The sequence below is a fragment of the Achromobacter sp. 1014246743 genome, assembly GCF_059760725.1.
On record NZ_JCBANA010000008.1, the window covers coordinates 1 to 112,185 of the forward strand.

102 protein-coding genes and 1 tRNA gene (1 of these 103 only partly in view) are annotated in these 112,185 nt (G+C 67.6%); 64 read left to right on the forward strand and 39 right to left on the reverse strand.

Features of this window, described 5'->3' with window-relative positions; all coding sequences use genetic code 11:
- Nucleotides 1-63: 63 nt before the first annotated feature.
- From AC6LJ2_RS05260 to AC6LJ2_RS05285, 6 genes are all read right to left on the reverse strand, one after another.
- On the reverse strand, nt 64-2,001 hold the full coding sequence (locus AC6LJ2_RS05260; protein ID WP_498150965.1) for a bifunctional metallophosphatase/5'-nucleotidase: 1,938 nt from the start codon (nt 1,999-2,001) through the stop codon (nt 64-66).
- Nucleotides 2,002-2,166: 165 nt separating this feature from the next.
- Nucleotides 2,167-3,276 carry an S-(hydroxymethyl)glutathione dehydrogenase/class III alcohol dehydrogenase gene (locus AC6LJ2_RS05265; RefSeq protein ID WP_008164710.1) on the reverse strand — a complete coding sequence of 370 codons (1,110 nt, stop codon included), beginning with the start codon at nt 3,274-3,276 and terminating at the stop codon, nt 2,167-2,169.
- Between the two features lie 28 nt (nt 3,277-3,304).
- Nucleotides 3,305-3,595: a metal/formaldehyde-sensitive transcriptional repressor gene (locus AC6LJ2_RS05270; RefSeq protein WP_025139862.1), complete on the reverse strand. Its 291-nt coding sequence runs from the start codon at nt 3,593-3,595 to the stop codon at nt 3,305-3,307.
- 65 nt (nt 3,596-3,660) lie between these two features.
- Nucleotides 3,661-4,848, reverse strand: a complete 1,188-nt coding sequence (gene rhmD, locus AC6LJ2_RS05275) for an L-rhamnonate dehydratase (RefSeq protein ID WP_498150966.1) — start codon at nt 4,846-4,848, stop codon at nt 3,661-3,663.
- Between the two features lie 30 nt (nt 4,849-4,878).
- The gene (locus AC6LJ2_RS05280) at nt 4,879-6,195 is read right to left on the reverse strand and encodes an MFS transporter (RefSeq protein WP_263912871.1); all 1,317 of its coding nucleotides are present in this window, start codon (nt 6,193-6,195) and stop codon (nt 4,879-4,881) included.
- A 71-nt stretch (nt 6,196-6,266) separates the two neighbouring features.
- On the reverse strand, nt 6,267-7,019 hold the full coding sequence (locus AC6LJ2_RS05285; protein ID WP_498150967.1) for an SDR family NAD(P)-dependent oxidoreductase: 753 nt from the start codon (nt 7,017-7,019) through the stop codon (nt 6,267-6,269).
- A gap of 172 nt (nt 7,020-7,191) precedes the next feature.
- Here AC6LJ2_RS05285 and AC6LJ2_RS05290 point away from each other — a divergent pair, with 172 nt between their 5' ends.
- From AC6LJ2_RS05290 to hutI, 7 genes are all read left to right on the forward strand, one after another.
- Nucleotides 7,192-8,121, forward strand: coding sequence for a LysR substrate-binding domain-containing protein (locus AC6LJ2_RS05290; RefSeq protein ID WP_263912873.1), 930 nt, complete (start codon nt 7,192-7,194; stop codon nt 8,119-8,121).
- 93 nt (nt 8,122-8,214) lie between these two features.
- On the forward strand, nt 8,215-8,958 hold the full coding sequence (gene hutC, locus AC6LJ2_RS05295) for a histidine utilization transcriptional repressor HutC (RefSeq protein WP_263912874.1): 744 nt from the start codon (nt 8,215-8,217) through the stop codon (nt 8,956-8,958).
- Nucleotides 8,955-9,554, forward strand: coding sequence for a HutD/Ves family protein (locus tag AC6LJ2_RS05300; RefSeq protein ID WP_263912875.1), 600 nt, complete (start codon nt 8,955-8,957; stop codon nt 9,552-9,554). The genes hutC and AC6LJ2_RS05300 overlap by 4 nt, the downstream gene beginning before the upstream one ends.
- Nucleotides 9,555-9,737: 183 nt before the next feature.
- Complete coding sequence (hutU, locus tag AC6LJ2_RS05305) at nt 9,738-11,429, forward strand: urocanate hydratase (protein WP_498150968.1); 1,692 nt, start codon at nt 9,738-9,740, stop codon at nt 11,427-11,429.
- Nucleotides 11,430-11,485: 56 nt separating this feature from the next.
- A complete protein-coding gene (locus tag AC6LJ2_RS05310) occupies nt 11,486-12,910 on the forward strand; it encodes a purine-cytosine permease family protein (protein ID WP_498150969.1) in 1,425 nt (474 codons plus the stop codon).
- Nucleotides 12,911-12,938: 28 nt separating this feature from the next.
- On the forward strand, nt 12,939-14,468 hold the full coding sequence (hutH, locus tag AC6LJ2_RS05315; RefSeq protein ID WP_263912878.1) for a histidine ammonia-lyase: 1,530 nt from the start codon (nt 12,939-12,941) through the stop codon (nt 14,466-14,468).
- A gap of 12 nt (nt 14,469-14,480) precedes the next feature.
- Nucleotides 14,481-15,698, forward strand: coding sequence for an imidazolonepropionase (hutI, locus tag AC6LJ2_RS05320; RefSeq protein WP_445657992.1), 1,218 nt, complete (start codon nt 14,481-14,483; stop codon nt 15,696-15,698).
- A 53-nt stretch (nt 15,699-15,751) separates the two neighbouring features.
- On the opposite strand, the gene AC6LJ2_RS05325 is transcribed toward hutI, so the two are convergent.
- Entirely contained in the window at nt 15,752-17,374 is a 1,623-nt protein-coding gene (locus AC6LJ2_RS05325; protein WP_498150970.1) for a methyl-accepting chemotaxis protein, read from the reverse strand.
- A 141-nt stretch (nt 17,375-17,515) separates the two neighbouring features.
- Nucleotides 17,516-18,925: an MFS transporter gene (locus AC6LJ2_RS05330; RefSeq protein WP_445657994.1), complete on the reverse strand. Its 1,410-nt coding sequence runs from the start codon at nt 18,923-18,925 to the stop codon at nt 17,516-17,518.
- Between the two features lie 483 nt (nt 18,926-19,408).
- On the opposite strand from AC6LJ2_RS05330, the gene AC6LJ2_RS05335 reads away from it, so the two are divergent.
- The 4 genes from AC6LJ2_RS05335 to AC6LJ2_RS05350 are packed head-to-tail and all read left to right on the forward strand — an operon-like array spanning nt 19,409 to nt 24,061.
- Nucleotides 19,409-19,918 (forward strand): Csu type fimbrial protein, encoded by a 510-nt coding sequence (locus AC6LJ2_RS05335; protein ID WP_263912882.1) that lies wholly within the window; start codon nt 19,409-19,411, stop codon nt 19,916-19,918.
- Between the two features lie 41 nt (nt 19,919-19,959).
- Complete coding sequence (locus AC6LJ2_RS05340) at nt 19,960-20,673, forward strand: fimbrial biogenesis chaperone (RefSeq protein ID WP_498150971.1); 714 nt, start codon at nt 19,960-19,962, stop codon at nt 20,671-20,673.
- A 56-nt stretch (nt 20,674-20,729) separates the two neighbouring features.
- On the forward strand, nt 20,730-23,075 hold the full coding sequence (locus AC6LJ2_RS05345; protein ID WP_498150972.1) for a fimbria/pilus outer membrane usher protein: 2,346 nt from the start codon (nt 20,730-20,732) through the stop codon (nt 23,073-23,075).
- On the forward strand, nt 23,072-24,061 hold the full coding sequence (locus AC6LJ2_RS05350) for a Csu type fimbrial protein (RefSeq protein ID WP_263912885.1): 990 nt from the start codon (nt 23,072-23,074) through the stop codon (nt 24,059-24,061). Before AC6LJ2_RS05345 ends, AC6LJ2_RS05350 begins: the two co-directional genes overlap by 4 nt.
- 15 nt (nt 24,062-24,076) lie before the next feature.
- On the opposite strand, the gene AC6LJ2_RS05355 is transcribed toward AC6LJ2_RS05350, so the two are convergent.
- The 4 genes from AC6LJ2_RS05355 to sorA all read right to left on the reverse strand — a co-directional run bounded on the left by AC6LJ2_RS05355 (nt 24,077) and on the right by sorA (nt 29,607).
- Complete coding sequence (locus AC6LJ2_RS05355; RefSeq protein ID WP_263912886.1) at nt 24,077-26,134, reverse strand: site-specific recombinase; 2,058 nt, start codon at nt 26,132-26,134, stop codon at nt 24,077-24,079.
- A 16-nt stretch (nt 26,135-26,150) separates the two neighbouring features.
- Nucleotides 26,151-27,854, reverse strand: coding sequence for an MFS transporter (locus AC6LJ2_RS05360; protein ID WP_445657997.1), 1,704 nt, complete (start codon nt 27,852-27,854; stop codon nt 26,151-26,153).
- 150 nt (nt 27,855-28,004) lie between these two features.
- A complete protein-coding gene (gene sorB / locus AC6LJ2_RS05365) occupies nt 28,005-28,361 on the reverse strand; it encodes a SorB family sulfite dehydrogenase c-type cytochrome subunit (RefSeq protein WP_263912888.1) in 357 nt (118 codons plus the stop codon).
- A 10-nt stretch (nt 28,362-28,371) separates the two neighbouring features.
- Nucleotides 28,372-29,607 carry a SorA family sulfite dehydrogenase catalytic subunit gene (gene sorA, locus AC6LJ2_RS05370; RefSeq protein ID WP_498150973.1) on the reverse strand — a complete coding sequence of 412 codons (1,236 nt, stop codon included), beginning with the start codon at nt 29,605-29,607 and terminating at the stop codon, nt 28,372-28,374.
- A gap of 195 nt (nt 29,608-29,802) precedes the next feature.
- Here sorA and AC6LJ2_RS05375 point away from each other — a divergent pair, with 195 nt between their 5' ends.
- The gene (locus AC6LJ2_RS05375; RefSeq protein ID WP_498150974.1) at nt 29,803-30,192 is read left to right on the forward strand and encodes a DUF2809 domain-containing protein; all 390 of its coding nucleotides are present in this window, start codon (nt 29,803-29,805) and stop codon (nt 30,190-30,192) included.
- 37 nt (nt 30,193-30,229) lie between these two features.
- Here the strand turns inward: AC6LJ2_RS05375 and AC6LJ2_RS05380 are convergent, their stop codons facing one another.
- Nucleotides 30,230-30,448, reverse strand: coding sequence for a hypothetical protein (locus AC6LJ2_RS05380; RefSeq protein ID WP_263912891.1), 219 nt, complete (start codon nt 30,446-30,448; stop codon nt 30,230-30,232).
- 233 nt (nt 30,449-30,681) lie between these two features.
- Between AC6LJ2_RS05380 and AC6LJ2_RS05385 the strand changes: the two genes are divergently transcribed.
- The 4 genes from AC6LJ2_RS05385 to AC6LJ2_RS05400 all read left to right on the forward strand — a co-directional run bounded on the left by AC6LJ2_RS05385 (nt 30,682) and on the right by AC6LJ2_RS05400 (nt 32,539).
- Nucleotides 30,682-31,413, forward strand: coding sequence for an iron-containing redox enzyme family protein (locus AC6LJ2_RS05385; RefSeq protein ID WP_263912892.1), 732 nt, complete (start codon nt 30,682-30,684; stop codon nt 31,411-31,413).
- Between the two features lie 76 nt (nt 31,414-31,489).
- Nucleotides 31,490-31,789, forward strand: a complete 300-nt coding sequence (locus AC6LJ2_RS05390; RefSeq protein WP_263912893.1) for a 2Fe-2S iron-sulfur cluster-binding protein — start codon at nt 31,490-31,492, stop codon at nt 31,787-31,789.
- Nucleotides 31,790-31,838: 49 nt separating this feature from the next.
- Entirely contained in the window at nt 31,839-32,174 is a 336-nt protein-coding gene (locus AC6LJ2_RS05395) for a ferredoxin (protein ID WP_263912894.1), read from the forward strand.
- Nucleotides 32,171-32,539: a 2Fe-2S iron-sulfur cluster-binding protein gene (locus AC6LJ2_RS05400; protein WP_498150975.1), complete on the forward strand. Its 369-nt coding sequence runs from the start codon at nt 32,171-32,173 to the stop codon at nt 32,537-32,539. The genes AC6LJ2_RS05395 and AC6LJ2_RS05400 overlap by 4 nt, the downstream gene beginning before the upstream one ends.
- A gap of 24 nt (nt 32,540-32,563) precedes the next feature.
- Here the strand turns inward: AC6LJ2_RS05400 and AC6LJ2_RS05405 are convergent, their stop codons facing one another.
- Complete coding sequence (locus AC6LJ2_RS05405; protein WP_263912896.1) at nt 32,564-33,280, reverse strand: GntR family transcriptional regulator; 717 nt, start codon at nt 33,278-33,280, stop codon at nt 32,564-32,566.
- A gap of 78 nt (nt 33,281-33,358) precedes the next feature.
- The gene (locus tag AC6LJ2_RS05410) at nt 33,359-34,096 is read right to left on the reverse strand and encodes a sulfite exporter TauE/SafE family protein (RefSeq protein WP_263912897.1); all 738 of its coding nucleotides are present in this window, start codon (nt 34,094-34,096) and stop codon (nt 33,359-33,361) included.
- 224 nt (nt 34,097-34,320) lie between these two features.
- Here AC6LJ2_RS05410 and AC6LJ2_RS05415 point away from each other — a divergent pair, with 224 nt between their 5' ends.
- The 4 genes from AC6LJ2_RS05415 to AC6LJ2_RS05430 all read left to right on the forward strand — a co-directional run bounded on the left by AC6LJ2_RS05415 (nt 34,321) and on the right by AC6LJ2_RS05430 (nt 39,032).
- Nucleotides 34,321-35,853 (forward strand): hypothetical protein, encoded by a 1,533-nt coding sequence (locus tag AC6LJ2_RS05415; RefSeq protein ID WP_263912898.1) that lies wholly within the window; start codon nt 34,321-34,323, stop codon nt 35,851-35,853.
- A 176-nt stretch (nt 35,854-36,029) separates the two neighbouring features.
- Nucleotides 36,030-37,490: an aldehyde dehydrogenase family protein gene (locus AC6LJ2_RS05420; RefSeq protein WP_445658000.1), complete on the forward strand. Its 1,461-nt coding sequence runs from the start codon at nt 36,030-36,032 to the stop codon at nt 37,488-37,490.
- A 23-nt stretch (nt 37,491-37,513) separates the two neighbouring features.
- A complete protein-coding gene (locus tag AC6LJ2_RS05425) occupies nt 37,514-37,993 on the forward strand; it encodes a GlcG/HbpS family heme-binding protein (RefSeq protein WP_025139828.1) in 480 nt (159 codons plus the stop codon).
- Nucleotides 37,994-38,015: 22 nt separating this feature from the next.
- Entirely contained in the window at nt 38,016-39,032 is a 1,017-nt protein-coding gene (locus tag AC6LJ2_RS05430; protein ID WP_263912900.1) for a 2Fe-2S iron-sulfur cluster-binding protein, read from the forward strand.
- Nucleotides 39,033-39,053: 21 nt separating this feature from the next.
- Here the strand turns inward: AC6LJ2_RS05430 and AC6LJ2_RS05435 are convergent, their stop codons facing one another.
- The 6 genes from AC6LJ2_RS05435 to AC6LJ2_RS05460 all read right to left on the reverse strand — a co-directional run bounded on the left by AC6LJ2_RS05435 (nt 39,054) and on the right by AC6LJ2_RS05460 (nt 45,784).
- Nucleotides 39,054-39,512: a universal stress protein gene (locus AC6LJ2_RS05435; RefSeq protein ID WP_263912901.1), complete on the reverse strand. Its 459-nt coding sequence runs from the start codon at nt 39,510-39,512 to the stop codon at nt 39,054-39,056.
- 150 nt (nt 39,513-39,662) lie between these two features.
- Entirely contained in the window at nt 39,663-41,366 is a 1,704-nt protein-coding gene (locus AC6LJ2_RS05440; protein WP_263912902.1) for an ABC transporter ATP-binding protein, read from the reverse strand.
- Nucleotides 41,363-42,238 carry an ABC transporter permease gene (locus AC6LJ2_RS05445; protein ID WP_498150976.1) on the reverse strand — a complete coding sequence of 292 codons (876 nt, stop codon included), beginning with the start codon at nt 42,236-42,238 and terminating at the stop codon, nt 41,363-41,365. The genes AC6LJ2_RS05440 and AC6LJ2_RS05445 overlap by 4 nt, the downstream gene beginning before the upstream one ends.
- The gene (locus AC6LJ2_RS05450) at nt 42,235-43,212 is read right to left on the reverse strand and encodes an ABC transporter permease (protein ID WP_445658003.1); all 978 of its coding nucleotides are present in this window, start codon (nt 43,210-43,212) and stop codon (nt 42,235-42,237) included. The genes AC6LJ2_RS05445 and AC6LJ2_RS05450 overlap by 4 nt, the downstream gene beginning before the upstream one ends.
- A 21-nt stretch (nt 43,213-43,233) precedes the next feature.
- A complete protein-coding gene (locus tag AC6LJ2_RS05455; RefSeq protein WP_263912905.1) occupies nt 43,234-44,922 on the reverse strand; it encodes an ABC transporter substrate-binding protein in 1,689 nt (562 codons plus the stop codon).
- A 34-nt stretch (nt 44,923-44,956) separates the two neighbouring features.
- Nucleotides 44,957-45,784, reverse strand: a complete 828-nt coding sequence (locus AC6LJ2_RS05460) for a hypothetical protein (protein WP_263912906.1) — start codon at nt 45,782-45,784, stop codon at nt 44,957-44,959.
- Between the two features lie 232 nt (nt 45,785-46,016).
- On the opposite strand from AC6LJ2_RS05460, the gene AC6LJ2_RS05465 reads away from it, so the two are divergent.
- The 19 genes from AC6LJ2_RS05465 to AC6LJ2_RS05555 all read left to right on the forward strand — a co-directional run bounded on the left by AC6LJ2_RS05465 (nt 46,017) and on the right by AC6LJ2_RS05555 (nt 65,642).
- Complete coding sequence (locus tag AC6LJ2_RS05465) at nt 46,017-47,258, forward strand: SfnB family sulfur acquisition oxidoreductase (RefSeq protein WP_263912907.1); 1,242 nt, start codon at nt 46,017-46,019, stop codon at nt 47,256-47,258.
- Between the two features lie 3 nt (nt 47,259-47,261).
- Entirely contained in the window at nt 47,262-48,479 is a 1,218-nt protein-coding gene (locus AC6LJ2_RS05470; RefSeq protein WP_263912908.1) for an SfnB family sulfur acquisition oxidoreductase, read from the forward strand.
- Nucleotides 48,480-48,500: 21 nt separating this feature from the next.
- A complete protein-coding gene (locus AC6LJ2_RS05475) occupies nt 48,501-49,871 on the forward strand; it encodes an LLM class flavin-dependent oxidoreductase (RefSeq protein ID WP_498150977.1) in 1,371 nt (456 codons plus the stop codon).
- A gap of 1,109 nt (nt 49,872-50,980) precedes the next feature.
- Entirely contained in the window at nt 50,981-51,787 is an 807-nt protein-coding gene (locus AC6LJ2_RS05480; protein ID WP_263915401.1) for a MetQ/NlpA family ABC transporter substrate-binding protein, read from the forward strand.
- A gap of 50 nt (nt 51,788-51,837) precedes the next feature.
- Nucleotides 51,838-52,431, forward strand: a complete 594-nt coding sequence (gene ssuE, locus AC6LJ2_RS05485; protein WP_263915402.1) for an NADPH-dependent FMN reductase — start codon at nt 51,838-51,840, stop codon at nt 52,429-52,431.
- Nucleotides 52,432-52,445: 14 nt separating this feature from the next.
- Nucleotides 52,446-53,411, forward strand: a complete 966-nt coding sequence (locus tag AC6LJ2_RS05490; RefSeq protein ID WP_263915403.1) for a sulfonate ABC transporter substrate-binding protein — start codon at nt 52,446-52,448, stop codon at nt 53,409-53,411.
- A 17-nt stretch (nt 53,412-53,428) separates the two neighbouring features.
- Nucleotides 53,429-54,601, forward strand: coding sequence for an FMNH2-dependent alkanesulfonate monooxygenase (ssuD, locus tag AC6LJ2_RS05495; protein ID WP_498150978.1), 1,173 nt, complete (start codon nt 53,429-53,431; stop codon nt 54,599-54,601).
- Complete coding sequence (gene ssuC / locus AC6LJ2_RS05500) at nt 54,601-55,386, forward strand: aliphatic sulfonate ABC transporter permease SsuC (protein ID WP_263915405.1); 786 nt, start codon at nt 54,601-54,603, stop codon at nt 55,384-55,386. Before ssuD ends, ssuC begins: the two co-directional genes overlap by 1 nt.
- A gap of 25 nt (nt 55,387-55,411) precedes the next feature.
- A complete protein-coding gene (locus AC6LJ2_RS05505) occupies nt 55,412-56,638 on the forward strand; it encodes an acyl-CoA dehydrogenase family protein (RefSeq protein ID WP_498150979.1) in 1,227 nt (408 codons plus the stop codon).
- A 28-nt stretch (nt 56,639-56,666) separates the two neighbouring features.
- Nucleotides 56,667-57,476: a methionine ABC transporter ATP-binding protein gene (locus AC6LJ2_RS05510; RefSeq protein ID WP_263915407.1), complete on the forward strand. Its 810-nt coding sequence runs from the start codon at nt 56,667-56,669 to the stop codon at nt 57,474-57,476.
- Entirely contained in the window at nt 57,476-58,138 is a 663-nt protein-coding gene (locus AC6LJ2_RS05515; protein WP_175193218.1) for a methionine ABC transporter permease, read from the forward strand. Before AC6LJ2_RS05510 ends, AC6LJ2_RS05515 begins: the two co-directional genes overlap by 1 nt.
- A gap of 16 nt (nt 58,139-58,154) precedes the next feature.
- Nucleotides 58,155-58,988 carry a MetQ/NlpA family ABC transporter substrate-binding protein gene (locus AC6LJ2_RS05520; protein WP_263915408.1) on the forward strand — a complete coding sequence of 278 codons (834 nt, stop codon included), beginning with the start codon at nt 58,155-58,157 and terminating at the stop codon, nt 58,986-58,988.
- Nucleotides 58,989-59,019: 31 nt separating this feature from the next.
- The gene (locus AC6LJ2_RS05525; protein WP_498150980.1) at nt 59,020-59,937 is read left to right on the forward strand and encodes an ATP-binding cassette domain-containing protein; all 918 of its coding nucleotides are present in this window, start codon (nt 59,020-59,022) and stop codon (nt 59,935-59,937) included.
- A 100-nt stretch (nt 59,938-60,037) separates the two neighbouring features.
- Nucleotides 60,038-60,253 carry a TOBE domain-containing protein gene (locus AC6LJ2_RS05530; RefSeq protein WP_006227327.1) on the forward strand — a complete coding sequence of 72 codons (216 nt, stop codon included), beginning with the start codon at nt 60,038-60,040 and terminating at the stop codon, nt 60,251-60,253.
- A 143-nt stretch (nt 60,254-60,396) separates the two neighbouring features.
- A complete protein-coding gene (locus tag AC6LJ2_RS05535) occupies nt 60,397-61,788 on the forward strand; it encodes a DUF3300 domain-containing protein (protein ID WP_498150981.1) in 1,392 nt (463 codons plus the stop codon).
- Nucleotides 61,789-61,793: 5 nt separating this feature from the next.
- On the forward strand, nt 61,794-62,687 hold the full coding sequence (locus AC6LJ2_RS05540; protein WP_498150982.1) for a DUF2950 family protein: 894 nt from the start codon (nt 61,794-61,796) through the stop codon (nt 62,685-62,687).
- Nucleotides 62,688-62,864: 177 nt separating this feature from the next.
- Nucleotides 62,865-63,854 (forward strand): YVTN family beta-propeller repeat protein, encoded by a 990-nt coding sequence (locus AC6LJ2_RS05545; RefSeq protein WP_498150983.1) that lies wholly within the window; start codon nt 62,865-62,867, stop codon nt 63,852-63,854.
- Nucleotides 63,838-64,629: a polysaccharide deacetylase family protein gene (locus AC6LJ2_RS05550; protein ID WP_263915412.1), complete on the forward strand. Its 792-nt coding sequence runs from the start codon at nt 63,838-63,840 to the stop codon at nt 64,627-64,629. The genes AC6LJ2_RS05545 and AC6LJ2_RS05550 overlap by 17 nt, the downstream gene beginning before the upstream one ends.
- Before the next feature lie 2 nt (nt 64,630-64,631).
- Nucleotides 64,632-65,642: a sterol desaturase family protein gene (locus AC6LJ2_RS05555; RefSeq protein ID WP_263915413.1), complete on the forward strand. Its 1,011-nt coding sequence runs from the start codon at nt 64,632-64,634 to the stop codon at nt 65,640-65,642.
- 195 nt (nt 65,643-65,837) lie between these two features.
- Here AC6LJ2_RS05555 and AC6LJ2_RS05560 read toward each other — a convergent pair whose 3' ends face one another.
- Together AC6LJ2_RS05560 and AC6LJ2_RS05565 are read right to left on the reverse strand one after the other, a co-directional pair.
- Nucleotides 65,838-66,329, reverse strand: coding sequence for an acyl-CoA thioesterase (locus AC6LJ2_RS05560; RefSeq protein WP_025139802.1), 492 nt, complete (start codon nt 66,327-66,329; stop codon nt 65,838-65,840).
- A gap of 77 nt (nt 66,330-66,406) precedes the next feature.
- Entirely contained in the window at nt 66,407-68,032 is a 1,626-nt protein-coding gene (locus AC6LJ2_RS05565; RefSeq protein ID WP_498150984.1) for a DUF1254 domain-containing protein, read from the reverse strand.
- A 261-nt stretch (nt 68,033-68,293) separates the two neighbouring features.
- Here AC6LJ2_RS05565 and fdnG point away from each other — a divergent pair, with 261 nt between their 5' ends.
- From fdnG to AC6LJ2_RS05600, 7 genes are all read left to right on the forward strand, one after another.
- Nucleotides 68,294-71,362 (forward strand): formate dehydrogenase-N subunit alpha, encoded by a 3,069-nt coding sequence (fdnG, locus tag AC6LJ2_RS05570; RefSeq protein ID WP_498150985.1) that lies wholly within the window; start codon nt 68,294-68,296, stop codon nt 71,360-71,362.
- Between the two features lie 9 nt (nt 71,363-71,371).
- Nucleotides 71,372-72,271, forward strand: coding sequence for a formate dehydrogenase subunit beta (gene fdxH / locus AC6LJ2_RS05575; RefSeq protein ID WP_025139798.1), 900 nt, complete (start codon nt 71,372-71,374; stop codon nt 72,269-72,271).
- Nucleotides 72,264-72,902 carry a formate dehydrogenase subunit gamma gene (locus tag AC6LJ2_RS05580; protein WP_263915418.1) on the forward strand — a complete coding sequence of 213 codons (639 nt, stop codon included), beginning with the start codon at nt 72,264-72,266 and terminating at the stop codon, nt 72,900-72,902. The genes fdxH and AC6LJ2_RS05580 overlap by 8 nt, the downstream gene beginning before the upstream one ends.
- 88 nt (nt 72,903-72,990) lie before the next feature.
- Complete coding sequence (fdhE, locus tag AC6LJ2_RS05585; RefSeq protein ID WP_263915419.1) at nt 72,991-73,926, forward strand: formate dehydrogenase accessory protein FdhE; 936 nt, start codon at nt 72,991-72,993, stop codon at nt 73,924-73,926.
- Nucleotides 73,927-73,928: 2 nt separating this feature from the next.
- Nucleotides 73,929-75,341, forward strand: a complete 1,413-nt coding sequence (gene selA / locus AC6LJ2_RS05590) for an L-seryl-tRNA(Sec) selenium transferase (RefSeq protein WP_498150986.1) — start codon at nt 73,929-73,931, stop codon at nt 75,339-75,341.
- Nucleotides 75,338-77,242 (forward strand): selenocysteine-specific translation elongation factor, encoded by a 1,905-nt coding sequence (selB, locus tag AC6LJ2_RS05595; protein WP_498150987.1) that lies wholly within the window; start codon nt 75,338-75,340, stop codon nt 77,240-77,242. Before selA ends, selB begins: the two co-directional genes overlap by 4 nt.
- Nucleotides 77,243-77,254: 12 nt before the next feature.
- Nucleotides 77,255-77,350: transfer RNA gene (locus AC6LJ2_RS05600), tRNA-Sec, on the forward strand.
- A gap of 368 nt (nt 77,351-77,718) precedes the next feature.
- Here AC6LJ2_RS05600 and AC6LJ2_RS05605 read toward each other — a convergent pair.
- On the reverse strand, nt 77,719-78,258 hold the full coding sequence (locus AC6LJ2_RS05605) for a TlpA disulfide reductase family protein (RefSeq protein ID WP_498150988.1): 540 nt from the start codon (nt 78,256-78,258) through the stop codon (nt 77,719-77,721).
- A gap of 12 nt (nt 78,259-78,270) precedes the next feature.
- The gene (locus AC6LJ2_RS05610; protein ID WP_445658017.1) at nt 78,271-79,371 is read right to left on the reverse strand and encodes a transglutaminase-like domain-containing protein; all 1,101 of its coding nucleotides are present in this window, start codon (nt 79,369-79,371) and stop codon (nt 78,271-78,273) included.
- Between the two features lie 145 nt (nt 79,372-79,516).
- On the opposite strand from AC6LJ2_RS05610, the gene selD reads away from it, so the two are divergent.
- Nucleotides 79,517-80,578: a selenide, water dikinase SelD gene (gene selD / locus AC6LJ2_RS05615; RefSeq protein ID WP_263915425.1), complete on the forward strand. Its 1,062-nt coding sequence runs from the start codon at nt 79,517-79,519 to the stop codon at nt 80,576-80,578.
- 24 nt (nt 80,579-80,602) lie between these two features.
- Here selD and AC6LJ2_RS05620 read toward each other — a convergent pair whose 3' ends face one another.
- Together AC6LJ2_RS05620 and AC6LJ2_RS05625 are read right to left on the reverse strand one after the other, a co-directional pair.
- Nucleotides 80,603-82,666, reverse strand: a complete 2,064-nt coding sequence (locus AC6LJ2_RS05620) for an LTA synthase family protein (RefSeq protein WP_445658018.1) — start codon at nt 82,664-82,666, stop codon at nt 80,603-80,605.
- Nucleotides 82,667-82,880: 214 nt separating this feature from the next.
- On the reverse strand, nt 82,881-83,801 hold the full coding sequence (locus AC6LJ2_RS05625) for a LysR substrate-binding domain-containing protein (RefSeq protein WP_263915427.1): 921 nt from the start codon (nt 83,799-83,801) through the stop codon (nt 82,881-82,883).
- A gap of 216 nt (nt 83,802-84,017) precedes the next feature.
- On the opposite strand from AC6LJ2_RS05625, the gene AC6LJ2_RS05630 reads away from it, so the two are divergent.
- Together AC6LJ2_RS05630 and AC6LJ2_RS05635 are read left to right on the forward strand one after the other, a co-directional pair.
- Nucleotides 84,018-84,662, forward strand: a complete 645-nt coding sequence (locus tag AC6LJ2_RS05630; RefSeq protein ID WP_498150989.1) for a 2-hydroxychromene-2-carboxylate isomerase — start codon at nt 84,018-84,020, stop codon at nt 84,660-84,662.
- A 48-nt stretch (nt 84,663-84,710) separates the two neighbouring features.
- A complete protein-coding gene (locus tag AC6LJ2_RS05635) occupies nt 84,711-84,869 on the forward strand; it encodes a hypothetical protein (protein WP_498150990.1) in 159 nt (52 codons plus the stop codon).
- A 29-nt stretch (nt 84,870-84,898) separates the two neighbouring features.
- Here the strand turns inward: AC6LJ2_RS05635 and AC6LJ2_RS05640 are convergent, their stop codons facing one another.
- Nucleotides 84,899-85,276: a DUF779 domain-containing protein gene (locus AC6LJ2_RS05640; RefSeq protein ID WP_263915430.1), complete on the reverse strand. Its 378-nt coding sequence runs from the start codon at nt 85,274-85,276 to the stop codon at nt 84,899-84,901.
- 73 nt (nt 85,277-85,349) lie between these two features.
- Nucleotides 85,350-86,879, reverse strand: coding sequence for an aldehyde dehydrogenase (adh, locus tag AC6LJ2_RS05645; protein ID WP_445658019.1), 1,530 nt, complete (start codon nt 86,877-86,879; stop codon nt 85,350-85,352).
- Between the two features lie 229 nt (nt 86,880-87,108).
- On the opposite strand from adh, the gene AC6LJ2_RS05650 reads away from it, so the two are divergent.
- Nucleotides 87,109-88,989: a sigma-54-dependent Fis family transcriptional regulator gene (locus AC6LJ2_RS05650; RefSeq protein WP_498150991.1), complete on the forward strand. Its 1,881-nt coding sequence runs from the start codon at nt 87,109-87,111 to the stop codon at nt 88,987-88,989.
- Here the strand turns inward: AC6LJ2_RS05650 and trpC are convergent.
- The 6 genes from trpC to rpe all read right to left on the reverse strand — a co-directional run bounded on the left by trpC (nt 88,986) and on the right by rpe (nt 94,644).
- A complete protein-coding gene (trpC, locus tag AC6LJ2_RS05655; RefSeq protein WP_263915433.1) occupies nt 88,986-89,774 on the reverse strand; it encodes an indole-3-glycerol phosphate synthase TrpC in 789 nt (262 codons plus the stop codon). The genes AC6LJ2_RS05650 and trpC overlap by 4 nt on opposite strands.
- The gene (gene trpD, locus AC6LJ2_RS05660; protein WP_025139783.1) at nt 89,771-90,802 is read right to left on the reverse strand and encodes an anthranilate phosphoribosyltransferase; all 1,032 of its coding nucleotides are present in this window, start codon (nt 90,800-90,802) and stop codon (nt 89,771-89,773) included. The genes trpC and trpD overlap by 4 nt, the downstream gene beginning before the upstream one ends.
- A gap of 12 nt (nt 90,803-90,814) precedes the next feature.
- Nucleotides 90,815-91,381, reverse strand: coding sequence for an aminodeoxychorismate/anthranilate synthase component II (locus AC6LJ2_RS05665; RefSeq protein WP_263915434.1), 567 nt, complete (start codon nt 91,379-91,381; stop codon nt 90,815-90,817).
- A 53-nt stretch (nt 91,382-91,434) separates the two neighbouring features.
- Complete coding sequence (trpE, locus tag AC6LJ2_RS05670) at nt 91,435-92,955, reverse strand: anthranilate synthase component I (RefSeq protein WP_263915435.1); 1,521 nt, start codon at nt 92,953-92,955, stop codon at nt 91,435-91,437.
- Nucleotides 92,956-93,205: 250 nt separating this feature from the next.
- Entirely contained in the window at nt 93,206-93,913 is a 708-nt protein-coding gene (locus tag AC6LJ2_RS05675) for a phosphoglycolate phosphatase (protein ID WP_492265891.1), read from the reverse strand.
- Between the two features lie 8 nt (nt 93,914-93,921).
- On the reverse strand, nt 93,922-94,644 hold the full coding sequence (rpe, locus tag AC6LJ2_RS05680; RefSeq protein ID WP_263915438.1) for a ribulose-phosphate 3-epimerase: 723 nt from the start codon (nt 94,642-94,644) through the stop codon (nt 93,922-93,924).
- Nucleotides 94,645-94,689: 45 nt separating this feature from the next.
- Between rpe and apaG the strand changes: the two genes are divergently transcribed.
- The 5 genes from apaG to AC6LJ2_RS05705 all read left to right on the forward strand — a co-directional run bounded on the left by apaG (nt 94,690) and on the right by AC6LJ2_RS05705 (nt 99,610).
- Nucleotides 94,690-95,064 carry a Co2+/Mg2+ efflux facilitator ApaG/CorD gene (apaG, locus tag AC6LJ2_RS05685; protein ID WP_006392509.1) on the forward strand — a complete coding sequence of 125 codons (375 nt, stop codon included), beginning with the start codon at nt 94,690-94,692 and terminating at the stop codon, nt 95,062-95,064.
- Nucleotides 95,065-95,104: 40 nt separating this feature from the next.
- Entirely contained in the window at nt 95,105-96,406 is a 1,302-nt protein-coding gene (mltA, locus tag AC6LJ2_RS05690; RefSeq protein WP_263915439.1) for a murein transglycosylase A, read from the forward strand.
- Complete coding sequence (locus AC6LJ2_RS05695) at nt 96,403-97,572, forward strand: UbiH/UbiF family hydroxylase (protein ID WP_498150992.1); 1,170 nt, start codon at nt 96,403-96,405, stop codon at nt 97,570-97,572. Before mltA ends, AC6LJ2_RS05695 begins: the two co-directional genes overlap by 4 nt.
- Before the next feature lie 201 nt (nt 97,573-97,773).
- Nucleotides 97,774-98,589: a DsbC family protein gene (locus AC6LJ2_RS05700; protein WP_498150993.1), complete on the forward strand. Its 816-nt coding sequence runs from the start codon at nt 97,774-97,776 to the stop codon at nt 98,587-98,589.
- Between the two features lie 64 nt (nt 98,590-98,653).
- Nucleotides 98,654-99,610 carry an NAD(P)-dependent oxidoreductase gene (locus tag AC6LJ2_RS05705; RefSeq protein WP_263915442.1) on the forward strand — a complete coding sequence of 319 codons (957 nt, stop codon included), beginning with the start codon at nt 98,654-98,656 and terminating at the stop codon, nt 99,608-99,610.
- A 123-nt stretch (nt 99,611-99,733) separates the two neighbouring features.
- On the opposite strand, the gene ttcA is transcribed toward AC6LJ2_RS05705, so the two are convergent.
- Together ttcA and folB are read right to left on the reverse strand one after the other, a co-directional pair.
- The gene (gene ttcA / locus AC6LJ2_RS05710) at nt 99,734-100,759 is read right to left on the reverse strand and encodes a tRNA 2-thiocytidine(32) synthetase TtcA (protein WP_498150999.1); all 1,026 of its coding nucleotides are present in this window, start codon (nt 100,757-100,759) and stop codon (nt 99,734-99,736) included.
- A gap of 116 nt (nt 100,760-100,875) precedes the next feature.
- On the reverse strand, nt 100,876-101,235 hold the full coding sequence (gene folB, locus AC6LJ2_RS05715) for a dihydroneopterin aldolase (protein ID WP_263915445.1): 360 nt from the start codon (nt 101,233-101,235) through the stop codon (nt 100,876-100,878).
- 124 nt (nt 101,236-101,359) lie between these two features.
- On the opposite strand from folB, the gene AC6LJ2_RS05720 reads away from it, so the two are divergent.
- Both AC6LJ2_RS05720 and AC6LJ2_RS05725 read left to right on the forward strand, forming a co-directional pair.
- Nucleotides 101,360-102,262, forward strand: a complete 903-nt coding sequence (locus tag AC6LJ2_RS05720) for an NAD(P)/FAD-dependent oxidoreductase (RefSeq protein WP_498150994.1) — start codon at nt 101,360-101,362, stop codon at nt 102,260-102,262.
- Nucleotides 102,263-102,369: 107 nt separating this feature from the next.
- Complete coding sequence (locus tag AC6LJ2_RS05725; protein ID WP_498150995.1) at nt 102,370-103,284, forward strand: helix-turn-helix domain-containing protein; 915 nt, start codon at nt 102,370-102,372, stop codon at nt 103,282-103,284.
- A gap of 46 nt (nt 103,285-103,330) precedes the next feature.
- On the opposite strand, the gene pcaD is transcribed toward AC6LJ2_RS05725, so the two are convergent.
- Nucleotides 103,331-104,137: a 3-oxoadipate enol-lactonase gene (gene pcaD / locus AC6LJ2_RS05730; RefSeq protein ID WP_263915448.1), complete on the reverse strand. Its 807-nt coding sequence runs from the start codon at nt 104,135-104,137 to the stop codon at nt 103,331-103,333.
- A gap of 99 nt (nt 104,138-104,236) precedes the next feature.
- On the opposite strand from pcaD, the gene AC6LJ2_RS05735 reads away from it, so the two are divergent.
- The 3 genes from AC6LJ2_RS05735 to AC6LJ2_RS05745 all read left to right on the forward strand — a co-directional run bounded on the left by AC6LJ2_RS05735 (nt 104,237) and on the right by AC6LJ2_RS05745 (nt 108,123).
- Entirely contained in the window at nt 104,237-105,166 is a 930-nt protein-coding gene (locus tag AC6LJ2_RS05735; RefSeq protein ID WP_445658027.1) for a LysR family transcriptional regulator, read from the forward strand.
- 202 nt (nt 105,167-105,368) lie between these two features.
- Complete coding sequence (locus AC6LJ2_RS05740) at nt 105,369-107,516, forward strand: TonB-dependent siderophore receptor (protein ID WP_498150996.1); 2,148 nt, start codon at nt 105,369-105,371, stop codon at nt 107,514-107,516.
- A 52-nt stretch (nt 107,517-107,568) separates the two neighbouring features.
- Nucleotides 107,569-108,123, forward strand: coding sequence for a hypothetical protein (locus AC6LJ2_RS05745; protein ID WP_263915451.1), 555 nt, complete (start codon nt 107,569-107,571; stop codon nt 108,121-108,123).
- 15 nt (nt 108,124-108,138) lie between these two features.
- Here the strand turns inward: AC6LJ2_RS05745 and AC6LJ2_RS05750 are convergent, their stop codons facing one another.
- Nucleotides 108,139-108,900: a maleate cis-trans isomerase family protein gene (locus AC6LJ2_RS05750; RefSeq protein ID WP_025139756.1), complete on the reverse strand. Its 762-nt coding sequence runs from the start codon at nt 108,898-108,900 to the stop codon at nt 108,139-108,141.
- 123 nt (nt 108,901-109,023) lie between these two features.
- Between AC6LJ2_RS05750 and AC6LJ2_RS05755 the strand changes: the two genes are divergently transcribed.
- The 4 genes from AC6LJ2_RS05755 to AC6LJ2_RS05770 form a co-directional block, all read left to right on the forward strand.
- Complete coding sequence (locus tag AC6LJ2_RS05755) at nt 109,024-109,956, forward strand: LysR substrate-binding domain-containing protein (protein ID WP_445658029.1); 933 nt, start codon at nt 109,024-109,026, stop codon at nt 109,954-109,956.
- Between the two features lie 72 nt (nt 109,957-110,028).
- Nucleotides 110,029-110,997: a Bug family tripartite tricarboxylate transporter substrate binding protein gene (locus AC6LJ2_RS05760; protein ID WP_498150997.1), complete on the forward strand. Its 969-nt coding sequence runs from the start codon at nt 110,029-110,031 to the stop codon at nt 110,995-110,997.
- Complete coding sequence (locus tag AC6LJ2_RS05765; protein WP_445658031.1) at nt 110,998-111,663, forward strand: 3-oxoacid CoA-transferase subunit A; 666 nt, start codon at nt 110,998-111,000, stop codon at nt 111,661-111,663.
- Between the two features lies 1 nt (nt 111,664).
- Nucleotides 111,665-112,185: the 5' portion of a 3-oxoacid CoA-transferase subunit B gene (locus tag AC6LJ2_RS05770; RefSeq protein WP_263915456.1), read on the forward strand. Its footprint extends 172 nt past the window's final position; 521 of the gene's 693 nt are visible here — the first part of the coding sequence; it begins with the start codon at nt 111,665-111,667; its stop codon lies off the right edge, out of view.

Sequence of the window (112,185 nt, forward strand, 5' to 3'; positions counted from 1 at the left end):
GGCCTGGCAGGCAGGCCCGCGCACGCGGCACAGGTATATCACGGCCTGGGCGGGGCTGTCCGCCTATTCGCTGTACGTCTTCGTGCTGTACAGGCTGATCGGCAACAGGTTCAGCACCGGCAGGCCGGACACGGGGTCCTTGGCCTGCTTGTCGATGTAGGCCTGCAGCACGTCGGCATCCAGCACGCCGATGTCCTGGCGCCGCGCTGCGGGCACGTTGGCCAGCGTCTTGTAGCCGTCGCCGCCGGTGGCATTGAAGCTCAGCACGAACAGCTTGTAGGTGCGGGTCAGGTCCAGTGGCAGCCAGTTGCCGCTGGCGTTGTCGTGCACTTCGATATTGGACACCCGGCTGCCTTGGGCCAGCGCCGCGTTCACGTCCCAGCGCAGGCCCCCCGCGTAGGGATACGGACCGGTGGAACCGCCCGGACCGTAGACGGCCTGCATGCCGTCTTCCAGCATGCTCTTGACCTCGGCGCCGGTGACGTCCAGGCGCCACAGCATGTTGCCGAACGGCACCACCTCGATCACGTTGGCGGCCGTCACGTTGCCCAGCAGCGGCACGCGCACGCCACCGCCGCTTTGCAGCGAGATGTCGGCGCCGCCATAGCTGGCGTTGGCCACCTCCAGGTAGGCTTGCGCCACCAGCTGCTGGATGTCGCCGCCGTGCAGGTTGACGTTGCCCAGTGTGTTGCAGGCCACGCTGGAGCGGTTGTAGTCGCGCGAACCCGGGCCGCCCGGTACGCGGCGCGAGCACAGCTCCTGCGGTACCGAAGCGACCAGGCTGGCGCTGAAGGCATCGACCTTGGCCTTGAAGGGTTGCAGCACCGAGGTCGCCTGGGCGTCGGGCGCCTGCACGCGCAGGAAGCCGCTGGCAGCCACGTCGGCCAGGATGGCGGTCTTGTCTGCCGCCGCAGGCGTCGCGCCGCCGATGGTGAACGCATCGCCCACCAGCACGTGCGGGGTGCCGGCGCAGGCCGTCACGTCGCCGTTTTCATCGAAGCTGACCTTCAGCTCGCCCACCACCTGCGAGTATTCCCAGGCCTGCACCAGGCAGACGGGCTTGCCGTCCTTGTTGCGCAGTTCGGTCGGGTAGGCACCCGCGGGCGAGCCGACGCCGTAGGTCGACAGTGCAGCCGGGCCCAGCAGCGTGTGCGAATCGCCGCCCACCACCACGTCCACGCCGCTCAGCTTGGGAATGATCTGCTTGTCGTAGTCATAGCCGATGTGGCTCATCACCACGATCTTGTTCACGCCCTGGGCGCGCAGCGCATCGATCTGCTGTTGCGCTGCGGCGGTTTCGTCCGAGAACAGCGTGCCGGGGTCGGGGCTGGAGGACTGCTGCGTCTTGTTGGCGATGGTCAGGCCCACCAGGCCGATCGGCTGGCCATCGCGAGTCAGCGTGACGGACGGCTTGACCATGCCCGGCGCGCGCGACGGATTCAACGCAGAGTTGGCGCCGAACGTGACGTTGGCGCTCAGCACGGGGGTCTGGCAGGTGCCGGCATGCAGCAGCTCGATGAAGCGCTTCAGGCCGCTATCGCCCTTGTCGAATTCGTGGTTGCCCAGCGTCATGGCGTCAAAGCAGACCGTGTTCATCAGCGCGGCATCGGCCTCGCCGGGATCGCCCGCACGGTTGAAGTACAGCGTGCCGGTGGTGGCGTCGCCCGCGTGCAGTTTCAGCACGTTGGGCGATTTCGCGGCCAGTTCCTTGAAGGCCGCCGTCACCCGCGGAAAACCGCCCACGTCCGTGTTCACGGTCACGCGGGAACCCGCCGCATTCTTGAGCTTCAGGTCTTTCTTCTTGCTGTCCAGGTTGGAGTGATGATCGTTGATGTGCAGGATCGTCAGTTCCATCGGCCGGCTGGCCGCCGGGCCCGGCGTGGGCGCGGGGGCCGGCGTGGCCGGCGCATCGTCATCGTCGTCGCTGCCGCCGCAACCGGCCAACAACGCCATCATCAGGCTCAATGCTGCCGCGCCGGCAGTCCTCTTCCACGTCGTCATGCGTGCATCCCTCTTGTTCTACGAGGGCGCATGGTCGCGGGCCAAGATTACGTGAAGATGAATGACAGCACTGTCATGGGCCGTGGCGGCGATGTCTTGCGTTGGTCACACAAACAGAAAGGCCCGGCGCAATCGCACCGGGCCTGTCGTGGTGCGGCAGGCGGATCAGTAGTGGATCACGGTGCGGATCGACTTGCCTTCATGCATCAGGTCGAATGCTTCGTTGATGCGGTCCAGCGGCAGCGTGTGCGTCACGAACGGGTCCAGGTCGATCTTGCCGCTCATCGCGTCTTCGACCATGCCCGGCAGCTGCGTGCGGCCCTTGACGCCGCCGAAGGCCGAGCCGCGCCACACACGGCCGGTGACCAGCTGGAACGGGCGGGTGCTGATTTCCTGGCCGGCGCCGGCCACGCCGATGATGATGCTTTCGCCCCAGCCCTTGTGGCAGCATTCCAGCGCGGCGCGCATCACGTGCACGTTGCCGATGCACTCGAACGAGAAGTCCACGCCGCCATCGGTCAGTTCGACGATGACTTCCTGGATGGGCTTGTCGTAGTCCTTGGGGTTGATGCAGTCGGTGGCGCCCATGGCGCTGGCCAGCACGAACTTGTTCGGGTTGGTGTCCACCGCGATGATGCGGCCGGCCTTGGCCTGCACCGCGCCCTGGATCACCGCCAGGCCGATGCCGCCCAGGCCGAACACGGCAACGGTATCGCCTTCCTTGACCTTGGCGGTGTTGTGCACCGCGCCCAGGCCGGTCGTGACGCCGCAGCCCAGCAGGCAGACCTTTTCGTGCGGGGCCGCCGGGTTGATCTTGGCCAGCGAGATCTCGTTGACCACGGTGTATTCGCTGAACGTCGAGCAGCCCATGTAGTGGTACAGCGGCTTGCCCTCGTAGCTGAAGCGCGAGGTGCCGTCCGGCATGACGCCCTTGCCCTGCGTGGCGCGCACCTTCTGGCACAGGTTGGTCTTGCCCGACAGGCAGAACTTGCACTCGCGGCACTCGGCCGTGTAGAGCGGAATGACGTGGTCGCCCGGCTTGAGCGACGTGACGCCCTCGCCCACTTCGACCACCACGCCGGCGCCTTCGTGGCCCAGCACGGCCGGGAACAGGCCTTCGGGGTCGTCACCGCTGAGGGTGAACGCATCCGTGTGACAGACGCCGGTGTGGGTGATCTGCACCAGCACCTCGCCGCGCTGCGGCGGCGCGACGTCGATTTCAACGATTTCCAGCGGCTTGCCGGGTCCGAATGCGACTGCTGCGCGTGATTTCATAAGCTTTGCTCCACGAGGTCGGGTGGCGTTATTTCAAATAGGAACGGACGATGCGCATGACCTGATCGATCTCCGCTTCGGGTTCGAGCGTCGCGCCGGGTCGTCCGCCCTGGGCGGATTGCAGGAAGGTTTCCCGAAGATGGCTTTCAAGCACTTCGGCCATCAAGCCCGTGGCCGCGCCGCGCAGGGCGGCCAGCTGCTGCAGCAGTGCGCCGCATTCCGTGCCTTCGTTGACGGCGCGCTCAAGCGCCAGCGCCTGGCCCTGGATACGGCGCAGGCGCGTGGTGACGCGCTTCTTTTCAGCGGGGGAATGGGGCACGGCGGGCTCCGGTCGATACAGGGGGGGAGTATACGAAACCGGAGCGTCCGCGTCCAGCGCGGACCTTAGTGGGTGTAGGGCCGCAGCAATTCGCAGGCGGGGTTGAGCCTGACCCCGAATCCAGGCGCATCCAGCGCCGAGGCTTTCATGCGGCCATTGACCGGCACGGGTTCATCCAGCAGTTGCGGGTGGAACATGGGCACGACGCGGTCGGCTTCTGGCGCCATCATCAGGAACTCGGTGAACGGGCTGTTGTGCCGGGTGATGACGAAGTGATAGCTGTAGACCGACGAGCCGTGGGGCACCACCAGCTTGCCGTGGGCATCGGCCAGCGCCGCGATCTTGATGAGCTCGGTGATGCCGCCGCACCAGCCCACGTCCGGCTGCACCAGGTCGCAGCACTCCATTTCCAGCAGCATGCGAAAGCCCCAGCGGGTGGCTTCATGTTCACCGGTGCTGACCATCAGCCCGCGCGGCACGTTGCGCCGCAGCTCGGCGTAGCCCCAATAGTCGTCCGGCGGCAAGGCTTCTTCAATCCATTTCAGGCCGAAGTCGCGATAGGCGGCGGTGGCCAGGCGCGTGGCGTATTCCACGTCCAGGCTCATCCAGCAGTCGTACATCAGCCAGAAGTCGTCGCCGACCCGCCCGCGCATGTCGGCCAGCAGGTCCAGGTTCTTGCGCAGGCCCTCGTCGCGCTCGGCCGGGCCGTGGTGCAGCGGCAGCTTGCCGCCGATGAAGCCCATGTCCTTGGCCAGGTCGGGCCGCGCGCCGGTGGCGTAGAACACCAGTTCGTCGCGCACCGGGCCGCCCAGCAATGCATGCACGGGTTCCTGGCGCACCTTGGCCAGCAGGTCCCATAGCGCCAGGTCGACGCCGGAAATGGTGTTCAGCACCAGCCCCTTGCGGCCATAGAAGAGCGTGGCGTTGTACATCTGGTCCCAGATCTTCTCGATATCCGTGACGCGAGCGCCTTCGATGAAGCGGGCCAGGTGCTTTTCGACGATCCAGCAGGCCGGTTCGCCGCCGGTGGTGACGGCAAAACCGATGGTGCCGTCGCTGGCTTCGATTTCCACTACCAGGGTGCCCAATACGTTCAGGCCGAAGCGCTTGCGGCTTTGCCGGTATTCCGGGTATTTCGCCATGGGGGTGCTGATGTGGTCGTCGATCCAGTGGCCTTCGCCCTGGTCGTGGTAATCGGCACCGCCGCCGCGTACGGTGTAGGCGCGGACGTGTTTGATGGTCGGCATCGGCATGGGAAGGGTTTGCTCCAGTCAGGTCAGGGATCAGGGTGCGCTGACGGACGGCTTGGTCCGTGGCGTGGGGCCGCGCTTGCGCAGCGCATGGAACAGCAGGGCGCCGATGACCGTGGTGCCGGCCAGCAGGTTCAGCCCGGCGCTGGGCGAGGCGAATGCGCGCTCGGCCCAGGTCTTCAGGTTGGGCGCCACGAAGCCGCCCAGGGAACCCAGCGAATTGATCAACGCAATGCCGCTGGCGGCGGCCGCGCCGCTCAGGTAGCCGGTCGGAAATGACCAGAACAGGGGTTGCACGGCAATGAAACCGGCCGCGGCCAGGCACAACGCCACCATCGCCAGCAGCGGCGACGCAGTATTGACCGATACCGCGATGCCCAGCGCGCAGACCAGCATCGTGGTGAGCGCAAGGCCCGCATGGTTACCGTGGCGTTCGGCGTGGCGTGGCAGATAGTAGGTGGCCGCCAGTGCGCACAGCCACGGAATGGCGGTGACCAGTCCGACCTGCAAGCCCACGCTCTTGCCAAGCAACGCCGCTACCTGGGTGGGCAGATAGAACACGACGCCGTAGACGCTGACCTGGATCAGGAAGTAGATCAGCGACAGGAACAGCACCCGGCCGTTGGCCAGCGCACGCAGCGCCGTGCCGGGGCCATGCGCGGCCTTGTGCGCATCTTCCCGTTCGATGGCCTCGGTCAGCAATCGGCGTTCTTCGACCGTCAACCATTTGGCGTCGCGCGGCGCGTTGTCCAGGTACCACCAGGCCCAGATGCCCACGGCCGAGGCCATCAGACCTTCGACCAGGAACAGCCATTCCCAGCCACGCAGCCCGAAGGCGCCGTGCATGTCCAGCAGCAGGCCGGACAAGGGGCTGCCGAAGATGAACGCCAGCGGCGCCCCGAAATAGAACATGCCCAGCACCCGGGTGCGGGCGCCGGACGGAAACCACTTGGTCAGGTAGTAGATGACGCCGGGGAAGAAACCCGCTTCGGCCACGCCCAGCAGGAAGCGCAGCGTGTAGAAGGCGGTCTCGGTGGTGGCGAACATCATGCCCGCCGACACCAGGCCCCAAGTCACCATGATGCGGCACATCCAGGCGCGGGCGCCCACCCGGTGCATGATCATGTTGCTGGGCACTTCGAACAGCGCATAGCCGATGAAGAACACGCCAGCGCCGAACGCGAACATGGCGTCCGACAGCCCGGTGTCCAGCTGGAAGGCCTTCTTGGCAAAGCCGATGTTGGCGCGGTCCAGGAAGGCCAGCACATACATCAGCAACAGGAATGGGACCAGCCGGCGGATGGCGCGGGCCGTAGCGCGCGCCAGCGCGGCGTCCTGGGTGGGGGTCATGGTGTCGTCTCCTCGTTATGTTTTATGCCGAGGCCCTGTCAGGCAGGGCCTCGGAGACTGCTCGGACGCGCTCAATACGTGGCGCGCCCGCCCGATAGGTCGAACACCGCGCCGGTGCTGAACGTGCAGTCCTCGGAGCTGAGCCAGCCGATCATCGCGGCGGCTTCGTCCACCTGCAGGAATCGGCCCATCGGAATCTTGGACAGCATGAAATCGATGTGCTCGGGTTTCATCGAGTCGAAGATAGGCGTCTTGGCTGCGGCCGGCGTCACCGCGTTGACCAGCACACCGGTCTGCGCCAGTTCCTTGCCCAGCGATTTGGTCAGCCCGATCAGCCCGGCCTTGGATGCGCTGTAGTGCGAAGCGTTGGGGTTGCCGTCCTTGCCCGCGATGGATGCGATGTTGACGATACGGCCATAGCCGCGCGCAATCATGTGGGGCACGACCGCGCGGCAGGTCAGGTACGAGCCCACCAGGTTCACCTCGATGACGCGGCGCCACATATCCATGGGCAATTCCCACAGCGTGCCGTTGCCGCCGGTGATGCCGGCGCTGTTGACCAGAATGTCGATCTGGCCGTGCGTTCGAAGCGTGGCCGCGGTCGCAGCGTCGACGTAGGCGCCGGCCGTCAGTTCGACGTCGGCGATGCTGACGTTGCCCAGCGGGGCCAGCGCCTCGCGGGCAGTACCCAGGGCCGCTGCATTGACATCCCACAGCGCCACCTGGGCGCCGGATCGCAGCATGCGTTCGGCAACGGCGTAGCCGATACCTTGTGCGCCGCCGGTGATTACCGCGACGCGTCCGTTGAGGTCCAGCTGGTTCATGCGGCGGCTCCGAGGCAGGCGGTGGCGGGCGCTTGGCCGGGGATGAATGGCGTCATGTTGTCTCCATGTTCCAAGGGTTTCGTGTCCGTTGAACTGTAGGAGGGCCGGCTATATCATTCCAATCAATTATTCAGACCAAGACATTCCGTTTTGGAATCGCTCGGAGCGACCTATGGCCCTGGCCCCGCGGCTGGTGAATCGACTCAGGCTCAAGCATTGGGCACTGCTCAGCGCGCTGGACGAAGCGGGTACCCTGAACCAGGCGGCGGCGCAGATCAGCGTCACGCAGCCGTCCGCCACCAAGATGCTGGCGGATATCGAACAAGCGTTCGGCTTTGCCTTGTTTGAACGGCATGCGCGCGGCATGGCGGTCACCCCATTGGGTCAGGAGGTGGTGACCTATGCGCGCCAGACACAGGCTGGCCTGGAACGCTTCCTGGAAGATCTGGACGCCAAGCGCCGTGGCGGCCACGGTCACCTGGTATTCGGCGCCATCATGGGGGCCGCGCCCGACCTGGTGGCGCGCGCCGTGGCCGACATCAAGCGCGAACGGCCACGGCTGAACATCCGCATCCTGGGCGAAACCAGCGACCAGATCGGCCTGCTGCTCGACCGTCACGAAATCGAGCTGGCGGTTGGACGCTATACGGGCCCGCTCGACCACAACCGCTTCGATTTCCAGCCGCTGGCGGACGAGCCTTTGCGGGTATTTGTGCGCAATGGCCATCCGCTGGCGCGTAAGCGCCGACTCACCTGGGACGAACTGGTGCGCTGGCCCTGGGTGCTGCAAATGCTGTCCAGTCCCGCGCGGGTGCTGCTCGAAGGCGAGTTCGCGAGGGCGGGCGTGGCAGGTCCTGACGATGCCATCGAATGCTCGTCCATCTTCGCCACATTGCAGCTGGTGCAGTCCAGCGACGCCATCGCGATGCTGCCCGAATCGGTGCTGCGCGACCATGTGGGCGCCGGCCTGTTGACTGCATTGAACCTGGAAGTGGGCAAGGATCTGAAGGCCTTCGGCGTGCTGACGCGCAAAGGCGAGACCTTGTCAGACACCGCGGCGGCATTTGTCAGTCATTTGCGGCGCAACGCAGGGGCCGCTTGAACGCGGATGCGCGGCGCAGGCCGCCTTGTCTGTACATGTCTATCACCCCCCTATAATCCGCTTTCGACCAACGGCACGACACAGGACCTTTCCGTGGCTTCTTCCCCGCCCCGCCTGCCGGCCCAGGCCACCGCCCCGCCGGCTCCGCTTTACGCCCATCTCAAGCAGATGATCGCCCAGCAGATTCGCAGCGGCGCCTGGCCCGCGCATTACCGCGTGCCGTCGGAAAGCGAACTGGTGCAGGAATTGGGCTATTCGCGCATGACCGTCAACCGCGCGCTGCGCGAACTGACGGCCGAAGGCCTGCTGGTGCGCATGCAAGGCGTGGGCACGTTCGTGGCGCAGCCCAAGACGCGTTCGGCGCTGTTCGCCGTCAACAATATTGCGGATGAAATTGCGGCCCGCGGCCACCGGCACCATAGCCGCGTGGTGCGGCTGGTCGAAGAGCCCGCGGGCGGCGAGCAGGCCTCGGCGCTGGATATCCGCGAAGGCCAGCCGGTTTTCCATTCCATCATCGTGCACTTCGAAGACGATGTGCCGATCCAGCTGGAAGACCGCTACGTCAACGTGCGGCTGGCGCCAGACTATCTGCATCAAGATTTCACGCAGCACACGCCCTATGAGTACCTGACCCGCGTCGCCCCGCTGACCGAAGGCGAGCACGTGGTCGAGGCCATCGTCGCCAAACCGCGCGAATGCCAGCTGCTGCAGATCGACCGCACCGAGCCTTGCCTGCTGATCCGCCGGCGCACCTGGTCGGGTGAACGCGTGGTGACGCTGGCCCGTTTGATCCACCCTGGCTCGCGTCACCGTCTTGAAGGAAAGTTTTCCACATGAAGCCTCTCGATGCGCGCCTGTACCGGGCGCAGGACTATCCCCGCATGCCGTGGCGCAATGGCGGTGGCATCACGCAGGAAGTGGCGTGCAACCCGGGCGGCAGCAGCGCGGCATTCGACTGGCGGCTGTCCATCGCCGAAGTGGCGCAGGACGGCGGATTCTCGGTGTTCAGCGGCTTGCAGCGCATCATCACCGTGCTCGAAGGCGCGGGTATCGCCCTGACGGTGGACGGCCAGGCGCAGGCGCCGCTGGGGCCGCGGCAGGCCTACGCGTTTTCGGGCGATGCGGCGGTGGACTGCCGGCTGGTCAACGGCCCCATCCGCGATTTCAACCTGATCTATTCGCCGGCCCGCTATCACGCGCGCTTGCAGTGGATCGGCGGGGCACGGCATTGGACGTTCCATAGCGCGGCCAGTACGGTGCTGTTGTTGAATGCCGGCTCGGACCTGAGCCTGTGGTGCGACGGCCAGCCCTTGCAGGCGCCCTCGCGGTACGACTGCCTGCATATCGAGGGACCGGACGGCTTGGCCGAATATCGGCTGGAATCCGAAGGCATGCTCGATGCTTGCCTGATCGAATTGGTGCCGCGCGCGTAAGCCGGGTGCTGCGAGGCGGCGCGGGGCGGATGCCCCGGCGCCCGTGGCGGGGCATCGGTCTCATCGACATCGCCTTACGGGAAATCCCTGACCTGCAAACCCGTTCGTCTCACTTGTATATACAAGCATAGGCGTCCTATGATTTCTGCAACGGCTGCGCGGCAAGGCGTGGCGCCTGCGATCATGGAGACGACCTTGGAAAAATCGAACCGATACCGCGATGTTGAGATCCGCGCGCCGCGCGGCACTGCGTTGACCGCCAAGAGCTGGTTGACCGAAGCGCCGCTGCGCATGCTGATGAACAACCTCGATCCGGACGTGGCCGAGAACCCGAAGGAACTGGTCGTCTATGGCGGCATCGGCCGCGCCGTGCGCGACTGGGACTGCTACGACAGGATGGTCGAGGTCCTGACCCGGCTGAACGACGACGAGACGCTGCTGGTGCAGTCGGGCAAGCCGGTGGGCGTGTTCAAGACGCACGCCAATGCGCCGCGCGTGCTGATCGCCAATTCCAACCTGGTGCCGCACTGGGCCACCTGGGAACACTTCAACGAACTGGATGCCAAGGGCCTGGCGATGTACGGCCAGATGACGGCCGGCAGCTGGATCTACATCGGCAGCCAGGGCATCGTGCAAGGCACCTACGAGACCTTCGTGGAAGCCGGCCGCCAGCACTACGGCGGTGACCTGACGGGCCGCTGGGTGCTGACCGCCGGCCTGGGCGGCATGGGCGGCGCCCAGCCGCTGGCCGCGACCCTGGCCGGCGCTTGCTCGCTGACCGTGGAATGCCAGCAAAGCCGCATCGATTTCCGCTTGCGCACCCGCTACGTCGACGAGCAGGCCGCCGACCTGGATGACGCATTGGCCCGCATCGCCCGGTACACGCAGGCCGGCCGCGCGATCTCGATCGCGCTGTGCGGCAATGCGGCCGAGGTGCTGCCCGAACTGGTGCGCCGCGGCGTGCGCCCGGACATGGTGACCGACCAGACCAGCGCGCACGACCCGTTGAACGGCTATCTGCCCGCCGGCTGGACCTGGGACGCGTATCGTGCGCGCGCCCAGCGCGAGCCTGCGGCGGTGGTGAAGGCGGCCAGGCAATCCATGGCCGCGCACGTCAAGGCCATGCTGGCCTTCCAGCAGCAGGGCGTGCCGACCTTCGACTACGGCAACAACATCCGCCAGATGGCCAAGGAAGAAGGCGTGGCCAATGCGTTTGATTTTCCCGGCTTCGTGCCGGCGTATATCCGACCGCTGTTCTGCCGCGGCGTGGGGCCGTTCCGCTGGGCGGCGCTGTCCGGCGATCCGCAGGACATCTACAAGACCGATGCCAAGGTCAAGGAACTGATCCCCGACGACGCACATCTGCACAACTGGTTGAACATGGCACGCGAACGCATCAACTTCCAGGGGCTGCCCGCACGTATCTGCTGGGTGGGCCTGGGGCAGCGCGCCAAGCTGGGCCTGGCCTTCAATGAAATGGTGCGCAGCGGCGAATTGTCGGCGCCCGTGGTGATCGGCCGCGACCACCTGGATTCCGGCTCGGTCGCCAGCCCCAACCGCGAAACCGAAGCCATGCGCGACGGCTCCGATGCGGTGTCCGACTGGCCGTTGTTGAACGCCCTGCTGAACACGGCCGGCGGCGCCACCTGGGTGTCGCTGCACCATGGCGGCGGCGTGGGCATGGGCTACTCACAGCATGCCGGCATGGTGATCGTGTGCGACGGCACCGCCGCCGCCGCCGAGCGCATCGCGCGGGTGCTGACCAACGACCCGGCCACCGGCGTGATGCGCCATGCCGACGCCGGCTACGAAGACGCCATCGACTGCGCCCGCGAGCAAGGTTTGAATCTGCCGATGATCAACACCAGCCGTTGATCCACGGCCAGGCCAAATGAAAAAAGGCGCCGGCCGGCGCCCGCAAGGAGAATCGCATGGAGCAGGCAAGCGCCGCATCGAAAGGCGCGCTGATCGAGCAACGTTCGATCGACTTCATTCCGGAAACCGAGCGCCATGGCAGGCTGTACAGCCAGTTCACGCTCTGGATGGGTGCCAACCTGCAGATCACCGCCATCGTCACCGGCGCCCTGGCGGTGGTGCTGGGCGGTGATGTGTTCTGGTCCCTGATCGGCCTGTTCATCGGCCAGGTGTTCGGCGGCGCGGTCATGGCGCTGCACGCGGCGCAAGGGCCCAAGCTGGGCCTGCCGCAGATGATCTCCAGCCGGGTGCAGTTCGGCGTCTATGGCGCGGCGATTCCGATCGTGCTGGTATGCCTGATGTACCTGGGCTTCACGGCCACCGGCACGGTGTTGTCCGGTCAGGCCATCGGCCAGCTGCTGGGCGTGAGCGACAGCGCCGGCATCCTGGTGTTTGCCAGCGTGATCGTACTGGTGACGGTGTTTGGGTACCGCATGATCCACCTGATCGGGCGGGTCGCCAGCGTGCTGGGACTGATCGCCTTCGTGTATCTGTTCAGCCGGGTGATCGCGCTGGGCGATGTCGGGCAGTTGCTGCAGATTCGCCATTTCAGCTGGACGTCGTTCTTGCTGGCCGTATCGCTGGCGGCATCCTGGCAGATCGCCTACGGCCCGTATGTGGCGGACTATTCGCGTTACCTGCCCAGCCGCACGTCGTCGTTCAAGACTTTCCTGGCGGTGGGCCTGGGCTCGGTGCTGGGCGCGCAGATCGCCATGGTGCTGGGGGTGCTGGCCGCCGCGATGGCGGCCGGTCAGTTCGCTGGCCGCGAGGTGGCGTACATCGTCGGCCTGGGCGGCACGGGCACGATGGCGGCGCTGCTGTATTTCAGCATCGCCTTTGGCAAGGTGACGATCTCGACGCTCAATTCCTACGGCAGCTTCATGTGCATCGCCACCATCATCAGCGGCTTTCGCGGCCATGTCGATATCACCCGGCGCCAACGGCTCTGCTTCGTGCTGGTGATCGTGGGCGCGGCGACCTGCGTGGCGCTGGTCGGCCAGCATTCGTTCCTGAACGCGTTCAAGTCGTTCATCCTGTTCCTGCTGGCGTTCTTCACGCCCTGGAGCGCCGTCAACCTGGTGGACTATTACTTCGTCAACCACGGTCGCTACGACGTTGCCGCGTTGGCGGACCCCGACGGCCGCTATGGCCGCTGGAACTGGCCCGGTATCCTGGTATATGTGTTCGGCGTGCTGGTGCAGATGCCCTTCATCTCGACCAAGCTCTACACCGGCCCGCTGGTTGCGCACCTGGGTGGCGTCGATATTTCCTGGATCATCGGGCTGATCGTGCCCGGCATCCTGTATTACCTGTTTGCCCGCCGAGACCCGCTGCCCGCGACCATGGCGTTTGCGGCCGGCGGCCGGCACGATATTGCATGACACGGACCCACCGTCCTGGAGAAAAACAATGGATCTGCACCTGAACCCCGGCCACCTGACCCTGGCGCAATTGCGCCAAGTGTACCAGCAGCCGGGCCGTGTGACGCTGGACCCGGCGGCCTACGGGCCGGTTGACGCCAGCGTCGCCTGCGTCGAACGCATCATCGCCGACGGCCGCACGGCCTACGGCATCAATACCGGCTTCGGCCTGCTCGCGTCCACCAAGATCGCGCGCGAAGACCTGCAGGCGTTGCAAAGCTCGCTGGTGCTGTCGCACGCGGCCGGCGTGGGCGAGCCGCTGGACGATGCGATGGTGCGACTCATCATGGTGCTCAAGATCAACAGCCTGGCTCGGGGCCGTTCGGGTATTCGACGCCAGGTCATCGACAGCCTGATTGCGCTGGTCAATGCCGGCGTCTATCCGCACATTCCGCTCAAGGGGTCCGTGGGGGCCTCGGGCGACCTGGCGCCGCTGGCGCATATGTCGCTGCTGCTGTTGGGCGAAAGCCGGGCGCGCCATCGCGGCGAATGGCTGCCGGCCAAAGAAGCCCTGGCGCGCGCCGGGCTCGAACCCCTGACGCTGGCCGCCAAGGAAGGGCTGGCGCTCTTGAACGGCACCCAGGTGTCCACGGCCTATGCGTTGCGCGGCCTGTTCGAGGCCGAAGACCTGCTGGCCGCCGGCCTGGTGTGTGGCAGCCTCAGCGTCGAAGCCATGCTGGGCTCGCGCGTGCCGTTCGATGCCCGCATCCACGAGGCGCGCGGCCAGATCGGCCAGATCGACGTGGCCGCCGTGTTCCGCGACCTGCTGACCGATGACAGCGAAGTGGGCCATTCGCACGTGGATTGCGACAAGGTGCAGGACCCCTATTCGCTGCGCTGCCAGCCGCAAGTGATGGGCGCCTGCCTGACCCAGATCCGCCATGTGGCGCAGGTGCTGCAGATCGAGGCCAACGCGGTGTCCGACAACCCGCTGGTGTTTGCCGAACAGGGCGACGTGCTGTCGGGCGGCAATTTCCACGCCGAACCGGTGGCGCTGGTGGCCGACAACCTGGCCTTGGCGCTGGCCGAGATCGGCGCCCTGTCGGAACGCCGCATTTCGCTGATGATGGACAAACACATGTCGCAGCTGCCGCCCTTCCTGGTCAGCAACGGCGGCGTGAATTCGGGCTTCATGATCGCCCAGGTGACTGCGGCCGCGCTGGCCAGCGACAACAAGGCGCTGGCGCACCCCGCCAGCGTCGACAGCCTGCCCACGTCGGCCAACCAGGAAGACCACGTATCGATGGCGCCGAACGCCGGCAAGCGGCTGTGGCCCATGGCCGAGAACGTGCGCGACATCCTGGCGATCGAGTGGTTGGGCGCCTGCCAGGGGCTGGATTTCCGCGCAGGGTTGAAGACCTCGCCCAAGCTGGAACGGGCCCGCGGGTTGCTGCGCGAGAAGGTGGCGCATTACGAGAAAGACCGCTTTTTCGCGCCCGACATCGAAGCGGCCAGCCAGTTGATCGGAGCCCGCCACTTGAACGCCCTGATGCCCCCGGGCCTGTTGCCCAGCCTTTGACGGAGCGCATCCATGAAACAGGTATGGCGCAACTGCCACGCCGCCACCATGGCCGATGGCCGCTATTCGACGATCGAGCGGGCCGCGCTGGTGACCGACGGTGCGCGCATCGCCTGGATCGGTCCCGACAACGCGTTGCCGCCTATCGATGCCGAGCACGAGCACGACCTGGGCGGCGCCTGGGTCACGCCCGGCCTGATCGACTGCCACACCCATCTGGTGTTCGGCGGCAACCGCAGCCAGGAGTTCGAGCAGCGGCTGCAAGGCGTGGACTACGCGGTGATTGCGGCGCAGGGCGGCGGCATCGCCAGCACGGTGCGCGCGACGCGCGAGGCCACCGAAGCGCAGCTGTATGCCAGCGCCCGCAAGCGCGCCCTGCACCTGCTGCGAGACGGCGTGACCACGCTGGAGGTCAAGTCAGGCTACGGGCTGGATCTGCCCAGCGAACGCAAGATGCTGCGGGTGGCGCGGCGCCTGGGCCAGACGTTGCCGCTGACGGTGCGGGCGACCTGCCTGGCTGCGCACGCGCTGCCTCCGGAATTCGCGGGCCGCGCCGACGACTACATCGATGAAGTCGCGCGCCGCATGCTGCCGGTGCTGGCGGCCGAAGGGCTGGTCGATGCGGTGGATGCCTTCTGCGAGCACCTGGCGTTTTCACCGGCGCAGGTCGAGCGTGTGTTCCAGGCTGCGGCCCACCTGGGCCTGCCAGTCAAGCTGCACGCCGAACAGCTATCGTCGTTGCACGGGGCCAGCCTGGCCGCGCGCTACGGCGCGCTGTCGGCGGACCACCTGGAATACCTGACCGAAGCCGACGTGCGGGCCATGGCTGCGGCCGGCACGGTGGCGGTGCTGCTGCCGGGCGCGTTCTACGCCTTGCGCGAAACCCAGCTGCCGCCCATTGAACTGCTGCGTCGCCATGGGGTGCCCATTGCGATTTCCAGCGACCTGAACCCGGGCACGTCGCCGGCCCTGTCGTTGCGGCTGATGTTGAGCATGGCGTGCACCCTGTTCCGCCTGACACCGGAAGAAGCGCTGGCCGGGGCCACCGTGCACGCGGCCCGCGCGCTGGGCCTGCAGGCCACGCATGGCGTATTGGCGGCGGACATGACGGCCGACTTCGTCGCCTGGGACATCTCGCACCCGGCCGAACTGGCCTACTGGATCGGCGGTGAGCTGCCCAAGCGGGTGGTGCGCCATGGCCAGCCAGTGTGTGTCACCACGCTGGAATAAGGCGCGGCGTCTTTTGCCCACAGGCGGGCCGTTCTGACGGCCCGCCTGGGCGTTCACGCCGATAACGCCAGGCGTTCCCGTGCCGGCGCGGCCAGGGTCTCGTGGGCGGCATCCGGGCCCGGCAGCCGGAAGGCGCTGACCGAACTCTGCAGGCGCTGGGCCTGTGATTCCAGCGACGCGGCGGCGGCGGCCGCCTGTTCGACCAGCGCGGCGTTCTGCTGGGTCACCTGGTCCATCTGCGTGACGGCGGTGTTGACCTGGTCGATACCGGTGACCTGTTCGCGCGACGCGGCCGCGATTTCGCCGACCAGCAGCGTCAGGCGCTCGATCGCGGCCTGGATTTCCTGCATCGTGCGCCCGGCGGTCTCGACCTGGACGGAGCCGGCCTGCACCGTCGCGCCCGACGCGCCGAGCAGCTGCTTGATTTCCTTGGCAGCGCTGGCGCTGCGCTGGGCCAGTGAACGCACTTCGCCCGCCACCACCGCGAAGCCCTTGCCTTGCTCACCGGCGCGGGCGGCTTCCACGGCCGCGTTCAGCGCCAGGATATTGGTCTGGAACGCGATGCCGTCGATCACGCCGACGATATCCTCGATGCGGCCGGAGTCCTGCGCGATCTCGCGCATGGTGGCCACGGCGCTTTGCACCGCCTCGCTGCCGCGAAGCGCCACCTGCGAGGCCTCGGCCGCCATGGCGTTGGCCTGGCGGGCGTTGTCGGCGTTGCTGGTCACGGTGGACAGCAGCTCTTCCATGCTGGCGGCGGTTTCTTCCAGCGATGCGGCTTGCTGCTCGGTGCGGCTGGACAGGTCCTGGTTGCCCGCGGCAATCTCGCTGGACCCGGTGTTGATCTCGGCCACGCCGTCGCGAACGGCGTGCACGGTGCGAACCAGGCTGGCCTGCATGTCTTGCAGATAGGGGATCAGTTGCCCCGCGCAGTTGCGGCCGAACGGCACGATGGGCACGGTCAGGTCGCCGCGGCTGATGTGCTGGAAATGCTGCTTGAGGTCGTCAAGCGGGCGCCGGACGAATGCCACGACGTAGCGGTCACCCAGAAACAGCAGCAACAGGCTCACGGCCAGTACCACCCCGATCCCGGTATAGGCCTGCTGGCGCTCGTGGGCGGCCGATTCGATCAGTGCGTCCTGGCGGTTCTTGGCATAGGTCTCGTAGTTCTCGATACTCTTGCCGAAGGCCCGGCTGGCGGCAACCACCGGTCCGCTGGCGTGGGCACGTGCCTTTTCGATGTCGTCCTGGGCCAGGAAATTGCGCTGCACTGCAATACCGCCATTGACCAGCGCATCGAAGCCGCCTTGCAGTGGTTCCAGGATGGACGCAGGCGTGTCCGCCTTGGCCGATTCCAGGAACAGGGCCTGGTGTTTGCGGGCCTCGTCCAGCGCGGCGTCGATGCCGCGTCCTTCTTCGGCTGCGGGGCCGGCCAGGCCGTCCCGCGCATATTCCAGCTGGCGGGCCAGCCGCAAGCGGGCCCGCATGATCTGGTCGTTGACTCGCGAAAGGGATGCGACTTCGTTCAGGAGATTGTTGCTGGCGGTGAGCGCCTCGCCGGCGCCACGCAATCCATGGACGCTGATGGCCGACTGGCCTGCCAGCAGAACACTGATCGTGAGCAAGGTGCACAGGATCATGCGGCGGATGGTGATGTCTTTCAGGAACTGTGTCATACGCGTCTTTCTAGGGTGTAGAGAGGGACTACACCCGGACAACGGCCCCGCCTGAACGATATTTAGCGCGTGTTGCACATCTTACGTATATGTCTGGCCCGATCTGGAATATATCGAAATCAACCGCAATAAATAGGGGTTTCAGCGCGTCGCCGCGGCTTGCGGGGGTTCCACCGCGCCGAAGCGCAACCGTGCAAAACTGGCCAGGCTGGCCAGCGCCGCGCACAGACCGCCCAGCCACAGCGACATGACGGCGCCGTGCGTGGTCGACACGTTGAAGCACGCGGCCACCAGCGCCGCGCCCGTGGCCTGGCCCAGCAAGCGCACCGTGCCGATCATGCCGCTGGCCCCGCCCGCCCGCGACGGCGGGGCCGACGTCATGATGGCGCGCAGGTTGGGCGACTGGAAAAAGCCGAAGCCTGCCCCGCACAGCGCCATGCGCCAGGAAATGTCCCAGGCCGAGGGCGCGGCCGGCAGCAAGGCCATCGACGCCATGCCCAAGGCCAGCAGCGCCAGGCCCACGCCGCCCAGCATGCCCGCCGGGTAGTGGTCGGACAGGCGCCCGGCGATGGGTGCCATGATGGCCACCACGACTGGCCACGGCGTGATCAGGAAGCCGGTGTGCACCTGCGTGTAGCCCAGCACGGTCTGGAACAGGAACGGCAGCGACACGAACGCCAGCGCTTGCGCCGCGAAGGCGCACACGGCGGTCGCGGCTGACAGCGCGAACAGCGGTCGGCGCAGCAGGTCCACCGCCAGGATGGGCGCCGGGTGGCCGGCCTGGCGACGCATCAGCAGCCACAGGCTGGCGGCGGCCAGGCCCCATTCCAGCGTGACGCGCGGCCAGGGCGCGCTGTGCGCCAGTTCGTTGGAGCCCAGCACGAACAAGCCCAGCGTCGTCGCGCACAGCGCAGCGGCCACGCCGTCAAAGCCGTGCGTGGACCGCGTGGTTTCGGGCAGGCCGCGCAGGCCCAGCACCATGGCGAGCAGGCCGATCGGCACGTTGATCAGGAACAGCCAGTGCCATGACCCCAGCAGCAGGATGGTGGACGCCGCGGTGGGGCCGGCGGCAAACGACAGGCCCACCACCATGGCGTTCAGGCCCATGCCGCGTCCCAGCACCGGCGCGGGATAGATGAAGCGCAGCAGGGCGGCGTTGACGCTCATGACGCCGGCCGCGCCCAGCCCTTGCAGGATGCGCGCCGCCACCAGCACCGGCAGCGACGGCGCCAGCCCGCACGCCAATGACGACAGCGTGAACACCACGATACCCACCATGTAGACGCGCCGATGCCCCAGGATCTCGCCCAGCGCCGCCGCCGGCAGCAGGCCCGCCACCATGGCCAACTGGTAGCCGCTGATGACCCAGATCGAGCCCGCATCGCTGGCTTGCAGGTCATGCGCGATGGTGGGCAGTGCCGTGTTGGCGATGGCAGTGTCCAGGCTGGCCATGCAGACGGCCAGCATGACGGCCAGCAGCGCGCCCAGGCGCTCGGACGCCGGCAGGCCCTGGCCCGCCGGATAGATGGTATTGCGTGAGAACGAGAACATGAGGAGCCGCGCGGCAAGGCGTCGGGGCCAGGCGGCGCCGACCGGAAGTGAGGGGGTGGTTGTGCGTTGATTCTAGTGCGACATGGCGATTCAACGCTTCGTCAGCCAGGGGGGACGGCCCTGACGACTGGAGGGGGATGCGGGCGCTGCGCCCGATAATGCGACCGGATGGTCACCCTTGGTGTGGGTCGAATAATCGGCCCGCATAATCGTGCGTGGCGGCAATCGGCGTCGAGTCGGCGGATTTTGTTACTAGCTGAAATTATCTAATTTGCTGATTTACAACAATTTATCCGATACTGCCCGAAGCCTGTTTTCATAGAGAAAACGCGTCGATTTGCCGAGATTTGTTAATCGGATCGGTTAGAAAGGGTAAATAGCGTCATTCAAAAATTAACTGAATCACGCCGCGCCGGTGTATCCGACGTACCATGTTTCCTATGCAAGTCTGATAGTGCAACAGTATTTCGTGGGGGTGATTTCATGAAACGCTTGTCTTTGTGCGCGACGACTCTGGCCTTGGCAACCGCAGGCGCTTTGCCGCTTTCGGCCCAGGCGCAAACCACCGCCAACATGGTGGTGACGCTGACCATCACGGCAAACTGCACCATCGCCGCGAATAATCTCAATTTCGGCAGCCACGGGGTGTTGAACACCGCGTTCAGCAATACCACCACGGTCAACGTGACCTGCACGAATACCACTCCCTATACCGTAGGGCTCAGCGCCGGCACGGGCACGGGGTCCACCCTGGCCAACCGGCTCATGAACGGCACGGCCACGGGCAACACGGCCTCCACCGTGGCTTATCAGCTGTATCAACCCGCACCCAACCAGACGGTGGTGTGGGGAGACACCGGCGCGGCGGACCGTGTCGGTGGCACCGGCAGCGGGGCATCCCAGGCGTTGACGGTCACCGGTACGGTGCCCGCGCAGGCGACTCCGGCGCCCGATACCTATTCGTCCACCGTCACCGCGACGGTGTATTTCTAGTGCGGCGCCCGATCGGAAATCACTCGGGCGCAAGCGGCGCGATGCATGGGCTGGCAGGCATTGTGCTGGCCGCCGGTTGCAGCCTTGGCGCCCTGCCCGCGCACGCCGCGACCTTGCAGATATCCCCCGTGCTGGTGGACCTGGCGCCGCAGCAGGCCGCCACCGGCATCATGCTGCGCAATCCGGGGACCGCGCCCATCTATGGCCAGGTGCGCGTGTATGCCTGGGACCAGGCGCAGGGCGATGATGTGCTCACGCCCACGACCGAGATCCAGGCCAGCCCACCCATCATCCAGGTGCCGTCCAAGGGCGAACAACTGGTGCGGCTGGTGCGCAGCGGCAACGATCTGGCGCCGCTGCAGAAAAGCTATCGCCTGGTGATCGACGAGATTCCGGACCCTTCCACGCCGCTGGTCAACGGCGTCGTGCTGCGCATGCGCTATTCGGTGCCGGTGTTCGTGGCGGGCGCCACGCCCGAGCCGACGCCCGAGCTGGCCTGGCGGGTGACGCGTGCGGGCAAGGAATGGATTCTGCGGCTGGACAACACCGGCACGCGCTACGCCCAGGTGGCGTCGCTGCAGATCGTGGGCGGCGCGGATGCACAGGTGGCGAAAGTGGATGGCCTGCTGGGCTACGCGTTGGCCCAGCGCCAGCGCGAATGGCGGATACCCGCCAGACACGGCGCGGCAGGGCCGCTGAAAATCAAGGCCCTGGTGAACGGCAGCGCCGTCACCGTGACGCCGCGAGTCGACTGACTGATTGCGCTGCGCGCCTGCCTTGCCGGCGGCCGCGGGGTAAGAGAAGGCAGCCCATGGCAGTACGCGCTATCCGTGCTTGCGGGCGCTGCGCATGCCGTCTCGCGCTCTTCTTGATCGGGGCGTCGGCGGCGGCGGCGGACGTGCCCATCCAACTGGTGTCGTTCGGCGATATCGCCGAGCGCGACGTCTATTTGGAGGTGAGTATCAACGGTGTGAACACCACCCAGTTGCTGCGCTTTCGCGACGCGCAGGGCCGGCTGTCGGCCAGCCCCGGGGCGCTGGGGTCGGTGGGGGTGGACGTGCGCAAGCTGGGCGCGGGGGACGACAGCGAGATCCGGCTCGATGACGTGGCCGGCCTGCGCTACACCTACAACGCGGCAATGCAGTCCGTGAACCTGGTGGTGCCGGACGCGCTGCGCCAGCCCTACCAGGTGGATACGCGCGGCTTGCCCAGGACACCGCCGGCCACGTCGGGCCGAGGGTTGATCCTGAACTATGAGGCCTATGCCCAGACCGACGCCTACAACAAGGTGTCGATGTACAGCGAACAACGCTATTTCGATCCGCGCGGCACCTTCAACAATACCGGCACCGCCTATATGGGCGGCCGTGCCGACCGCTATGTGCGCTACGACACGTACTGGACCCAATCTGACCAGGACACGCTGCGCACGCTGCGAGTGGGCGACACGATCACGTCGTCGTTGAACTGGTCGCGCTCGGTGCGGGTGGCGGGCATCCAGTGGGGGCGCAACTTCGCGCTGCGGCCTGACCTGGTGACCTTTCCGGTGTCTTCGTTGAGCGCCTCGTCGGTGGTGCCGTCGTCGGTGTCGCTGTATGTGAATGGGGTGCAGCAATACTCGGGCAACGTGCCGGCCGGGCCGTTCGTGGTCAACCAGATCCCGGGGATCACCGGATCGGGCCAGGCCACGCTGGTGACGCGCGACGCCCTGGGGCGCAGCGTCAGCACGTCGGTGCCGCTGTACATCGATACGCGCATGCTGGCGGCGGGGCTGTCGAGCTATTCGATCGAGGCGGGCTTTGCGCGGCGCCTGTTCAGCGTGCGGTCTTTCGATTACGACAAGCGGCCCGCCTTCACCGCGTCCGGCCGCTATGGGCTGGACGACGCGTTGACGCTGGAAGGCCATAGCGAGATGAGCGCGGGCGTCTACAACGTGGGCGCGGGCGCCCTGGTGCGGCTGGGGCAGGCGGGCGTGATCAACGGCGCGCTGTCGGGCAGCGCCGGCAATCATGCCGGCGGGCAGGTCAGCCTGGGCTACCAATACGTGCAGCCCGCCTTCAGCGTGGAACTGCAGACCGTGCGCGCGCTGGGCGATTACGGTGACCTGGGGTCGCGGGAAGACGTGCCGGTGCCGCGCCAGACCGATCGGGTGACGTTCTCGCTGCCGCTCACGACCTCGCAGAGCATGGCGTTCAGCTATATCGGCTTTCGCATGCCGCAGTCGCCGGCCGCCAGGATCGGGTCGGCGTCCTATACCGCCAACCTGCACAGCCGCGTGTCGATGAACGTGAGCGCGTACAACGATTTCGCCCAGACCGGATCACACGGCGTCTACCTGGCCCTGTCCATCCTGCTGGGCGACAACACCCAGATCAACGCGTCGGCCGGCAAGCAGGGCGAGCAGAACCTCTACAGCGTCGGCGCGCAGCGCACCGTGGATTACGACGGCGGCTGGGGCTGGGGCGTGGAAAACGGCCGCAGCGGCGGCGGCCAGTACAACCAGGGCAAGGTGCAGTTCCTGGGTCGCTACGGCCAGGTGACCGCGCTGGGGCAGGACTACGCCGGCAAGAGCCAGGCGGCGGTGCAGGCCTCGGGCGCGGTGGTGCTGATGGATGGCGCCCTGACCCCGTCGCGTCGCATCAACGACGGTTTCGCGCTGGTCAGCACCGACGGCACGCCGGACGTGGCAGTGCTGCACGAGAATCGCAAGCTGGGCCGCACCAACAGCGCCGGGCACCTGCTGGTGCCGGACTTGAATTCCTACCAGATCAACCGCCTGTCCATCGACCCCGATGAATTGCCGGTGGACATGAAGCTGGAGTCGACCAAGGTCGTGGTGGTGCCGCAGGCCGGCTCCGGCGTGCTGGCCAGATTCCAGCTGCAGCGCTACGCCGCCGCGTCGGTGGTGCTGCACCTGCCGGACGGCGGCGCGGTGCCGGTGGGGGTGCAGGTGGCCCATGTGGAAAGCGGCAAGCAGTCGGTAGTGGGATACGACGGCATTGCGTTTGTCGAAGACCTCAAAGCGGAGAACCACTTGCGTATCAAGGGCGGCGGGGTGTCCTGCGTGGTGGAGTTTCCGTATCGGCATGATCCCGCGCGGCCGTTGCCGACCTTGGGGCCGTTCGTGTGCCAACCGTTGAAGGAGCCTGCCCAATGAAGTCCGCGTTGTTCTGGGTGGGGGCCTTGCTGGGGCTGGGGTGGTCGGTGGACGCACAGGCGACCACATGTTCGCTCGGGGCCGGCACGGTCAGCACGGTCAATTTCGGCACGGTCAATCCCTTGTTGCCCGCCGATACGTTCGCCGACAGCAATACGGTCACGGTGACGTGCAACTTCACCGCCCTGGCGCTGGGCGCGCGCCTGTGCTTTTCCGCCGGCGTGGGCAATACCAGTCCGTCGGTGGCCGCGCGGGCGCTGGGGGCTGGCGCTTTCCGCATGAACTACAACCTGTATACGGACAGCGGCCACAGCCAGGTATGGGGCGCGGCGACGACCATCGCGCCGACCTCGGTGCTGCTGGCTGGCCCGGCGCTGGGCGGTAATGCGTCTGCGTCGTTCTCGTTCTATGGCAAGCTGCCGGGCGGGCAATCGGGCGTGTCGACCATCGGCAACGCCAACACGCTGTACAGCGAAACCTACGCCACGACGGCCCGCGTCGATATCGCCGTCGGCCTGCTCGCGACGCTGCTGATCAATTGCCCGATTGCGGCGCCGACCCAGACCCTGAGCATCCCGCTGACCGTGCAGGCGACCGTGCAGAAGAACTGCACCATCAATGCCACCAACCTGGCGTTTCCGCCGCAGGGACTGTTGAACCAGGTGGTGACGGCCAACGGCCAGATCACGGTGCGTTGCACCAACAACAATGCCTTCTCGGTGGCGCTCAGCGGCGGTTCGGTGGCCAACAATGTATCGGCGCGCAAGATGAAGCACGCCACGGCGGCGGATACGGTCAGCTACCAGCTGTACCAGGACAGCAACTACGCGACGGTCTGGGGCGACGGCGTCACGGGCGGCACGCCGCTGGCGCGCACGGGAACCGGTGCGAACCAGCAGTTCACGGTCTACGGGCGGGTGCCGGTGCAGGCGACGCCGCGGCCGGGCGACTACAGCGATACCGTCACGGCCACCATTACGTTCTGACGTTGCCGCAACCCGTCACGTCGCCGCCGGCCGCGGCTTGACCGGCCAGAACAGCGTCGCCGGGCGCTGCCAGATACGCCGGCGCACGCCCATCGCCAGGGCCTGGCGATCGCCGCGGCGCAGGTTGCGCGAGCGCAGCGCCACGTTGAAGGCCAGCGCGAAACTCACTCCCACGTTCAGGATGCCGGTCAGGGCCGTGCCGGCCACCGCCATCCAGAACGCATGCGTGTGCACGACTTCCCAGCCCAGCGCGCCGATGGCCGACCCGATCTGGCCCGCGCAAAGCGTGACGTGGCGCACTTCGACGTGTGGGCCGAAGAAGCTGACGATGGCCGGCCCCAGGCCCAGCATCAGGCCCAGCGAGACATTGCCGGCGATACCGGAGATGTTGCGCTGCCAGAAGCCCGCCCAGCGGGCCGCGCCGCGCGCGCCGAACAGGTGGCGCATGCGCCGGTCGTAGGCCATCACGTCGTGCACGCGGTGCAGCGCGAACCAGTTGTCGGCCCACCCGGCGATCAGGCTGGACAGCCACAGCAGCACGCCCGTGGCGGCGGCGTAGATGGGCGTGGGGCCCCAGGCCGAAAACGAGTCGAGCGTGGCCTGCGCTTTTTGCGCGTCGATGAGCGGCCGGTCCAGTGCGTTCTGCGCCACCCACTGCACCGCCCAGGCCAGCGGGAACACCACCGCCAGGTTGCCCAGGATGGCGGCCGCGTTCGAGCGGATCATGGCCAGGGTGTCGTCCAGGAAGGCCTCGCGGCCCTCGGGGGTGTTGGCCTCGTCCAGCCGGTGGGCCAGGGCCGGGCCGGTCATGGCGGGCTGTTTGGTGGCCAGCGTGAAGTGGGCGAAGTGGATCACGAGAAAGCCGCCGGCGTAGTTCAGCGAGGCCAGCAGGCCTTCGATGAACTTGTCCAGGTGCAGCGAGACGATGAAGAACTTCAGGTAGACCGTCAGTACCATTACCAAGCCGCCGCCGGCCGAGGCCTTGAGCATCGTCAGGTATTCGGCCGGGTCGCGCGCGATGTAGTGTTCGCCGGTTTCGGCGGTGCGTTCCATGACGCGGCGGGCCAGTTGCGCGAACGACGAGGCCGCCAGGTGCCGGATGCTGCTGCGGGCCTGGGTCGAGCGGATCAGTTCGGCGGCCAGGTGCACGTATTTGTGGCGCTGGGTGGGGTCGACCCATACGCTCAGCAGCAGCTCGATGCGTGCCAGGCGCAGCTTCATGCGTTCGATCTGGAACACGACTTCGACCGACACGCCGTTCTGTTCCAGTTCGGCATAGACCTGTTGCGAGGCCGCGCGGCAGCTGTCGAGCAGGGCGCGGAACACGTTCAGGCGCCGGCCGAAGACCTCGCGTGGCGTGTCCGGGGCGCTGTCGCACAGTTCGGCGGCGGCCGTGGCCAGCGGAAAGAACGGATTTTCCCGCACCCGGCCCGGCAGGCGCGAGCGGATGTCCTGGGAGAGGCCGGTGGCGCGCACCTGGCTGGCCAGCACCTGGATGCTGCTGGTGAGCGCTTCTTCGAGAATCCGCGGCGGCGGTTCGGGGGCGGCCGGGTCCGCGCGCGCCACCCCGTCGCCGTGGCGCAGCAGCAGGCGCATGCGCGTCAGGGTGTCGTCGTCCAGCGCTTCGATCCAGGAGGCATCGTGGGCCTTGCGGAAGATCAGCGAGAACAGGCCGAACATGTCGCTGCGGTTGGGCGGCGGCGGCAGCAGCCGTGCCTGGGCGCGTTCCCAGAATTCGCCCCAGAAGCCCGGGTGCGAGGCCACGCCGGTATCGCACAGCAGCGAGGTGGGATCGTTGTCGACGATCAGCGAGCGCAGCGTCGCGGCGACGGGCGTGGCCAGCGCCGGGTTGTGTTCCAGCACCTGCAGCACGTAGCGCAGGCGCGCGTGCTGCGGGTGGCGTCCGTCGTCGTTCGGGGCCTGTGCCGGCCGGTCGATCCAGCGGCACAGGTCCACCATCCAGAGATTGCGCTGCGCCAGGGGCGCTTCGGGATCGGCGCCGGCCAGGATCACGTCCAGCTGAGGTCCGCCATGGCTGGACGCGCGCCATTTACGCCAAAGAGAGGTCAGCATCGTCGGGCCTTGTGGGTCAGAGGGATTCGGGTTCGCGGCGCAGCGAGAAGCCCTGGGCTTCGTTCATGGCCAGGTAGCTGACATTGCGCGATACCACCGGCGGCTTGTCGCCCGTGTGCAGCGCCCGCAATTGGTCCAGCACGATCTTGTCGGCCAGCGTCAGGCGGTCGAGCATGCGCAGGTATTGCATCCAGCTTTCCACCAGGAAGACCTCGCGCCAGACGCCTTCGCGTTCCAGGTCGCGAAACAGCTGCCATTGCTGGGCGCCGTTGCGCAGCCGCAGCTGACGCAGGGGGCCGGCTGCGCGGATCAGGTCAGAGAGCTTTTCCTGGGCGATCAGGTATTCCACGGCGACCAGCACCGCGCCGTGCTGGGTGTTGAAGCCCGCGGCCGACAGGGCCGGCTCGGTGCTGTCGGCGCGCGCCAGCGATTGCGTGTCGACCTGCTCGGGCAGGCGCGAGCGGTACAGCAGGGCGACGGTGATGCCCAGCATGATGCCGGCTGCCGACAGGGCGCCGGACACGCCCATGGTGCCGGCGAAATGGCCCCACATGAACGAGCCGGCCGCCAGCCCGCCGAAGATGGCGGTCTGGTACAGCGCCAGCGAACGCGCCTTCACCCAGTCGGGCACCAGCATCTGCACCGTGGTGTTGTAGGTGGCCAGCACCCCGATCCAGCAGCCGCCGGACAGCAGCAGCGCGGGAAACGCCACCCACAGGGTGGTGGTCGTGCCCAGCGCCAGCAGGCAGGCCGCGAGCAGGCCGGCGGCGGCGCTGACCAGGCCGCCGGCGCCCCAGGCGGCCTGCAACCGGCGGACCACGGCGCTGCCCAGGATGGCCCCCACGCCCAGCGCGCCCAGCATGTAGCCGTACAGCAGCGCGTTGCCGTCTTCGTGGCCATAGGCCAGCAGCGGCAGCAGCGCCCACAGGGCGCTGGCCGACAGGCCGAAGGCAAAGGCCCGCAGCATCACCAGCCGCGTCACGGTGGAATGCTGGGTGTAGCGCAGCGCGGCGATCACGCCTTCGAACAGCCGTTCGGGCGGCAGGCGCCGTTCGGGAATGTCGCGGCGCCAGCGCCAGATGGCCCAGATCAGGCCGGCGTAGCAGACGCAGTTCAGCAGGAACACGGTGGGCGCGCCCGTGGCGCCCAGCAGCAGGCCGCCGATGGCGGGGCCGACGGCGCGCGCCACGTTGAAGTTCACGCTGTTCAGCAGCACCGCGCTGCCGACATGGGCGCGCGGCACCTGTTCGCCCACCGCGGCCTGCCAGGCGGGCGTGACGACGGCGCTGCCGATGGCGATGCAGAACACCGAGATGATCAGGGTGACCGGGTGCAAGAGGCCGGCGAACGCCAGGATGGTGATGAAGATGCCACCGGCCAGTTCCAGCAGCATGCCCGTCAGCATGACCTTGCGGCGGTCGTAGTTGTCGGCCAGCACGCCGGTCAGGATGGACAGCGCCACCAGCGGAAAGGCCGCCGCCACCTGGATCATCGCGACCATCAGCGGGCTGCTCTGTTCAGTGGTGATGACCCAGGCGGCGGCGACGGATTGCGCCCAGGTGCCCAGGTTGGCGAACAGATTGGCGATCCAGATGATGCGGAACGCGGGGAAAGCAAAGGGGGAAAGCGTGCTGACCCGCAGGACGGGCGGGGCGGCGGCGGCGGGCGCCTCGGGCGGCGCGGCGGCCAGATCGGTGTTGGCCGAGACGGGCTGGAGCATGTAGGCCTCTGGGAACCCCGGGGAACGGCGAGCGGGGGCCGTCCAATGGTACGCCTAATAGGGGTCCTGGTTAAGTCGAGGCGAAGGCCGCAATGTGAGGGATTGCGACGCCGCGCGCGGAGGGGCGGCGCGGCGTCGGGGGGGGCAGGCTCAGGGCTTGGCGGGCGTCGACGCGGGGGGCGGGTAGGCCTGGTTCAGGTATTGCACGATCAGCGGCACCTGGTCGGCCGGGATGGGGGCGCCGTAGGTGCCGACCATCTTCTTGACCTCGGCGTCCCAGAAGCCGATCGGCATGGGCGGTTGCGACGACAGATAGTCGACCGAGTGGCACATCAGGCACAGGGCGGCGCTTTGGGCGCCGGGGCCGGTGCCGGGGTGCAGGGTGGCGGTCTCTGCGGGCAGCTGGATGTCCAGGGCGACGGCGGGCGTGGCGGCACCGGCAGCGGCCAGGGCGAGGGCCAGGCCGGCCAGGCGGACGGGGGAAGCGGGGCGAGGGGATCGGGTCATGGCGGGCTCCTTACGCGGCGTCGACGCGCACGGTTTCAACCCCATTGCGCATGTAGCCGGATGGGTTCCAGAGCGGGTCCAGCGGCTGGGTGTCGCCGGCCATGTTGGTGGCGCGCACTTTCAAGGCGTAGGCGCCCGCTTTGTCGGGCGTGAACTCGGCGTGCCATTCACGAAAGGAATAGCGTCCCAGATCCTGGCCCAGTCTGGCGGCGCGCCAGGTCTTGCCATCGTCGGCCGAGAATTGCACCTCGCGGATGCCGTGGCCGCCGTCGAAGGCGATGCCGCGCACTGCTGCCGGCCGGCCGCGCGCGACGCGGGCGCCGTCGGCCAGGCTGGTGATGAAGCTGCGCACGTTGTAGCGGCCGATGGGCCGGGTCTTTTCCGGCGCCTTGCCCGCGGGGGTACAGGCGCAGTCGTTGTCGGGGATGCGATAGGCCTTCTGCATCCAGAAGCCGTCGAATTCGGTGTCCAGCACCTTGATGTCGGCCAGGTGCTTGACCCAGTAGGTGCCGTAGTAGCCCGGCACCACCAGCCGCACGGGATAGCCGTTGAGCATGGGCAGGTCGGCGCCGTTCATGGCGTAGGCCAGCATGACCTCACCGTCCAGCGCGTGGGGCGCGTCCAGGGCCTTGATGAATTCGGGCGTGCCAGGCAGGACGGGCCGGTCCAGCCCTTCGAAGGTGACCTGGCGGGCGCCGGCCTGGATGCCGGCTTTTTCCAGGATGCGCTTGAGCGGAATGCCCAGCCAGCGGGCGTTGCCCATGGCGCCGTTGCCCAGCTGGCCGCCGCCCACGCGAGGCTCGAAAAAGCCGCGGCTGTTGCCGGAACATTGGGTGACGGCCACCAGCTCGACCGGCGCGCCGAACTGCTGCTTCAGGTCGACCAGCGACAATTCCAGCGGTGTGCCGACCTTGCCGCTGACGCGCAGCCGGTAGGTGGCCGGGTCGATGGCGGTGGGAATGTTGCCCAGGTGATAGCGCACGAAGAACGCGTCGTTGGGCGTGATGAGGCCGTCGTTGAACACCGCGAACGGCGTTTCCAGTTGCGGCGGCCGCGAGGTCTGGCGGATCAGGGGGCGTTTCTGGGGGTAGGCGATCAGGTCGCGTTCGCCATTGGCGAACGGCAGCGTGACGGTGGCCGGGGCGGCCAGGCTGGTCAGGGCGTGGCCGGCCAGCGTGCCGGCCGCGCCCACGGTACAGGCTTGACGCAGGAAGCGTCGGCGCCCATCCGGGTCGAATGTGCTCATGCTTGTCTCCTCGTTGTTTTCTAGTACCCTGCCCCTCGCGGCGCGGTCGGATCAGGCTACGCCTGACGGGCTGACAACGGGGTGAACAGCGCCTGGATTGTCATGTTCGCCGTTCCAATAACCGAGTTTTTCGCACGACATGCCCCAACGGGCGCCGGCCTGCCGGCCGCCGTGACAACCGCCCTTGCCGACACGATGAGACTGACCTTCCACCGATCCGCTTTTGCCGCCCTCCTGGCCGTGACCCTGCTGGAGGCACTGATCGCCACCTTGGGCAGGCCCTACCCGCTGTTGCGCGGTTTCGTGGGCGACGTGGTGGCCGTGGGCTGGGCCTACCTGGTGTATCGCAGCTTCATCCGCGCAGGCGTGCTGCCGCTGGCGGTGGCCGCGCTGTTGACGGGTTACGCGGTGGAGTTCGGTCAGTACCTGGCCCGTCACTTCGGCTGGCGCATCGAGCAGCCGGTGCTGCGCGTCGTCCTGGGCAGCGTGCCCGACTGGTGGGACATGCTGGCCTACACGCTGGGATTTTTCCTGGTGCTGTTATTGGCTGGAATCCAGCGGCGCCGGGAGTTGCGCGCGGCCTAGCACGTCAGCGCGCGTGGTGCGCATCCCATCAGGCGGTTCAGCCCGCCTGCCCCACCGGCGCGTCATTGCGGCCATTGTTTGCCTGGCCGGTGGGCTTGGCCAGCGGCTGCAACCGTTCGCTGCGCAGCGGCGCGAAGCATTCCGACCAGGACTTGGGCAGCAGCGGCGTCGCGTGGCGCACGGCGTCGCGGCGAGCGTAGTGGGCCAACAGTTGCTGGCCGATCGGGGCGTCTCCCAGGGGATGGCGGTTCTTCATGGTATTTCCGTATTGCATTGAAAGTGTATTCATTGTACCGCACTGCGCACGCTTGGATCAAACCCGAGCAGGCGCTGCAAGTCCTTGATAACAGAGGGTCGGTCCCTTTATATGGCCGAAACGGACGGGAATACCCTAGGCGACTAAAACAGTAGACGGTATACAATGTTCATCATCGGCCAAGGGCAGCATCCGGCCGGCCCCCCTCTCCCCCTTAGGACCTGGAGCGCGTCATGGCAGAACTGATGAACCGAGATGAATTTCGTAGCGCGTTGGAAAACGCGATCAAGGGCAAAAGCGCCAACGCTTCGCCCTTTTCCATTGCCTGGGCTGAAGGCAAGCTCACCCGCCAGCATCTGCAGCGCTGGGCCGAAAACCACTACCACTACGTCGGTCCGTTCGCCGACTACCTGGGCTACCTGTATGCCCGCACGCCGGACACCTACACCGAAGCCAAGGATTTCCTCCTGGCGAACATGTACGAAGAGGAAATCGGCGGCGACCGCCACACCGACCTGCTGATTCGCTTTGCCGAAGCCTGCGGCACCACCCGCGAACGCGTGACCAACCCCGACAACATGTCGCCCACCACGCGGGCGCTGCAAAGCTGGTGCTACGCCGTGGCCATGCGCGAAGACCCCATCGTGGCCGTGGCCGGCCTGGTGGTGGGCCTGGAATCGCAGGTGCCGTCCATCTACCGCAAGCAGACGCCGACCCTGCGCGAAAAATACGGCTTTACCGACGAAGAAGTCGAATTCTTCGACCTGCACATCGTGTCCGACGAAATCCACGGCGAACGCGGCTACCAGATCGTGCTGGAACATGCCAACACGGTGGACCTGCAACAGCGCTGCCTGAAGATCTGCGAAATCGGCGCGCAGATGCGGCTGCTGTACACCACCGCGCTCTACACCGACTACGTGCAGCAGGAAATCGCGCTGCCCGAACTGGGCCTGGCCGCCTGATCCCCCCTTGGCCCTGGCGCCGCCTGCGCAGCCTGCGTGGGCGCCGCCACGGCCGCCGATACGGATACCCCGATCCATGCCCACCGTTGTATTCCACAAAGGCGGCCAGACCTACACCGGCGAGGTGCAGGACAACACCAATCTGGTCGTGCGCGCCGGCATCCGGCAGTTTCCCTTTCCGCACCTGCGCTACGAGTGCGGCATGGGCAAGTGCGCCAAATGCGCCTGCCGTGTGTTGGCGGGGGGCGAACACCTGCCGCCCGTGAACTGGAAAGAAAAAAAGCAGCTGGGCGAGCGCATCGACGATGGTTACCGGCTGGTGTGCCAGCTATGGATCGGCCACGACGTCGAGCTGGCCCAGGACGCGGAAGGCTAAAGACCTTGCGTCGCGTTTCGCACCCGACCGACTTCACCAGGAAGCCCGCATGAATTCAGGCGATGCGCCCTACGTGATCCTGACGACCAAGCCCGGCGTGTTCCGCACCGAGGTGGGCGAGGACGCCGAGATCATCGAAACCTACGACTACACCTGCGGCGGTCGAACGCGCGCGGTGTTCAGCATTGCACGGCTGGCCAGGCCGACGCGGCTGGTCGTCACCGAAGAGACGCCGCCGTATGTCGTGAACCGCGTGCCGTCCAAGTTCCTGGATCACTTCGCCTCGATCGAGGCGGCGCGCCGCGAACTCGATCACCTGACGCGATTCGGCAGCAGCGACACCACTTTGACGCGACGCGCCCATGCCGTCGCCGCGGAGCATTGAGCAGCATGGTCAAGATCACCTTTCTTTCGAACGGCGGCAAGGTCGCCAGCGCGCCCGAAAACAGCAATCTGCTGCGCGTGTCGCTCAAGGAGCGCGGCGGCATTCCGTTCAAGTGCGGCGGTGGGCTGTGCGGCACCTGCAAATGCCGCATCGAACAGGGGTTGGAAAACACCGACGCCATCAAGCCCAAGGAACGCAAGCATTTGCGGCCCGAGGATTTCGAGGCCGGCTACCGCATGGCGTGCCAGACTTTCGTGCTGGGCGACGTGGCGGTGTCGTGGGGGGGGCAGGACGGCAAGGACGTGGTGGTCGAGCCGACCAACGCGCCGGTGGCCGCGGAGCCCGCCGCACAGGCGGATTCGTGATTGCGGGATGCGCCGCCGGGCCGCTCAGGCGGCCGATGAATGCGCCTGGCGGGTGTCGGTGTAGGCCTTGGCGGCGTTGTGCACGTGCTGGCTGGCCAGCAGCGCGGCCAGGTCGCCGTTGCCGGCGATGACGGCGTTCAGGATCTGCGAGTGTTCGTCCCAGTTCTGCTTGGCCCGGTGCATGTTGCTGGGCGCGAACAGCAGCGCGGTGCGGTCGCGCAGTGAGCGCATCAGGTCGGTCAGCACCACGTTGCCGCCGATGGTGGCCAGCATTTCGTGGAACTGCGAATTCAGCGCCAGAAACTTGTCCAGCTGCTCGCTGCGCGCGGCCTCGGTGCCTTCGCGCAGGAAGGCCTGCAGGCGTTCCACCGTTTTGTCGTCGCGACGCTGCGCGGCCAGCTTGGCGTTCAGGCCTTCGAGCGTGGCGCGCACTTCGACCATGTCGTAGGCCACCGCGTCGGACAGCACCGACACCGACGCCCCGCGGCGCGGCTCGATGGTGACCAGGCCTTCGGCGGCCAGCGCCCGCAGCGCTTCGCGCACCGGGATGCGCGACACGCCCATTTCTTCGGACAGGCGGCCTTCGACCAGCCGGTCTCCCGGCGTGAATTCGCCGCTGAGGATGCGCTCGCGCAGCTTGTCGCGGATGACCGCGAACAACTGCGGGTGCTGCTCGCCGATCTTCAGCGAGGCAGAAGGCTGCGTGTCTACGGCTTGCGGGCTGACGGGCATGGTGGTCATGGCGAGCAGGTGGGGTGGAATGGATACAGTCTTCATTGTATTACCGGGTTGTATCACCCGGCCATGCGGGCGGGGGTGTCAACCCGTCCACAGGGCCTTGGCGATGACGCCCAGTGCCCCCACGGCGCAGGCGCCCAGCAGCACGCCGCGCACGGCGCGCGGCGGCAGAAGCCCGCGCAGGCGGCTGGACACGGCAAAGCCGGCCAGCAGGAAGGGCGCCAGGCTGAGGGCCAGGCCGGCATGGTAGCCGGTGTAGCGATCGGCCAGCGCCAGCATGGCCAGCGAGAAGATCGAACCCAGGAACAAGACCATGCCCAGCGTGGCGCGCAGCCGCGCGGGCTCGGCGTGCTGCAGCACGATGGCGATGGGCGGGGCGCCCACCGAGGTCATGGTGCCCATGATGCCCGAGGCCACGCCGGCGCCCGACACGCGGCCTGGCGTGGCGGTAAAGCGCAGGCCGGCCAGGCTGAGCGCGACCGCGGCCAGGATCATCGTGGCGAACAGCAGGCCCAGGGCCTGGGCCGAAAAGCGGGCCATGGCATAGACGGCGATCAGCGTGCCGGCGGCCCGGCCCGTCAGGGCATAGCCCACTGCGGGCCAGTCGATCGCGGCGCGCTCGCGCAGGGCGGTCAGCAGGGAAATGAAGCCGCCCAGCGTCAGGAGCGGACCGGGCGCCAGTTGGGGAAAGCACAGGGCGGCGACCGGTGCGGCGAACATGGCGAAACCGATGCCGCCTACGCCCTGGGCCAGCGCAGCGCCGAACACCACGACGGCCATGGCTGCGTAGTGCCATAAATCAGGGACGAATGTTGTCATGCCTGCACGCCTATTTTGTATACGGTAGTCTAAATGAAACATCAGCATGCACCAAAAATGGGCAGGATGCACCCGTTAGTGCGCTGATTTTCCTGGGATATTCAAGAAATTTTCAGAATTATCGGTTTCCCTAGGCATCCCATATTTCGATGGGTATGCGGCCAAACAAAATATAGTATACCGAAGTGGCGACTTAACAGCCACGTCGACAAGGGGAAACACGCATGCAATCGGACGTCGTGCTCAACGCCGCTCACTGGGTGTATCTGGCCAGTGTGGCCGCCATCATCCTGACGATGATCCTGCGGGCCAACGTGGTGGTGCCGTCGGTGATCGGCACTTTCCTGGTGGTGCTGGCCATCACGGGCAACCCGATCAGTGGTTTGATCGGCATTTTTTCGGCCAGCTTCGTGGCGGCCAAAGAGCTTTTCAACATCTTTCTGGTCATCACCTTCATGACCGCGTTGCTCAACGCGCTCAAGACGTTGCAGGCGGACGTGCGCATGGTGCAGCCGTTTCGGCGGGTGATGCGGGGCGGCCATTCGTCGTTCATCATCCTGGCGCTCTGTACTTATGTAATTTCGCTGTTCTTCTGGCCCACGCCGGCGGTGCCGCTGGTGTCCGCGATCCTGCTGCCCGCGGCCATCGCGGCGGGCCTGCCACCCCTGGCGGGCGCGATGGCGATCGCCATCGCCGGGCAGGGCATGGCGTTGTCGTCGGACTATGTCATCGGCGTGGCGCCGGGCATCAGCGCCAAGGCGGCGGGCGCGGCGGTCAGCGCGGCCGTGGTGGCGGACCGCGCGCTGGTGCTGTCCCTGATCACCGGCGCGGTGGCGCTGACCGCCGCCTACCTGCTGATCCGCAAGCACATCGTGGCGGCCGACCCGGCGCTGCTGTCGGCCTGGCAGGCGCGGGCGCAGGACGGCAGCCTGGCCGAGATCGAGCACTCGGGCTCGTTCGACAAGGCGGAACTGGCGCGCGGCACCATGGGAGCCAACCCCACGCTGCCGCGCGGCCCCGGGCTGGACGAGGCCGAACGGCGCCGCGTGCGCTGGTCGCGCGTGTTCGCGGTCGTGACGCCGCTGGCATTCCTGGGCGTGATCGCCGTGATGGTGGTGCCGCGGCTGGTTCCCGGCCTGCCGGCCCTGCGCGGCGGTGATGCCGCGGCGCTGGTGGGCGGCGTGGCCTTCGTGGTGATGATGCTCGTGACGCTGGCGGCCGAAGGCCCGCGCAAGATGCTGGACGTGTGCCCCGAGCACGTCACCGACGGCTTCGTGTTCGCTTTCAAGGCCATGGGCTCGGTGCTGCCGATTGCCGGCTTCTTCTTCGTGGGTGCCAATGAAACCGCGGCGCAGATCCTGGGCATGCCCCAGGCGCAGGCGCCGGGCCTGCTGTTCGAAGTGATTTCGGCCGCGCAGCACCTGATTCCTGAAAACCACTTCCTGGTCGCCTTCGGTGTGCTGCTGGTGGGCATGATCACCGGCATCGATGGCTCGGGTTTCGCCGGCCTGCCGCTGACGGGCACGCTGTCGGGCGCGCTGGGCCCGGTGGTGGGGGTGGACGCGGCCACGCTGGCGGCGGTGGGCCAGATGGGCGCGGTCTGGACGGGCGGCGGCACGCTGATCGCCTGGTCCTCGTTGATTGCGGTGGCCGGCTTTGCGCGGGTGCACGTGCTGTCGCTGGTGCGGGCGCTGCTGCTGCCGGTGCTGCTGGCGCTGTTCGTGTCCACCATCTGCGCCGTCCTGATCTGGCGGTGAGCGAGGGGTCCGGCCTCCCGGGGTCCGGCCTCCCCGTGGTCCGGCCCTCCCGGGCTCCGCCTGCCTCCGGGTTTACGCCGATCGAATAGATTGGATTAAAGTATACAATGTTCAGAAACTACCTTAGACGGCCCATTTCCGGGCACCCCGGCCAGCCCGGCAAAGGAAGGACACCCGTGGACGATCTTTCGCAGCAGGAATTCCGCAACCATATCGGCGGCGAGTGGCTGGCGTGCGCCTCGGGCGCCACCGCACCCAATCTCAATCCGGCCGACACGACGGACGTGGTGGGGCGGTTTCCGTTGTCGGACGCCACCGACGGCGCCCGGGCGGTGGACGCGGCGCAGGCGGCGTTCGCCGCCTGGCGCGACACGCCGATCTCCAAGCGCGCCGCCATCCTCTTTCGCGCCGCCCAATACCTGGAAGACCACGTCGACGGCGTGGCGCGGGAACTGACCCGCGAAGAAGGCAAGGGCCTGGCGCTGGCGCGCGACGAAGTGCTGCGATCGGCCCAGACGATCCGCTTCTATGCCGTGGAAGGGCAGTCGTTCACCGGCGAGACCTTCGTCAACGACGACCCGGACATGGTGGTCTACAGCCAGCGCGAGCCGCTCGGCGTGGTGACGGTGATTTCGCCGTGGAATTTCCCGATCTCGATCCCCGCGCGCAAGATCGCCCCGGCGCTGATCAGCGGCAATACGGTGGTCTTCAAGCCGTCGTCGGACGCGCCGCTGTCGGGCTACCGGCTGGCCGAAGCCTTTGTGCAGGCCGGGCTGCCCGCGGGCGTGCTGAACCTGGTCATCGGCCCGGCGTCCAAAGTGGGGCCGTCCATCACCACCGCGCCGGCGGTACGTGCGATTTCGTTCACTGGATCCACCGCCGCGGGCGAGCAGATCCACCGCGGCGCCGGCCTGACCACCCGCACGCAAATGGAGCTGGGCGGCAAGAACCCGCTGATCGTGCTGGCCGACGCCGACCTGGACCGTGCGGTGGACCTGGCGGTGAAGGGCGGCTTTTCGCTGTCGGGCCAGGCCTGCACCGGCACCAGCCGGCTGCTGGTCGACCGCAAGGTGCTGCCCGCCTTTACCGACAAGCTGCTGGCGCGGATGAAGGCGCTGACCATCGGCAACGGCCTGGACGGCAATTTCGACCTGGGCCCGCTGGCGACGCAGAAGCAGCTGGACACGGTGTTGAGCTACGTGGCGGTGGGCAAGCAGGAGGCCACCCATCTGCTGGGCGGCGATCGCCTGACTGGCGAAGGATTCGACCGCGGCTTTTACGTGACGCCGGCCCTGTTCACGGACGTGACGCAGCAGATGCGGATCGCCCGCGAGGAAATCTTCGGCCCGGTGCTGGCCCTGATTGCGGTGGATGGCTACGACGAAGCCATCGCCTGCGCCAACGACACCGAATACGGCCTGTCGGCCGCCATCGCCACGACCGATGCACGCTATGCGCATCGCTTCGCCCGCGACATCCAGGCCGGCACCGTGAAGATCAACCGCACCACCACCGGCAACCTCATCAACGCGCCGTTCGGTGGCCTGAAAAGTTCCAGCACGTCGACGTTCCGCGAGTCGGGCCGCGTCGGGCTGGAGTTCTACACGCAGATCAAGACCGTCTACCGCGCCGGCTGACGGCCAACCTGGGAATCGCAGACATGAAGCAGATCTATCGCCTGGAACTGGAAGAAGCGCGCGCCATGGTGCGCGCGGCCATCGCCCGATCGGAACAGATCGGCGTGCTGGAATCAGTGTGCATCGTCGACGACGGCGGCTACCCCATAGCGCTGGAACGCATGAACGGCGCCCGCATCACCGGCCCGCAGATCGCCTGGAACAAGGCCTTTACCGCCGCGGGCCACAAGCGCTCGACCCACCTGTTCACCACCCCGCCCAACGGCCCGGCGCTGCCGGGCAACGAGGCTTTTGGCATCCAATGGAGCTTCGAGGGCAAGTTTGCCGCGTTCGTGGGCGGCTTTCCCATCGTGGTCAACGACGAGGTGATCGGCGGAGTGGGCCTGAGCGGCGGCAACGGCGAGCAGGACACCCAGGCCGGCCTGGCGGCGTTGACGGCGCTGGCCGAACTGCTGGAGCCGCACGGCCTGAAAGTGCTGGTGCAGGCGGACATCAAGAAATAACCGACACCCGGCAGGTAACGTCATGGCATACCGCGTGCATATCCTGGAAACCGAACAGACCTTCCTGGTCGAGGAAGGCGAATCCGTGCTGGACGCGGCCACCCGCGCCGCGGTGAAGCTGCCGCACGAATGCACCTTCGGCGGCTGCGGCACCTGCCGCGTGAAGCTGGCGGCGGGGACGGTGACCTACGACGAGTTCCCCATGGCGCTGACGCCGCAAGAGGCGGCCCAGGGCTACGCGCTGGCCTGCCAGGCGCGGCCGCAAAGCGACCTGAGCCTGAGCGTGCCCGACCGGCGCGCCTTCCCCGAGCCACGGCGCCTGCCCGCCCAGGTGCATCGCATTGCGCGGCTGTGCGACGACGTCATTCACCTGACGCTGGCGCTGCCGCCGGACACGCCGCTGGATTACGCGCCGGGCCAGTACATGAATGTGCTGCTGCCGGATGGCGAAACCCGCAGCTTTTCGATGGCGTCGGCCCCGGCCGGCAACCTGGTCGATTTCCATGTGCGCCGCATTCCCGGCGGCCGCTATACCGACCACTGGCTGGGCCAGGCGCAGGCCGGCGCGCCGCTGCAGATCGAGGCGCCGCTGGGCGTCTTCAGCTACCACGAGGAAGACTGGCGGCCGATGATCATGTTGGCCACGGGCACCGGTATCGCCCCGATCAAAGCCATCCTGGAATCGCTGCTGGACAGCGACGATTGCCCGCCGGTGACGCTGTACTGGGGCATGCGCACCGAAGCCGACCTGTACTTGCGTGAAGAGATCGAAAGCTGGGCGGGGCGGCTGTACGAGTTCAATTTCGTGCCCGTGCTGTCGCGCGCGGGCGCGGATTGGCCAGGCCGGCGCGGCCATGTCCAGCAGGCGGTGCTGCAAGATCATGACGACCTGTCGGAACATGCCATCTACCTGTGCGGCGCCCCGGCCATGGTCAGCGAGGCCACCGCATTGCTCGCCGCGCGCGGCGCCAGCCTGGATCACGTGTATGCCGACAGCTTCACGTTCCAGCATGCGGCGGTGGCGGCCGGCCAGGATTGAGCCTGTCCCGCCTGCAACCCCTCAAGCCGCCTTCGGCCGGTCTTGCCGGAACACCAGCACCGGCAGCTTCGTGCGCGCCAGCACCCGCTGGGTTTCGCTGCCCAGGAGGAATCCCGTCATGCCGTGGCGCCCGTGCGAACCCATCACGATCAGGTCGCAATGATGCTGCAGCGACGCTTCGACGATGGCTTCGTGGGGATGGTCGTTGACGGCGACCGCCGTGCTGCAGGGCACCAGGGCGTGGCGCGCCTCCATTTCCAGGCCATCGAGATACGCCGTGGCGTTCTTGCGGGCCTGGTCGGTGGGCGGGGCCTGGTGGGCGCCCAGCATTTCGGCCTGGTAGACCAGCAGGTGGTCTTCCGGAATGGCCCGCAGGATGGTGATCGAAGCCCCCATTTCCTTGGCGAAAACGAGCGCTTGCTTGAAGGCCGATTCGGACGTGAGTGAGCCGTCCACGGCGACGAGCAGATGCCTGTACATGTTGCGTCTCCTTTGAAAAAAGGAAGGTCCAGCAACGGGTGAATTCAGTATAGGCCTGGGCCTGGCCGCAATCCAGTAGTGCGTTGGGAGGAGGGGGGGGCGAGCCGGGCACCTGGCCCGGGGCCTGGCCGGCTGCCCCGCCGGCGCCCGCTATGCGATGCGGCGCAGCGTCTCGCCGTCCCCGGCCAGCCCCCGCGGCAGGGCCTCGATCAGGCTGCGCGTATACGGGTGGCGGGCGTCGCGCCACAGGGTGGCATTGGGCCCTTCTTCGACGATCCGGCCCGCATTCATGACGAGCACCCGGTCGGCCAGGTAGTGCACCACCGACAGGTCGTGCGAGATGAACAGGTACGACAGGCCGAATTCGGCCTTCAGGTCCACCAGCAGGTTCAGGATCTGCGCCTGCACGGACACATCCAGCGCCGACACGGGTTCGTCGCAGATCACCAGCGCCGGCCGCAGCACCAGCGCGCGGGCGATGCCGATGCGCTGGCGCTGGCCGCCCGAGAATTCGCTGGGGTAGCGGGCCAGTGCGGCCTGCGGCAGGCCGACGGCATCGAGCATGTGGGTGATACGGCGGCGGCGTTCCTGGCGGTCGGTGACGCGGTGGATGCGCAGCGCGGCCTCCAGGATGTCGCCCACGGTATGGCGCGGATTGAGCGAGGCGTAGGGGTCCTGGAAGATCATCTGCACGCTCTGGCGGTAAGCCGCGAGCTCGCGCTTGTCCAGCTGGATGGTGTCCTGGCCGCGCAACAGGATGTGGCCGCCGGCGGGGGCCAGCAAGCGCACCAGGGTGCGCGACAGCGTCGACTTGCCGCAACCCGATTCGCCCACCAGGCCCAGTGTTTCGCCGCGCGCGATCTGGAACGACACGCCATCGACGGCCGTCTTGGTGCCCTGGTGGCTCGGGTAGTCCACCCGCAGGTCGCGCACCTGCAACAGCGGCACGGCGTCCGGCACGGCGGGGTCGTTGGCGGCGGCGACGCGGGGCGGGGTGACCAGCCCGAAGACGGGCCGCCCGGAGGCGGGGTCGAGCCGGGTACGGATTTCCGGCAGGCGGCGCTGGCGGTAGTGGGTGGCATCGTCCAGCCGCAGCGAGGCGCCCAGCAGGCCCCGGGTGTAGGGATGGCGAGGTTGCGACAGCAACGCCGACGCCAGGCCTTCCTCGACCTTTTCGCCCGCGACCATCACGGCGACACGATCGGCCCAGTCGCCCACCACGGCCAGGTCATGCGTGATCAGCAGCAAGCCCATGCCCAGGTCGGCGCGCAGGTCGTCCAGCAGCCGCAGGATCTGCGCCTGCACCGTGACGTCCAGCGCCGTGGTGGGTTCGTCGGCCACCAGCAGGGCGGGTTCGCAGGCGATGGCGGCGGCGATCATGGCGCGCTGGCGCTGGCCGCCGGACAGCCGATGCGGGTAATCGTCGACCCGGCGCTGCGGTTCCGGCACCCGCACCAGGTCCAGCAGTTCGATCGCGCGCTGGCGCGCGGCGCGGGCCGTGGCGCCGCGATGCAGGCGCAGGGCCTCGCCGATCTGCTCGCCCAGCGTCAGCACCGGGTTCAGGCTGGTCATGGGTTCCTGGAAGATCATCGCGATGCGGTCGCCGCGCAGCGCGCAGCGCTGGCGTTCCGGCAGCGCCAGCAGGTCGCGGCCTTCGAACAGGATGCGGCCGCTGGCACGGGCGTGGCGTGGCAACAGGCCCAGCAGCGCCAACGCGGTGGTGGACTTGCCGCAGCCGGACTCGCCCACCAGCGCCAGCGTTTCACCGGCGCGGATCTGCAGGTCCAGGCCGCTGACGGCCTGGTGGCCGGGAAAGGCCACGTTCAGCCCTTGGATGTCGATCAGTGTGCTCATGAGAGAGGGGCGGGGGCGGGCGTCGCGGCGGTGCGGCGCCGCAGCTTGGGGTTGAGTGCGTCGTTGATGGCGTCGCTGAGCAGGTTCAGCGCCAGCACGGCGGCCATGATGGTCAGGCCGGGCAGGGCGGTCATGTACCAGGCGGTGCGCAAGGCTTCGCGGCCGGCGCCCACCATGCTGCCCCAGCTGACCACGTTGGGGTCGCCCAGGCCCAGGAACGATAGCCCGGCCTCGGACAGGATGGCATTGGCCACCAGCACGGCGGTGGTGACGATGATGGGCGGCAAGGCGTTGGGCAGGATCTCGCGGAAGATGATGCGGGCGTGGCCGGCGCCCAGCGCCTGGGCGGCGCGCACGAATTCGCGCTCGCGCAGCGCAATGAATTCCCCGCGCGTCAGGCGCGCGATGCCGGTCCACGACGTGACGCCCAGCGCGAAGATGATGGTCGACAGCGATGGCCCCAGGATCGCCACCAGCACGATTGCCAGCAGGAACGACGGCACGGTCTGGAACAGTTCGGTCACGCGCATCAGCGCGGCGTCGGTGCGCGGGCCGGCGTAGCCGGCAAAGGCGCCCACCAGCAGGCCGATGCCCAGCGCGATGGCGGCCGACGCGCCGCCCACCAGCAGCGACACGCGGGCGCCATGGAACAGGCCCGCCAGGATGTCGCGGCCCATCAGGTCGGTGCCGGCGGGAAACTCGGCATCGCTGCCGGGCCAGGTGAAGGGCGCACCCACCATCTCCAGCGGATCGCCGGGATATAGCCAGCCGGCGGTGGCGGCGGCACCCAGCAGCACCAGCAGGATGGCTGCACCGATGGCGGCGGACGGTGCGCGCAACAGGCGCAGGACGGCGTGCAGGGCGGGCGTCATGTCTTTCTCACACGGGGATCGAGCAGGCCGTAGGTGGCATCCACGGCAATGTTCATCACCGCCACCAGCGCCGCGCTCATCAGCAGGATGCCCAGCAGCAGGTTGACGTCCCGGCTGGCGATGGCCTCGAACGACAGCTGGCCCAGGCCGGGCCAGGCGAATACGGTTTCCACCACGATGCTGCCGCCCAGCAGCGCGCTGCTTTGCAGGCCCAGCATGGTGACGACGGGCAGGATCGCGTTGCGCAGCGCATGGCGCCAGATCACCCGGGCCTCGCCGTTGCCGCGCGCGCGGGCGGTGCGGATGTAGTCTTCCTGCAGCGTTTCGATCATGGATGCGCGCGACAGCCGCGCGTAGATGGCCACGTAGTAGATCGCCACCGTGGCCACCGGCAACGCCAGGTGCCGGGCGTAGTCCAGCCACAGCGCCCAGCCCTGGTAAGCCGCGCCCACGTCGCGGATGCCGCCGACCGGCAGCCAGTCCAGGTGCACGCCGAAACCGACGATGAGCATCAGTGCCGTCCAGAACATGGGGGCGGAATAGCCGGCCGTGGCCAGGGCCGACAGCAGCGTGTCCAGGAGGCCGTGCGGTCGCCGGGCCGCCAGCACGCCCAGCAGCACCCCCAGCGCTACCGACAGCGCCAGTCCGGTGCCGATGAGCGCCAGCGTGGCCGGCAGCCGGCCGAAGATCAGCGTCGCCACCGGTTCGCCATAGCGAAAGGAGTAACCCAGGTCCAGCGAAGCCAGGCTTTTGAGGTAATAGCCCAGTTGCGCCAGCAGGCTCTGGTCCAGCCCGTAGGCCAGCCGCAGCTCGGCCACGTGCGCCGGGGTGATGCCGCTGTTCTCGGCGGCAATCACGTCCACCAGGTCGCCAGGCACGAGTTTGAGCAGGAAGAAATTCGCCACCGCGGTGGCACCCACCACGAACAGGATCTGCAGCAGGTAGCGGACGGGGCGGGGCAGGCGCGCGAACATGGCGGGTGTGTCCTGCGGCGCTCAGGCCTTGCCCAGCCAGACGTTGGCGAAGTTGTTGCGCGAGTGGGACGACGCGTCGGTCACATTGCGCAGCTGCTTGTCCCAGACGCCGAACCAGCGGAACTCGAACAGGCCGATCAGCGGCAGGTCGCGCTGCGCCAGCCGCTGCACTTCGTTGTACTGTTCGATGCGCTTTTTCGGATCGGTCTCGACCTGGGCGGCCTCGATGGCGCGGTCCATCTCGGGGTTGTTGTAGCCGGACACGTTGTACCAGGGCGTACCGCGGGCTTCAGCCTTGCTCCAGTAGCGGGTTTCGACCCCCAGTTGCGGGTCGATCAGCACCGTGCCCCACGAGCTGATCAGCTGGAAGTTGTAGTCGGTGAAGACGTTGCGGGTCCAGGTGGCCAGGTCCAGCCCGCGCAAGGTCACGTCGATGCCGATCTTGCGCAGTGCCTGGCGCACGAATTCGCCAGTGCGACGGTAGTCGTCGCCGAACGGAATGTAGTCGTGCGTCAGCGCAAAGCGCCAGCCGCCGGCGCCGCGCGGGTAGCCGGCTTCGTCCAGCAGCTTCTCGGCCAGGGCGGGGTCGTAGGCGTACTGCTGCACATTGGGGTTGTGGTAGGGCAAGACCCGCGAGGGCACCGGGCTGACGAAGGGCTCGGCGTAGCCGTTCCAGACGGTCTTGACCAGCGCCTGCTTGTTGACCGCGTGGGCGATCGCCTGGCGTACCTTCAGGTTCGACAGGATCGGGTCGCGCAGGTTGGCTTCCAGCCACAGCCACGCGGCAAAGCCGTTGTAGCCCGACGTGTCCACCGCCAGCTTGGGCAGCTTGGACAGGCGGGTGGCGTCGGTGAAGGCCACCGGATTGCGTTCGCCGTACGAGACCGCGCCAGTTTCCAGCGCGGTGGCGCGGCCGGACACGTCGGGCACGATCTTCCAGACAATGCGGTCCAGGAACGGGCGTTCGGGCTGCCAGTAATGCGCGTTGCGTTCAAGCACGATGTAGTTGCCGCGGTTCCATTCCTTGAAGACGAACGGCCCCGTGCCCACCGGCTTGTTGTTGTACGGATTGTTCTGGATGTCGGTGCCTTCGAACAGGTGGCGCGGCAAAATCGGCGCACCCAGCGAATCGATGGCGTTCAGCGCCACCGGCGTGGGCTGCGACAGGTGCAGCACCACGGTGTGGTCGTCGGGCGTCTCCACCTGCTTGAGGTACTGGAACACGCGGCGTGCGCTGGGCGCATGTTTCAGCCAGACCTCTTCGGCGGACCATTTCACGTCGGCCGCGGTGAAGGGCTTGCCATCGTGCCACAGCACACCCTGGCGCAGTTTGAAGGTGATGGTCTTGCCGTCTTCGGATACGGTCCAGCTTTCGGCCAGCACCGGCCGCGGCTTCAGGTCGGGGCCGTATTCCACCAGGCCGTCGAAGATCTTGCTGGCCACGGTGCCGGTAGGCGTGGACGAATTCAGGTAGAAGGCGAGCGTCGGCGGCTCGGGGTGCACCACGGCGTTCAGCACGCCGCCGCGGGTCGCGCCCTGCACCGTGTTGGGCAGGCTCTGCGTGTCGGCGTGGGCCGGCGCGAAGATCACGTTGGGAAACAGCGCGCCGGTGCCCATCAGCGCACCGGCGCTGAGCAGCCAGCGGCGCAGGGGGTTGACGGTGTCCTGCGGCGTGTCGATGGCGGACGCCGGGGGCAAGGGCTGGGTCATGCGGGTTCCTTCGGTCGTGAGGGGCGTCGCCGGGTCAGGCGGCCAGGCTGGTCAAGGGGGGCAGGTCGTCGGGGGCTACGCGCAGCAGCGTGGCCAGCAGCTCGCGCCGCCAGGCGTCGTACAGCGCGACGTGGCCGCGGGTATCCAGGCCGGTGGCGCGCCGGTTCAGTTGCCAGGAATCGCGCAGGTAAGGTGCAAGGATGCGTTGCACGTCTTCGTCGGCCTGGACCAGGCTTTCGGTCCAGTCATGGCGCTGGGCGTCGCTGGCGTTCGCCAGCTTGCGCAGCCACCACTGCGTGATGCGGATGCGGTGCGCTTCTTCGTCGGGCAGGATGCGGTTTTCGCCGAATTCGCGATGGCCGAAGTCCAGCACGCGGGCGGTGCGCCGGTTCACGAACAGGCGCGCCAGGATGTAGTGTTCGTAATGGAACTGCCAGGCCAGGAAGTTCTGCCAGTTGCGCAGCGCAAAGCCGCCGATCAGGTCCCAGGCATCGCGCACGCCTTGCTCGACCTCGGGCAAGGGGTCGCGGCCCAGCAGCACGGCGGCACGGCCACGCGAGAATTCCGCATGGGCCGCGTCGTCACCCAGCTGGCGCGCCAGGGCGAACTGGAACTCGGTGTCGTCGCGGAACAAGCCGGCAATGGCATGCGCGGCCACCTGCGTGATGAACAGGTCGTGCACGGTGTTCCAGATGGCGTATTCACCGGCCGCCTGGCGCTCGTCGGTATTGGCCAGGTCGCGCGGCGGCTCAAGGCGCGTGGCGGGAACATTGGGCGCCACCACGACGCGGATGTCGTCGAACAGCCGGGCTTCCAGCGCGCCGTCGTAGTCCAGGGCAATAGGCAGATCCAGTTCAGGCATGAAGGCGGGCGGCAAGGCGCAGGGCTGGGAAAAGCTCGACTCTAAGCAAGCGCGAAAGCCGCCCGCAAACACTCTTTGGTGATTTCGTTATGCCGCCGCGGCGTCTGCTAACAGGTGGCACGGGGCATTGCGCGGCATATACCGATTTCAAATAACCGCATGAGAAATCCGTCCTTCCGCGTGACGGGCCGCGCCGATAGGCTGCATGTTTTCACCCCTGGCGCCCTGTCTCATGCCGCAAGCCGCAGCTTCCCCCTTTCCGCAGGACAACGACGAGGCGCCCCGCGTGGTGCCGGCCGCCCGGCTGCACAGCGATGCCGAGGCCCTCGATGCCGCCCACGCGCTGGCCGCCGACTTCGCACAAGGCGCGGCGCAGCGCGATCGCGACCGCAGCCTGCCGTGGCGCGAGATCGAACGCTATTCGGCCAGCGGCCTGGGCGGCATCACCGTGCCGCGCGAATATGGCGGCGCCCAGGTGTCTCACGTGACGCTGGCCGAGGTGTTTCGCATCATCAGCGCGGCAGATCCGTCGCTGGGCCAGATTCCGCAGAATCATTTCGGCTCGCTCAACCTGCTGCGCCAGGTGGGCACGCCGCAGCAGAAACAGCGCTATTACGAAGGCGTGCTGGCCGGCCGCCGGCTGGGCAATGCCGGCCCCGAACGCCATACCCGCCATGCCCGCGACGTGCAGGCGCGGCTGGTGGCCGAGGGCGATGGCTATCGGTTGTCGGGCCGCAAATACTATTCCACCGGCGCGCTGTACGCGCACTGGATACCCACCAAGGCGCTGGATACCGAGGGCCGCCTGGTGACCGTGCTGCTGGATCGCGGCGCACCGGGCCTGACGGTGGTGGATGATTGGTCCAGCTTTGGCCAGCGCACCACGGCCAGCGGCACGGTATTGCTGGACAACGTGCGGGTCGAAGCCGATGCCGTGCTGCCCGCCTGGACCGTGCAGGAAAAGCCCGCGCTGCAAGGTCCGTTCGCCCAGTTGATGCAGGCCGCCATCGACGCCGGCATTGCCGAGGCCGCGCTGAACGACACCGTCACGTTCCTGCGCGAACGTGCCCGCCCCTGGGCCGAGGCCGGGGTGGAACGCGCCACGCAAGACCCTTACGTGATCGGCGACATGGGCCGCCTGTTCATCGACCTGCACGCGGCGCAGGCCGTGCTGCTGGAAGCGGCCGCGCACCTGGACGACGCCACCCCGCGCACGCTGGACGCCGACGACGTGGCCGCCGCCTCCATCGCGGTGGCGCGCGCCAAGGCGCTGACCACCGAGATCGCGCTGGCCGCCAGCGAAACGCTGTTCGAGCTGTCCGGCTCGCGTTCATCGCTGGCGGAATTCAACCTGGATCGCCATTGGCGCAATGCCCGCACTCACACGCTGCACGACCCGGTGCGCTGGAAGTACCACGCCGTGGGCAACTACCTGCTGAACGGCCGCCGCCCCAACCGCCATTCCTGGATCTGAGCCATGAGCGACACGCCTGTTTCGACCTTGGCGCCCCAGCGCGCCGCGATCATCGCCAACGATGCCCAGGCGCTGGACGTTGCGCGCGCGCTGGCGGCCGACTTCGCCCTGGAGGCCGCCCAGCGCGACCGCGAACGGCGCCTGCCGCTGCCGGAACTGGAGCGCTATTCCCAGTCCGGCCTGTGGGGCATCACGGTGCCGCGCGAATACGGCGGCGCGGGGGTGTCGCGGGTGACGCTGGCCGAAGTGACGGCCATCATTTCGGGGGCCGACGGCTCGCTGGGCCAGATTCCGCAAAACCACTATTACGCGCTGGAAGTGCTGCGCGTGAACGGCAGCGCCGACCAGAAGCGCCGCTTCTACGCCCGCGCCCTGGCCGGCGAACGCTTCGGCAACGCCCTGGCCGAGATCGGCACCCGTACCGCCGCTGAACGCCGCACCCGCCTGTCGCCCGATGGCGAGGGCGGCTGGCGCATCAACGGCAGCAAGTTCTATTGCACGGGCGCCCTCTATGCCCAGTGGATTCCCACCGCGACGGTGGGCGACGACGCGATCCAGCGCCTGGCCTTCGTGCGCCGCGACAGCCCCGGCGTGGAGGTGATCGACGACTGGTCGGGCTTTGGCCAGCGCGTGACGGGCAGCGGCACGGTGCTGTTCAAGGATGTGCCGGTGCCGGCCGAGAACGTGATGGTGCTGGTCGACCCCACCGCGCCGCCCAACACGATCAAGCCGCTGGCGCAGATCATCCACGCCGCGATCGACCTGGGCATCGGCCAGGCGGCGCTGGCGGATGCGCTGGAGTTCGTGCGCAACCGCTCGCGCCCGTGGATCGATGCGGGCGTGGAGCGCGCGGCCGACGACCCGCTCACGCTCAGCGAGTTCGGCCGCCTGTCGATCCGCCTGGATGCCGCAAGGGCGCTGGTGGCGCGCGCCGGCCGCATCCTGGACGTGGCAACAGCAGACCCGCAACCGCACCTGGTGGCAGCCGCCGCCATCGCGGTGGCCGAGGCCCGCGCGCTGACGACGGAATCGGCGCTGGCGGCGGGCACGAAGTTGTTCGAACTGGCCGGCACGCAGGCCACGCTGGACCACCTGAACCTGGACCGCCACTGGCGCAACGCGCGCACCCACACGCTGCACGACCCGGTGCGCTGGAAGCGCCACGCGGTGGGCAACTACTACCTGAACGACGCGGTCCCCGGCCGGGTCGGCACTACCTGACCTTTTGGAAAGCGGCACGCCATGGCGAAGAAGCAAATCCTCCTGAACGCGTTCAACATGAATTGCGTGGGCCACATCAACCACGGTTTGTGGACGCACCCGCGTGATACGTCGACGCAGTACAAGACGCTGGACTACTGGACTGACCTGGCGCGCCTGCTGGAGCGCGGCCTGTTCGACGGCCTGTTCCTGGCCGATATCGTGGGGGTGTACGACGTGTACCAGGACTCGGCGGACCTGACGCTGCGCGAGTCGATCCAGTTGCCGGTGAACGACCCGCTGCTGACGGTATCGGCCATGGCGGCCGCGACGCGACACCTGGGTTTCGGGGTGACGGTGAACCTGACGTACGAGGCTCCCTACCTGCTGGCTCGCCGTTTTTCGACGCTGGACCACCTGACGAACGGCCGCATCGGCTGGAACATCGTGACGGGCTATCTGGAAAGCGCGGCGCGGGCGATGGGCCTGTCGGAACAGATCGCGCACGACGAACGCTACGACCGTGCGGACGAGTTCCTGGAAGTGGCCTACAAGCTGTGGGAAGGCAGCTGGGACGACGATGCGGTGCGCGCGGACCGCGCGGCGCGTGTGTACGCGGACCCGGCGGCGGTACGCCGGGTGGATCACGCGGGCAAGTACTACAAGGTGCAGGGCTACCATCTGTCGGAACCATCACGCCAACGCACGCCGGTGCTGTACCAGGCCGGCTCGTCAGGCCGCGGCCAAGCGTTCGCGGCACGCCACGCGGAATGCGTGTTCGTGTCGAGCCAAACCAAGGAAGGCCTGCGCAAGCTGGTGGCCAGCGTCCGCGAGTCGGTCGCCAAGGAAGGCCGCGATCCGAGCGATATCAAGTTCTTCATGGGCGTGACGGCGGTGGTGGGCAAGACGGAAGCCGAGGCCAGGGAAAAGCACGCGGAATATTTGCGGTACGCCAGTCCGCAGGCGGGGCTGGCGCATTACGCAAGTTCGACGGGCATCGATTTTTCGCAATACAGGAACGACGAGCCGATACGCTATGTGAAGAACAACGCGATCGAGTCGGCCGTGAAGAATCTGACGGTGGCCAGGACGGATCGAACGGTGAATGACCTGCTGGCGGATATGGCGCTGGGCGGTCGTTATCCGGCGCTGGTGGGCAGCGGGGCGCAGGTGGCAGAGGAGCTGGCGTCCTGGGTGGAAGAAACCGATATCGATGGCTTCAATCTGGCGCGTACGGTGACGCCTGAGTGCTATTCGGACTTTATCGATCTGGTGGTGCCTGAGTTGCAGGAACGTGGGGTTTTCAAGACTTCTTATGTCGAGGGGACGCTCCGGGAGAAGCTTTTTGGGGTGGGGCGGAGTCGGTTGCCTTTGGAGCATGTGGCGGGGGACTTCCGAGGGGTGATTGCGTGATGCTTCTTCGGTTGCTTGGTGCTTCGTAGGTCGCTCTGGGCTTCGTAGGGCGTTCGGTGCTTCGTAGGTCGCTCTGGGCTTCATAGGGCGTTCGGTACTTCGTAGGTCGTCCCTCGCGGCGGTGGCATGCGGGGCGGGCGCCCACGATTGCGGTCCGGAGCGTTCGCTCCGGACTGCCCCGTCGTCATCGTCGTCCAGGCCTTCGGCCTTCCCTTCCGATTCCCTCGGGCGCATCGAGGTTGCCCGCCCCGCATGCCACCGCCGCGAGGGACTACGCGTGTCTCGGGTTGTTGCGTTGCTAGACCTGTGGTCAGGGCATGAGATCTGCAGGGTCGCCAAGCCGCGGCCGCGCGGGCGGCCACGTTTGGCATTCGTGTTGCTGACAGTGTTGCGGGTGCGCTTCGCGCTGTTGGAGATGGGTTTTCTATTGGGTCGCACATCGTGGGGGTGGGGCGGTGATGGGCGGCGCGGCGGAGTCCTGCTTGCGCATGCTGATCGTCTCGCGCGCCGCCCATCAGGCGCTGCACACTGATGTGGAACGCTACGGCATCCGCGCCGCTAGAAAACAACATCCTCACCTACACGCGAGAGCGGCATCGGTGCCCGCAAGACGCCGCGTAAGCTTCGTAAGGCCGCCCGCGCGGCCGGCACGAAGCGGGCCCCGTCCCACCCCGCCCACCCCCACTGACCGTGAAAAAAACGCCAAGCACACCGTCCGCCCCAACGTCCGTGACTGATCCTAATCGTGAGCGCTTGGCGGTGTCGAGGTATGGAGGGCGGGGCGTGTAGATGCGCCCGAGGGAATCCGTAGGGAAGGCCGAAGGCCTGTACGAGGATGACGAAGGGGAAGTCCGGAGCGAAGGCTCCGGACCGCAATCGTAGCCCCGCCCTCCATACCTCGACACCGCCAAGCGCGACTTAAGAACTCAAACCCACGCACAACCCATTCCCCCTAAAACCCCAAGAAATATCGTCATATTTCCAAAACAAAGCCATTCCCCTCCAGATCAATCTTCAACACATAACTTCATACCGACTAAGTATTTTTCCGCCCCGCCCCACGATGCCAGAATCAGCCATCGATTCTTTGCATACTCGGAAAAAACAAGATGTCGTTCGCCAAAAACCTGCTGGCCATCACCGCAATCGCCTTTGCAATCGCGCCTGCCGCCCATGCCGATACGCAAGATAAAAAGACCATCACTGTCGGCATCTCCGTCGGTACCACCGAGAAGATCTTTGACGTCGTCAAGCAGGTTGCCGCTCGCCAGGGCCTTGAGATCAAGCTCGTCAAATTCAATGATTACCAGCTGCCCAACGCGGCGCTCAATGCCGGTGACCTGGATGCCAATGCGTTCCAGCACAAGCCTTTCCTCGATAACCAGATCAAGGCGCGCGGCTTTGACATTGTGCCGGTGGGGCTGACCGTCACTGCGCCGTTGGGGTTCTATTCGCGCAAGATCAAATCGCTCAACGACCTGCCGGAAGGCGCGTCCGTCGGTATTCAGAATGATCCTTCCAATGGCAACCGGGCGTTGCGTCTGCTGGCGGCTTATAAGCTCATTACTCTCAAGCCAGAGGCCGAGCAGAAGAACAATGCCACGCCGCTCGATGTGGTTTCCAATCCGCGCAAGCTCAAGCTGGTGGCGTTGGATGCCGCGCAATTGCCGCGTTCGCTGGATGACCTGACGGCGGCTTCCATCAATAACGACTACGCCACGCAGGCCGGCCTGGTGCCGGCGCGGGATGCCATTGGGCGCGAAGCGGCGGATGGGCCTTATGCCAACGTCATTGCCGTGCGTACCAAAGACCGTGACCAGCCCTGGGTCAAGAAGCTGGTGTCCGCCTATCAGTCGCCCGAAGTGCGGGCCTTCATCGAAAGCGAATTCAAGGGTTCGCTGATTCCCGCCTTCTGACACGGCCTGGCGCCGAGCAGGATTCTTCAACGCTACACCGGCCATCTGACATGAGCATTCTTACCCTGGCGGGCAGTCCGTCGCAGCGCTCCCGTTCTTCCGCCTTGCTGCGCCATGCCGCGCAGCTGTTGCGGGCGCGGGGGTTGGGCATCGTCGAATTGGGGTTGCGCGACATTCCCGCCGAAGACCTGGTCGAGGGGCATTACACCGGGGCCGCCGCCAATGCCTTGCGGGCGCGGGTGGCCACGGCCGATGCCGTGCTGATTTCCACGCCCGTCTACAAGGCTTCGTTTTCGGGTGGGCTGAAGGCGGTGCTGGATCTGCTGGACGAAAAGGCGCTGGCGGGCAAGGTGGTGCTGCCGATTGCCACCGGCGGCAGTCCGGCGCATCTGCTGGCGCTGGAGTATGGCTTGAAGCCCGTGCTGTCGGCGTTGGGTGCGCGGCACATTCTGGCGGGGGTCTATGCCACCGATAAGCAGGTGAGCATCGATGATGCGGGCGTTAGCCAGATCGATGCGGACGTGCTGGCGCGGCTGGAGGATTCGGTCGAGCGGCTGGCCGAACAGGTGGCGCCGCGCGGTGCGGTCGTCAACGAAGCATTTGACCTGGGCCGGCTCGCACTTGCGGGCGGCTTCAGCGTCTGAAACGGAGGTTTTCCATGCGCAGCGTGATCTGGGTGTCCCGTCTTTCCGTGTTCCGCTGGTTGGCGGCGTTGCTGTGCGCAGCGCTGCTGTGGCCCGCGGCGCAGGCGCAGGAGGCCAAGACGCTGCGCATCGGCTTTCAGAAGTACGGCACCCTGACCATCGTGCGGGCGCTGGGTGACCTGGACAAGCGCCTGGCCGCGCAAGGCATCACCGTGAAGTGGACCGAGTTTCCCGCCGGCCCGCAATTGCTGGAAGGCTTGAACGTCGGTTCCATCGACTTCGGTACCGTCGGCGAAGCGCCGCCGGTATTTGCCCAGGCGGCCGGCGCGGCGCTGGTGTACGTCGGCAACGAGCCGCCGTCGCCCACCAGCGAAGCCATCCTGGTGCCCAAGGATTCATCCATCAAGAGCGTGGCCGACCTGAAAGGCAAGAAGGTCGCGCTGAACAAGGGCTCCAACGTGCACTATCTGCTGGTCAAGCAGCTGGAGCGTGCCGGCGTGGCCTATGGCGACGTCAATGTGGCCTACCTGACGCCAGCCGATGCGCGCGCCGCGTTCGAGCGTGGCGCGGTCGATGCGTGGGTGATCTGGGATCCGTTTCAGGCTGCCGCCGAAAAGCAGTTGGGTGCGCGCGTGCTGGCCGACGGCACGGGCGTGGTGAAGAACTATCAATTCTTCCTGGCGGCGCGGGCCTATGAAAAGGCGCATCCGGACGTGATCCGGACGGTGCTCGATGAAGTGCGCAAGGGCGACCTGTGGGCGCGCGATCATCGTGCAGAAGCCGTCGCGCTGTTGCAGCCGGTGCTGGGGCTGGATAAAGCGGTCGTCGAGCTGGCGGCCGACCGACTGGCCTATGGCGTGCAGCCCATCACGCGGGAAGTGCTGCAAGAGCAGCAGCAGGTGGCGGACGCGTTTCACGCGCTCAAGCTCATCCCCAAACCTCTCAACGTGTTCGACGCCGCGCCGTCGGACCTGAAATAGACAAGGGCAGGCCCTCCATGGACGTCTTCTGGTTCATTCCCACCCACGGCGACTCGCGCTACCTCGGCACCAGCCAGGGCGCACGCGCTGCCAGCTACGATTACTTCCGCCAGGTGGCGGTGGCAGCCGATACGCTGGGCTATGACGGCGTGCTGCTGCCTACCGGCCGCTCGTGCGAAGACGCCTGGGTGGTGGCGTCCAGCCTCATCGGCGCGACGCGACGCCTGAAATTCCTGGTGGCGATCCGGCCGGGTGTCAGCTCGCCGCAGTTCTCGGCGCGCATGGCCGCCACGTTCGATCGCCTGTCCGAAGGCCGGCTGCTGGTCAATGTGGTGACCGGCGGCGATCCGGGCGAACTGGAAGGCGATGGCGTATTCGTCAGCCACGACCAGCGTTATGCCATCACGGCCGATTACCTGCGCATCTGGCGCGGCATCCTGGCTAACAGCCACGAGGCCGAGGGCTACAGCTTCGAAGGCGAGCAGTTGGTGTCCAAGGGCGGCAAGGTGATCTACCCGCCGGTGCAAAAGCCCTATCCGCCGCTGTATTTCGGTGGCTCGTCCGAGGCCGCGCACGAACTGGCGGCCGAGCAGCTGGATGTCTACCTGACGTGGGGCGAGGCGCCCGATGCCGTGGCCGCCAAGATCGCGGACGTGCGCGCCCGCGCTGCCAGGCATGGCCGTACGGTGCGTTTCGGCATCCGCCTGCACGTCATCGTGCGCGAGACGGAAGACGCGGCCTGGGCCGCGGCCGACGAACTGATCAGCCATCTCAGCGAAGACTCGGTGCGCGCCGCGCAGGCCGCATTCTCGAAAATGGATTCCGAAGGCCAGCGGCGGATGGCGGCGCTGCACGGCGGCAAGCTCAACGACGAGCAGGGCGGGCGCAAGCACCTGGAAATTTCGCCCAACCTGTGGGCCGGCGTGGGGCTGGTGCGCGGCGGCGCCGGCACGGCCCTGGTGGGCGATCCCGAGACGGTGGCGGCGCGCATCCAGGAATACGCGGATCTGGGCATCGAGACCTTCATTTTCTCGGGCTATCCGCACCTGGAAGAGTCGTACCGTTTTGCCGAACTGGTGTTCCCGCTGTTGCCCGGCAAGGGCGGCAAAAAGGTCGGCAACACCGTGCTGACGGGTCCGTTCGGCGAGGTCATGGCCACCGAACTGGTGCCCAAGGAATCGGCCAGCTGATGAACGCCGCCCACAAGCCCGGCGGCTGGCGCGCGGCGCTGGCGCCGTGGCTGGTTCCCGCCCTGATCCTGCTCGTGTGGCAGCTGGCCGCGCAGGCCGGCTGGCTGTCGTCACGGATTCTGCCCGCGCCCTCCAGCGTGGCCGCGGCGGCATGGTCGCTGGCCGTGTCGGGCGAGCTCTGGCAGCACGTGCGCATCAGCGCCCTGCGGGCGCTGTGGGGCTTGCTGCTGGGCGGCGGGCTAGGCCTGGCGCTGGGCTTGCTGAACGGCTCGTCTCGCACCGCCGAAACGCTGCTGGATACCACCTTGCAGATGATCCGCAACATTCCGGTGCTGGCGCTGATTCCGCTGATCATCCTGTGGTTCGGTATCGAGGAAACCGCCAAGCTCGTGCTGCTGTCGCTGGGCGTGTTCTTTCCCGTCTACCTGAATACCTTTCACGGCATCCGCTCGGTCGACCCGGCGCTGATCGAGATGGGGCGCTCGTATGGCCTGACGGGCTGGCGCCTGTATCGCGACGTGATCCTGCCGGGCGCGTTGCCGTCGATCCTGGTCGGCCTGCGTTTCGCGCTGGGGCTGGTGTGGGTGATCCTGATCGTCACGGAAACCATTTCGGCGCAGTCCGGCATCGGCTACATGACCATGAACGCGCGCGAATTCCTGCAGACCGACGTGGTGCTGCTGGGCATCCTGCTCTATGCCTTGCTGGGCAAGGTGGCCGACACGCTGGCCCGGGCGCTTGAGCGGCGCCTGCTGCGCTGGAATCCGGCCTACCGGCCGGCCTGAGCGCGCACTTTTGCAACGAGATTCCATGGCCAAGATTTCCACAGACCAAGACACACGCCCGGCGCCGAACGCCGGGGCCGCGCCGGCCCGCGCCGCCGATGCCGCCGGTGCCCTCCAGGCCCTGGCGGCGCAACTGGCCGCTACCGCCGTGGAACGCGACCGGGCAGGTGGCCATGCCGCCGCCGAGCGTGAACTGATCCGCGCCAGCGGCCTGCTGCGCCTGTCGGTGCCCACGCAGTACGGCGGCGCGGGGGCCCATTGGTCCACGGTGCTTGCGGCCGTGCGCACGCTGGCCGAGGCCGACAGCGCCCTGGCGCACGTGTTCGGCTTTCACCATCTACAGGTGGCGGGCGTGCTGCTGTACGGCACCACCGAACAACACGCGTATTTCCTGCGGCCTACCGTGGAACGCAACCTGTTCTGGGGCAATGCGCTCAATCCGCTGGACCGGCGGGTGGTGGCGCGCGCCGAGCTGGACGGCTATCGCATCGATGGCGTGAAGAATTTCAGTTCCGGCTCGGTGGGGTCGGACCTGCTGACGTTTTCGGCCTGGCACAAGACCTCCGGTACGGCGCTGATCGCCGCGCTGCCGACGCGCACCGACGGCATCACGGTCAACCCCGACTGGGACGCCTTCGGCCAGCGCCAGACCGACAGCGGCACCGTGCGGTTCGATCACGTTCGGCTTGAACCGATCCAGGTGCTGCAGGCCCCGGGCGTGGCGCCCACGCCGCGCGCCACGCTGCGTTCGCAGGTGGCGCAGTTGATCATGACCAATCTGTACCTGGGCATCGCCCGCGGCGCCTTCCAGGAGGCGCGCCGCTATGTGCGCGACCACGCGCGGCCCTGGTTCGCGTCCGACGTGCAGCGGCAGGTCGACGACCCCTATGTGCAGGAACGCTTCGGCGAGTTCTGGCTGCGGGTGCAGGCCGCGCAGGCGCTGGCCGACCTGGCGGGGCAGAAGCTGGACGCCGCGCTGGCGCGCGGGACGTCGCTGACCGCCGACGAACGCGGCGACGTGGCCGTGGCCGGCGCCCAGGCCAAGGTGCTGGCGCATCGCGCCGCGCTGGATGTCGGCACTGGCCTGTTCGACGTCACCGGCGCCTCGTCCACGGCCGCGCGCTACGGCTACGACCGCTTCTGGCGCAACGCCCGCGTGCACACGCTGCATGACCCCGTGGCCTACAAGATCCGCGACCTGGGCCGCTATGCGCTGCTGGACCAGATTCCCGAACCCACCGCGTATTCCTGATACGCATGACGACCCTTTCCCTGATCCGATGACCGATATTGCTTCCCTGACCGACGTTGCCGCCGCCGCCCAGCCGCTCATCCGCCTGGATGGCGTGAGCAAGGCCTTCGCGACACGCGCCGGGCGCTTTGACGCCGTGCGCGACGTGTCGCTGTCGATCCGCGCGGGCGACACCTTCGGCATCATCGGCAAGAGCGGCGCGGGCAAGTCCACGCTGCTGCGCCTGATCAACCTGCTCGAGCGCCCCGACGAGGGCACCGTGCGCGTCGGCGGTACCGAGCTGACCGCGCTGGCCAAGCGCGACCTGCGCGCCGCGCGCCAGAACATCGGCATGATCTTCCAGCAGTTCAATCTGCTGCAGAACGAAACCGTGTTCGAGAACGTGGCTTTCCCCTTGCGCGTGCACGGCGGACGCAGCCGCGAACAGATTTCGGCGCGCGTGCGCGACTGCCTGGAAATCGTCGGCCTGACCGACAAGACGACCAGCTATCCGGCGCAATTGTCGGGCGGCCAGAAGCAGCGCGTGGCCATCGCCCGGGCCCTGGCCAGCGAGCCAGCGGTGCTGCTGTGCGACGAGCCGACCTCGGCGCTGGATCCGGAAACCACCCGTTCCGTACTGAGTGTGCTGCGCGACATCAACAAGCGCCTGGGTGTGACCATCGTGATCGTCACGCACGAACTGGCCGTGGTGCGCGCGCTGTGCCGCCACGTCGCCGTGATGGAGAACGGCCAGGTGCTGGAGCAGGCCGAGATCTCGGGTGCCGGCGTGCACCTGTCCTCGGCGCTGGGCCGCGAGCTCATCCGCGAAGCCACCCACCCCTATGAAGAGGTCGCGTAATGCTGGACACCTTTGTGCAATTGCTGCCCGAACTGGGCGTGGCCGTCGGCCAGACCTTCCTGATGCTGGGCATCGCGCTGGCCGCGTCGATCCTGCTGGGCGGCCCGCTGGGCGTGCTGGTGTTCCTGACCGGGCCGGGCCAGTCGCTGGACCGCCCGGTGGCGCACCGGCTGCTGAGCTGGACGGTCAATACCGTGCGCTCGTTCCCTTTCATCATCCTGCTGGTGGCGCTGGTGCCGTTCACGCGGGTCATCGCCGGCACGTCGATCGGGCCGGTGGCCGCCGCGGTGCCGCTGTCGTTCGCCGCCATTCCGTATTTCGCCCGCCTGGTCGAACAGTGCCTGCGCGAGGTGCCGCGCGGCGTCATCGAGGCCGCGCACGCGGCCGGCGCGTCGGAATTGCAGATCGTGCGCCGCGTGCTGCTGGTGGAAGCGCGCTCGGGCCTGGTGCTGGCGCTGACCGTGCTGGCCGTCAGCTTCCTGTCCTATTCCGCGGTGGCGGGCGTGGTGGGCGGCGGCGGCATCGGCGACCTGGCCATCCGCTATGGCTATTACCGCTTCCAGACCGACGTGATGGTGCTCACCGTGGCGCTGCTCGTCGTGCTGGTGCAGATCATCCAGTTCGCCGGCAATACCGTCGCGCGACGCATCGACAAACGCTGATTCCAGAGGCAAGACCATGTTCATGACCCGCAATCTCCTGACCCTGGCGCTGGCCGCCGCCGCGCTGTCGCTGTCATCCGGCGCACAGGCCGCCGACCCGGCCAAGAAGGAAATCGTGTTCGGCGCCACCGCCGGCCCCTACAGTGACCAGATCAAGCTGGGCATCAAGCCCATCCTGGAAAAGCAGGGATACACCGTGCGCATCGTCGAATTCAATGACTACGTGCAGCCCAATTTCGCGCTGGCGCAAGGGGCGCTGGATGCCAACGCGTTCCAGCACATCGTGTACCTGAAGAACTTCGCGGCCAAGAACAAGCTGGAACTGTCGGAGCTGGTCAAGGTGCCCACCGCGCCCATCGCCATCTACAGCCGCAAGTACAAGAGCGTGGACGCCGCGCCCGAGGGCGTGAGCGTGGCGGTGCCCAACGACCCCACCAACCAGGCCCGTGCGCTGGTGGTGCTGCAGGAACTGGGCTGGATCAAGCTGCGCGAGGGCTATGACCCCTTGCAGGTGTCCGAGAAGGACGTGGCCGTGAACACCAGGAAGATCAAGCTGATCCCGCTGGAAGCCGCGCAACTGCCGCGTTCGCTGGAAGACACCGACTATTCGTTCGTGAACGGCAATTTCGCGCTGGCCTCGGGCCTGAAGCTGACAGAAGCGCTGGCGCTGGAAAAGACCACGCCCACCTACCAGAACCTGGTGGCGGTGCGCACGGCCGACCTGGACAAGCCTTTCGTGAAGGACATCGCCGCGGCCTATGCCTCGCCCGAGTTCCTGGCCGTGACCGAAAAGTCGTTCGCCGGCTTCGTCAAGACCGACTACCAACAGAAGCTGGCCGCAACCCGCTAGGGCGCGGCGCACGCCACAGGAGGCCTCGGCCATGTTCATCAACCCCAACGAGTTCGAGCTGCTGCAGCACCTGGACGTGCCGGGGCGGATCGAGCCGGATGCCGGGCCTGACGACGAGCCCGGGGCCCGGCCCGCGCTGCGCGTGACCCTGCGCAAGCTGGCCAAGCGCTACGGCGAACGCGTGGTGCTCGATGGCCTGGACCTGGAATTCGCGCCGGGTGAGTTCGTCGCGGTGGTGGGGCAGAGCGGCTGCGGCAAGAGCACGCTGCTGCGCCTGCTGGCGGGGCTGGAGACCGCCAGCGGCGAGCAGGGCGGCCTGCCCACCCGGTCGCCGGTGCTGTTCGACAACTTTCCGCAGTGGTCGGCGGACAGCCGGGTGCGCATGATGTTCCAGGACGCGCGTCTCTTGCCCTGGAAGACCGTGCTGCGGAACGTGGCGCTGGGCCTGCCCGGACAAGCGCGGGCGCAGGCCGCCGCCGTGCTGCGCCAGGTGGGCCTTGGCGACCGCGGCGGCGACTGGCCGGCGCAGTTGTCGGGCGGCCAGCGCCAGCGCGTCGCCTTGGCCCGGGCGCTGGTGCATCGGCCGGGCCTGTTGCTGCTGGACGAGCCGTTGGGCGCGCTGGATGCGCTGACGCGCATCGGCATGCAGCAGCTGATCGAAGACATCTGGCGGCGCGACGGCTTTACCGCGGTGCTGGTGACGCACGACGTTGGCGAAGCCGTGGCGCTGGCCGACCGCATCCTGGTGATCGAGGATGGCCGCGTGGCGCTGGGCGAACGCGTGACGCTGGCGCGGCCCCGGGCTCGCGGTTCGGCCGCGTTCGCGGCGCTGGAAGCGCGCGTGTTGCGCGTGGTGATGAAGCAGCAAGCGCAGCAGGAAGCGTCGGCGCAAGGGGACCGGCCCCTCGCGCCGGTCATACAGATACGGCACCTGCGGCTGGCGGTCTAGATCCGTCCAGCCCGGGCCGCCACCGCGGTTCCATGCGCCGGCGCAGGCAACGCGCAGGCGCTTGTCGCCGGTTTTTTTCCCATTACTTAGGAGCAGGACCATGAGCATTCAATCCATCAACGCCCGCAACCAATTCCGCGGCAAGATCAAGGAAATCATCCTGGGCCCGGTGGTTTCCGAAGTCGACGTGGACACCCCCGCCGGCATCGTCACGTCGGTCATCACTACCCGGTCCGTCAAGGAACTGGACCTGCAGGTGGGTACCGAGGTGCTGGCCTTCGTCAAGGCCACCGAAGTCTCGGTCGCCAAGCTGTAACGCCCGGCCGTTCTGCCCGGCCTTTGATGCCCGTCCCGAAATCGGCGCTTGCCCGGCGCCGGTTTCGGGATATATTGTCTGCGCGGTATCCGGCGGTTCCACCCCGCTTGTAGCAGTTGCGTTGCGATCATGGAGAACGGGAAATGCGTCGACTGCAAGCGTGGTTCATCGGCTGCCTGTGTCTGGGCCTGGCCATCTGCCTGCCCGCCATGGCGCAGGCCAAGCTCGACAAGGGACAGCTCGACCAACTGCTGGCGCCCGTGGCGCTGTATCCCGATGCCCTCCTGTCGCAAGTGTTGATGGGGGCCACCTACCCCGACGACATCGCCGCGGCCGCGCAGTGGTCCGCCGCGCACACCAATCTGACCGGCGACGCGGCCGCCAAGGCCGTCGAACCCGAAGCCTGGGACCCCAGCGTCAAGTCGCTGGTCGCGTTTCCGTCGGTGATGGATATGATGGGCCGCCAGCCAGCCTGGGTGAAATCGGTGGGCGATGCCTTCCTGGCGCAGCCTGACGACGTCATGGATTCGGTGCAGCGGCTGCGCGCCCAGGCCCGCCAGGCCGGTAACCTGAAGAGCACGCCGCAGCAGAAGGTCACCTCCAGCGACACGGGCGGCAAGACCGTCGTGGTGATCGAGCCGGCCGACCCGCAGGTGGTCTACGTGCCCAGTTACAACCCGACCGTGGTCTACGGCACCTGGCCTTATCCCGCCTACCCCCCCGCGTACTACCCGCCACCCCCGGGGTCCGTGTTCGCCACCTCGCTGGTGGCCGGGATCGGCTTCGGGCTGGGCGTGGCGGCCGTGGATTCGATGTGGGGCGGTTTCAACTGGGGCCATAACGACGTCGATATCAACGTCAATCGGTACAACAACATCAACGTGAACCAGCGCATCAACACCGCCAACGGCAATCGCGCGAACTGGCAGCACAACCCGGACCACCGCGGCAACGTGCCTTATGCAGACGCGGGCAGCCGCCAGCGCTTTGACAGCCAGCGCCAGGCCAATTTGCAGAACCGGGGCCAGGGACGTCCTGACGGGCGCCCGGCGCCCGCACCGGGTTCGCGCGAAGCCGCCCGTGACCGCGCCGCGCAATCGTTCCAGGGCCGCACCGGTCAATCCATTCCCGGCCACGTCGAACCCCGTGGCGGCGACCGCCTGGGGCAGGGCGGCGCCGGCACCCGCGCGCCGGGGGCGGCCCGCGATCCGGCGGCCGACCGCCGCACGCCTTCGGCAGATCGCCGTCCCCCTTCCGCGCAGCGCCAGGCGCCCTCGGCTGACCGCCAGGCGGCGGCTGAGCGCCAACGGGCCGATGCCGCGGCGGCACGCGACCGTTCCCGCGCCAACAACGGCAGCAATGCGCTACGCGACGCCGGCAACGGCGACCGCATGCGCCAGCAGGCCCAGCGCACCGATCGCGCGCAGGTCGCGCCTCGGGGCGGCGAGGGTTCGCGTTCGGGCGGCGGACGCGTCGGCGGTGGTGGCGGCGGGCATCTTGGCGGTGGCGGCGGTCATTTCGGCGGCCGGAGGTAGGCACCATGAACAGCGGAGTCTCCATGATGAATGCGCTTGCCCGTCACGCCCGCCACGGCATCCGCCTGGCAGGCGCCGCCGCGTTGCTGGCCCTGGCCGCCCTGGCTGCGCCCGCTTCGGCGCAGCAGACCTATCCCACGCCCCAGGCGGCGGCCGACGCGTTCGGCCAGGCCCTGGCCACCAGCGACCGCGAGGCCATGGCCAAGGTGCTGGGGCCGGACTACCGGCAGATCGTGCCCGGTGGCGTGGCGCAGGACGACATCTACCGTTTCCTGGCCGCCTGGGCCCGCAAGCACGACGTGATTGCCGACGGCGACCGGCGCGCCTGGGTGGGCGTGGGCGATTCGGGCTGGACCATGGCGGTGCCGATCGTGCGCGTCGCGCAGGGGTGGCGCTTCGACCCGGTGGCCGGCAAGGCCGAAATCCGCCGCCGCACCATTGGCCGCAATGAGCTGAGCACCATCGATACCCTGCACGCGCTGCAAGCCGCCCAGGCTCGCTACCGCGACGGCGTGGGCCAGGGTCGCTACGCCGACCGGCTGGTCAGCCGGCCCGGCACCACGGACGGCCTGTACTGGCCCGAACTGCCCGGCTACCCGCCGCAGGCCTTCGGCCCGGACGCGCTGGCAATGGGGCCGGACGTGCCGGTGGCCGACGCCTACGACGGCTATCGCTACAAGGTGCTGCCGGCGCGTGGCGGCGACGGCTACTGGATCATCGCCTGGCCCGCCCGCTACGGCCAGGCCGGCATCGGCAGCTTCGTCATCGGCGCCCAGGGCGGGGTGCGCGAGGCCGACCTGGGGGCCAATACCGCCAGCCGCGCGCCGCGGCTCCAGGGCAGCGATGTGTCGTTCGGAAACTGGATCGACGCCAGCCCGCAACCCGTTGGCGCCAAATGATTTTTCCGATTGTTGCAGGCTGGGCGAGGCCGCCGTTGTTGCGGGGTCGCAACACGGCCGAGCCTTTGCCCGGAGCGCGCCGGATTGGGTTTTGGCTTACGGTTTTTTGACAGGTGGCTATGCCAAAATGGCGGGCATTGGGATCGGCTCCCGATCCCCTCTTGTCGGACCTGGAAATTGAATCCCTTGCATTTTGTCCGCTGCGCCATTGCCGGTGCAGGGATGGCGCTCAGCGCCGCGGCGGTGTCTGCCCCCATCTTTGTCCTGAATTCCCTGGACGCCAACGTCAGCATCGTCGATCCCGCCACCTACACCGAAGTGCGGCGCGTGCCCACGGGCAAGGAACCGCATCACCTGTATCTCACGCCTGACAAGAAGTCGCTGATGGTGGCCAACGCCACCGGCGACTCGATCACGCTGATGGACCCCAACACCGGCGAGGTGCAGCGCACCCTGACCGGCATCGTCGATCCCTACCAGCTGCAGTTCTCGCCGGACATGAAATGGTTCGTCACGGCCGCCAACCGCCTGGACCACATCGACATCTACGCCTGGAAGCCGCTGGAAAAAGGCTTTGACCTGAAGCTGGTCAAGCGCATCCCCGCGGGCAAGACGCCCAGCCACATCATGATCGACGCCAAGAGCACCACGGCGTACGTCACGCTGCAAGACAGCGACCAGCTCATCGCCATCGACCTGGCCACGCAAACGCCCAAATGGACCGTCTCCACGGGCAAGACGCCGGCCGACGTGTTCCTGACCCCCGACCAGAAGACGCTGCTGGTGGCGCTGACCGGTGATTCCTACGTCGAGGCCTACGACGTCAGCAACGGCCCGGCCAAGCTGATTTCCCGCATCAAGACCGCCGCCGGCGCGCACGCCTTCCGTGCGCAGGGCGACAAGCGCCATCTGTTCGTCAGCAACCGCACCGCCAACTCCATCAGCCGCATCGACCTGCAGACGCTGGCCGTGGTCGACACCTTCCCGGTGCCGGGCGGCCCGGACTGCATGGACGTCCTGGCCGACGGCAAGACGCTGCTGGTCACCTCGCGCTGGGCGCGCAAGCTCACCGTCGTCGACCTGGACCAGAAAAAGGTCGTCAAGCAGGTCAACGTGGGCAAGTCGCCGCACGGGGTCTGGACGCTGAATCATGCGCCGACCCGCTAAACGCCTTGCCGCCGCTGTCTGCCTGGCCATGACGGCCTCGGCCGCCACAGCGGCCCCGGCGGCGTGCGAAAAGCCCGTCTACCTGACCTTCGACACCGGCCACATGGGCGTGGCCCCGCTGATCGCCGACGTGCTGGCGCGCCACCACGTCAAGGTCACGTTCTTCCTGGCCAACGAGCGCACCCTGACCGACGGCAGCAGCCTGGACGACCAATGGGCGCCCTGGTGGAAGGCGCGCGCCGCCGAAGGCCATGTGTTCGGCTCGCACACCTACGACCACGTCTACTGGCAGGGCGACCTGCCGGACGGCAAGTTCCGCGTCAAACCCAGCGCCGGCCCCGACACGGGCAAGCGCCAGACCTGGACGGCCGAGCAGTACTGCGCCGAAATCACCCGGTCGGCCACCCGTTTCAAGCAGATGACGGGCAAGACCATGCTGCCGCTGTATCGCGCCCCGGGCGGCAAGACCTCGCCGGCCCTCCTGCGCGCCGCCAAGGCCTGTGGCTACGAACACGTGGGCTGGGCCCCGGCCGGGTTCCTGGGCGACGAACTGCCCAGCGACAAATACCCCAACGCCAAGCTGCTGGACCAGGCGCTGCGCACCATCAAGCCGGGCGACATCCTGCTGGCGCACCTGGGCATCTGGTCGCGCCAGGACCCCTGGGCCCCCGCCGTGCTCGAGCCGCTGATTGAAGGCCTGCAGCGCAAGGGCTATTGTTTTGCTACTTTGGATACGCATCCCGCCTACCGCGACTGGATCGCTACGCATCACTGATCATGGATACGCTTAGTCAATGGTTCGGGAACTGCCAGCAATGGCTGTTCGAAACCCTGGTGCAGCCCGCGCTGTTCCACCTGGGCCTGAGCAATTTCATCGAAGACGGCTACGACGCCACCATGTGGCTGCTGGTGGGCCTGGTGCAGGTGGCCGTGCTGCTGCTGATCTTCGGCCCGCTGCAACGCCTGCGGCCGGTCGAACCCGTTACCGATCGCCAGCAGATCGGCATCGACGTGCTCTACACGCTGATCCACCGCCTGGGCGTGTTCCGCCTGGCGCTGTTCTTCACCATCGACCCGTTCTGGGACAGCGTCTTCGGGCAGTTGCACATCTGGGGCTTCGCGCCGTTCCAGCTGGACCAGTATTGGCCCGGCGTCACCGATAACGCCTGGGTCAGCCTGGTCATCTACCTGCTGCTGTTCGACCTGGTCGATTACCTGTATCACCGCGCACAACACCGCTACAGCTGGTTGTGGGCGCTGCACGCCGTGCACCACAGCCAACGCCAGATGACGATCTGGAGCGACGACCGCAACCACCTGCTCGACGACATGCTGCGCGACGTGCTGGTGGTGTTCGTGTCGCAACTGGTGGGCGTGCCGCCCGCGCAGTTCGTGGCGATCGTGGCCATCACCCAGCTGGCGCAGAGCTTCTCGCACGCGAACCTGCGCATGCACTTCGGCGCCATCGGCGAGCGTCTGCTGGTCAGCCCGCGCTTTCACCGCCATCACCATTCCATCGCCTACGACGCGTCCACGCCGGGGCCGGCCGGCGGCTACAACTTCGCCGCGCTGTTTCCCATCTGGGACGTGCTGTTCCGCTCGGCGCGCTTTGGCGTGGGGTACGGTCCTACCGGCATCCACGACCAGCAGCCCGAACTGGGCGGCCGCGACTACGGCCGCGGCTTCTGGGCGCAGCAGTGGCTGGGGCTCAAACGCATGGTGGGTCGCGACCGCGAGCCGGCTGTCACCGCTCCGCCGCGCCCGCCGGGGGCGACTGAGGGCGCGTAAGGCGCTGTCGGCATCAGGCGGGCCGTGGCAGATGTCACGACACGAAAAAACCGGGCAAAGTGAACTGACCCCCGAAAGTTGGACTTGATCCAACCTTCGGGGGTTTTTTCATGCGTGCTCAGGTCGCTCTTGGCGCAGGCGTTACCGCAACAAGGCGTTGCAACCTCGCCCGCTGCGCGATGCGCGGGGCTGGCCTCAGCCCGTGGTCTCGCGCTTGATCTCGTCGTGGCGCCGTTCCATTTCCTGGCGCAGTTCGCGGCGCAGGCGGGCGGCTTCGAAACGCTGCTTTTCTTCCAGGTTACGCGGCGCCAGCGGCGGCACCGCCGTCGGCGCGCCGGCATCGTCCACTGCCACCATCGTGAAATAGCAGCTGTTGGTGTGGCGCACCAGCTTCTTGCGGATGTCTTCGGTGACCACCTTGATGCCGATTTCCATCGAGGTGCGGCCGGTGTAGTTCACCGCCGCCAGGAAGGTCACCAGCTCGCCGACGTGGATCGGCTCGCGGAACACGACCTGGTCGACCGACAGGGTCACGACGTACTGGCCGGCGTAGCGGCTGGCACAGGCATAGGCCACCTGGTCCAGGTATTTGAGAATGGTGCCGCCGTGCACATTGCCTGAAAAATTCGCCATGTCAGGCGTCATCAGGATGGTCATCGACAGTTGGTGGCTAAAGGCGTCGTCCATGGCGGGCGTTCTACTCAACGATAAAACGCCTATGGTAGTGGCGAAAGCCTGTCATATCGCCGTCTTCACGGCGTTTGCTAGGGTTTCTTCCCGGCGGCCGGCGTCTTCCCGGAGGCCGGCGTCTTCCCGGAGGCGGGGGCCGCCGCAGGTGCCGCCGAGGCCGCGGGTGCCGGCGCGGCGGCGGGCGTCGCCGGAGCCGGTTCCGCTTCCACCAGGGGTTCCGGCACGGGTTCGTCGCGTACGGCCGCGGGCGGCGCCCACAGGCCGTCCAGCAGCGCCGGGCCGGGGGCATAGGCTCGCAGCAGCACGGCCACCGGCCCCGTGGCCGCCACCGGCAGCCAGTTGGCCTGCACGCCCGGCTCGGGCGCGGCGTGGCTGATGACCACATCCAGCGAGCCATCGGTGTTGTATTGCAGCGGATCGCGGTCGCCCAGCGCGTAGCGGTCCAGCGGATTGGCGACCGGCATGCCCTGGCCGTCGTACGCCGCCAGCGACCACAGCGCGCCGGCGGGCGGCAACTGCCCGCTGGCGAAATGCAGGGTGTAGCGGTGCGTGCCCTCCAGCGGCCGACCCTGGCTGTCGGCGGCCAGCAGCAACACGGCCAGGTCTTCCGGCAGCCCGGCGCCGGGCTGCGCCTGGGCGGACAGGGCGCGCCGCAGATAGGCGTTGCCGTAGACGCCCGTGCTGGCGGTTTCGCGCTGCCAGCCGTTGACGCCGCCCAGCGTGACGCCCGCGGCCGCCTGCATGCGGTCGCGCGCGGCGCGCAGGCCGCGGCGCAGGCCCTGCTTGACCGGGTGGTCCTGCTTGTCGAAATCGAACGGCCGGCCGGGTATCAAGCCGACCCGGCGCAGCTTGGCCAGCACCGGCTGGTCGGTGGCGTGCGGCGGGTTCTTGCGCAGCAGCTCGGCGGCGTAAGTGAAGAAGGCATCGGTCGGCATCGACTCCACCTGTTCGCGCACCGGAATCGTCAGATCCAGGGACGGGTCCGCCTTGACCCGTTGCGACTGCGGCGGCAGGTTCCACTGGGCCAGCGGCGTCACGGTAAAGCCGTCCTGCAAGGCGTTGACGGCCGGATAGTCGGCGGGGCCGTCGGCCTGGATCAGGTTCTTGGCCCAGACGTAGGCCGTCGGGGCGTCGATGCGCGGCATGCCCGACGGCAGCGTGCCGGTCCAGCCGGGCGGCACCAGGGCGGTGTTGCCGCGCGCCGTGCCGGTGCTGCGCTTGCCCAGCGTGGCAAAGGCCTCGTTCCACATGTCCAGCAGCGTCAGCGTGTACAGCCGGCCGTGCGTGTCGGGGGCCGACAGCACCACGGGGCCGGCTGTCAGGTCCAGCCAGGCGGTGCTGCGCAGCATGTCCGGGTTGGCCCACGGCGTGGCCGCGCCGGGCCGTGGCAGGGTGCGCTGGTGCAGGAAGGTGTTGGCGGGCGCGCCCTGGCCGCCCTGCGACGGGTGGGTGAACTGGCGCCGCGTCAGGTCCATGGTGACCAGCGGGTAGAAGTACAGATAGCCTTCCATGGACGCCTCATGGGCGGACTCGGTGGCGGCCGCCGCGGGCGACAGCGCGGGTGCGGCCAGCGCGGGGGCGGCGCCCAGGCCCAGAGTCGTCAGGCACAGGGCGACGTGGGGCAGTCTTGTCCGGGGCCACGCCAAGCGGGGCAGCGCCGACAGTGACAGGGACAGGGCCAGGGGGGCAAAGCGGCGCATCGGCGCTCCAACAGGCGTGCGGGGGACGGGCGGAAAAGGCGGGCCGGAACCCGCCGCCGGCAATGGTAGCAGCCCCGCGATCATCCAAAATCTGCGAAAACCCCTGGTTTGGCCGCCAAATCCACCGGGAACACCCGTCCCCGTGGCGGATGGCGTCCGGCGCGCGCTGCGCCTATACTTGCTTGCATATCCTTGGAATTCGTAGGGCTTTTCTTCGGATGAGTCCCAGATTTCCCCCTTTCACCCGGAGAGGAGTGTTTCATGGTCAACATGAACCGCCGCCAGTTCTTCAAGGTGACCGGTACGACGCTGGCGGGCTCGAGCCTGGCCTTGCTGGGGGTAGCCCCCGGCACGGCCATGGCAGAAGTCCGCCAGTACAAGCTTGCGCGCATGACGGAAACGCGCAACACCTGTCCCTACTGTTCGGTCGCCTGTGGTCTCTTGATGTACGGCCTTGGCGATGGCGCCAAGAATGCCCGCGCCAGCATCATGCACATCGAAGGCGACCCCGACCACCCCGTGAACCGCGGGACCCTCTGTCCCAAGGGCGCGGCCCTGATCGACTTCATCCACAGCCCCAACCGCCTGAAATACCCGGAATACCGGGCGCCCGGTTCGGACAAGTGGGTGCGGATGTCGTGGGACGACGCCCTGACGCGCATCACCAAGCTCATGAAAGCCGACCGCGACGCGAACTTCGTCGAGAAGACCGCGGACGGCAAGACAGTCAACCGGTGGCTGACCACCGGCATGCTGGCCGCCTCGGCAAGCAGCAACGAGGTGGGCTACATCACGCACAAGACCGTGCGCAGCATGGGGATGTTGGCGTTTGACAATCAAGCCCGTGTCTGACATGGCCCGACGGTGGCAGGTCTTGCCCCGACGTTTGGCCGTGGAGCGATGACGAACCATTGGGTCGACATCAAGAACGCGGACGTAGTACTGATCATGGGTGGCAATGCCGCCGAGGCCCACCCGTGCGGGTTCAAATGGGTCACGGAAGCAAAAGCCCATAACAAGGCGAAGCTGATCGTCGTGGATCCGCGCTTTACGCGCTCGGCATCCGTGGCGGACTTCTACGCGCCCATACGCACCGGCACCGACATCATCTTCCTGGGCGGTGTCATCAAGTACCTGTTGGATCACGACAAGATCCAGCACGAGTACGTGCGCAACTACACTGACTTTTCGTACATCGTGCGCGAGGACTTCACGTTCGACGCGGGCCTGTACTCGGGCTACAACGCCGACAAGCGCAGCTACGACAAGGCCAGCTGGGACTACGAGCGCGGCGACGACGGCTTCGTCAAGACCGACCCGTCGCTGCAGCATCCGCGCACGGTCTACCAGCTCTTGAAGAAGCACTATTCGCGCTACACCGAAGAGATGGTCGAACGCGTCTGCGGCACGCCCAAGGACAAGTTCCTGAAGGTGTGCGACATGCTGGCGTCCACCGCCACCACCGACCGCGCCGCCACCATCCTGTACGCACTGGGCTGGACGCAGCATTCGATCGGGTCGCAGATCATCCGCACCGGCGCCATGGTGCAGCTGCTGCTGGGCAACATCGGCATTGCCGGCGGTGGCATGAACGCGTTGCGCGGGCACTCGAACATCCAGGGCCTGACCGACCTGGGCCTGATGTCGAACCTGCTGCCCGGCTACATGACCTTGCCCAACGAGCCTGAACAGGACTACGGCAAGTACATCGAGGCGCGCGCGCTCAAGCCCTTGCGGCCCAACCAGCTCAGCTACTGGCAGAACTACAGCAAGTTCCACGTGAGCCTGATGAAGGCCTGGTGGGGCAAGGCGGCCACGGCCGAGAACAACTGGGCGTTCGACTACCTGCCCAAGCTGGACAAGCTCTACGACATGCTGCAGGTCTACGAGCTGATGGTGCAGGGCAAGATGAACGGCTACCTGGCGCAGGGCTTCAACCCGCTGGCGGCCGCGCCCAACAAGGCCAAGCTGAACCAGGGTTTCGCCAAGCTGAAGTTCCTGGTCATCATGGACCCGCTGGTCACCGAGACCTCGGAATTCTGGCGCAACGCGGGCGAGGCCAACGACGTCGATCCCGCGCAGATCCAGACCGAAGTGTTCCGCCTGCCCACCACCTGTTTCGCCGAGGAAGACGGCGCGCTGGTCAATTCCGGGCGCTGGCTGCAATGGCACTGGAAGGGCGCCGAACCTCCGGGCGAGGCCAAGAGCGATATCGAGATCATGTCGCTGATCTTCACGCGCCTGCGCAAGATGTACCAGGACGAAGGCGGCAAGTATCCCGACCCCATCGTCAATCTGTCGTGGCCGTATTCCAACCCGCAAAGCCCCACCGCGGAAGAGCTGGCCAAGGAATACTCGGGCAAGGCGCTGGTGGACTTGGCCGACCCCAAGGACGCCACCAAGATCACCCGCAAGGGCGGCGAGCAGCTGGCCGGTTTTGCCGAGCTGCGCGACGATGGGTCGACGGCCAGCGGCTGTTGGATCTTCGCCGGCGCCTGGGGGCCCGGCGGCAACCTGATGGCGCGCCGCGACAACAGCGACCCCACCGGCATCGGCCAGACCCTGAACTGGGCCTGGGCGTGGCCGGCCAACCGCCGCATCCTGTACAACCGCGCCTCGTGCGACGTCTCAGGCAAGCCGTTCAACCCGCGCCGCAACCTGATTTCCTGGAACGGCAAGGCGTGGGTCGGGGCCGACATCCCTGACTTCAAGGGCGACGAGAACCCCGACGGCGGCATGGGGCCGTTCATCATGAACCCCGAGGGCGTGGCGCGCTTCTTCGCACGGGCGGGCATGGCCGAAGGGCCGTTCCCCGAACATTACGAGCCGTTCGAGAACCCGCTGGGCTACAACCCGCTGCATCCGAAGGCCAAGGGCGTCACCAGCAATCCGGCGGCGCGCGTGTTCAAGGACGACCTGGCGGCGATGGGCACGGTGGACAAGTTCCCGTACGTGGCCACCACCTACCGCCTGACCGAGCATTTCCACTACTGGACCAAGAACGTCCGCATCAACGCGATCCTGCAACCCGAGCAGTTCGTCGAGATCGGCGAGGCCATGGCCAAGGAACTGGGCATTGCCAACGGGTCGCGCGTCAAGGTGTCGTCCAACCGCGGCTACATCAAGGCGGTGGCGCTGGTCACCAAGCGCCTGCGGCCCCTGACCATCGAAGGCAAGACCGTGCACCACGTGGGCATTCCCATCCATTGGGGCTTCGTGGGCCTGGCCAAGCCCGGCTTCCTCACCAACACCCTGACGCCATTCGTGGGCGACGGCAATTCCCAGACACCGGAATTCAAGTCGTTCCTGGTGCAGGTCGAGAAAGCTTAGGAGACCGACATGTCAATGCAATCCCTGGACATCAAACGGCGCTCCGCCACCACCACGCCGCCGCCCGGCATTCGTGAACCCATCACGGGCTCGGTGGCCAAGCTGATCGACGTGTCAAAGTGCATCGGGTGCAAGGCTTGCCAAAGCGCCTGCATGGAATGGAACGATCTGCGCGACGAGATCGGCACCAACGTCGGCGTGTACGACAACCCGGCCGACCTGACCGAGCATTCCTGGACCGTCATGCGCTTCTCGGAATACGAGAATCCGCAGGGCGACCTGGAATGGCTGATCCGCAAGGACGGCTGCATGCACTGCGAGGACCCGGGCTGCCTGAAGGCCTGTCCGTCGCCGGGCGCCATCATCCAGTACAACAACGGCATCGTCGATTTCCACGAAGAGAACTGCATCGGTTGCGGCTACTGCATCACCGGCTGTCCGTTCAACGTGCCACGCATTTCCAAGAAGGACCACAAGGCGTACAAGTGCACCCTGTGTTCCGACCGCGTCGCCGTCGGCCAGGAGCCCGCCTGCGTCAAGGCCTGTCCCACCGGTGCCATCGTGTTCGGCACCAAGGACGACATGAAGCAGCACGCGGCCGAACGCATCGAAGACCTGAAGTCGCGGGGCTTTGACCAGGCCGGCCTGTACGACCCGCAAGGGGTGGGCGGGACCCACGTCATGTACGTGCTGCATCACGCCGACCAGCCCGGGCTGTACCACGGCCTGCCGAAGGACCCGCACATCAGCCCGATGGTGTCGCTGTGGAAGGGCATCACCAAGCCGCTTGGCGTGGCCGTCATGGCGCTGACGGCGCTGGCGGGCTTCTTCCACTACGCCCGCGTTGGCCGCAACGAGGTCAGCGAGGAAGACGAACGCCGCGCCGAAGAGGAGGTGCGCCATGAGTGAAGACCATCGTCATCGCCGCATCAAGCGGTATTCGCCCGGCGAGCGCACCAACCACTGGATCATCGCCCTGACGTTCATCCTGCTGGCGTTATCCGGGCTGGCGCTGTTTCATCCGTCGATGTTCTGGCTGACCAATCTGTTCGGCGGCGGCCCCTGGACCCGCATCCTGCATCCGTTCATCGGCTTGGTGATGTTCGTCTGCTTCGTTGTGTTCGCCGGCCACATGTGGCGCCACAACCTGCTGACACGCGCCGACCGCCAATGGCTGCGCCAGCTGGACGACGTGCTGGACAACCGCGAAGAAAAGCTGCCCGAGGTCGGCAAGTACAACGCCGGCCAGAAGCTGCTGTTCTACGTGCTGATCCTGTGCATGCTGGGGCTGTTCGCCAGCGGCATCGTGATCTGGCGCGAGTACTTCGCCTTCTATTTCCCCATCTGGGTCGTCCGCGCCGCCTCGGTGCTGCATGCCGTTTGTGCATTGGTGCTGATTTGCGCGATCATTGTGCATATTTATGCGGCGATCTGGGTCAAGGGCTCCCTGACGGCAATGCTGCGGGGCTACGTGACCGCGGGCTGGGCGTGGAAGCACCATCGCGCCTGGTTCCGGGAACAGGTGGGCAAGAGCAAGTAATCCGCCCGGCCGATTTCACGGGTCTGACCGCACGGCTGCCTCCCCTTGGTTGGGGCGGCAGCCGTGTTTGTTTATCTGGAGACGCGAATTGCAGCGAATTCTTCCGCGCGGCGAGATCGAAGCGCTAGACCACAACACCATTCCCCGCGTCCAGCTGCCGGCGCGCGAGTCGGTTTTCGCGACCCGCGCGGCCCGCTTGCGGCAACTGGCCGCGGATAGTCCGGTGGCCGACTACCTGCTGTTGATGGCCCGGCTGGTCGACGCCCAGCATCGCGCGCTCAAGGGCTGCGCCGCGCCGCCCGCCTCGCAAGAGCGTATCGAGCTGGCCCAGACCCATGGCATGCCGCCGCTGCAGGCGGTGGGCTGGCCGCGCGACCCGCTGTGGCGCGACATTCTGCGCCAGCTGGTCGACGAGGTGGCCGCGGGCCCCGACGTGCCGGCCGAGGCCGTCGAGGTCTGTGCCTCGCTGCGCCGCGCGCTGGACGAAGACACGGAATCGCTCGAAGACCTGGCCGAGGCGGTGCTGTCCGAGCAGCACCACGGTGTGGACGGCGCCGCAGCGCCGTTCGTGATGGCCGCGCTGCAGGTCTATTGGACCGACCTGGCCAGCCGCTTCGACGAAAAGCAGCTGCCGGTGGCATCGCCCTTTGGCGTCTGCCCGGTGTGCGCCAGCCTGCCGGTGGCCAGCGTGGTGCGGGTCGGCGGGCAGTTCGAAGGCTACCGCTACCTGTGCTGCAGCCTCTGCGCCACCCAATGGCACATGGTGCGGGTCAAGTGCAGCCATTGCGAAGACGTCGAATCGGTGGCCTACCAGGCCATCGACGGACGCTCGCCCGCCATCAAGGCCGAAACCTGTGACCGCTGCCATAGCTATCGCAAGATCTTCTACCAGGACAAGGATCTGCACGTCGAACCCGTGGCCGACGACCTGGCCAGCCTGATGCTGGACGTGCTGGTGGGCGAGGCCGGCTACTCGCGGGCCAGCGGCAACCCGTTGCTGTGGCACGGCGCCGACGAGGAATAGCCATGGCCGACCACGCTGCCGCCGCCGACATTCCGGCGCTGGACCGCCTGTTGAACGCGCCCGCGCTGGCGGCCGCCCTGGACACCCACGGCCGCACGCAGGTCGTGGCCGCGCTGCGCCGCCACCTGGATGCCTTGCGCCACCGGGCGCTGGCGGGCGAATTGCCGCGCGCGGAGCTGGCCGAGGCCACGGTTGCCGGTGCCGTATCGGCCGCCTTGGCGGCTGCGGCCGCGCCACGCCTGCGGGCGGTCTACAACCTTACCGGCACAGTGCTGCACACGAACCTGGGGCGGGCGCTGCTGCCCGACGAGGCGGTGGATTCGGTGTTGCGCGCGCTGCGCTCGCCGGCCAACCTGGAGTTCGACCTGGATACGGGCGGCCGGGGCGACCGCGACGACCTGATCGATGACCTGCTGTGCGAACTGACCGGGGCCGAGGCCGCCACGGTGGTCAACAACAACGCGGCCGCCGTGCTGCTGATGCTGAACGCACTGGCCGATCGTCGCGAGGTGGTCGTGTCGCGCGGCGAGCTGGTCGAGATCGGCGGCGCCTTCCGCATTCCGGACATCATGAAGCGGGCCGGCGCCAAGCTGGTCGAGGTGGGCACCACCAATCGCACCCATGCGGCCGATTACGAGACCGCCATCGGCCCGCGCACCGCGATGCTGATGAAGGTGCATTGCAGCAACTATGCGGTGACCGGTTTCACCAAGAGCGTCAGCCTGGCCGAGGTGGCGGCGCTGGCGCATGCGCGCGGGCTGCCGGCCACGGTGGACCTGGGCAGCGGCACGCTGGTGGACCTGACGCAGTTCGGCCTGCCACGCGAAGACACGGTGCGCGAGACCATCGCGGCCGGGGCCGACCTGGTGACGTTCAGCGGCGACAAGCTCCTGGGCGGACCGCAGGCGGGCCTGCTGGTGGGGCGCGCCGACCTGATCCGCAAGATCAAGAAGAATCCGCTCAAGCGTGCGCTGCGCGTGGGCAAGCTGACGCTGGCCGCGCTGGAACCGGTGCTGGCGCTGTATCGCGCGCCGGAATTCCTGGCGCAGCGCCTGACCACGCTGCGGCTGCTCACGCGCCCGCAGCGCGAGATCCAGCCGCAGGCCGAGCGCCTGCGCGGCGCGCTGGCCCATGCCGTGGGCGCCGGCTACGAAGTGCAGGCGGTGCCGATGTTCAGCCAGATCGGCAGCGGCGCCTTGCCGGTGGACCAGCTGCCCAGCTTCGGGCTGGCGGTGCGCTATACAGGCAGCGGCCGCCCGGGGCGGCATCTGGACCGCCTGGAAGCGCGGCTGCGGGGTCTGCCGGTGCCCGTGATCGGACGCATTGCGGACGACGCGCTGTGGCTCGATCTGCGCTGCCTGGAGGCGCGCGACGAAGCCGACTTTGCCGCGCAACTGGCGGAGCCGCTGGCATGATCGTCGGCACCGCCGGCCATATCGACCATGGCAAGACCACGTTGGTGCGGGCGCTGACGGGGGTGGACACCGACCGCCTGAAGGAAGAGAAGGCGCGCGGCATTTCCATTGAACTGGGCTACGCCTATACGCCGCTGGCCAATGGCGACGTGCTGGGCTTCATCGACGTGCCGGGCCACGAAAAACTGGTGCACACGATGGCCGCGGGCGCCAGCGGCATCGATTTCGGCCTGCTGGTGGTGGCCGCCGACGACGGCGTCATGCCGCAGACGCGCGAACACCTGGCGATCCTGGCGCTGCTGGGCGTGGCGCGCGGGGCGGTGGCGCTGACCAAGGCGGATCGTGCCGATGCGGGCCGGCTGGCTGCGGTGCGCGCCGAGATCGCGGCCCTGGCGGCAGATACCTTCCTGCAGGGCGCGCCGGTGTTCGAGGTCTGTGCCGCGCAGCCGGATGACGGCGGCACGGCCGATCTGAAACGCCATCTGGACGATACCGCGCAGGCGCTGGGGGCGCGCGGCCATCAAGGCTTGTTCCGGCTGGCGGTGGACCGGGTGTTCACGCTGGCGGGCCACGGCACGGTGGTGACGGGCACGGCGCACGGCGGGCGGGCGCGGGCGGGCGACGACGCTGCCGATCTGCGCTTGATGCCGGCGGGCACGCGGGTGCGGGTGCGCAGCATCCATGCGCAGAACCAGGCCAGTGAAACGGGTTCGGCCGGGCAGCGTTGCGCCTTGAACCTGACGGGCATCGACAAGCACGCGATTTCGCGTGGCGACTGGATTGCGGACGCTCGCTGCTTTCTGCCGTCGCGCCATGTGGATGTGGCGCTGACGCTGCTCGATTCGACGGACGCAGCGCTGCGGGCCTGGACGCCGCTGCACGTGCACATCGGCGCCGCGCGCCACATGGCGCACGCGGTGCCGCTGTCAACGGAAACGCTGGCGCCGGGGCAGTCGGGTTGGGTGCAACTGGTGTTCGACGAGCCGGTGTGCGCGATGCCGGGCGACCGCTACATCGTGCGCAATGCGCAGGCAACGCGCACGGTGGGCGGCGGTCGGGTGCTGGATCCCAACGCGCCGGACCGCAAGCGTCGCGCGGCACCGCGGCTGAAGTGGCTGGGCGCGGTGGCAGAGATGCTGGACGGCGGCGGGCTGTATCCGTTGCTGGAGCAGGCGACGCTGGGGCTGGACGAAGCGGCGTTGCAGCGCCTGACGGGCCAGCCGGTGAGCGAATTGGCCGCGCCGCACGGGGCCTGCTGGATTGCGCCGCGCACGCCGCAAGGGACGCGCACGTTGATCCTGTCGGCGCACTGGGAGGCGCTGCACGTCCGGGTAGAAGAGGCGCTGGCGGCCTTTCACCAGGGGGCGCCGGACGAGCCGGGGCCGGACAGTTCGCGTCTGCGCCGCATGGCGATGCCGACGGCGCCTGACCCGTTGTGGCAGGGGCTGTTGGACCATCTGCAGCAGCACGGCCGGGTGGTGCGCAACGGGCCGTGGCTGCATCTGCCGACGCATGTGGCGGTGCTGGCCGAGGCCGAGTCGGCCTTGGCGCAGCGGTTGCTGCCGCTGCTGGCAGCGGGGGCCTACGACCCGCCCTGGGTGCGGGACATGGCGCGTGCGCTTGCCGAGCCGGAAGAGCGGGTGCGGCAGGTGTTGCGCAAGCTGCTCAGGCGGGGGGAGGTGGCGCAGGTGGTGAAGGATCTGTTTTACGACCGCGAGCGGGTGGCGGAATTGGTGGCGCTGGCGGTCGAGCTGGCGGGAACGCCGGGCGGGTTGAATGCGGCGGCGTTCCGGGATGCGACGGGGTTGGGGCGCAAGCGGGCGATCCAGATTCTGGAGTTCTTTGATCGGACGGGGGTGACGCGGCGGGTGCGGGATGCGCATGTGCTGCGGGTATCATAGGCGGGTCACTGCGGAAGGCATCCGTGTCCGGTGGCACGGCCGGGCTTCAAACCCGGTTGGGGGCGTCAGACGTTCCCAGGTAGGTTCGACTCCTGCTGCCTTCCGCCAATTCTTTTGCTGACGTTGTGTTGTTGCTGGCGATGGGGTGAGTTCTTCTGCCGCCCTGTCGTTGCGGGGCGTGTGACAGTGGGCCTCCGATTGCGGTCCGGAGCCTTCGCTCCGGACTGCCCCGTTGTCATCCTCGTCCTCGCCTTCGGCGACTCCTTCGGATTCCCTCGGGCGCAATCTAAACGGCCCACTGTCACACGCCCCGCAACGCCACGGCTCACGTTGGATTGGGTTGTCGCGTTGCTGAACCTTGATCGAACGGTTTGCTTGTTGTGGGGATTGGCGGAAGGGGTTTTATTTTGGCGGGGGCGGCGCTTTGCGCCGCCTTTTGTTTGGGTGGGCGGTTTGGAATGACGGGGGGTTATTCGCTACGCGCGCAGCATCTTGGTGACGACGCTGGTGACGTTTTCGGCTTTCCAGTCCAGGGCGCCCAGGTGCCAGTAGCGGGCGGTGCCGCCGCGGTCGATCAGGTAGTTGGCGGGGAGGCCGGCGGCGTCCCATTTTTTGGAGGCGGTGCTGTTGCGGTCGTGCAGGACGGTGCCGGCGACGGGCCATTTGGCCAGGAAGGTGGTGATCTTGCCCAGGGCTTCGCCGACGTTGACGGCGACCAGGCGCAGGCCTTCTTCGCGGTGGCGGCGGGCCATGGCGGACATGAGGGGGATTTCGTCGCGGCAGGGGTCGCACCAGGTGGCCCAGAAGCTGACGATGATGACGTTGCCGCGCCAGGTGGAGAGTTTCTGTTCTCGGCCGGAGAGGTCGGGCAGGACGAGCGGTGGGGTGGGGGGGGGCCAGGGGGCCCAGTCGGGGCCGGTGGCGGCTTTGAGGGCGCTGTCGCTGGCGGCGCGGGCCCAGGGGGGCAGGGCGGCGAGCGACAGGTCGGATTGCAGGAGCTGGCGGCGGCTGATCATGGCGCGCGCAGGTCAGGTCGACAGCGGTTTGGCGGTCAGTTTGTAGCTGAAGCTGTCGGGGTCCAGGCTGTCCAGGCGGCCGTCGGCGGTTTCGCCGTTGGGGTACATGAGGAACGGGACGGGGCCGTGGGCGGTGCCGGGCAGGACGACGTCGTGGCCATGGTTGTAGGCGACCCAGTTCATTTCCCAGGCGCCGAACAGCATGACGCGTGCGGCGCGCACCTTGGCGTCGGTCAGGGGCAGGTCGCCAGGCGGCTCTTCGAGCATGACTTTGCGCACGTCGGCGGGGTCGACGGGAATCCAGCCGTAGCCGTCGGCGTAGAACTCGGCGCGGCAGTGCTGCGCCTTGGTGACGTCGCCGGCCTTGCCCAGGCTTTTGTAGCCGAGCTGCGAGTCGGCCACGCGCAGGCCGTAGGCGTCGCGGGCGGGAATGCCGGACGCACGGGCCAGGGCGACGAAGAGCGCGTTGATGTCGGCGCATTTGCCGTTCAGGTCGTTGGCGGTGAGCATGTAGCGCACGTCGCCGACGCCGCAGCCGCGGGTTGCGGCGGTGCGGCAGGTGTTTTCGACGACCCATTCGTAGATCGCGCGGGCGCGGGCCAGGGTGCCCTGGTGGCCGCGGGTGATCTGGTCGGCGGTGGTCTTGACGATGCCGTCGGTGGGCAGGAGCGCGGTGGGCTTGAGGAATTCGCGCAGGGTGGCGGCGCTTTCGCGCGGGGTGCCGGCGGGCGGCGGCTGGGTCAGGTCGACGCGGCGATTGCGGGTCTGGAAGCGGCTGGTGACGGTGACCTGCCGCGGGGCCTGGGCGTCGGGCCATTGCACGGCCAGCATCTGCACGTCGTAGCCGGGGGCCTGTACCAACCGGGCGGTGCCGCCGCCGCTGACCTGCCAGGTGCTTTGTGCACCGCGCTGGTAGGCGGTGTTCGCGGCGTAGGGCACCGGAATCCAGAGGCGGGTCTGGGCGCCGGGGTCTTTGACGTCGATGCTGCTGGTCAGTTCGTAGGCGCGCCAGCCGGCGGTGACGGGAGCCTGCTGCGCTCGGGCCGTCAGCGGCAGGGCGGCCTGGGTGGCGCACACGGCGCCCGAGAAACGGAGAAAGTGTCGGCGATCCATAAAGCCCCCACGCACGGTGAAGTTTGGCTGTCGGTGCGCCCGGTGGCGGGCGGGCCGTCCGTTGCTGCGTGCTGCAGCAATGATGATAGGGCCATTCCGGGGGGCGATGCTATCCTTTTCCGAGACCCCTTACGGAGAGACTGACATGACCCAGGATGCTGCATCGGCGGCGGTGCCGCGCTTGACTTCGCTGTCCCATGGCGGCGGCTGTGGCTGCAAGATCGCGCCCGGCGTGCTGTCGGAATTGCTGGCGCGTTTCGGGCCCGCGGCGAGCTATCCGGACCTGCTGGTAGGCACCGAGACGGCCGATGATGCGGCCGTGTATCGGCTCAACGACGAGCAGGCGCTGATCGCCACGACCGATTTCTTCATGCCGATCGTGGACGATCCGTTTGATTTCGGCCGCATCGCGGCAACCAATGCGCTGTCGGATGTGTACGCCATGGGCGGCACGCCGATCATGGCGCTGGCGATCGTGGGCATGCCGATCAACGTGCTGCCGCACAGCGTCATTGCTGACATCCTGCGCGGGGGCGAATCGGTCTGCGCAGATGCCGGCATTCCGGTGGCGGGCGGCCACAGCATCGATTCGGTCGAACCCATCTATGGCCTGGCGGCGATGGGCCTGGTGCATCCGGGCCGCATCAAGCGCAATGCCGATGCGCGCGCGGGCGACGTGCTGATCCTGGGCAAGGGCCTGGGCGTGGGCATCCTGTCGGCGGCGCTGAAGAAGAACCGGCTGGATGCCGCGGGCTACCGCGTGATGATCGATACGACCACCCGGTTGAACCGGCCCGGGGCGGCGCTGGCCGCGCTGGACGGCGTGCACGCGATTACCGACGTGACCGGCTTCGGTCTGCTGGGCCATGCGCTGGAGATGGCGCGCGGCGCCAAGCTGACGGCGCAGCTGCGCCGCGACGCCTTGCCGTGGCTGCCGGGCGTGCAGGCCTTTGCGGCCGACGGCGTGGTGACGGGGGCGTCGGGCCGCAACTGGGCTTCGTACGGCGAGTCCGTGCGCCTGGGGGCGGACGTGACCGACGTCGAGCGTGCGCTGCTGACCGATCCGCAGACCTCGGGCGGCCTGCTGGTGGCCTGCACGCCGCAGACGGCGCAGGCGGTGCTGGACCTGTTCCATCACCAGGGCTTCGAGGACGCCGCGGTGGTGGGCGAGATGGTGCCGGGCGACGCGCTGGTGCGGGTGGATTAGGTTCGGCGCGGCGGCCGCGCCAGCCTAGGGGCGCGCAAGCCGGGCCGGCGCCTGGTTCTGCACCTGGTAGTTGATCTGCCATTTCAGCAGCGGCCCGTAGGCTTGCAGCCTGGCTTCTTCGGTGCGTTGCGTGGGCGAGGCGGTCTGTTCCGGCCCCAGCGCCACGCCGGCATCGCCAGCCCACGGCATGATGCGCCCCGGGCGGTCCTTGCGATAGGCGCCGTCGCGGGTGATGAGCAGGCGCGGGTTGTTGTAGCCAAAGCACCATTGCGGGTCCGGCCGGGCGGCCAGCAGGTCGCAGCCGCTGCGGAAGTACGGCGTGTCGGGCAGGCTCAGGTGGTACAGCGTGGGCAGGATGTCCTTCTGGCTGCCGGGACGTGACGGATCGTAGGTCGATTGCCCCCGGTAGGCTTGCGGCACATACAGGTAGAAGGGCACGGCGCGCGCCAGCACCGCGTCGGTGTCGGCCTGGTAGTCCACGCCCAGGATGTTGTGGTCGCCGGTGACGGCAACGATGGTGTTGGCGCCGTTGGCCGAGGCTTTCAGGCCGGTGAGAAAGCGGCCCAGCTGGTCGTTGGCGTAGCGCAGCGTGTCGAAGGCGTCGTCCAGGCCGGTCCACGAATCGTAGTACGGCAGGTCCTTCACGTCGTCCAGGTTGATGCCGCCGCGCTTGCCGCCCTCGGGCACCAGGAAGGGCGGATGATGGGTGGTCGACAGGGCCACGATGAACAGCGGTTGTTCGTCGCGGTCGGCCTGCGCCAGCCGCTCGGCGATGTAGCGGAACATGTATTCGTCGGGCACGCCCCAGGCGCCGGATTCGGCCTCGGGGTAGCGCTGTTTCAGCGCCAGCTGGTCGATGAATTCGCGCGCGCCCAGGTGGCTGGCGAAACTGCCCAGGTTGCGCCAGGTGGCCGCGCCCGAGGTCACGAACAGTACCTTGTAGCCACGCGCCAGGAACGGCGTGAAGGCGTTGCTGGCGAAATTGCCGCTGGCCGCCGATGACTGGCTGATGGCCGGCACCGGGCTGCGCACCAGCAGCCGGCTGAGCGAATCGATGGTGCCGTTGCCTTCGGACAGGAAGCGGTCAAAGCGCCAGTCCGCGTTCCAGTGCGGCCGCAGCGCGCCCAGCAGGTCGCGCCCGGGGCGGTCGTACTGGTTCATGTGGTGGCCCATGCTCTCCATGACTTGCAGCACCACGTGGGGCGGGCGGGCCTGGGCCGCCGGATTGGCGCCGGTGCTGGCCATGAAGGGTTCCAGCCCGTGGCCGGGCTGGCCCAGGAAGCGCTGGTAAAGCTGCGCGCCATCCTGTTCGGTAACGGGCGTGAAGCGCTTGTCGTTGCCGCGGTCGTCCAGTGCCCAGAAGAACGCGGAAATGCCGTTGGGCGTGATGTCGTTCAGCAAACGCAGCGACGAGATGCTGGTGTCGTCCTTGTTGAGCGGAAAGGTGCCCAGCGACCCGCGGCAGGCCAGCACGGTAATGCCGATGATCAGCAGCAGGCGCAAGGCGCTGGGCAGCAGCGGCCGCTGCGCCAGCCGTGCCCGCAGCACGCTGGCGCCCCAGCGGCGCGCCAGCCAGAAGGTGATGCCCAGCACTGCCGCCAGCAGCGCCAGCGCCCGCAACACCGGGTAGCCATGCCACAGCGTCAGCAGGATGGCGTGGGTGTCGTCGTCCATCAGGCCGAACACGAAGATGTCGATCGACCGCGAAAAGGTGGCGAAGTAGCAGACGCTGATCACCGTGCTGGCGGCGAACAGCGTGGCCATCGTCGCGCCCACATAGGGCAGGCTGCGCAGCCAGCGGGCTTGCAGCGCCGCGCGGGCGGGCAGCAGCAGGGCAATCAGCAGCAGCACGGAAAAGGCGATGGCCGACACCTTGATGTCGAACAGCAGGCCGATGCCAAGGGTGCGGCTGATGTCCTGCGGCAACGCCGCATAGGCGTTGGGCGGCGCGTAGGCGTACAGCAGGTAACCGCGTCCGGCGCCCTGGGCCAGCACCGACACCAGCCATGGCGCCAGCAGGATCAGGAAGGAGCGCTGGAAGTTCAAAAACCAGTCTTGCCACGCGCGGGTGGATCGGAAGAGCGTCATCTACGCCTTGAAAGAATTGCGGGGAAGCTCGCCGGGAGGGGCGGCGGCGCCAGGGCCGCGGGCCGGCTGCCAGGGGGAGGCGGCGAGGCAGGATGCCATCGCAAGCCGGCACGGCGGGGATCCGTGCTCGTTGCGCAGGCCGCAATCTACAGGAGCGCAGGCGGGAATGTATGAAGGTTTGTATAGATCTTGTACCGGGCCCGTCAGGCCCGACTCATGCCGCCGTCAGCGCCTGCGCGGTGGCCGCGCCTTGCTGCACCAGCCAGCGGGTCACGATTTCGGCATCGGGCGTGCTGCGGCGGGCGTTGCGCACCAGCCAATAGGCGTGCTCGGTGGCATCCGCGGCCGCGCTGCCCACGGTGGTCAGGCGCTGGTCGGCCAGCATCGGCGCAATCAGCGCCAGCCGCCCCAGGGCGATGCCGTGCCCGGCCAGCGCCGCGTGCACGATCTGGTCGTACTGGTTGAACCGCAGCATGCCCTTGGGCCGCACCCGGCCCAGGCCGCGCGCGTTGAGCCATTCGGACCATTGCAGCCACGGCCGGGTGGGGTCGTCGAATTCCAGCAGCACGTGGCGCTGCAATTCGCGGGCGTCCAGGGAGCGTGCTTTCAGGGACGGATGAGCCACCGGCACCACCGATTCGCCGAACAGCCAGACGGCGCCGTCCGGCACCGTATCGCGCAGGCTGTAGCGGATGGCGATGTCCACGCTTTCGCGGTCGATGTCGATGACCCGGTTGTCGGCCGCCACGCGCACGTCGATGTTCGGATACGCGGCCTGGAAGTCGCCCAGCCGGGGCAGCAGCCACAGCGAAGCGACACCGATGGTGGTGGTGACGGTGACCGGTGTGCGGCGCTCGGGCGCGCGCAACTGTTCGGTCAGGTCGCCCAGCTGGCTGAGCCAGGCGTCGGCCATGCGGAACAGCTGGGCGCCTTCCGAGGTGAAGGACACGCTGCGAAAGCCGCGCAGCAGCAGCGGTACGCCCAGGTGGGCTTCCAGGGCGCGGATCTGCCGGCTGACGGCCGATTGCGTTACGTGCAGGTCCTGCGCCGCCAGGGTGATGCTCATGCGGCGGCCCACGGCGACGAAGCCGCGCACCAGATCAAGCGGAGGCAGTTTGGCCAGCGGATATGACATTCGTGAAACTCATGCGTAGGGGGCGGAAAAGTCGCTTGTGCAATATAACGCCTGGCGCGTCCAATAGAACCTGGTCCTCGGCCAAGGCGACCGCCAGTCGGCAGCGCCGCCGGGGAATTGCCACGATTCCGTCATGTTGCACCGCGGGAATGCGATTCCCGCAGATGGGCGCCCTGGACTATGCTGTTCCCACGTCCCGCCGCCGGAGCTTTTGCGATGAATGCGCCTTTGTCCGCCACCCCCCGCATCGAGATGTGGTTCGATTTCGCCAGTCCCTACAGCTATCTTGCGATCGAGCGCATCGACGCCCTGGCTCGGCAGGCGGATGTGCAAGTGGACCTGCGGCCCTTCCTGCTGGGCCCGATCTTCCAGGCCCAGGGCTGGAACGACACGCCTTTTCGACTGTTCCCGGGCAAGGGCGCCTACATGATGCGCGACATCGCGCGCCTGGCTGAAAAATACGGCGTGCCCTACAACCGGCCGCGGCTGTTTCCGCGCATGAGCGTGCTGCCGGCGCGCATTGCCCTGCTGGGCCAGGACGAACCCTGGGGGCGTGATTTCTGCGTGGCCGTGTTCCGCGCCAATTTCCAGCGCGACCAGGACATCCAGGCCGAAGACGTCGTGCACGAATTGTTGACCGAACTGTCGCTGGACGCCGATGCGCTGATCGCGCGCGGCAAGTCGGAAGCCGCCAGGGAAGCGCTGCGCCGCCAGGTAGACCAGGCGCGTCACCTGGGCCTGTTCGGCGCGCCGACCTTCTTCGTGGATGGCGAAATGTTCTGGGGCAACGACCGTCTGGAAGACGCCCTGGATTGGACCCGCCGGGCCCCCGTCAGCGCCTGGGCCGCCAGCGCCGGCTGATCGGCCGCGTCGCGCCCGCAAGATTTTCCCGTCAGTGCTTGATCCGCAATGAAAAACGCCAGCAGTCCCCTACGTGGCGCACCGATGCCCGGTGGCCGTTCGTTCACGCAATTTCGCGCCACGCGCATCCGTCGCGTGTCGTTCCAATGGAAGCAGGCCGCCAGCGAGACCGCTGCGGACAAGGGCGGAACGCCGCAAGGGTCGTGAGGCGATGCGGGGGCGGGCGCGATCGGGCCTCAGCCCTTGGTGACCGCCGCCACGTTGGCCCATTCTTCATCGGAGTACAGCCGCGAGCGCAGCAAAAAGCGCTTGCCCTCAGCGCTGTCCAATGAAAACGCGCCGCCGCGACCGGGCACCGCGTCGATGATGAGTTGCGTGTGTTCCCAGTAGGCGAACTGGTCTTCGCCCATGTAGAACGGGCAGCCCTCCAGGTCGCCCAGCAGCACGTCAGAGCCGCCCACCATGAATTCGCCCTGCGCATAGCACATGGGCGAGCTGCCATCGCAACAGCCGCCGGACTGGTGGAACATCAGCGGGCCATGCTTGGCGCGCAGCATATCGATGAGTTCGCGCGCCGCGTCGGTGGCGACCACGCGTGGGGTGGGTGCTGTCATGATGCGGCTCCGCAGGGGGCTGTTCGGGTGGATCGCGCCGGGCCCGAAGGCCCGGCGCCGCCTTGCGTCGCGGTCAGAAGAAACCCAGCTTCTTGGGCGAATAGCTCACCAGCAGGTTCTTGGTCTGCTGGTAGTGGTTGAGCATCATCTTGTGGTTCTCGCGCCCGATGCCCGACTGCTTGTAGCCGCCGAACGCGGCATGCGCCGGGTAGGCGTGATAGCAGTTGGTCCAGACCCGGCCGGCCTTGATGGCGCGGCCCATCCGATAGCACGTGTTGGCATCGCGCGACCACACGCCCGCGCCCAGGCCATAGAGCGTGTCGTTGGCCAGCGCCAGCGCGTCGTCGGCGTCCTTGAAGGTGGTCACCGCCACCACCGGCCCGAAGATTTCCTCCTGGAACACGCGCATCTTGTTGTGGCCCTTGAACACGGTGGGCTGCACGTAATAGCCGCCTTCCAGCGCGCCCTGCAGTTGCGCCCGGCCGCCGCCGGCCAGCACCTGCGCGCCTTCCTGCTTGCCGATGTCCAGGTACGACAGGATCTTTTCCAGCTGTTCGGTCGAGGCCTGCGCGCCCAGCATGGTGTCGGCGTCCAGCGGATTGCCCTGCTTGATCTCGCCCACGCGCTTGAGCGCGCGTTCCATGAACTTGTCGTAGAGCGATTCCTGGATCAGCGCGCGGCTGGGGCAGGTGCAGACTTCGCCCTGGTTCAGCGCGAACATCACGAAGCCCTCGACCGCCTTGTCCAGGAAGTCGTCGTCCTGCGCGGCCACGTCGGCAAAGAAGATGTTGGGCGACTTGCCGCCCAGTTCCAGCGTCACGGGGATGATGTTCTGCGACGCATACTGCATGATCAGGCGGCCGGTGGTGGTTTCGCCGGTGAAGGCGATCTTGGCGATGCGCTTGCTGGACGCCAGCGGCTTGCCCGCTTCCAGGCCAAAACCGGTGACCACGTTGACCACGCCCGGGGGCAGGATGTCGCCGATCAGTTCCATCAGCAGCAGGATGCCCAGCGGCGTCTGTTCGGCCGGCTTGAGCACCACGCAGTTGCCGGCCGCCAGCGCGGGCGCCAGCTTCCAGGCGGCCATCAGGATGGGGAAGTTCCAGGGAATGATCTGGCCCACCACGCCCAGCGGTTCGTTGAAGTGATACGCCACGGTGTCGCTGTCGATTTCGGACAGGCCGCCTTCCTGGCTGCGGATGCACGACGCAAAGTAGCGGAAGTGGTCGATCGCCAGCGGGATGTCGGCGGCGCGGGCTTCGCGGATGGGCTTGCCGTTGTCCCAGGTTTCGGCGGTGGCCAGGCGTTCCAGGTTGGCTTGCATCACGTCGGCGATCTGCATCAGCATCTGCGCGCGCTGGGCGGCCGGGGTCGCACCCCATTTGGGCGCGGCGCGGTGCGCGGCATCCAGCGCCAGTTCGATGTCGCGCTCTTTCGAGCGGGCGTTGCGGGTCAGCACCTGGCCGGTGACCGGCGTGACGTTGTCGAAGTATTCGCCGTCGGCGGGCTTTTGCCATTTGCCGTCGATGAAGTTGTCGTACTGGGTCTTCAGATCCAGGCGGGTGCCATAGGATTCGGGGGTGACGCGGGTCGCGATGTCCATGCTTGTCTCCGTATTGTCGGGATGGCGGCAGTCGAGTGCCTGCCTGGTATCAAGCAAACCGCGTGCCATCCCGGGGCTTCCCCCGCTGGACAAGGGCGCGTGCCGCGTGCGACAGTAGATTTCCACGCGCCAGCAACGGGCGTGGGCGGCGGTCAGCCGCCCCAGGGTGTCGCGTTTCGCGACACTGTCGCGGAACAGGTGTCGCAGAACACCGTCCAAGGAGACATGCATGGCCACTCATTCCCGTCGGCAATCGCTGACGCAAGCGCGCCAGCTGTTCAACCAGCAGGGCGCGGTCCCGACCGGGCTGGTTGCCGAGCCCATCCTGCGGTCGTGGCGCCGCTGCGCCGACCTGGGCTTCGACATGCGCGGCGCGCGTCGCGCCGAACTCATGACCGCCGGCGAACTGCGCGAGGCGCGCGAGCGCAACGACGCGCTGCGCCGCCTGTCCGAACCCGCCATGTCGCTCTTGCGCCGAGAAGGCGGCCGCGATGGCCTGGTGATCCTGTCCGATGCCCGAGGGCTGGTGCTCGACAGCGACGGCGACCTGGATTTCGCCCAGCGCGCGTCCCGCGTGGCGCTGATGCCAGGGGCGCCCTGGGACGAAGCCGCCGCGGGCACCAACGCCATCGGCACCGCCCTGGTCGAAGGCCGGCCCACGGTCGTGCATGGCGCCGAACACTATTTCGAACCCAACCGCATCCTGACCTGCGCGGCCGTGCCCATCACCGACAGCGAAGGCCGCATGCTGGGCGTGCTGGATCTGTCCAGTCCGGCGCGCGACGCCCGTCCCGACGTGCTGGCCTTGGTGCGCGCCGCGGTCGACCTGATCGAGCACCAGCTGTTCGACGCCGCGCACGAGCCCTGCGCCGTGCTGCGGCTGCATAGCGATCGCTCGGGCCTGGGCACGCCGGGCGAAGCCCTGCTGGCCTTCCAGGGCGACCTGCTGGTGGGCGCCAACCGCCGCGCGATGCTGGCGCTGGGCCTGGCCGCCACGGCCTTGGGGGTCTACCGCTACGCGGATCTGTTCGAAGGCGACCTGGAACACAGTCCCGATGCCGCCGGCCGCGTCCATGCGCGGTCCGGCGCGATCTACCACGCGCGCCTGCGCCTGCCGCGCAGCCGTACGCCCGCGCTACCCGCGCCTTCCCTGCGTTTGCCGACCCCCGCGGTAACGCCGGCGCCCGATGCGCGCGTCGGCATCGCCAGTTTCGACGCGACCACGCTGGGTGCGCTGGCGCGCGCCGTGCATCTGTCGGATGCGGGTGTGTCGATCCTGCTGCAAGGCGAAACCGGCGTGGGCAAGGAAGTGTTCGCGCGCCAGTTGCATGCCCGCAGCCGCCGCGCGGCGGGCCCGTTCGTGGCCGTCAATTGCGCGGCGCTGCCCGAAAGCCTGATCGAATCCGAACTGTTCGGCTACGAAGACGGCGCCTTCACCGGCGCGCGCCGCCAGGGCAGCAAGGGGCTGCTGCGACAGGCCCATGGCGGCGTGCTGTTCCTGGACGAAATCGGCGATATGCCGCTGACCTTGCAGTCGCGCCTGTTGCGCGTGCTGCAATCGCGCGAGGTCTCGCCGCTGGGCGCGGCGCGGCCGGTGGCCGTGGATTTCACGCTGGTGTGCGCCACCCATCGTGCGCTGGCACACGACGGCCCGGATGCGCCCGTGCGCCCCGACCTGTATTTCCGCATTGCCGAATACACCGTCACGCTTGCGCCGCTGCGCGCGCGCGCCGACCTGCGCGAACTCTTGCGCGCGCTATGGGCCGCGCAGGGCGCGGGCCCGGTACTGCCGGCCGACATCGAAGACACGCTGGTGCAATACGCCTGGCCGGGCAATTACCGCCAGCTGGCGGCCGTGCTGCGCACGCTGCATGTGCTGGCAGGCGCGTCGGGCGTGGTCGACCGCGAGATGCTGCCGGCCGAGGTGCGTGGCCAGACCGTCGCGGCCGCGCCCACGGCGGCCCCGGCCGCCAGCCTGCAGGCGATTGCCGACGACGCCATCCGCGCAGCGCTGGCCGCGCACGCAGGCAACGTCAGCGCCGCGGCGCGCGCGCTGGGCGTGCATCGCAGCACCTTGTACCGGCGGGTGGCGGCGTTGGGGCGGGCTTAGCCGACCAGTCGGGCCAGTTCGGCGCCCGGGTCCTTGGCGCGCATGAAGGCTTCGCCCACCAGGAAGGCGTCGACCTTGTGCTGGCGCATCAGCTTGACGTCTTCGGGCTTGAGAATGCCGCTTTCCGTCACGACGCGCTTGCCGGCGGGAATGCGCGGCAAGAGGTCCAGCGTGTTCTGCAGGCTGGTCTCGAACGTGCGCAGGTTGCGGTTGTTGATGCCGAGCAGCGGCGTCTTCAGCGTCAGCGCCACGTCCAGTTCCTGGGCGTCATGCACTTCCACCAGCACGTCCATGCCCAGTTCCATGGCCAGCGTCTCGTAGTCGCGCAATTGCGCCGGCGTCAGCGCCGCCACGATCAACAGCACGCAGTCCGCGCCCATCGCGCGGGCCACGATGATCTGGTAGGGATCGATCACGAAATCCTTGCGCAGCACCGGCAGCGAGCAGGCCGCGCGGGCCTGGCGCAGGTGGTCGTGCGAGCCCTGGAAGAACTGCACGTCGGTCAGTACCGACAGGCAGGCCGCGCCGTGCACGGCGTACGACGCCGCAATTTCAGCGGGCTGAAAGGTTTCGCGCAGAACGCCCTTGGACGGCGAGGCTTTCTTGATTTCGGCGATGACGCCGGCCTTGCCCTGCGAGATCTTGTCTTCGATGGCCTGGGCAAAGCCGCGCACGTCCTGGCGGGCCTGCGCTTCGCGCAGGACTTCGGCTTCGCTGCGCATCTGGCGAGCGGCGGCGACTTCCTCGACCTTGACGGCGAGGATCTTCGCGAGAATATCGTTCATTTCTGGAATTTCCGGGTATATGCGCAGAAATCTTCCAGCTTGGCTCGTGCCGCGCCGGTGGATATCAGTTCGAATGCTAGCGCTAAGGCTGCGGGAATGGAATCGGCTTTATTGCCTGCGTAGATGGCGAGACCGGCATTCAGCGCGACGATGTCGCGGGCGGTGCCCTCGACATTGTCCAGCGCCTCTATGACAAGTTCGCGCGACTGTTCGCGATTGGACACCTTGATGCTGCGATTGGACATCATGGATAGCCCGTAGTCCTCGGGGTGGATTTCGTACTCGCTGACCTTGCCGTCCTTGAGTTCGCCCACCATGGTGGCCCCGCCCAGCGAGGCCTCGTCCATGCCGTCCTTGCCGTGCACCACCAGCACGTGGCGCGAGCCCAGGCGTTCCAGCACGCGCACCTGGATGCCCACCAGGTCGGGGTGGAACACGCCCATCAGCTGGTTGGCGGCGCCGGCCGGGTTGGTCAGCGGCCCCAGGATGTTGAAGATGGTGCGCACGGCCAGTTCCTTGCGGACTGCCGCCACGTTCTTCATGGCCCCGTGGTGCGCGGGGGCGAACATGAAGCCGATGCCGGTGGCCTGGATGCACTCGGCCACCTGTTCGGGCGTCAGCACCAGATTGGCGCCCAGGGCTTCCAGCACATCGGCGCTGCCGCTGGACGACGAGGCGCTGCGGTTGCCGTGCTTGGCGATGGGCACGCCGGCCGCCGCCGCCACGAACATGGCGGTGGTGGAAATATTGAAGGTATGGCTGCCGTCGCCGCCGGTGCCGCACATGTCCAGCAGGTCTTCGGGGTTGGGCGTCACCACGGGCGTGGCGAATTCGCGCATGACCTGCGCGGCCGCCGTGATTTCGCCCACGGTTTCCTTTTTCACGCGCAGGCCCATCAGCAACGCGCTGGCGATCTGCGGCGACATTTCGCCGCGCATCAGCAGGCGCATCAGGTGCAGCATTTCGTCGTGGAAAATTTCGCGGTGTTCGATGCAGCGCGTCAGCGCTTCTGCGGGGGAGATCGTCACGGTGCGTCCTTCTTAGGCGAGGTTCAGGAAATTGCGCAGCAGGGCGTGGCCGTGTTCGCTGAGCACGGATTCGGGGTGGAACTGTACGCCGTACAGGGGCAGCGTCTTGTGGCGCACGCCCATGATGTCGCCGTCCGGCGCCGTGGCGGTTACGGCCAGGCAGTCGGGTAGCGTTGCCGGGTCGATGGTCAGCGAGTTGTAGCGAATGACAGTGTACGGCGTCGGCAGGTCGGTGAAGAGGTCGGTGCCGGTGTGCGAGATCTGCACCGTCTTGCCGTGCATGATCTGCTGGGCCCGGACGATGTCGCCGCCGTAGGCCGCGCCGATGGCCTGGTGGCCCAGGCACACGCCCAGGATCGGCTTCTTGCCGGCGAAGGCCTGGATCACGGGCACCGAGATGCCGGCTTCGGCCGGCGAGCACGGGCCGGGCGACACGCAGATGCGGTCCGGGTTCAGTGCGGTGATCTCTTCCAGCGTGATCTGGTCGTTGCGCGCCACGCGCACGTCTTCGCCCAGTTCGCCGAAGTACTGCACCAGGTTGTAGGTAAACGAATCGTAGTTATCAATCATCAATAGCATTTTTCTCTCCAGGCGGGCCGTCGCGCGGCTCGGGGCGGGTATCGGGGCGTGCCTTAGATGGGTTCGTCCAGGCCGTGCTGCACCTGCTCGGCGGCGCGCAACACGGCGCGGGCCTTGGCTTCGGTCTCGGCCCATTCGGCTTCGGGGTTGGAGTCGGCGACGATGCCGGCGGCGGCTTGCACGTACAGCGTGCCGTCCTTGATGACGCCGGTGCGAATAGCGATGGCCACGTCCATTTCACCGCCGTACGACAGGTACCCCGCCGCGCCGCCATAGATGCCGCGGCGCACGGGTTCGAGTTCGTCGATGATCTTCATGGCCTCGACCTTGGGCGCGCCGGTCAGCGTGCCGGCCGGGAACGAGGCGCGCAGCACGTCCATGCTGCTCATGCCAGGATTGAGATTGCCGGTCACATTGGACACCAGGTGCATCACGTGCGAATAGCGTTCGATGACCATGGTGTCGCTGACCTTGACCGAGCCCACTTCGGCCACGCGGCCGACGTCGTTGCGCGCCAGGTCGATCAGCATCACGTGCTCGGCCACTTCCTTGGGGTCGGCGCGCAGCTCGGCGGCCAGCGCGGCATCTTCCTCGGGCGTGGCGCCGCGCTTGCGGGTGCCGGCCAGCGGGCGGATAGTGATCTGCGACTTGGGCGTGCCGTCGACCACGGCGCGTTCCTGGCGCACCAGGATCTCGGGCGACGCGCCCACCACCTGGAAGTCGCCGAAGTTCCAGAAATACATGTAGGGGGAGGGATTGAGCGACCGCAGGGCGCGGTAGAGGGACAGCGGGGAATCGCGGAAGGGCTTGGCGATGACCTGGCCGATCTGCACCTGCATCAGGTCGCCGGCGGCGATGTGTTCCTTGGCGCGGTGCACGGCCGCCAGGTAGTCTTCTTTCTTGAAGTCGCGCCGCTCTTCGGTCTGCATGCTGGCGTGGCTGTACGGGATTTCGACCGGACGTCGCAGGCGCGCGCGCAGGTCGTGCAGGCGCTGCTGGGCGCGGCTGTAGCTTTCGGGCTGGGCGGGGTCGGCGTAGACCATCAGGTAGATGCGGCCGGCCAGGTTGTCGACGATGACCAGTTCGTCCACGTGCATCAGCATCAGGTCGGGCGTGCCGCCTTCCATGCCGGCCGGGAAGGGCTTGACGGCCGGGCCCAGGCAGGGCTCGATGTGGCGCACGGTGTCGTAGCCGAAATAGCCGGCCAGGCCGCCGCAGAAGCGCGGCATGCCGGGGCGCAGGGCCACCTTGAAGCGGCTCTGGTACTGCTCGATGAAGGCCAGGGGATCGCCGTCATGGGTTTCGGCGACCTTGCCGTCGTGCAGCACCTCGGTGCGGGTGCCGCTGGCGCGGATCACCGTGCGGGCCGGCAGGCCGATGAACGAATAGCGGCCGAAGCGTTCGCCGCCCACCACCGATTCCATCAGGCAGGTCATGCGGCCGGCCTGGGGGCCGGCGTGGGCCAGCTTCAGGTAGATGCCCAGCGGGGTGTCCAGGTCGGCGTAGGTCTCGGCCACCAGGGGGATGCGGTTGTAGCCTTGCGCGGCCAGGGCTTTGAATTCGATTTCGGTCATGTCGGGTCTCGTGGGCAAAGTGTCTGCTTGGGGACCGGGCGCACAACAAAAAGCCCGGTCCAGGTATCTGGTTCCGGGCTTGGCTCTGTGTTTTGCACAGTATCGGCGCTAGGCGGTGGTGTACGCGTCCAGGGCCGGGAAGGGAATCATCGCCACCCGGAAGACAAACGCCACCAGCGCCACGAGGCGCCGAGCATTTGGTTCTGGATGGAAACGTTCATCAGGTCAGGTAAGGATTCGGTATTTCGGTTCAGACCGCGGTTTTCGCGGCGTTCTGGTTTTGATTCCAGAGCGCCACCCACTGGGCGGCGTTGACAAGCGTGTCAACTATACCATCGACATCCAGCTCGCGCACGTCACGGCCTTCGTTGTAACCGTAAGGCACCACCAGCACCTGGGTGCCGGCGCTGCGGCCCGCCTGGGCGTCGTTGATGGAATCGCCGATGGTGACGGCTTCGTCCACGGTGACGCCCAGCAGTTCGCAGGCATGCAGCACCTGGTCAGGGTCCGGCTTGCGGCGCGGGCAGGTGTCGCCGCACACCACGGCGTCGAAAAAGCCCGCCAGGCCCGTGCGCTGCAACAACGGCAGGGTGAACTCGGTGGGCTTGTTGGTGACCACGGCCAGCTTCAGGCCCTGGTCGCGCATGTGCTTCAGGCCCTCGATGACGCCCGGGTAGACCCGCGCGCGCTCGCCGTTGACCAGGTGGTAATGGCGGTAGAAGGCCTCGCGGGCGCGCTCGAAATCTTCCGGCGAGGGGTCGGCGGCATCCAGGCTGCCCGCCAGGCTGCGGCGCACCAGGTTGTCCACGCCCTTGCCCACGAAGGTGGCCACGACGTCCTCGCGCAGCGAGATCATGCCCAGTTCCACGCGCATGGCGTTGGCCGCGAAGGCCAGGTCGGGGATGGAGTCGAGCAGGGTGCCGTCCAGGTCCAGCAGCGCGGCGCGAAAGGCGGTCATGGCGTTCCTCAGATGGCGGTGGTTTCGCCGACGGCGATCTGCTCGCGCATGGCCGTGATGATGCCGGCGTAGTCGGGCTTGCCGAAAATGGCCGAACCGGCCACGAAGGTGTCGGCGCCCGCGCGGCGGATTTCGGCGATGTTGTCGATTTTCACGCCACCGTCCACCTGCAGCATGATTTCCTGGCCGCCGGCCTGCATCCAGGCGTCGATCCTGGCGCGGGCCTCGCGCAGCTTGGTCAGCGTGGCGGGAATGAAGCTCTGGCCGCCAAAGCCGGGGTTGACCGACATGATCAGCACCAGGTCGATCTTGTCCATCACGTAGTCCATATAGGACAGCGGCGTGGCCGGGTTGAACACCAGGCCGGCCTTGCAGCCGCTTTCGCGGATCAGGGACAGCGTGCGGTCGACGTGGCGGCTGGCATCGGGGTGGAAGCTGATGTAGTTGGCGCCGGCGCTGGCGAACATGGGCACCAGGGCGTCCACGGGTTCGACCATCAGGTGCACGTCGATCGGCACGGACACATGGGGACGGATCGCCGCACAGACCATCGGGCCGATGGTCAGGTTGGGCACATAGTGGTTGTCCATCACGTCGACGTGGATCCAGTCGGCGCCGGCGGCCACGACGTTGCGGACTTCCTCGCCCAGGCGGGCAAAGTCGGCGGACAGGATGCTGGGGGTAATGCGGGTAGGGGACGTAGACATGATGTTCGGGGTTGGGGAAGGCATAATGTGCCATTATTGCAGTTTGAGCGTGCCACACAGGGAAGGGCTGTGAAACCTTACGACCTTAGCGTCTCCGTCTCTCCGCGCTTCGTGCCGGAACAGTCCGATCCTGGCGAGCAGCAATTCGTGTTCGCCTATACCGTTCGCATCACCAATACCGGTGAGCATCCGGCCCAGGTGATCAGCCGCCACTGGATTATCACCGATGGCAACCAGCGCGTGCAGGAAGTGCGCGGGCTGGGCGTCGTGGGCCAGCAACCGCTGCTGGCGCCCGGCGAGACCTTCGAATACACCAGCGGCTGTCCCCTGCCCACGCCGGTGGGCACGATGCGCGGCACCTACCATTGCGTCGGCGAGAACGGCATTCCGTTCGAAGTGCCGATCTCCGAATTCGTCCTGGCCATGCCGCGTACCCTGCATTGACCGGGGCGCGGCCACTCGTTGTACGGTTTTCCATCTGCTCATGAAGCGCATTCTTAGCCTGTCCGTGCTGTCAGTCCTGCTGGCGGCATGCAGCACGACCTCCGAGGTCCCTCCCGATTCCGGCCAGCCGGGCCCGTCCGGCCCGCGTTCCACTGCCGTCGATGGCCCCCTGGTGGTGCCGGCGCTGTCGGCCCTGCCCGATACCCCGCCGCGCGCTCTGGCAGGCAAGTTCAAGGCGGCCTCGTGGGCCGAGATGCCGGGCTGGTCCAACGACGACCTGGCGCAGTTCTGGCCCTTGTTCCTGCGCAACTGCAAGGGGCTGATGCGCCCGACCAGCGGCAACCTGGCCGCGCCGGCCCGTGCCACCCCGCGCGCCTGGCAGCCGGTCTGCGCTGCCGCGGCCGATCCGGCCCGCGCGCCCGCCGCCACCGACATCGAGGGCGTGCGCCGCTTCTTGCAGACCTACCTGCAACCCTGGCGCCTGAACGCCCCTGACGGCAAGCCGGCGGCCAACACCGTCACCGGCTACTACGAACCCCTGGTGCGCGGGTCGCGCCGCCAGGGCGGCAATTACCAATGGCCGCTGTATGCCGTGCCGGCCGACCTGCTGACCATCGACCTGGGGTCGGTGTACCCGGACCTGGCCGGCAAGCGCGTGCGCGGCAAGCTCGAAGGCAAGCGCGTCGTGCCCTACGACACCCGCGCCGCGATCGAATCCTCGGGCCGCCGCCCGCCGGTGGTGGTCTGGGTCGACGACCCTGTCGACAACTTCTTCCTGCAGGTGCAGGGCTCGGGTCGGGTGCAACTGACCGACGGCCCCGACACCGGCAAGACCATCCGCGTGGCCTATGCCGACCACAACGGCCAGCCCTACGTGTCCATCGGCCGCTGGCTGGCGGACCGTGGCGAGCTGTCGGCCGACCAGGCCTCGATGCAGAACATCCGCGCCTGGGCGCAGCGCAATCCCAAGCGCGTGCCCGAGATGCTCAACGCCAACCCGGCCGTGGTGTTCTTCCGCGAAGAACCCGTGATCGACCCCGAACTGGGCCCCAAGGGCGCCTACGGCGTCAACCTGGCCCCGCGCCGCGCCATCGCGGTGGACGCCGGCTTCGTGCCGCTGGGCACGCCCGTGTTCCTGGCCACCACCTATCCGGCGTCCGACCGGCCGTTGCAGCGCCTGGTGTTCGCGCAAGACACCGGCACCGCCATCCGGGGCGCGGCTCGCGCCGACTTCTACTGGGGCTACGGCGAAGAAGCCGGCCAACAGGCAGGCCGCATGAAGCAGCGCGGCCAGATGTGGCTGTTGTGGCCCAAGCAAGCCGGGGAGCCCAGCGCAAGATGACCCACCAGATCGTCGTTTGCGGGGCCGGCATCGTCGGCCTGTCGTCCGCCCTGGCGCTGGCCCGCCGCGGCCAGCGCGTGGCGCTGCTGGCGCCGCGCACCGCCGTGCCGCCGGCCGATCCCAACCACTACCATGCCCGCGTCTATGCCATTTCGCCCGCCAGCCAGCGTTTCCTGGCCGAGCTGGGCGTCTGGGACGCCATGCCGTCAGCCCGCCTGACGCCGGTGCAGGCCATGGAAATCCATGGCGACGCCGACGGCCTGGTGCACCTGAACGCCTGGCAGGCGGCCCTGCCGCAACTGGCCTGGATCGTCGAATCCGGCGAAATCGAACGGGTGCTGATCCAGGCCGTGCGCATGTTCGGCATTCCCTGGATCGAAGACCGCTGCACCGGCTACCAGGCCGGCACGGTCGAGACCGAAGGCGGCGCTCGCCTGCAGGCGGAACTGTTCGTGGGCGCCGACGGCGCCGCCTCGCCGCTGCGCACTGCCGCCGGCTTGAAGCACGACGCCGTGTCGTACAACGACACCGGCCTGGTCGTGAACCTGGACGCCGAACACGCCCACCAGGGCACGGCCTTCCAATGGTTCCGCGACGACGGCGTGCTGGCGCTCTTGCCGTTGCCCGATACCGCCGACGGCCCGCAGGTGTCCATGGTCTGGTCGATGCGCAGCGAGCGCGCCGCCGAACTGCTGGCCCTGCCGGCCGACGAGCAGGCCGCGCGGCTCGAATCCCTGCTGGAACACGCCGCGCAAGGCCGCCTGGGCCGCCTGAAGGTGCGCAGCAAGCTGCACGGCTTTCCGTTGACGCTGGAACGCGCCCAGATGGTCGCGCCCGGCATCGCGCTGGCGGGTGACGCCGCGCACCGGCTGCATCCCTTGGCCGGGCAGGGCCTGAACCTGGGGCTGGGCGACGTCGAGGCCCTGGCCCGCACCGTGGCCGGGCGCGAGCCCTACCGCCAGGCAGGTGACCTGCGGGTGCTGCACCGCTACCAGCGCGCGCGCGCCGAGCCGGTGCTGGCCCTGCGGCTGGCCACCGATGGCCTGCACAAGCTGTTCGGGTCGCACGCCACGCCGCTGGTCTGGCTGCGCAACGCCGGCATGCACTGGGTCGAGCGGGCCCCACTGATCAAGCGGCGCCTGATCGCGGGCGCCTCCACGAATTGAAGGGGGGCGAGGCCCCGTTTTTCGTATCGCCTGCGGGCGGCCGCCGGAATCGGCGCATTGAGGAACCCGTACGGGTCCCGACCGGTCTGATTCCCATGGTCCTGGCGCCAGGCCCCGGCATTGCCCGGCGCCGCGTCACACCGGATCGGTTACGCTTTCCGCCTACGTATGCGATACGTCACGATAATTACAGGAGTCCCCATGAATTTCCGTTTTCCCGCCGCGCTGGCCGCCTGCTTCATGGCCGCGGGCCTGGGTTTGTCCGCAGGCGCCCAGGCGCAGGCGCAGGCGCCGGCCAAGGGCGACAAGTCCATTTCCACCAGCACGGTGGGGCAGCCGGCCAAAGGCGACAAGAGCTATTCCACCACCCAGGTGGCGCCGGCGGATCCCGTGGCGGACGCCGTCAAGGACCGCTTCAAGCAGCGCTTTTCCGGCATGGACGTCACCGCGGTGCGCCGCACGCCCTATGGCCTGTTCGAAGTGCAGCTGGGCATGGACCTGATCTACACGGACGAAAAAGTCACCTGGGTCATGGAAGGGCCGCTGATCGACGCCATGACGCGCCGCGACGTCACGCGCGAAGCGCAGGAAAAGCTGGGCACCATTCCGTTCGACCAGCTGCCGCTGGACCTGGCCATCAAGCAGGTCAAGGGCGACGGCTCGCGCAAGGTCGCGATTTTCGAAGACCCCAACTGCGGCTATTGCAAGCAGTTGCGCAAGACCCTGGAAGACGTGGACAACCTCACCGTCTACACCTTCCTGTATCCCATCCTGTCGCCCGACTCCAACGTGAAGGTGCGCGACGTCTGGTGCTCGAAAAACCCGGGCAAGGCCTGGGACGACTGGATGCTGCGTGGCCAGAAGCCGGCCACCGCCAATTGCAGCGTGCCTGAAGACAAGCTGCTGGCGCTGGGCAAGCAGCTGATGGTGCGCGGCACCCCGACCCTGTTCTTCCCCGACGGCTCGCGCATCAGCGGCGCGCTGCCGCTGGACCAGCTCAAGGCACGACTGAACTGACCGGCGCCGATCGCGCCGGCCGGGGGGCTGGCGCGGCGAGCGCCACGCCACCCGGAGACAAGACTTGAAAATCGCAATCCTCGACGATTACCACGATGTCGCCAAACGCTACGCCGACTGGGGTTCCCTGGGCGGCGATGCCGAGGTACAGATCTTCAACAACTTCATTCCCGACGAACAGGTCGAGGCCACCCTCGAACCGTTCGACGTGATCATCGCCATGCGGGAACGCACGCCGTTCCCGGCCGAGCGCATCCGCGCACTGCCGCGCCTGCGCCTGCTGGTCACCACCGGCATGCGCAACAATGCCATCGACATGCAAGCCTGCACCGCGCAGGGCATCGTCGTCAGCGGCGCGCCCGGCAGCGCCGACGCCAATACCGCCACCGCCGAACTGGCGTGGGCGCACATCCTGGGCCTGTTCAAGCACCTGACCGCCGAAGACGCGGCCATGCGCCGCGGCATGTGGCAGACGGGCATGCCCGAGCCGCTGGCCGGCAAGCGGCTGGGCGTGCTGGGCCTGGGCAAGCTGGGCGCGGCGGTGGCCAAGGTTGGCCTGGCTTTCGGCATGGACGTGGTGGCCTGGAGCCCCAACCTGACCGACGAGCGCGCGGCCGAGGCCGGCGTCAAGCGGGTGGACAAGCACGAGCTGTTTTCCACGTCCGACGTCGTCAGCCTGCACTTGATCCTGTCCGACCGCAGCCGCCACATCGTCGATGCGGCCGCGCTGGCCGCCATGAAGCCGACCGCCTATCTGGTCAACACGTCGCGGGCCGGCCTGGTCGACCAGGAAGCCCTGATGGATGCACTGGTGAAGTTCCGCATCGCGGGCGCCGGGCTGGATGTGTTTGACGAAGAGCCGCTGTCGCCCACCGACAATGTGCGCGACCTGGACAACGTCATCCTGACGCCGCACCTGGGCTATGTCAGCCGCGAGAATTTCGAGGCGTTCTATCGCAATGCGCTCGAAGCCGTGAAGGCCTGGCAGGCCGGGACGCCGGTGCGGGTGTTGAACGCGTAGCGGGCCTGCGTGCCTTGAGCGCCAGGCCGGCGCTCAAGGCACGCGTACCGGTCGAGCGCCGGCACGCGTTGTGTGATCCATGCCCACCGGGGCCCTTGTCGCCTTGGCCCGCATTCGCGGCATTCAGCCGCGCCTGAACATCACTTTCTTTTCAACGATGCCGTCGGGCGCCTGCGCTGGCGGGGCCGCGGTGTCGCCGCAGGCGTCATCGCCCTCGGTCGGGTCCACGGTGTCGAACGCCGTGTCGCCGTTGGCGTCCGGCACGCCGCTCGGCTTGAGGCCGACGAAATCGAACAGGTTGCGGTCCATCAGGTGCGACGGCACCACGCGCGACAGCGCGTTGAAGACGTTCCACGAGCGGCCGGGGTGCTGCTTGTCCCATTCCTTGATCATGCGGCCGACTTCCTTGCGCTTCAGGTTTTCCTGCGAGCCGCACAGGTTGCACGGAATGATCGGGAACTGCTTGAGTTCGGCATAGGCGATCAGGTCGGTCTCGGGCACGTAGGCCAGCGGGCGGATCACCGTGTGGCGGCCGTCGTCGGACACCAGCTTGGGCGGCATGCCCTTGGCCTTGCCGCCGTAGAACAGGTTCAGGAAGAACGTGCCCAGGATGTCATCGCGGTGGTGGCCCAGCGCAATCTTGGTCGCACCCAGCTCGGACGCCACCCGGTACAGGATGCCCCGGCGCAAGCGCGAACAGAGCGAGCACATGGTCTTGCCCTCTTCGAGCACGCGCGTGACGATCGAGTAGGTGTCCTGCGTCTCGATGTGAAACGGCACGCCCAGTTCGGTCAGGTAGCGCGGCAGGATGTCGGCGGGAAAGCCGGGCTGCTTCTGGTCCAGGTTGACGGCGATCAGCTCGAACGGAAACGGCGCGCGCTTTTGCAGCTGGAGCAGGATGTCCAGCATGGCGTAGGAATCCTTGCCGCCGGACAGACAGACCATCACGCGGTCGCCCGCCTCGATCATGTTGTAGTCGGACAGCGCGCGCGTGGTTTCACGCGCCAGGCGCTTGGTCAGCTTGTTGCCTTCGTGGCGGGCTTTTTTCTCGTCGGGCCGTCCCAAGGGAAAAACGCCCCCCTGGGGGGCAGCAAGCGCGTCTTGCGCGCGCGGCGTGGGGGCTTCAACTTTCTCGTCGGGCCGTCCCAAGGGAAAAACGCCCCCCTGGGGGGCAGCAAGCGCGTCTTGCGCGCGCGGCGTGGGGGCTTCAACTTTTTCGGCTTCGGTGCGAAAGCGGATGCCGGGGGGAGCGATATCGTTCATGGTCAACGCGAGAGCTGGATTTCCACGCCCACCGCCGCACAGTCGGAAAAGGCCATGGGCTTGCTGATGCGCAGGCGCAGCGAGCGGATTTCCTGGAAGTCGGCCAACAGGCGTGCGGCGACTTGTTCGGACAGGGTTTCGATCAGGTTCACATGCGCCTGGGTGCATTCCTCGACGATGGCTTCGCGCAGGCGGCGGTAGTCCAGCACGCTGTGGATATCGTGGTCGTCGACCGCGCGCTGGATATCCACGTCGAATTCGGCGTCGACATGCAGGGGCTGGGTGGCACGGCGCTCGTGTTCGAGAATGCCGATGCGGGCGTCGAGCGCGAGCCCGGAAAGGATGATGCGGCGTGTGGGCATGATGAAAACCTGGGTGGAATAGGCGGAATTGTAAGGCGATGCCGGGCCGGGGTTGGCGCGCTGGCTACAATTCGGCCATGTCCGGGCGCCCGCGAGGGGCCGGCAATGGCAAACAAGGGGTGAAATGCAACAGATGCACGATGCGGTCATTGTAGGGGGCGGCCCGGCCGGCGCTTCCTGCGCCCTGTGGCTGGCCCGGCTGGGCCTGGCGCCGCTGCTGGTCGAAGCCGGCGACCGCCTGGGCGGCCTGAGCAGCGACAACCCGTTCACGGACGACTGGATCGCCGTGCTGCCCGGGGTGACCGGCCAGCAGGTGGCCGCCAATATCGACACCAGCGTGCGCGCCGCCGGCGTGCCGCTGCGGCTGGGTGCCCGGGTGACGGCGGTGCGGCCCTGCAAGGGCGGCATCGAGGCCACCTTGGTCGAGAAAAATGGGGGCGCATCACAGGTGCGCGGCCGCACCCTGGTGATCGCCTCCGGCGTACGCGCCAAGGGCTTTCCGGAACACCCGCCTGGATCGCGCTGGCCCGGCGTGCTGATCGGTCCGGGGTCGCCCATCGTGGCGCAGGACTACTCCGGCCTGTCGGTCGCGGTACTGGGGGGCGGCGACAACGCTTTCGAAAATTACGTCTACGTGCGCAACCGCGGCGCTGCCACGGTGCACCTGTACGCCCGCAGCGTGCGGGCCCAGCAGCAGTGGGTGCAGCGCGCCGGCAAGGAAGGCGTGCGTATCGGCCCCTACCAGGTCGACCCGGCCACGCGCAGCGTGGATGGCCGGCAGTATGACCTGATCCTGGTGTTCTACGGCTGGGAGCCGCAGGCGTCGTTTGCCGACGATCTGCACCTGGCGCGCGACGAGCGCGGCTATATCCGCACCGATGTCGCCACCGCCGAAACCAGCGTGCCGGATATCTACGCCATCGGCGAGGTGGCCCACCGCATGCACCCCTGCGTCGTGACGTCGATGGCGGATGGCGTCGTGGCGGCCAAGGCGATCCAGCGGCGCTGGGAGCGGGCGGGGCAATAGCACGCTGCGCAGCGCAGGCAGGGCGACCGGATTGAGCCCGTGCAGGACTTAGGTAATAATAATTATTCTCAAATGAGCCTGTTGTCCGGTTCGGCCGGATCGATCCCATGCCTTTCATGCGCACCCGCGCCGCGGTTCCTGCCGCCGAACACCATCGCGTCGACGCGGCGCTGGACCTGGCCAACGGAGGCTCTTTGCGTGCCGGCGTGTTCCGCCGCGGTACTACCGAGTGGCGCGAGGAATCCCTCTATCCGGGCCTGAAGGTCATCTTGATCGATGGGCAGGTGCAAAGCCGTGTCGAAGATCGCGCGCCGCTGACGTTGCGGGGACCAACGTTGTGCCTGGCCTGGAATCCCGGGCAGGCGCAGGGCGCTGACGCCTTCGCGGCCGGCGTGGACCAGCGCTACACGCTGGTCACGTTGCCGGCCGCATCCCTGTGGAATGAGTTGGGCGTGGAGCCGGATTTCTTGCGGGGCTTGTACGCGGCAGCGGGCGACCCCACGGCGGGCGCGGGCCGGCCAGTCATCTGGCACGGCGCCGCGGGCCGCGAGGCGCGGCGCATCGCCGATCAGGTGCGGGTCTGCCGCTACGAGGGGCCGGCGCGGGGCCTGTACCTGGCCGCGAAGGGGCTGGAACTGGCGGCCATCGCGCTGGCGCAGGCCGTGCCGGCGCCACGGCAGCAGACGCATCAGGCGGCCCCGCTGGCCGCCGCCCGCGAGCTGGATGCGGCCCACGAGGCACGTCGCCGGCTGGCCGCCGACCTGCGCGGCGCACCGTCGTCATCGGCGTTGGCACGTGAGCTGGGCCTGCACACCCGCAAGCTGGATCAGGCCTTCAAGCGTGCGTTCGGCGTCAGCATGGCGCGCTACCTGCAAGAGGCGCGCCTGGCCCACGGCCGCGAACTGATCTTGAATGGCGGCCTGAGCGTGTCAGAAGCCGCCTGGCACGTGGGCTATGCGCCCGCGCATTTCTCGGTGGCATTTCGCCGCCGCTTCGGCGTCCCGCCCAGCGCATTGCGCTGATGCCGGTGACCGCCGGCCTCGCACAACCCGGTAACCGGCCACCACGCTAGGCGCGACCGCTCGGCAACAGGAAGCCCAGCACAGCCTCGCGGAATTCGTCCGGGCGTTCGATGTTGGACAGGTGCACCGCCTGCAGCGTCAGCAGCTTCGCATCGGGTATGGTCGCGGCGATCTGTTCGCTGTGGCTGGCGGCGGTGACCGTGTCGTCGCGCCCGGCGATCACCAGCGTGGGCCGCGGGATCAGCGCAATGGTGCGGCGCAGGTCCATGTCCCGCACCGCCGCGAAATTGCCCGCCAGACCGTGCTTGTCGGTCGCCAGCAGCATGGCGCGGAAGGCGTCGATGACGGGGCCGCCGGCCCTCAGCAGTGAAGCCGGGAACCAGTTTGCCAAGAACGTCTCGGCCGTTTCGGTCATGTCGGGCGCCTGCAGCGTGGCGGCGATGCGTTCGTCCCATTGCGGCGTCGGCCCGAGATAGGGCGAGGTGTTGGCCAGAATCAGGCGGTCGATGCGCTCGGGCGTGTGCACGCCCAGCCATTGGCCGATCATGCCGCCCAGCGACAGCCCCAGGAAGTGCGCGCGCGCCACGCCCAGCGCGTCGAACAATTCGAGTGTGTCGCCTCCCAGCCGATCCAGCGAATACGCGCCAGCCGGCACGCTGGAGCCGCCGTGGCCGCGGGTGTCGAACCGCAGCACGCGGAAATGCCGCGCCAGCGCCGGCACCAGATCGTCCCACATGTGCAGCGTGGTGCCGATGGAGTTCGATAGCGCCAGAACCGGCCGGGCGGCGTCGCCATCCCAGCGGTAGGCGATGCGGGTGCCGTCGCCCGTGGTGATGAAAGAGTCGGTCTGCATGATGGCCTCATGGAAGAAGGTTCGATGAGACAGATCGTAGTTGCGGCCCGATTTTTAAGATATTACAAAGATCGCACAGAGATTGTCGGAAAAATAGACATGAGCGAATTCACGTTGCACGACTTGCAGTGCTTCGACGCGGTGGTGCGGGCGGGCGGCTTCCAGGCCGCCGCCACGCAGCTGCATCGGTCCCACCCGGCCGTGTTCGCCGCGGTGGCCAAGTTGGAGCGCCAGCTGGGCCTGGTCTTGCTGGACCGGGCCGGCTACCGCGTCAGGCCGACGCCGGCCGGGCAGTCGTTTCACCTGCGCGCGCAGGCCCTGCTGCGCGAACTGGCCGGCTTGCGTGCCCACGCCGAACAGTTGGCGATGGGCCAGGAAACCGAATTGAACGTGGTGATCGGCGACTTCTGCCCACGGCCCCTGCTGCTGGGTTGGCTGGGCCAATTCTTCGCACAGTGGCCGGCTACGCGATTGAACCTGCATTTCGAGGCGGTGACCGGCCCCTGGGAACGCCTGATGGACGGCGATGCCGACCTGATCCTGCATCGCGTCGAACCCGGCGAGGCGCAGGTCGAATGGCTGGACCTGGGCAGCGTGCCGTTCGTGCCGGTGGCCGCGCCTGGCTATCTGGGCACGCCCGCGCCACGCACCATCAAGCCGGCGCAACTGCGCGACTACACGCAGTGCGTCATGCGCGACACCGCCCGCCATACGCCCGCACGGAACTACTTCATGGTCGAAGGGGCGCGCCAGTGCACGGTCGCGGACCAGCTGATGAAGAAAGAGATCCTGCTGCAAGGCCTGGGTTGGGGCCACATGCCGCGCTTTCTGATCGAAGACGAACTGCAGGATGGCCGTCTGGTGTCGTTGGCCAACCGCCACTTGCCCGGCAGCACCGAAACACTGGCGGCCGCGCGGCGCGGCGACCGGCCGCAGGGGCCGGTGATGACGCACTTGTGGCAGGCCCTGCGCGAGCAGGCGCCCGCCATCCGCCAGGCCGTGTCGCCGGTGAAAAAGCGAAAGCCTTAATCCGGAATTCGAAAGCCTTTCCGATTGCCCGCCGCTCTTCCAATGAAGATGATTATCAATCTTGTTTATTGGGTTGGAAGCGGAGGAAATTGTGGGCATCAAGACACGTGGGGCGCACGGGGGGCGGGGTAGGCCGGCGCGACGGAAACACGCAGCTCACGCAGGCGCGGCACATGCCGCACGGTGGTGGCGGCGCGGCGCCGTGGCGGTTGGCCTGGCGGCGTGCGCCGCCGGCGCCCAGGCGGCAGAACCGGACACTGCCCTGCTGGCGCCGGTCACGGTGCAGGGCGAGCAGGCCGGCGTCACCGAAGGCAGCGCGTCCTACACGGCGCCCAGCGTCACCGTCGGCGGCAAGCTGCCGCTGTCGCTGCGCGAGATTCCGCAGTCGGTGTCGGTCATTACGCGCCAGCGCATCGAAGATCAGAACCTGGTGTCGCTGGAAGACGCCATGGCGCAGACGCCGGGCATCACCATCGACCTGGCCGCCACCGCGGCGATTCCGCAGTTCTATTCGCGCGGCTTCCAGATCGAGTATTTCCAATACGACGGCGTGCCGATGCAGACGGGTGGCGCGTCCTGGGCGCAGCCCGACCTGTTCATGTTCGACCACGTCGAGCTGCTGCGCGGCGCGGCCGGCCTGTTCAATGGCGCGGGCCAGCCCGGCGGCGTCATCAACCTGGTGCGCAAGCGCCCGACGCGCGAACTGCAGTTTTCCGGATCGGCCAGCGCCGGGTCCTGGGACAACTACCGCGGCGAACTGGACCTGTCCACGCCGCTGAACGCCTCTGGCTCGGTACGCGGCCGCATCGCCACGGCGCAGGAAGACCGCAAGTATTTCTATGACGTGGCCAACTCGCAGAAGCAGGCCTACTACGGCATTGTCGAGGCCGACCTGGGCGAGCGTACGCTGCTGACCCTGGGCGGCAGTTACCAGCAGCGCGACTGGCTGCCCTACATGATGCACCAGCCTCGCTACAAGGACGGCGGCGATCTCGGCCTGACGCGCGGTACCTACCTGGGCGCCGACTGGAATCGCTGGGACTTCGAGAACACGCAGGTGTTCGCCGAACTGGCCCATCAGTTCGCGTCCGACTGGACGGTCAAGCTCAACGTCAACCAGGCCGACGAAACCAGCAAGCTCAAGTACGCCTACGTGCGCGGCGGGGTCGATCGCCAGACTGGCCTGGGGCCGCGGCTGTACGGCGGCGCCAACCAGTACCGCAACCGGCAACTGGGCCTGGACCTGATGGTGACCGGCGCGTTCGAGGCGCTGGGCCGCCGCCACGAACTGGTGATCGGCGGAAACTGGTACGACCGTAGTGCGCGGGCCTACAACGCGTATTCCTTGCCGGGCTTTCCGGCGCGGTCGGTGGATGTCTTCCATTACGACGTCAACGACTATCCCGAGCCGGCCGACCCGCAATGGGGTAGCAAGAGCGACGTCAAGACCCGCCAATCCGGTGTGTACGCCATGACGCGCCTGAAGCTGGCCGACCCGCTGACGCTGGTGCTGGGCTCGCGCATGAGCTGGTGGCGCACGCAGAGCAGGAATCTCATCACCGGCCGCAGCGATCCGGCGGTCAGCGAGCATGGCCGCATGACGCCCTATGCCGGCCTGGTCTACGACATCGACAGCCACTGGACCGCCTACGCCAGCTATGCCGACATCTTCCGCGTGCAAAGCGATCTGCGCACGGCGGATGGCGGCTCCTTGCCGCCGGTAGTGGGGGCCAACTACGAGGCGGGCCTCAAAAGCGAATGGCTGGACGGCAAGCTGAATACGTCCTTCGCACTGTTTCGCATCACCGAGCGCAACCGCGCCCAACGCGACCCCGCCTATCCCGACGTGGGCGACTGCTGCTATGACGCCAGCGGCCAGGTGCGCAGCCAGGGCCTGGAAGCCGAGGTCTCGGGCCGCATCGCGCCAGGCTGGGAAGTCGCGGGCGGCTATACCTTCAACACCACCCGTTACCTGAAAGACAACACCAATGGCGGCGCGGCCTTCAGGACGTTCACGCCCAAGCACATCTTCCAGCTATGGACCACCTACCGATTGCCTGGTGAATGGAACCGCTGGAGCGTGGGCGGCGGCGTCAACATCAAGAGCGGCATCTACACCGAAAGCGCCGTGCAGGGCCCGGTCCGCGGCAGTTCGGTGCGCGTGTCGCAGGCCGGGTACGCGATCTGGAACGCCCGCATCGGCTACCGCGTCAGCGATCACGTGTCGCTAGGCCTGAACGTGAACAACCTGTTCGACAAGGTCTATTACCAGCGGCTGGGCAACGCCGACATGGGCAACGCCTATGGCGAGCCGCGCAGCGCCATGCTGAACCTGCGGGTCAAGTATTGAGGCGGGGGCGGTCCGCATTCGCCTTTCATGAACGAACGACAAGGAGAAATCCATGCATGCATTCCTGACGCGCGCGCTGCGCGCCACCATCCTGGGCGCTGCGCTCTGCGCAGGCGCGGCGGCTCAGGCTGCCACGCCTGCGGTGCCGGCACCTGCGCCCTCTGCGACTGCCGCCCTCGCGCCCGCCTGGGCTGCCGGCGAATACCGCTGGACGGTCGACGACCGCAATGGCGAGCCGCCCTACACGCTGCGTCTCTACGTGCAGCCGTTGCCCTCGGGCGACTATGCGCTGACCGGAAGCCTGCTGCTGGATGATGCGGAACTGGGCGCCTACGGGTCGGCGCGCCTGCGCGACGGCAAGCTGGTGCTGGACCTGACGGCCAGCGGCGGCGTGCTGCAGGCGCCGATCGACGAAGGCAAGCGGCGCCTCTACCCCAAGGGCCGCGCGCCCGAACGGGTCGACTCGGCCGGCTTTGCCACGATGCGCGCGCTGCTCGACCCGGCATCGCTCGATGGGGTGGTGCAGCGCTACCAGACCAACGTCATGACGGGCCACCACGTGCAGGGCCCGATGTACGCCAACAGCGTCATCCGCCGCGCACCCTGAAAGTGCGGGCGCGGATCAGTACTTGCCGGTGAGCAGCGCGCCGGCATCGGGCACGCGCGTCTCCAGACCCAGCACCTTGAGCATGCGATACACGGTGGCCGCGGCCGCGGTCACCACCGGCAGGCCCAGGCGGTCCTGCACCGGCTGAATCGAGGCCAGCGACGGCATCTGCACGCAGGCCGAAAGTACCACCGCATCCACGCCGCGCGTGTCCAGGCGATTGACGTGGCTGGCCGGCGCCAGCGGGTCCTGCGCGCCCACCTTCAGGTTGTCGGCGATTTCCAGCGACAGGCTGTCGTGCACCTCGATGCCTTCGTTTTCGATGTAGTCCACCACCATCTTGGTCAGCGGCTTCATGTAGGGCGTCAGGATGGCGACCTTGCGCGCGCCGATGGCGTGCAGGCCTTCCACCAGTGCGCCGGCGCTGGAAATGACGGGTGCCGGCGCGCCGTTGTCGACGGTCGCCTGGTGCAGCCGCTCCTGCGATACGCGGTGGTAGCCCAGGCCTTGCGCCATGATGGCCACCAGGCAGGCGTAGCCCAGCACGTCCACGCGGGCGTCGGACAGCTCTTGCGCGCAGCGGTCGGATTCGCGGTCCATCGAGGCCAGCTCGGCCGCCGTCACCTGCTTCATGCGCATGCGGCTGGAATGGAAGGTGAAGCGCTCGGGCGCGATGGTCTCGCGCAGCCGCAGCATGGCCGGGATTTCCGTTTCCATGGTGGTATTGGAACTGGGAACGATCTGGCCGATGCGCAGAGCGCGGGGCGGCGTGGTCATGGCGGGGCCTCCGGGGGAAATGGTCTGCGCCCGATCGGCGCCAAACAATTCTGCTCGCCGCGAACGATAGTTTCCAATATAGTTTTTGTCTGGTTTCATATCTTTCGCAAATCAATGGCCACCATGGAACTCCGCCAACTTCGTTATTTCGCCGTGCTGGCCGAAGAGCTGAACTTCACCCGCGCCGCCGCCCGGCTGCATATTTCGCAGCCGCCGCTAAGCCTGCAGATCGCGCAGCTTGAACGCGAGCTCGACGTCAAGCTGTTCGACCGCAACAACCGCCGGGTGGCGCTGACCGAGGCCGGCGCGGCCTTCCTGAACGACGTGCGCGCCACGCTGGCCGGCCTGAAGGACGCCACCGTGCGAGCCCGCGAAGTCGACCAGGGCAGGGCGGGGCGCATCGAGATCGGCCTGTCCGGATCGCACTTCCTGGGCCCGGTGCCGGCGCTCATCGCCCGCCACGCCGCCACCCATCCGCAGGTTTCCGTGCTGCTCAACGAAATGAACCCGGCCGCGCAGCTGGATGCGCTGCGCGGGCAACGCATCGACGTCAGCATCTCGCGCACCGCGGTCGATGACGACGAACTGCAATCGCTGGCGCTCTGGCCCGACCCCGTGGTGGCGGCCTTGCCCGCCGGCCACCGGCTCGCGGCCAGAAAACGCCTGGCGTTGGCCGACCTGGCGCAGGATGCCTTCGTGATGCTGCGTCCGGACACCTCGGGCTTTGCGCGCGGCCTGGCCGACGCCTGTGCTCGCGCCGGCATCGCACACACCGTGGCCCAGCGCGTGGCCGAAGTGCCCGCTCAATTGGCGCTGGTGGCGGCCGGACTGGGCGTGGCGCTGGTGCCCCAGTCCGCCTGCGGCCATTTCGGCGATCGCATCGCGGTCTGCGCGCTGCCCGCCGAACTGTCGCGCGGCACCGTCTACGCCGTCACCCGGCGCCAGGGCCGCAACCGTGCCTTGCAGGCCTTTCTGCAGACTGCCGGCAAGATTGCCGCGCGTCGCGACGTCGCCTCTTCGGCACAGGCGAAGCCGCTCCTCCACATTCCGGAATAGGCATTTGCGCCTGCCGCGCACACACTCTCCCGCACAAGTTGATCCGTTCGATGATCACGTAGGGAGACAAGCATGTTGCACCCGCAACGCTGGCTGGCCGCCAGCGCGCTGGCGATCACCCTGGCGGGCCCCGCGCAGGCGGCCTGGCCCGAGCGACCCATCACCCTCATCATCCCGGCCTCGCCCGGCGGCACCACCGACATCGCCGCGCGCCTCATCGCGGACAAGCTGGCCGCCAGGCTGGGGCAGCAGGTCATCGTTGAAAACCGCGCCGGCGCGGCCGGCATCATCGGCGCCCAGGCCCTGGCCCGTGCCAAGCCCGACGGCTACACGCTGCTGATGGGCAACATCGGCCCCAACGCCATCAACTACGCCCTCTACAGGACGCTGCCCTACCAGGCCGCCGACTTCGCGCCCATCACGCGCGTCATCTCGGTGCCCAACGTGCTGGTCGTCAATGCGGCTTCGCCCACGCACAACGTGGCCGACCTGCTGGCCGACGCGCATCGCGAGCCGGGCAGGATCTCGTTCGGCAGTTCCGGGTCCGGCCAGTCGCCGCACCTGTCCGCCGAACTCTTCAAACAGCGCGCCGGCATCCAGGGCACCCACGTGCCCTACAAGGGCGCCGGTCCCGCCGTGGCCGCGCTGCTGGGCCAGCAGTTCACCTTCATGATCGACAACCTGCCCAGCTCCATGCCGTACATCCAGTCCGGCAAGCTGCGCGCGCTGGCCGTCACCAGCGACCAGCGCCTGGCCGAGCTGCCCGACGTGCCCACCATGGGCGAGGCCGGCGTCAAGGACATGGTCGTCACCGCCTGGTTCGGCCTGGTCGCGCCCGCCGGCACGCCGCGACCAATCATCGACACCCTCTATGCCGCCACCCGCGACGTGGTCCGCAGCCCGGACATCAGCGCGCGGTTCCGCGCCATGGGCGGGCAGGCCGGCGGCGAGACGCCGGCCGAGTTCGCTGCCTTCATCGACCAGGAACGCGCGCGCTGGCAACAGATCGTGGCCGCCGCGGGCATTGCGCAGGAGCAATAAGTGATCGACAAGATTCAGGCGTCCATGGCCGAGGCCGTGGCCATCATTCCCGACGGCGCTTCCGTGCTGGTCGGCGGCTTCGGCGAAGCCGGCGTACCCTTCGAACTGCTGCATTGCCTGGCCGAACTCGGCCGCCGCGACCTGACCCTGATCGCCAACAACGCCGGCACCTGGGACCGGGGCATCGCCGCGCTGCTCAACCGCAGGCAGGTCAGGAAAATCATCTGCTCGCACCCGCGGCCGCCCAACTCCGAAGCGTTTGCGCGCGCCTTTCGCGCCGGCGAGGTCGAACTGGAGTGCGTGCCCCAAGGCACCCTGGCCGAACGCCTGCGCGCAGCCGGCGCCGGGCTCGGGCCGTTCTACACCCCCACCGGCTACGGCACCGAACTGGCCCAGGGCCGCCACCAGGAAGTCATCGACGGCGTCGGCTACGTGCTCGAACAGCCGCTGCGCGGCGACTACGCCCTCATCCGCGCCCACCTGGGCGATCGCTGGGGCAACCTCATGTACCGCCACGCCGCCCGCAACTTCAACCCCGTCATGTGCATGGCCGCCGGCCACGCCATCGCCCAGGTCGACGACGTCGTGCCGCTGGGCACCTTCGTGCCGGAGCAGATCATGACCCAAGGCCTCTTCGTCAAGGCCGTCGTCCGGGTGGAGACCTGACATGCAGACCCCCCTGACCCGCCAACAAGTCGCCCAACTGCTCGCCAACGACATCCCCGACGGCGCCATCGTCAACCTCGGCATCGGCATGCCCACCCTGGTCGGCGACTACCTGCCGCCCGACAAGGACATCCTGCTGCAAAGCGAAAACGGCATTCTCGGCATGGGCCCCGCCGCCGTGGGCGACGCCATCGACCCCGACCTCATCAACGCCAGCCGCCTGCCCATCACGTTGCTGCCAGGCGCATCCATCACCGAGCACACCATCTCGTTCGCCATGATGCGCGGCGGCCATCTCGACTACGCCGTGCTCGGCGCCTTCCAGGTCTCCGAAAGCGGCGACCTCGCCAACTGGAAAACCGACGCCGCCGACGCTATCCCCGCGGTGGGCGGCGCCATGGATCTGGCCGTCGGCGCCAAGCAGGTCCTGGCCATCATGGAACACCGCGATCGCGACGGCGCGCCCAAGATCCTGCGCCGCTGCCGCTATCCGCTCACCGGCGCCGGCGTCGTCACCCGCAT

What these genes read in the sequence shown, in the direction of transcription:
- AC6LJ2_RS05580 (WP_263915418.1), top strand. Translation starts at nt 72,264, where the DNA reads ATGAGTGAAGACCATCGTCATCGCCGCATCAAGCGGTATTCGCCCGGC.
- AC6LJ2_RS05325 (WP_498150970.1), bottom strand. Translation starts at nt 17,374, where the DNA reads ATGACACAGTTCCTGAAAGACATCACCATCCGCCGCATGATCCTGTGC.
- AC6LJ2_RS05520 (WP_263915408.1), top strand. Translation starts at nt 58,155, where the DNA reads ATGTTCATGACCCGCAATCTCCTGACCCTGGCGCTGGCCGCCGCCGCG.
- AC6LJ2_RS05290 (WP_263912873.1), top strand. Translation starts at nt 7,192, where the DNA reads ATGGCCCTGGCCCCGCGGCTGGTGAATCGACTCAGGCTCAAGCATTGG.
- AC6LJ2_RS05330 (WP_445657994.1), bottom strand. Translation starts at nt 18,925, where the DNA reads ATGTTCTCGTTCTCACGCAATACCATCTATCCGGCGGGCCAGGGCCTG.
- AC6LJ2_RS05675 (WP_492265891.1), bottom strand. Translation starts at nt 93,913, where the DNA reads ATGACCGCCTTTCGCGCCGCGCTGCTGGACCTGGACGGCACCCTGCTC.
- ssuC (WP_263915405.1), top strand. Translation starts at nt 54,601, where the DNA reads ATGAACGCCGCCCACAAGCCCGGCGGCTGGCGCGCGGCGCTGGCGCCG.
- AC6LJ2_RS05725 (WP_498150995.1), top strand. Translation starts at nt 102,370, where the DNA reads ATGCCTTTCATGCGCACCCGCGCCGCGGTTCCTGCCGCCGAACACCAT.
- AC6LJ2_RS05540 (WP_498150982.1), top strand. Translation starts at nt 61,794, where the DNA reads ATGAACAGCGGAGTCTCCATGATGAATGCGCTTGCCCGTCACGCCCGC.
- AC6LJ2_RS05700 (WP_498150993.1), top strand. Translation starts at nt 97,774, where the DNA reads ATGAATTTCCGTTTTCCCGCCGCGCTGGCCGCCTGCTTCATGGCCGCG.
- AC6LJ2_RS05280 (WP_263912871.1), bottom strand. Translation starts at nt 6,195, where the DNA reads ATGACCCCCACCCAGGACGCCGCGCTGGCGCGCGCTACGGCCCGCGCC.
- AC6LJ2_RS05470 (WP_263912908.1), top strand. Translation starts at nt 47,262, where the DNA reads ATGAGCGACACGCCTGTTTCGACCTTGGCGCCCCAGCGCGCCGCGATC.
- AC6LJ2_RS05265 (WP_008164710.1), bottom strand. Translation starts at nt 3,276, where the DNA reads ATGAAATCACGCGCAGCAGTCGCATTCGGACCCGGCAAGCCGCTGGAA.
- AC6LJ2_RS05350 (WP_263912885.1), top strand. Translation starts at nt 23,072, where the DNA reads ATGAAGTCCGCGTTGTTCTGGGTGGGGGCCTTGCTGGGGCTGGGGTGG.
- AC6LJ2_RS05490 (WP_263915403.1), top strand. Translation starts at nt 52,446, where the DNA reads ATGCGCAGCGTGATCTGGGTGTCCCGTCTTTCCGTGTTCCGCTGGTTG.
- adh (WP_445658019.1), bottom strand. Translation starts at nt 86,879, where the DNA reads ATGGACATCGCGACCCGCGTCACCCCCGAATCCTATGGCACCCGCCTG.
- AC6LJ2_RS05665 (WP_263915434.1), bottom strand. Translation starts at nt 91,381, where the DNA reads ATGCTATTGATGATTGATAACTACGATTCGTTTACCTACAACCTGGTG.
- AC6LJ2_RS05650 (WP_498150991.1), top strand. Translation starts at nt 87,109, where the DNA reads ATGGCCACTCATTCCCGTCGGCAATCGCTGACGCAAGCGCGCCAGCTG.
- AC6LJ2_RS05425 (WP_025139828.1), top strand. Translation starts at nt 37,514, where the DNA reads ATGAAGCAGATCTATCGCCTGGAACTGGAAGAAGCGCGCGCCATGGTG.
- AC6LJ2_RS05340 (WP_498150971.1), top strand. Translation starts at nt 19,960, where the DNA reads ATGCATGGGCTGGCAGGCATTGTGCTGGCCGCCGGTTGCAGCCTTGGC.
- sorB (WP_263912888.1), bottom strand. Translation starts at nt 28,361, where the DNA reads ATGACCCGATCCCCTCGCCCCGCTTCCCCCGTCCGCCTGGCCGGCCTG.
- ssuE (WP_263915402.1), top strand. Translation starts at nt 51,838, where the DNA reads ATGAGCATTCTTACCCTGGCGGGCAGTCCGTCGCAGCGCTCCCGTTCT.
- AC6LJ2_RS05550 (WP_263915412.1), top strand. Translation starts at nt 63,838, where the DNA reads ATGCGCCGACCCGCTAAACGCCTTGCCGCCGCTGTCTGCCTGGCCATG.
- AC6LJ2_RS05310 (WP_498150969.1), top strand. Translation starts at nt 11,486, where the DNA reads ATGGAGCAGGCAAGCGCCGCATCGAAAGGCGCGCTGATCGAGCAACGT.
- AC6LJ2_RS05755 (WP_445658029.1), top strand. Translation starts at nt 109,024, where the DNA reads ATGGAACTCCGCCAACTTCGTTATTTCGCCGTGCTGGCCGAAGAGCTG.
- rhmD (WP_498150966.1), bottom strand. Translation starts at nt 4,848, where the DNA reads ATGCCGATGCCGACCATCAAACACGTCCGCGCCTACACCGTACGCGGC.
- AC6LJ2_RS05635 (WP_498150990.1), top strand. Translation starts at nt 84,711, where the DNA reads ATGAAAAACGCCAGCAGTCCCCTACGTGGCGCACCGATGCCCGGTGGC.
- hutU (WP_498150968.1), top strand. Translation starts at nt 9,738, where the DNA reads ATGGAGACGACCTTGGAAAAATCGAACCGATACCGCGATGTTGAGATC.
- pcaD (WP_263915448.1), bottom strand. Translation starts at nt 104,137, where the DNA reads ATGCAGACCGACTCTTTCATCACCACGGGCGACGGCACCCGCATCGCC.
- AC6LJ2_RS05720 (WP_498150994.1), top strand. Translation starts at nt 101,360, where the DNA reads ATGCAACAGATGCACGATGCGGTCATTGTAGGGGGCGGCCCGGCCGGC.
- AC6LJ2_RS05750 (WP_025139756.1), bottom strand. Translation starts at nt 108,900, where the DNA reads ATGACCACGCCGCCCCGCGCTCTGCGCATCGGCCAGATCGTTCCCAGT.
- sorA (WP_498150973.1), bottom strand. Translation starts at nt 29,607, where the DNA reads ATGAGCACATTCGACCCGGATGGGCGCCGACGCTTCCTGCGTCAAGCC.
- selA (WP_498150986.1), top strand. Translation starts at nt 73,929, where the DNA reads ATGGCCGACCACGCTGCCGCCGCCGACATTCCGGCGCTGGACCGCCTG.
- AC6LJ2_RS05565 (WP_498150984.1), bottom strand. Translation starts at nt 68,032, where the DNA reads ATGCGCCGCTTTGCCCCCCTGGCCCTGTCCCTGTCACTGTCGGCGCTG.
- AC6LJ2_RS05510 (WP_263915407.1), top strand. Translation starts at nt 56,667, where the DNA reads ATGACCGATATTGCTTCCCTGACCGACGTTGCCGCCGCCGCCCAGCCG.
- AC6LJ2_RS05505 (WP_498150979.1), top strand. Translation starts at nt 55,412, where the DNA reads ATGGCCAAGATTTCCACAGACCAAGACACACGCCCGGCGCCGAACGCC.
- AC6LJ2_RS05620 (WP_445658018.1), bottom strand. Translation starts at nt 82,666, where the DNA reads ATGACGCTCTTCCGATCCACCCGCGCGTGGCAAGACTGGTTTTTGAAC.
- AC6LJ2_RS05410 (WP_263912897.1), bottom strand. Translation starts at nt 34,096, where the DNA reads ATGACAACATTCGTCCCTGATTTATGGCACTACGCAGCCATGGCCGTC.
- AC6LJ2_RS05435 (WP_263912901.1), bottom strand. Translation starts at nt 39,512, where the DNA reads ATGTACAGGCATCTGCTCGTCGCCGTGGACGGCTCACTCACGTCCGAA.
- AC6LJ2_RS05375 (WP_498150974.1), top strand. Translation starts at nt 29,803, where the DNA reads ATGAGACTGACCTTCCACCGATCCGCTTTTGCCGCCCTCCTGGCCGTG.
- trpE (WP_263915435.1), bottom strand. Translation starts at nt 92,955, where the DNA reads ATGACCGAAATCGAATTCAAAGCCCTGGCCGCGCAAGGCTACAACCGC.
- hutH (WP_263912878.1), top strand. Translation starts at nt 12,939, where the DNA reads ATGGATCTGCACCTGAACCCCGGCCACCTGACCCTGGCGCAATTGCGC.
- AC6LJ2_RS05440 (WP_263912902.1), bottom strand. Translation starts at nt 41,366, where the DNA reads ATGAGCACACTGATCGACATCCAAGGGCTGAACGTGGCCTTTCCCGGC.
- AC6LJ2_RS05450 (WP_445658003.1), bottom strand. Translation starts at nt 43,212, where the DNA reads ATGTTCGCGCGCCTGCCCCGCCCCGTCCGCTACCTGCTGCAGATCCTG.
- mltA (WP_263915439.1), top strand. Translation starts at nt 95,105, where the DNA reads ATGAAGCGCATTCTTAGCCTGTCCGTGCTGTCAGTCCTGCTGGCGGCA.
- AC6LJ2_RS05760 (WP_498150997.1), top strand. Translation starts at nt 110,029, where the DNA reads ATGTTGCACCCGCAACGCTGGCTGGCCGCCAGCGCGCTGGCGATCACC.
- trpC (WP_263915433.1), bottom strand. Translation starts at nt 89,774, where the DNA reads ATGAACGATATTCTCGCGAAGATCCTCGCCGTCAAGGTCGAGGAAGTC.
- AC6LJ2_RS05405 (WP_263912896.1), bottom strand. Translation starts at nt 33,280, where the DNA reads ATGACCACCATGCCCGTCAGCCCGCAAGCCGTAGACACGCAGCCTTCT.
- AC6LJ2_RS05455 (WP_263912905.1), bottom strand. Translation starts at nt 44,922, where the DNA reads ATGACCCAGCCCTTGCCCCCGGCGTCCGCCATCGACACGCCGCAGGAC.
- AC6LJ2_RS05465 (WP_263912907.1), top strand. Translation starts at nt 46,017, where the DNA reads ATGCCGCAAGCCGCAGCTTCCCCCTTTCCGCAGGACAACGACGAGGCG.
- AC6LJ2_RS05535 (WP_498150981.1), top strand. Translation starts at nt 60,397, where the DNA reads ATGCGTCGACTGCAAGCGTGGTTCATCGGCTGCCTGTGTCTGGGCCTG.
- AC6LJ2_RS05390 (WP_263912893.1), top strand. Translation starts at nt 31,490, where the DNA reads ATGCCCACCGTTGTATTCCACAAAGGCGGCCAGACCTACACCGGCGAG.
- ssuD (WP_498150978.1), top strand. Translation starts at nt 53,429, where the DNA reads ATGGACGTCTTCTGGTTCATTCCCACCCACGGCGACTCGCGCTACCTC.
- AC6LJ2_RS05475 (WP_498150977.1), top strand. Translation starts at nt 48,501, where the DNA reads ATGGCGAAGAAGCAAATCCTCCTGAACGCGTTCAACATGAATTGCGTG.
- AC6LJ2_RS05745 (WP_263915451.1), top strand. Translation starts at nt 107,569, where the DNA reads ATGCATGCATTCCTGACGCGCGCGCTGCGCGCCACCATCCTGGGCGCT.
- AC6LJ2_RS05345 (WP_498150972.1), top strand. Translation starts at nt 20,730, where the DNA reads ATGGCAGTACGCGCTATCCGTGCTTGCGGGCGCTGCGCATGCCGTCTC.
- AC6LJ2_RS05300 (WP_263912875.1), top strand. Translation starts at nt 8,955, where the DNA reads ATGAAGCCTCTCGATGCGCGCCTGTACCGGGCGCAGGACTATCCCCGC.
- AC6LJ2_RS05360 (WP_445657997.1), bottom strand. Translation starts at nt 27,854, where the DNA reads ATGCTCCAGCCCGTCTCGGCCAACACCGATCTGGCCGCCGCGCCGCCC.
- AC6LJ2_RS05415 (WP_263912898.1), top strand. Translation starts at nt 34,321, where the DNA reads ATGCAATCGGACGTCGTGCTCAACGCCGCTCACTGGGTGTATCTGGCC.
- AC6LJ2_RS05355 (WP_263912886.1), bottom strand. Translation starts at nt 26,134, where the DNA reads ATGCTGACCTCTCTTTGGCGTAAATGGCGCGCGTCCAGCCATGGCGGA.
- folB (WP_263915445.1), bottom strand. Translation starts at nt 101,235, where the DNA reads ATGCCCACACGCCGCATCATCCTTTCCGGGCTCGCGCTCGACGCCCGC.
- AC6LJ2_RS05605 (WP_498150988.1), bottom strand. Translation starts at nt 78,258, where the DNA reads ATGATCAGCCGCCGCCAGCTCCTGCAATCCGACCTGTCGCTCGCCGCC.
- fdxH (WP_025139798.1), top strand. Translation starts at nt 71,372, where the DNA reads ATGTCAATGCAATCCCTGGACATCAAACGGCGCTCCGCCACCACCACG.
- AC6LJ2_RS05640 (WP_263915430.1), bottom strand. Translation starts at nt 85,276, where the DNA reads ATGACAGCACCCACCCCACGCGTGGTCGCCACCGACGCGGCGCGCGAA.
- AC6LJ2_RS05530 (WP_006227327.1), top strand. Translation starts at nt 60,038, where the DNA reads ATGAGCATTCAATCCATCAACGCCCGCAACCAATTCCGCGGCAAGATC.
- AC6LJ2_RS05610 (WP_445658017.1), bottom strand. Translation starts at nt 79,371, where the DNA reads ATGGATCGCCGACACTTTCTCCGTTTCTCGGGCGCCGTGTGCGCCACC.
- AC6LJ2_RS05335 (WP_263912882.1), top strand. Translation starts at nt 19,409, where the DNA reads ATGAAACGCTTGTCTTTGTGCGCGACGACTCTGGCCTTGGCAACCGCA.
- AC6LJ2_RS05625 (WP_263915427.1), bottom strand. Translation starts at nt 83,801, where the DNA reads ATGTCATATCCGCTGGCCAAACTGCCTCCGCTTGATCTGGTGCGCGGC.
- AC6LJ2_RS05630 (WP_498150989.1), top strand. Translation starts at nt 84,018, where the DNA reads ATGAATGCGCCTTTGTCCGCCACCCCCCGCATCGAGATGTGGTTCGAT.
- AC6LJ2_RS05430 (WP_263912900.1), top strand. Translation starts at nt 38,016, where the DNA reads ATGGCATACCGCGTGCATATCCTGGAAACCGAACAGACCTTCCTGGTC.
- AC6LJ2_RS05445 (WP_498150976.1), bottom strand. Translation starts at nt 42,238, where the DNA reads ATGACGCCCGCCCTGCACGCCGTCCTGCGCCTGTTGCGCGCACCGTCC.
- AC6LJ2_RS05395 (WP_263912894.1), top strand. Translation starts at nt 31,839, where the DNA reads ATGAATTCAGGCGATGCGCCCTACGTGATCCTGACGACCAAGCCCGGC.
- AC6LJ2_RS05285 (WP_498150967.1), bottom strand. Translation starts at nt 7,019, where the DNA reads ATGAACCAGCTGGACCTCAACGGACGCGTCGCGGTAATCACCGGCGGC.
- AC6LJ2_RS05380 (WP_263912891.1), bottom strand. Translation starts at nt 30,448, where the DNA reads ATGAAGAACCGCCATCCCCTGGGAGACGCCCCGATCGGCCAGCAACTG.
- AC6LJ2_RS05560 (WP_025139802.1), bottom strand. Translation starts at nt 66,329, where the DNA reads ATGGACGACGCCTTTAGCCACCAACTGTCGATGACCATCCTGATGACG.
- hutI (WP_445657992.1), top strand. Translation starts at nt 14,481, where the DNA reads ATGAAACAGGTATGGCGCAACTGCCACGCCGCCACCATGGCCGATGGC.
- AC6LJ2_RS05260 (WP_498150965.1), bottom strand. Translation starts at nt 2,001, where the DNA reads ATGACGACGTGGAAGAGGACTGCCGGCGCGGCAGCATTGAGCCTGATG.
- rpe (WP_263915438.1), bottom strand. Translation starts at nt 94,644, where the DNA reads ATGCCTTCCCCAACCCCGAACATCATGTCTACGTCCCCTACCCGCATT.
- AC6LJ2_RS05695 (WP_498150992.1), top strand. Translation starts at nt 96,403, where the DNA reads ATGACCCACCAGATCGTCGTTTGCGGGGCCGGCATCGTCGGCCTGTCG.
- AC6LJ2_RS05385 (WP_263912892.1), top strand. Translation starts at nt 30,682, where the DNA reads ATGGCAGAACTGATGAACCGAGATGAATTTCGTAGCGCGTTGGAAAAC.
- AC6LJ2_RS05525 (WP_498150980.1), top strand. Translation starts at nt 59,020, where the DNA reads ATGTTCATCAACCCCAACGAGTTCGAGCTGCTGCAGCACCTGGACGTG.
- AC6LJ2_RS05460 (WP_263912906.1), bottom strand. Translation starts at nt 45,784, where the DNA reads ATGCCTGAACTGGATCTGCCTATTGCCCTGGACTACGACGGCGCGCTG.
- AC6LJ2_RS05555 (WP_263915413.1), top strand. Translation starts at nt 64,632, where the DNA reads ATGGATACGCTTAGTCAATGGTTCGGGAACTGCCAGCAATGGCTGTTC.
- selD (WP_263915425.1), top strand. Translation starts at nt 79,517, where the DNA reads ATGACCCAGGATGCTGCATCGGCGGCGGTGCCGCGCTTGACTTCGCTG.
- selB (WP_498150987.1), top strand. Translation starts at nt 75,338, where the DNA reads ATGATCGTCGGCACCGCCGGCCATATCGACCATGGCAAGACCACGTTG.
- AC6LJ2_RS05515 (WP_175193218.1), top strand. Translation starts at nt 57,476, where the DNA reads ATGCTGGACACCTTTGTGCAATTGCTGCCCGAACTGGGCGTGGCCGTC.
- AC6LJ2_RS05735 (WP_445658027.1), top strand. Translation starts at nt 104,237, where the DNA reads ATGAGCGAATTCACGTTGCACGACTTGCAGTGCTTCGACGCGGTGGTG.
- AC6LJ2_RS05480 (WP_263915401.1), top strand. Translation starts at nt 50,981, where the DNA reads ATGTCGTTCGCCAAAAACCTGCTGGCCATCACCGCAATCGCCTTTGCA.